Source organism: Ktedonobacter sp. SOSP1-52 (assembly GCF_016587395.1).
Map to the genome: position 1 here is coordinate 1 of NZ_BNJH01000001.1, position 115,343 is coordinate 115,343.

At 52.6% G+C, this 115,343-nt stretch carries 102 protein-coding genes and 13 pseudogenes (1 of these 115 running past the window's edge); 64 read left to right on the plus strand and 51 right to left on the minus strand.

Annotation, left to right across the window (positions count from 1 at the left end; all coding sequences use genetic code 11):
- Window positions 1–94 precede the first annotated feature (94 nt).
- On the minus strand, window positions 95–595 hold the full coding sequence (locus JMJ16_RS00005) for a hypothetical protein (RefSeq protein WP_201377304.1): 501 nt from the start codon (window positions 593–595) through the stop codon (window positions 95–97).
- A gap of 210 nt (window positions 596–805) precedes the next feature.
- On the opposite strand from JMJ16_RS00005, the pseudogene JMJ16_RS00010 reads away from it, so the two are divergent.
- Window positions 806–1,675: pseudogene (locus JMJ16_RS00010) on the plus strand (RNA-guided endonuclease InsQ/TnpB family protein); the annotation flags it as partial.
- A 419-nt stretch (window positions 1,676–2,094) separates the two neighbouring features.
- On the opposite strand, the gene JMJ16_RS00015 reads toward JMJ16_RS00010, so the two are convergent.
- The 9 genes from JMJ16_RS00015 to JMJ16_RS00055 form a co-directional block, all read right to left on the minus strand.
- Window positions 2,095–3,519 carry an IS110 family transposase gene (locus JMJ16_RS00015; protein ID WP_201377307.1) on the minus strand — a complete coding sequence of 475 codons (1,425 nt, stop codon included), beginning with the start codon at window positions 3,517–3,519 and terminating at the stop codon, window positions 2,095–2,097.
- 602 nt (window positions 3,520–4,121) lie between these two features.
- Window positions 4,122–5,009, minus strand: coding sequence for a VCBS repeat-containing protein (locus JMJ16_RS00020; protein WP_201377310.1), 888 nt, complete (start codon window positions 5,007–5,009; stop codon window positions 4,122–4,124).
- A 5-nt stretch (window positions 5,010–5,014) separates the two neighbouring features.
- Entirely contained in the window at window positions 5,015–5,263 is a 249-nt protein-coding gene (locus tag JMJ16_RS00025) for a hypothetical protein (RefSeq protein WP_201377312.1), read from the minus strand.
- A gap of 664 nt (window positions 5,264–5,927) precedes the next feature.
- Window positions 5,928–6,701, minus strand: a complete 774-nt coding sequence (locus JMJ16_RS00030; protein WP_374228971.1) for a transposase — start codon at window positions 6,699–6,701, stop codon at window positions 5,928–5,930.
- 775 nt (window positions 6,702–7,476) lie between these two features.
- Window positions 7,477–8,181 carry an ISL3 family transposase gene (locus tag JMJ16_RS00035; protein WP_201377326.1) on the minus strand — a complete coding sequence of 235 codons (705 nt, stop codon included), beginning with the start codon at window positions 8,179–8,181 and terminating at the stop codon, window positions 7,477–7,479.
- Window positions 8,182–8,479: 298 nt separating this feature from the next.
- Complete coding sequence (locus JMJ16_RS00040) at window positions 8,480–9,109, minus strand: hypothetical protein (protein WP_201377328.1); 630 nt, start codon at window positions 9,107–9,109, stop codon at window positions 8,480–8,482.
- A gap of 574 nt (window positions 9,110–9,683) precedes the next feature.
- Window positions 9,684–10,169 carry a hypothetical protein gene (locus tag JMJ16_RS00045; protein WP_201377331.1) on the minus strand — a complete coding sequence of 162 codons (486 nt, stop codon included), beginning with the start codon at window positions 10,167–10,169 and terminating at the stop codon, window positions 9,684–9,686.
- Window positions 10,170–10,304: 135 nt separating this feature from the next.
- Window positions 10,305–10,814, minus strand: coding sequence for a hypothetical protein (locus JMJ16_RS00050; protein ID WP_201377334.1), 510 nt, complete (start codon window positions 10,812–10,814; stop codon window positions 10,305–10,307).
- Window positions 10,815–10,942: 128 nt separating this feature from the next.
- Window positions 10,943–12,083 (minus strand): IS3 family transposase gene (locus JMJ16_RS00055; RefSeq protein WP_374228902.1). Its coding sequence is split into 2 segments (ribosomal slippage): window positions 10,943–11,794 and window positions 11,796–12,083, totalling 1,140 coding nucleotides; the frame shifts between segments, so codons are not numbered across the junction.
- A gap of 73 nt (window positions 12,084–12,156) precedes the next feature.
- Between JMJ16_RS00055 and JMJ16_RS00065 the strand changes: the two are divergent.
- The 12 genes and pseudogenes from JMJ16_RS00065 to JMJ16_RS00120 all read left to right on the plus strand — a co-directional run.
- Window positions 12,157–12,474 (plus strand): annotated as a pseudogene (locus JMJ16_RS00065) (zinc ribbon domain-containing protein); the annotation flags it as partial.
- Window positions 12,475–13,064: 590 nt separating this feature from the next.
- On the plus strand, window positions 13,065–13,226 hold the full coding sequence (locus tag JMJ16_RS00070; RefSeq protein WP_201377344.1) for a hypothetical protein: 162 nt from the start codon (window positions 13,065–13,067) through the stop codon (window positions 13,224–13,226).
- Window positions 13,227–13,392: 166 nt separating this feature from the next.
- Window positions 13,393–13,938 carry a reverse transcriptase domain-containing protein gene (locus JMJ16_RS00075; RefSeq protein WP_201377347.1) on the plus strand — a complete coding sequence of 182 codons (546 nt, stop codon included), beginning with the start codon at window positions 13,393–13,395 and terminating at the stop codon, window positions 13,936–13,938.
- Between the two features lie 611 nt (window positions 13,939–14,549).
- The gene (gene ltrA / locus JMJ16_RS00080) at window positions 14,550–16,355 is read left to right on the plus strand and encodes a group II intron reverse transcriptase/maturase (protein WP_201377350.1); all 1,806 of its coding nucleotides are present in this window, start codon (window positions 14,550–14,552) and stop codon (window positions 16,353–16,355) included.
- Between the two features lie 78 nt (window positions 16,356–16,433).
- Window positions 16,434–17,759, plus strand: a complete 1,326-nt coding sequence (locus tag JMJ16_RS00085; RefSeq protein WP_236601076.1) for a group II intron reverse transcriptase/maturase — start codon at window positions 16,434–16,436, stop codon at window positions 17,757–17,759.
- A 158-nt stretch (window positions 17,760–17,917) separates the two neighbouring features.
- A pseudogene (locus tag JMJ16_RS00090) lies at window positions 17,918–18,274 on the plus strand (maturase); the annotation flags it as partial.
- Window positions 18,275–18,663: 389 nt separating this feature from the next.
- A complete protein-coding gene (locus tag JMJ16_RS00095) occupies window positions 18,664–19,299 on the plus strand; it encodes a hypothetical protein (RefSeq protein ID WP_201377353.1) in 636 nt (211 codons plus the stop codon).
- A gap of 154 nt (window positions 19,300–19,453) precedes the next feature.
- Window positions 19,454–21,655, plus strand: a complete 2,202-nt coding sequence (locus JMJ16_RS00100) for a GAF domain-containing sensor histidine kinase (protein WP_201377356.1) — start codon at window positions 19,454–19,456, stop codon at window positions 21,653–21,655.
- 3 nt (window positions 21,656–21,658) lie between these two features.
- On the plus strand, window positions 21,659–22,306 hold the full coding sequence (locus tag JMJ16_RS00105) for a response regulator transcription factor (protein WP_201377359.1): 648 nt from the start codon (window positions 21,659–21,661) through the stop codon (window positions 22,304–22,306).
- Window positions 22,303–24,300: a hypothetical protein gene (locus JMJ16_RS00110; RefSeq protein WP_201377363.1), complete on the plus strand. Its 1,998-nt coding sequence runs from the start codon at window positions 22,303–22,305 to the stop codon at window positions 24,298–24,300. Before JMJ16_RS00105 ends, JMJ16_RS00110 begins: the two co-directional genes overlap by 4 nt.
- A 279-nt stretch (window positions 24,301–24,579) precedes the next feature.
- The gene (locus tag JMJ16_RS00115) at window positions 24,580–26,001 is read left to right on the plus strand and encodes a reverse transcriptase/maturase family protein (protein WP_201377366.1); all 1,422 of its coding nucleotides are present in this window, start codon (window positions 24,580–24,582) and stop codon (window positions 25,999–26,001) included.
- A 904-nt stretch (window positions 26,002–26,905) separates the two neighbouring features.
- Complete coding sequence (locus JMJ16_RS00120; protein WP_255553148.1) at window positions 26,906–27,121, plus strand: helix-turn-helix domain-containing protein; 216 nt, start codon at window positions 26,906–26,908, stop codon at window positions 27,119–27,121.
- Window positions 27,122–27,453: 332 nt separating this feature from the next.
- Here JMJ16_RS00120 and JMJ16_RS00125 read toward each other — a convergent pair whose 3' ends face one another.
- Entirely contained in the window at window positions 27,454–27,777 is a 324-nt protein-coding gene (locus JMJ16_RS00125; RefSeq protein WP_201377372.1) for a hypothetical protein, read from the minus strand.
- A gap of 224 nt (window positions 27,778–28,001) precedes the next feature.
- On the opposite strand from JMJ16_RS00125, the gene JMJ16_RS00130 reads away from it, so the two are divergent.
- Window positions 28,002–28,397 carry a hypothetical protein gene (locus JMJ16_RS00130; protein WP_201377374.1) on the plus strand — a complete coding sequence of 132 codons (396 nt, stop codon included), beginning with the start codon at window positions 28,002–28,004 and terminating at the stop codon, window positions 28,395–28,397.
- A gap of 109 nt (window positions 28,398–28,506) precedes the next feature.
- Here JMJ16_RS00130 and JMJ16_RS00135 read toward each other — a convergent pair.
- Window positions 28,507–29,007 (minus strand): annotated as a pseudogene (locus tag JMJ16_RS00135) (transposase); the annotation flags it as partial.
- Between the two features lie 198 nt (window positions 29,008–29,205).
- Between JMJ16_RS00135 and JMJ16_RS00140 the strand changes: the two are divergent.
- From JMJ16_RS00140 to JMJ16_RS00160, 5 genes and pseudogenes are all read left to right on the plus strand, one after another.
- Complete coding sequence (locus JMJ16_RS00140; RefSeq protein WP_201377377.1) at window positions 29,206–29,586, plus strand: hypothetical protein; 381 nt, start codon at window positions 29,206–29,208, stop codon at window positions 29,584–29,586.
- A 468-nt stretch (window positions 29,587–30,054) separates the two neighbouring features.
- Window positions 30,055–33,735, plus strand: coding sequence for a PAS domain S-box protein (locus JMJ16_RS00145; RefSeq protein WP_201377380.1), 3,681 nt, complete (start codon window positions 30,055–30,057; stop codon window positions 33,733–33,735).
- A gap of 325 nt (window positions 33,736–34,060) precedes the next feature.
- Window positions 34,061–34,612: a helix-turn-helix domain-containing protein gene (locus JMJ16_RS00150; RefSeq protein WP_201377383.1), complete on the plus strand. Its 552-nt coding sequence runs from the start codon at window positions 34,061–34,063 to the stop codon at window positions 34,610–34,612.
- Window positions 34,613–34,617: 5 nt separating this feature from the next.
- Window positions 34,618–35,352: a transposase gene (locus JMJ16_RS00155; RefSeq protein WP_236601078.1), complete on the plus strand. Its 735-nt coding sequence runs from the start codon at window positions 34,618–34,620 to the stop codon at window positions 35,350–35,352.
- Window positions 35,353–35,415: 63 nt separating this feature from the next.
- A pseudogene (locus tag JMJ16_RS00160) lies at window positions 35,416–36,538 on the plus strand (IS630 family transposase).
- Between the two features lie 697 nt (window positions 36,539–37,235).
- Here JMJ16_RS00160 and JMJ16_RS00165 read toward each other — a convergent pair.
- The 3 genes from JMJ16_RS00165 to JMJ16_RS00175 all read right to left on the minus strand — a co-directional run bounded on the left by JMJ16_RS00165 (window position 37,236) and on the right by JMJ16_RS00175 (window position 38,554).
- Window positions 37,236–37,490, minus strand: coding sequence for a hypothetical protein (locus JMJ16_RS00165; protein ID WP_201377385.1), 255 nt, complete (start codon window positions 37,488–37,490; stop codon window positions 37,236–37,238).
- A gap of 494 nt (window positions 37,491–37,984) precedes the next feature.
- Window positions 37,985–38,260, minus strand: a complete 276-nt coding sequence (locus JMJ16_RS00170; RefSeq protein WP_201377388.1) for a hypothetical protein — start codon at window positions 38,258–38,260, stop codon at window positions 37,985–37,987.
- Window positions 38,261–38,281: 21 nt separating this feature from the next.
- On the minus strand, window positions 38,282–38,554 hold the full coding sequence (locus JMJ16_RS00175) for a hypothetical protein (protein WP_201377391.1): 273 nt from the start codon (window positions 38,552–38,554) through the stop codon (window positions 38,282–38,284).
- 241 nt (window positions 38,555–38,795) lie between these two features.
- On the opposite strand from JMJ16_RS00175, the gene JMJ16_RS00180 reads away from it, so the two are divergent.
- The 3 genes and pseudogenes from JMJ16_RS00180 to JMJ16_RS53445 all read left to right on the plus strand — a co-directional run.
- A complete protein-coding gene (locus tag JMJ16_RS00180; protein WP_201377394.1) occupies window positions 38,796–39,008 on the plus strand; it encodes a hypothetical protein in 213 nt (70 codons plus the stop codon).
- A gap of 97 nt (window positions 39,009–39,105) precedes the next feature.
- Window positions 39,106–39,192 (plus strand): hypothetical protein, encoded by an 87-nt coding sequence (locus JMJ16_RS55790; protein ID WP_255553193.1) that lies wholly within the window; start codon window positions 39,106–39,108, stop codon window positions 39,190–39,192.
- 20 nt (window positions 39,193–39,212) lie between these two features.
- A pseudogene (locus tag JMJ16_RS53445) lies at window positions 39,213–40,007 on the plus strand (recombinase family protein); the annotation flags it as partial.
- 534 nt (window positions 40,008–40,541) lie between these two features.
- On the opposite strand, the gene JMJ16_RS00190 reads toward JMJ16_RS53445, so the two are convergent.
- Window positions 40,542–41,534: an IS4 family transposase gene (locus JMJ16_RS00190; protein ID WP_236601079.1), complete on the minus strand. Its 993-nt coding sequence runs from the start codon at window positions 41,532–41,534 to the stop codon at window positions 40,542–40,544.
- A gap of 731 nt (window positions 41,535–42,265) precedes the next feature.
- On the opposite strand from JMJ16_RS00190, the gene JMJ16_RS00195 reads away from it, so the two are divergent.
- The 6 genes from JMJ16_RS00195 to JMJ16_RS00220 all read left to right on the plus strand — a co-directional run bounded on the left by JMJ16_RS00195 (window position 42,266) and on the right by JMJ16_RS00220 (window position 47,780).
- Window positions 42,266–42,784 (plus strand): hypothetical protein, encoded by a 519-nt coding sequence (locus tag JMJ16_RS00195; RefSeq protein WP_236601080.1) that lies wholly within the window; start codon window positions 42,266–42,268, stop codon window positions 42,782–42,784.
- A gap of 109 nt (window positions 42,785–42,893) precedes the next feature.
- Window positions 42,894–43,442, plus strand: a complete 549-nt coding sequence (locus JMJ16_RS00200; RefSeq protein WP_201377397.1) for an RNA polymerase sigma factor — start codon at window positions 42,894–42,896, stop codon at window positions 43,440–43,442.
- On the plus strand, window positions 43,439–44,515 hold the full coding sequence (locus tag JMJ16_RS00205) for a hypothetical protein (protein ID WP_201377400.1): 1,077 nt from the start codon (window positions 43,439–43,441) through the stop codon (window positions 44,513–44,515). The genes JMJ16_RS00200 and JMJ16_RS00205 overlap by 4 nt, the downstream gene beginning before the upstream one ends.
- Before the next feature lie 139 nt (window positions 44,516–44,654).
- On the plus strand, window positions 44,655–45,770 hold the full coding sequence (locus JMJ16_RS00210) for an IS630 family transposase (protein ID WP_201377403.1): 1,116 nt from the start codon (window positions 44,655–44,657) through the stop codon (window positions 45,768–45,770).
- A gap of 27 nt (window positions 45,771–45,797) precedes the next feature.
- Complete coding sequence (locus JMJ16_RS00215; protein ID WP_236601081.1) at window positions 45,798–47,282, plus strand: hypothetical protein; 1,485 nt, start codon at window positions 45,798–45,800, stop codon at window positions 47,280–47,282.
- Window positions 47,283–47,402: 120 nt separating this feature from the next.
- Complete coding sequence (locus tag JMJ16_RS00220) at window positions 47,403–47,780, plus strand: cupin domain-containing protein (protein WP_201377406.1); 378 nt, start codon at window positions 47,403–47,405, stop codon at window positions 47,778–47,780.
- A gap of 137 nt (window positions 47,781–47,917) precedes the next feature.
- On the opposite strand, the gene JMJ16_RS00225 is transcribed toward JMJ16_RS00220, so the two are convergent.
- The gene (locus tag JMJ16_RS00225) at window positions 47,918–48,208 is read right to left on the minus strand and encodes a hypothetical protein (RefSeq protein ID WP_201377409.1); all 291 of its coding nucleotides are present in this window, start codon (window positions 48,206–48,208) and stop codon (window positions 47,918–47,920) included.
- Window positions 48,209–48,404: 196 nt separating this feature from the next.
- On the opposite strand from JMJ16_RS00225, the pseudogene JMJ16_RS00230 reads away from it, so the two are divergent.
- Window positions 48,405–49,569: pseudogene (locus tag JMJ16_RS00230) on the plus strand (RNA-guided endonuclease InsQ/TnpB family protein).
- A gap of 290 nt (window positions 49,570–49,859) precedes the next feature.
- On the plus strand, window positions 49,860–50,411 hold the full coding sequence (locus JMJ16_RS00235; RefSeq protein WP_201377412.1) for a hypothetical protein: 552 nt from the start codon (window positions 49,860–49,862) through the stop codon (window positions 50,409–50,411).
- A gap of 357 nt (window positions 50,412–50,768) precedes the next feature.
- Here JMJ16_RS00235 and JMJ16_RS00240 read toward each other — a convergent pair whose 3' ends face one another.
- Window positions 50,769–51,896 carry an RNA-guided endonuclease TnpB family protein gene (locus JMJ16_RS00240; RefSeq protein WP_201377427.1) on the minus strand — a complete coding sequence of 376 codons (1,128 nt, stop codon included), beginning with the start codon at window positions 51,894–51,896 and terminating at the stop codon, window positions 50,769–50,771.
- A gap of 72 nt (window positions 51,897–51,968) precedes the next feature.
- On the opposite strand from JMJ16_RS00240, the gene JMJ16_RS00245 reads away from it, so the two are divergent.
- Window positions 51,969–52,166 carry a ribbon-helix-helix protein, CopG family gene (locus tag JMJ16_RS00245; RefSeq protein WP_201377430.1) on the plus strand — a complete coding sequence of 66 codons (198 nt, stop codon included), beginning with the start codon at window positions 51,969–51,971 and terminating at the stop codon, window positions 52,164–52,166.
- Window positions 52,167–52,544: 378 nt separating this feature from the next.
- On the opposite strand, the gene JMJ16_RS00250 is transcribed toward JMJ16_RS00245, so the two are convergent.
- Window positions 52,545–52,718, minus strand: coding sequence for a hypothetical protein (locus JMJ16_RS00250; RefSeq protein ID WP_201377433.1), 174 nt, complete (start codon window positions 52,716–52,718; stop codon window positions 52,545–52,547).
- A 561-nt stretch (window positions 52,719–53,279) separates the two neighbouring features.
- Between JMJ16_RS00250 and JMJ16_RS00255 the strand changes: the two genes are divergently transcribed.
- Window positions 53,280–54,254, plus strand: coding sequence for a helix-turn-helix domain-containing protein (locus JMJ16_RS00255; RefSeq protein WP_201377436.1), 975 nt, complete (start codon window positions 53,280–53,282; stop codon window positions 54,252–54,254).
- A 191-nt stretch (window positions 54,255–54,445) separates the two neighbouring features.
- On the plus strand, window positions 54,446–55,387 hold the full coding sequence (locus JMJ16_RS00260) for an alpha/beta hydrolase (protein WP_201377439.1): 942 nt from the start codon (window positions 54,446–54,448) through the stop codon (window positions 55,385–55,387).
- Between the two features lie 124 nt (window positions 55,388–55,511).
- Here JMJ16_RS00260 and JMJ16_RS00265 read toward each other — a convergent pair whose 3' ends face one another.
- From JMJ16_RS00265 to JMJ16_RS00275, 4 genes and pseudogenes are all read right to left on the minus strand, one after another.
- Complete coding sequence (locus JMJ16_RS00265; protein WP_236601082.1) at window positions 55,512–56,519, minus strand: transposase; 1,008 nt, start codon at window positions 56,517–56,519, stop codon at window positions 55,512–55,514.
- A 43-nt stretch (window positions 56,520–56,562) separates the two neighbouring features.
- A pseudogene (locus JMJ16_RS53450) lies at window positions 56,563–56,628 on the minus strand (hypothetical protein); the annotation flags it as partial.
- 91 nt (window positions 56,629–56,719) lie between these two features.
- Entirely contained in the window at window positions 56,720–57,466 is a 747-nt protein-coding gene (locus JMJ16_RS00270) for a transposase (RefSeq protein WP_201377442.1), read from the minus strand.
- Between the two features lie 82 nt (window positions 57,467–57,548).
- Window positions 57,549–57,827 (minus strand): helix-turn-helix domain-containing protein, encoded by a 279-nt coding sequence (locus JMJ16_RS00275; RefSeq protein ID WP_201377445.1) that lies wholly within the window; start codon window positions 57,825–57,827, stop codon window positions 57,549–57,551.
- A 459-nt stretch (window positions 57,828–58,286) separates the two neighbouring features.
- Between JMJ16_RS00275 and JMJ16_RS00280 the strand changes: the two genes are divergently transcribed.
- Window positions 58,287–59,462: a transposase gene (locus JMJ16_RS00280; protein ID WP_236601083.1), complete on the plus strand. Its 1,176-nt coding sequence runs from the start codon at window positions 58,287–58,289 to the stop codon at window positions 59,460–59,462.
- Window positions 59,463–59,540: 78 nt separating this feature from the next.
- On the opposite strand, the gene JMJ16_RS00285 is transcribed toward JMJ16_RS00280, so the two are convergent.
- Complete coding sequence (locus tag JMJ16_RS00285) at window positions 59,541–59,738, minus strand: hypothetical protein (protein ID WP_201377448.1); 198 nt, start codon at window positions 59,736–59,738, stop codon at window positions 59,541–59,543.
- A gap of 100 nt (window positions 59,739–59,838) precedes the next feature.
- Between JMJ16_RS00285 and JMJ16_RS00290 the strand changes: the two genes are divergently transcribed.
- Window positions 59,839–60,150: a hypothetical protein gene (locus JMJ16_RS00290; RefSeq protein WP_201377451.1), complete on the plus strand. Its 312-nt coding sequence runs from the start codon at window positions 59,839–59,841 to the stop codon at window positions 60,148–60,150.
- Window positions 60,151–60,364: 214 nt separating this feature from the next.
- Here the strand turns inward: JMJ16_RS00290 and JMJ16_RS00295 are convergent, their stop codons facing one another.
- Window positions 60,365–61,429, minus strand: a complete 1,065-nt coding sequence (locus JMJ16_RS00295) for an alpha/beta hydrolase (RefSeq protein WP_201377454.1) — start codon at window positions 61,427–61,429, stop codon at window positions 60,365–60,367.
- A 76-nt stretch (window positions 61,430–61,505) separates the two neighbouring features.
- Complete coding sequence (locus JMJ16_RS00300; RefSeq protein WP_201377457.1) at window positions 61,506–62,378, minus strand: class I SAM-dependent methyltransferase; 873 nt, start codon at window positions 62,376–62,378, stop codon at window positions 61,506–61,508.
- Between the two features lie 522 nt (window positions 62,379–62,900).
- Between JMJ16_RS00300 and JMJ16_RS00305 the strand changes: the two genes are divergently transcribed.
- Window positions 62,901–63,458 carry a hypothetical protein gene (locus JMJ16_RS00305; RefSeq protein ID WP_201377460.1) on the plus strand — a complete coding sequence of 186 codons (558 nt, stop codon included), beginning with the start codon at window positions 62,901–62,903 and terminating at the stop codon, window positions 63,456–63,458.
- On the opposite strand, the gene JMJ16_RS00310 is transcribed toward JMJ16_RS00305, so the two are convergent.
- Window positions 63,404–63,616 carry a CopG family transcriptional regulator gene (locus JMJ16_RS00310; RefSeq protein WP_307813073.1) on the minus strand — a complete coding sequence of 71 codons (213 nt, stop codon included), beginning with the start codon at window positions 63,614–63,616 and terminating at the stop codon, window positions 63,404–63,406. The genes JMJ16_RS00305 and JMJ16_RS00310 overlap by 55 nt on opposite strands.
- Before the next feature lie 56 nt (window positions 63,617–63,672).
- On the opposite strand from JMJ16_RS00310, the pseudogene JMJ16_RS00315 reads away from it, so the two are divergent.
- From JMJ16_RS00315 to JMJ16_RS00355, 9 genes and pseudogenes are all read left to right on the plus strand, one after another.
- A pseudogene (locus tag JMJ16_RS00315) lies at window positions 63,673–64,146 on the plus strand (RNA-guided endonuclease TnpB family protein); the annotation flags it as partial.
- 202 nt (window positions 64,147–64,348) lie between these two features.
- Window positions 64,349–65,176, plus strand: a complete 828-nt coding sequence (locus JMJ16_RS00320; protein ID WP_201377465.1) for a nucleotidyltransferase domain-containing protein — start codon at window positions 64,349–64,351, stop codon at window positions 65,174–65,176.
- A gap of 184 nt (window positions 65,177–65,360) precedes the next feature.
- A complete protein-coding gene (locus JMJ16_RS00325) occupies window positions 65,361–66,935 on the plus strand; it encodes an IS1182 family transposase (protein ID WP_201377468.1) in 1,575 nt (524 codons plus the stop codon).
- A 16-nt stretch (window positions 66,936–66,951) separates the two neighbouring features.
- Window positions 66,952–67,620, plus strand: a pseudogene (locus JMJ16_RS00330) (RNA-guided endonuclease InsQ/TnpB family protein); the annotation flags it as partial.
- A 106-nt stretch (window positions 67,621–67,726) separates the two neighbouring features.
- Window positions 67,727–67,969 (plus strand): hypothetical protein, encoded by a 243-nt coding sequence (locus tag JMJ16_RS00335; RefSeq protein ID WP_201377471.1) that lies wholly within the window; start codon window positions 67,727–67,729, stop codon window positions 67,967–67,969.
- The gene (locus JMJ16_RS00340) at window positions 67,947–68,429 is read left to right on the plus strand and encodes an RNA-guided endonuclease TnpB family protein (protein WP_201377473.1); all 483 of its coding nucleotides are present in this window, start codon (window positions 67,947–67,949) and stop codon (window positions 68,427–68,429) included. Before JMJ16_RS00335 ends, JMJ16_RS00340 begins: the two co-directional genes overlap by 23 nt.
- A 63-nt stretch (window positions 68,430–68,492) precedes the next feature.
- Window positions 68,493–69,077 (plus strand): IS607 family transposase, encoded by a 585-nt coding sequence (locus JMJ16_RS00345; protein ID WP_201377475.1) that lies wholly within the window; start codon window positions 68,493–68,495, stop codon window positions 69,075–69,077.
- Window positions 69,064–70,362 carry an RNA-guided endonuclease TnpB family protein gene (locus JMJ16_RS00350; protein WP_201377477.1) on the plus strand — a complete coding sequence of 433 codons (1,299 nt, stop codon included), beginning with the start codon at window positions 69,064–69,066 and terminating at the stop codon, window positions 70,360–70,362. Before JMJ16_RS00345 ends, JMJ16_RS00350 begins: the two co-directional genes overlap by 14 nt.
- A gap of 143 nt (window positions 70,363–70,505) precedes the next feature.
- The gene (locus tag JMJ16_RS00355; RefSeq protein ID WP_201377479.1) at window positions 70,506–71,477 is read left to right on the plus strand and encodes a GAF domain-containing protein; all 972 of its coding nucleotides are present in this window, start codon (window positions 70,506–70,508) and stop codon (window positions 71,475–71,477) included.
- Window positions 71,478–72,089: 612 nt separating this feature from the next.
- On the opposite strand, the gene JMJ16_RS00360 is transcribed toward JMJ16_RS00355, so the two are convergent.
- On the minus strand, window positions 72,090–72,701 hold the full coding sequence (locus JMJ16_RS00360; RefSeq protein WP_201377481.1) for a TetR/AcrR family transcriptional regulator: 612 nt from the start codon (window positions 72,699–72,701) through the stop codon (window positions 72,090–72,092).
- A gap of 210 nt (window positions 72,702–72,911) precedes the next feature.
- Between JMJ16_RS00360 and JMJ16_RS00365 the strand changes: the two genes are divergently transcribed.
- Window positions 72,912–73,895, plus strand: coding sequence for an LLM class flavin-dependent oxidoreductase (locus tag JMJ16_RS00365; RefSeq protein WP_201377483.1), 984 nt, complete (start codon window positions 72,912–72,914; stop codon window positions 73,893–73,895).
- A 52-nt stretch (window positions 73,896–73,947) separates the two neighbouring features.
- Complete coding sequence (locus JMJ16_RS00370) at window positions 73,948–74,694, plus strand: hypothetical protein (protein WP_201377485.1); 747 nt, start codon at window positions 73,948–73,950, stop codon at window positions 74,692–74,694.
- Window positions 74,695–75,182: 488 nt separating this feature from the next.
- Here JMJ16_RS00370 and JMJ16_RS00375 read toward each other — a convergent pair whose 3' ends face one another.
- From JMJ16_RS00375 to JMJ16_RS00405, 7 genes are all read right to left on the minus strand, one after another.
- Window positions 75,183–75,542: a cupin domain-containing protein gene (locus tag JMJ16_RS00375; RefSeq protein WP_201377488.1), complete on the minus strand. Its 360-nt coding sequence runs from the start codon at window positions 75,540–75,542 to the stop codon at window positions 75,183–75,185.
- Window positions 75,543–75,806: 264 nt separating this feature from the next.
- Window positions 75,807–76,409, minus strand: coding sequence for a DUF2269 family protein (locus JMJ16_RS00380; RefSeq protein WP_201377491.1), 603 nt, complete (start codon window positions 76,407–76,409; stop codon window positions 75,807–75,809).
- Window positions 76,410–76,693: 284 nt separating this feature from the next.
- A complete protein-coding gene (locus JMJ16_RS00385; RefSeq protein WP_201374799.1) occupies window positions 76,694–77,329 on the minus strand; it encodes a hypothetical protein in 636 nt (211 codons plus the stop codon).
- A 126-nt stretch (window positions 77,330–77,455) separates the two neighbouring features.
- On the minus strand, window positions 77,456–78,400 hold the full coding sequence (locus JMJ16_RS00390) for a TIGR03621 family F420-dependent LLM class oxidoreductase (RefSeq protein WP_201377494.1): 945 nt from the start codon (window positions 78,398–78,400) through the stop codon (window positions 77,456–77,458).
- 126 nt (window positions 78,401–78,526) lie between these two features.
- Window positions 78,527–79,195: a DUF998 domain-containing protein gene (locus JMJ16_RS00395; protein ID WP_201374797.1), complete on the minus strand. Its 669-nt coding sequence runs from the start codon at window positions 79,193–79,195 to the stop codon at window positions 78,527–78,529.
- 116 nt (window positions 79,196–79,311) lie between these two features.
- Window positions 79,312–80,517: a serine hydrolase gene (locus tag JMJ16_RS00400; RefSeq protein ID WP_201377497.1), complete on the minus strand. Its 1,206-nt coding sequence runs from the start codon at window positions 80,515–80,517 to the stop codon at window positions 79,312–79,314.
- Between the two features lie 35 nt (window positions 80,518–80,552).
- Window positions 80,553–81,149 carry a class I SAM-dependent methyltransferase gene (locus JMJ16_RS00405; protein ID WP_201374795.1) on the minus strand — a complete coding sequence of 199 codons (597 nt, stop codon included), beginning with the start codon at window positions 81,147–81,149 and terminating at the stop codon, window positions 80,553–80,555.
- A gap of 173 nt (window positions 81,150–81,322) precedes the next feature.
- On the opposite strand from JMJ16_RS00405, the gene JMJ16_RS00410 reads away from it, so the two are divergent.
- The gene (locus tag JMJ16_RS00410) at window positions 81,323–81,904 is read left to right on the plus strand and encodes a TetR/AcrR family transcriptional regulator (RefSeq protein WP_201377500.1); all 582 of its coding nucleotides are present in this window, start codon (window positions 81,323–81,325) and stop codon (window positions 81,902–81,904) included.
- Window positions 81,905–82,296: 392 nt separating this feature from the next.
- Here the strand turns inward: JMJ16_RS00410 and JMJ16_RS56570 are convergent.
- A pseudogene (locus JMJ16_RS56570) lies at window positions 82,297–82,403 on the minus strand (recombinase family protein); the annotation flags it as partial.
- A 214-nt stretch (window positions 82,404–82,617) separates the two neighbouring features.
- Complete coding sequence (locus JMJ16_RS00415; protein WP_201377503.1) at window positions 82,618–83,256, minus strand: LysE family translocator; 639 nt, start codon at window positions 83,254–83,256, stop codon at window positions 82,618–82,620.
- A 1,061-nt stretch (window positions 83,257–84,317) separates the two neighbouring features.
- On the opposite strand from JMJ16_RS00415, the gene JMJ16_RS00425 reads away from it, so the two are divergent.
- From JMJ16_RS00425 to JMJ16_RS00445, 5 genes are all read left to right on the plus strand, one after another.
- The gene (locus JMJ16_RS00425; RefSeq protein ID WP_201377509.1) at window positions 84,318–85,079 is read left to right on the plus strand and encodes a glucose 1-dehydrogenase; all 762 of its coding nucleotides are present in this window, start codon (window positions 84,318–84,320) and stop codon (window positions 85,077–85,079) included.
- A gap of 55 nt (window positions 85,080–85,134) precedes the next feature.
- A complete protein-coding gene (locus JMJ16_RS00430) occupies window positions 85,135–85,287 on the plus strand; it encodes a hypothetical protein (RefSeq protein WP_201377512.1) in 153 nt (50 codons plus the stop codon).
- Between the two features lie 39 nt (window positions 85,288–85,326).
- The gene (locus JMJ16_RS00435; RefSeq protein ID WP_201377515.1) at window positions 85,327–86,013 is read left to right on the plus strand and encodes a helix-turn-helix domain-containing protein; all 687 of its coding nucleotides are present in this window, start codon (window positions 85,327–85,329) and stop codon (window positions 86,011–86,013) included.
- 137 nt (window positions 86,014–86,150) lie between these two features.
- Window positions 86,151–86,798 carry a dihydrofolate reductase family protein gene (locus tag JMJ16_RS00440; RefSeq protein ID WP_201377518.1) on the plus strand — a complete coding sequence of 216 codons (648 nt, stop codon included), beginning with the start codon at window positions 86,151–86,153 and terminating at the stop codon, window positions 86,796–86,798.
- Window positions 86,799–87,171: 373 nt separating this feature from the next.
- The gene (locus JMJ16_RS00445; protein ID WP_201377521.1) at window positions 87,172–87,468 is read left to right on the plus strand and encodes a hypothetical protein; all 297 of its coding nucleotides are present in this window, start codon (window positions 87,172–87,174) and stop codon (window positions 87,466–87,468) included.
- 234 nt (window positions 87,469–87,702) lie between these two features.
- On the opposite strand, the gene JMJ16_RS00450 is transcribed toward JMJ16_RS00445, so the two are convergent.
- On the minus strand, window positions 87,703–88,392 hold the full coding sequence (locus tag JMJ16_RS00450) for a site-specific integrase (RefSeq protein ID WP_201377524.1): 690 nt from the start codon (window positions 88,390–88,392) through the stop codon (window positions 87,703–87,705).
- A gap of 184 nt (window positions 88,393–88,576) precedes the next feature.
- Between JMJ16_RS00450 and JMJ16_RS00455 the strand changes: the two genes are divergently transcribed.
- Window positions 88,577–89,473 (plus strand): DUF4158 domain-containing protein, encoded by an 897-nt coding sequence (locus JMJ16_RS00455; protein WP_201377527.1) that lies wholly within the window; start codon window positions 88,577–88,579, stop codon window positions 89,471–89,473.
- Between the two features lie 79 nt (window positions 89,474–89,552).
- On the opposite strand, the pseudogene JMJ16_RS53455 reads toward JMJ16_RS00455, so the two are convergent.
- The 4 genes and pseudogenes from JMJ16_RS53455 to JMJ16_RS00470 all read right to left on the minus strand — a co-directional run.
- Window positions 89,553–89,918, minus strand: a pseudogene (locus JMJ16_RS53455) (AAA family ATPase); the annotation flags it as partial.
- A gap of 40 nt (window positions 89,919–89,958) precedes the next feature.
- Window positions 89,959–90,891 carry an alpha/beta hydrolase gene (locus JMJ16_RS00460; protein WP_201377529.1) on the minus strand — a complete coding sequence of 311 codons (933 nt, stop codon included), beginning with the start codon at window positions 90,889–90,891 and terminating at the stop codon, window positions 89,959–89,961.
- Between the two features lie 420 nt (window positions 90,892–91,311).
- Entirely contained in the window at window positions 91,312–92,547 is a 1,236-nt protein-coding gene (locus JMJ16_RS00465; RefSeq protein WP_236601084.1) for an oxalate decarboxylase family bicupin, read from the minus strand.
- Window positions 92,548–92,614: 67 nt separating this feature from the next.
- Complete coding sequence (locus JMJ16_RS00470) at window positions 92,615–93,037, minus strand: ester cyclase (RefSeq protein ID WP_201377531.1); 423 nt, start codon at window positions 93,035–93,037, stop codon at window positions 92,615–92,617.
- A 464-nt stretch (window positions 93,038–93,501) separates the two neighbouring features.
- Between JMJ16_RS00470 and JMJ16_RS00475 the strand changes: the two genes are divergently transcribed.
- On the plus strand, window positions 93,502–94,512 hold the full coding sequence (locus JMJ16_RS00475) for an IS630 family transposase (protein ID WP_201377533.1): 1,011 nt from the start codon (window positions 93,502–93,504) through the stop codon (window positions 94,510–94,512).
- Here JMJ16_RS00475 and JMJ16_RS00480 read toward each other — a convergent pair.
- Entirely contained in the window at window positions 94,433–97,126 is a 2,694-nt protein-coding gene (locus tag JMJ16_RS00480) for a LuxR C-terminal-related transcriptional regulator (RefSeq protein ID WP_201377535.1), read from the minus strand. The genes JMJ16_RS00475 and JMJ16_RS00480 overlap by 80 nt on opposite strands.
- A gap of 243 nt (window positions 97,127–97,369) precedes the next feature.
- Between JMJ16_RS00480 and JMJ16_RS56575 the strand changes: the two genes are divergently transcribed.
- Window positions 97,370–97,483, plus strand: coding sequence for a zinc-ribbon domain-containing protein (locus JMJ16_RS56575; RefSeq protein ID WP_201377537.1), 114 nt, complete (start codon window positions 97,370–97,372; stop codon window positions 97,481–97,483).
- Between the two features lie 77 nt (window positions 97,484–97,560).
- On the opposite strand, the pseudogene JMJ16_RS00490 reads toward JMJ16_RS56575, so the two are convergent.
- The 6 genes and pseudogenes from JMJ16_RS00490 to JMJ16_RS00515 all read right to left on the minus strand — a co-directional run.
- Window positions 97,561–97,878 (minus strand): annotated as a pseudogene (locus JMJ16_RS00490) (DDE-type integrase/transposase/recombinase); the annotation flags it as partial.
- The gene (locus JMJ16_RS56580) at window positions 97,832–98,140 is read right to left on the minus strand and encodes an FAD-dependent oxidoreductase (protein WP_201377544.1); all 309 of its coding nucleotides are present in this window, start codon (window positions 98,138–98,140) and stop codon (window positions 97,832–97,834) included. The gene JMJ16_RS56580 and the pseudogene JMJ16_RS00490, both read right to left, overlap by 47 nt.
- Before the next feature lie 18 nt (window positions 98,141–98,158).
- The gene (locus JMJ16_RS00500; RefSeq protein WP_201377547.1) at window positions 98,159–99,340 is read right to left on the minus strand and encodes an RNA-guided endonuclease TnpB family protein; all 1,182 of its coding nucleotides are present in this window, start codon (window positions 99,338–99,340) and stop codon (window positions 98,159–98,161) included.
- Window positions 99,341–99,730: 390 nt separating this feature from the next.
- Window positions 99,731–101,365: a prolyl oligopeptidase family serine peptidase gene (locus tag JMJ16_RS00505; protein ID WP_201377550.1), complete on the minus strand. Its 1,635-nt coding sequence runs from the start codon at window positions 101,363–101,365 to the stop codon at window positions 99,731–99,733.
- A 31-nt stretch (window positions 101,366–101,396) separates the two neighbouring features.
- Window positions 101,397–101,972, minus strand: coding sequence for a hypothetical protein (locus JMJ16_RS00510; RefSeq protein WP_201377553.1), 576 nt, complete (start codon window positions 101,970–101,972; stop codon window positions 101,397–101,399).
- Window positions 101,973–102,077: 105 nt separating this feature from the next.
- Complete coding sequence (locus tag JMJ16_RS00515; RefSeq protein WP_201377556.1) at window positions 102,078–103,232, minus strand: protein-L-isoaspartate O-methyltransferase; 1,155 nt, start codon at window positions 103,230–103,232, stop codon at window positions 102,078–102,080.
- Window positions 103,233–103,668: 436 nt separating this feature from the next.
- Between JMJ16_RS00515 and dnaE the strand changes: the two genes are divergently transcribed.
- The gene (dnaE, locus tag JMJ16_RS00520) at window positions 103,669–104,895 is read left to right on the plus strand and encodes a DNA polymerase III subunit alpha (protein WP_236601085.1); all 1,227 of its coding nucleotides are present in this window, start codon (window positions 103,669–103,671) and stop codon (window positions 104,893–104,895) included.
- Between the two features lie 778 nt (window positions 104,896–105,673).
- Window positions 105,674–109,843, plus strand: a complete 4,170-nt coding sequence (gene ltrA, locus JMJ16_RS00525) for a group II intron reverse transcriptase/maturase (RefSeq protein ID WP_236601086.1) — start codon at window positions 105,674–105,676, stop codon at window positions 109,841–109,843.
- Between the two features lie 87 nt (window positions 109,844–109,930).
- Here the strand turns inward: ltrA (JMJ16_RS00525) and JMJ16_RS00530 are convergent, their stop codons facing one another.
- The gene (locus JMJ16_RS00530) at window positions 109,931–110,461 is read right to left on the minus strand and encodes a GNAT family N-acetyltransferase (protein ID WP_201377563.1); all 531 of its coding nucleotides are present in this window, start codon (window positions 110,459–110,461) and stop codon (window positions 109,931–109,933) included.
- A 79-nt stretch (window positions 110,462–110,540) separates the two neighbouring features.
- On the opposite strand from JMJ16_RS00530, the gene JMJ16_RS00535 reads away from it, so the two are divergent.
- A complete protein-coding gene (locus tag JMJ16_RS00535) occupies window positions 110,541–110,828 on the plus strand; it encodes a hypothetical protein (protein WP_201377567.1) in 288 nt (95 codons plus the stop codon).
- A 119-nt stretch (window positions 110,829–110,947) separates the two neighbouring features.
- Here JMJ16_RS00535 and JMJ16_RS00540 read toward each other — a convergent pair whose 3' ends face one another.
- Window positions 110,948–111,799: a PP2C family serine/threonine-protein phosphatase gene (locus JMJ16_RS00540; protein ID WP_236601087.1), complete on the minus strand. Its 852-nt coding sequence runs from the start codon at window positions 111,797–111,799 to the stop codon at window positions 110,948–110,950.
- Window positions 111,800–112,158: 359 nt separating this feature from the next.
- Here JMJ16_RS00540 and JMJ16_RS00545 point away from each other — a divergent pair, with 359 nt between their 5' ends.
- From JMJ16_RS00545 to JMJ16_RS00560, 5 genes are all read left to right on the plus strand, one after another.
- Window positions 112,159–113,331 carry an RNA-guided endonuclease TnpB family protein gene (locus tag JMJ16_RS00545; RefSeq protein ID WP_201377569.1) on the plus strand — a complete coding sequence of 391 codons (1,173 nt, stop codon included), beginning with the start codon at window positions 112,159–112,161 and terminating at the stop codon, window positions 113,329–113,331.
- A 132-nt stretch (window positions 113,332–113,463) separates the two neighbouring features.
- On the plus strand, window positions 113,464–113,964 hold the full coding sequence (locus tag JMJ16_RS53460) for a winged helix-turn-helix domain-containing protein (RefSeq protein WP_236601088.1): 501 nt from the start codon (window positions 113,464–113,466) through the stop codon (window positions 113,962–113,964).
- Entirely contained in the window at window positions 113,910–114,470 is a 561-nt protein-coding gene (locus JMJ16_RS53465; protein ID WP_236601089.1) for an IS630 family transposase, read from the plus strand. The genes JMJ16_RS53460 and JMJ16_RS53465 overlap by 55 nt, the downstream gene beginning before the upstream one ends.
- A gap of 447 nt (window positions 114,471–114,917) precedes the next feature.
- Window positions 114,918–115,169, plus strand: coding sequence for a hypothetical protein (locus tag JMJ16_RS00555; protein ID WP_201377572.1), 252 nt, complete (start codon window positions 114,918–114,920; stop codon window positions 115,167–115,169).
- 152 nt (window positions 115,170–115,321) lie between these two features.
- Window positions 115,322–115,343, plus strand: the beginning of a protein-coding gene (locus JMJ16_RS00560; protein WP_201377574.1) for a hypothetical protein. 170 nt of this gene lie beyond the right edge of the window; 22 of the gene's 192 nt are visible here — the first part of the coding sequence; its start codon is at window positions 115,322–115,324; the stop codon falls past the right edge of the window.

Here is a 115,343-nt window from a genome sequence, read left to right on the forward strand (position 1 = left end):
CCAATCCCTCGAAGAGGTCATAGAGTTCGGCAAGTTTAGGCTCGGCAAATACATCGTCTGGCATTATGGTGACTCTCCTTATCTACACGACAGTTCATACGTTTCCTTTATTTAAAAGAGGGACGACTGGTGACAAACGGCGAGCAGCCTCGGCTTTGGCAAGGTTGCGATCACTGCGTTTATCGTCTTCCATGCCCGCCTCGGCAATGAATGGCGTTCCGTCCGAAAGACGGCCTACCACATTGGGCAGATACTCGTGTGGTTTCCCCTCGAACGCGTAGCCAATGGCGAACGGCGCGTGCTTGGGGATCGGCAGCCGATAGGCTGCGGCAAACTGCGGGCCAATATCGCCACGTGCATAGCTGACCACTAGAGGATGGTACTCAAGCCACAAAAGTAATCGTTCTTCGAGCTGGCTACAGAATGGGAGCTTGACCGGTGCCGCCGCGCTGCTCAGCTTGAAGCTGGGAACCCACTCCGAAATGGAGCGGTTCGCGATTTTGAAGAGATCAATGCCTTCTGTAGCGGGCTCGCCTAATGGCGTCCCTCCTGTACGAGCAAAACCATCACCATCAGCTTGATGATACCCAGGCACAATTTACAGTGCCTGGAGGAAGCATACCAGATGGAGAGCGCTTTTCCCAGGGACAAATGTACAGGTGATCACTCTTCGCGCTGATTGATCACCCGTGACCTCAAAACTTGACCGCTCTTGGCCTTATTTACCACAAGGATAAGACATTTTTCTTTCATTGACACCCCAGAGCGAAGAAGCGTTAGCATATTTCAGAAGTGATGGGCAACGATTCGCGCACATAAAATTCGCTTGCATCCCACACCGGAACAAGCCAACTATTTTGCCAGAGCCGCAGGAACCAGTCGCTTCGTCTGGAACTGGGCGCTTGCAGAATGGGAGCGAGAGTACGCAGCCGGGGAAAAACCAACCGCGCTCAAGCTCAAGAAGCAGTTCAACGCGATCAGGCGCGAACAGTTCCCTTGGACGTGGGAGGTCACGAAGAACGCCTCTGATCAGCCATTTCTGGACCTGGGGAAAGCGTTTACCGCCTTCTTTGAAGGCAAGGCCCGTCGCCCTCGCTTCAAGAGCAAAAAGCGAAGCAAACCAAGCTTTTACCTGGCCAACGATCAACTGGAATTGAAGGACCACCATATCTGGATTCCCAAGCTCGGATGGGTCAATATGGCAGAGAACCTGCGCTTCAAAGGGAAGGTGACAGGCGCACGCATCACGAACATCGCCGATTGGTGGTTCATCAGTATTACCGTCGAAGTCGCCGATCGACTCCCAGACCCAAGAAAAGCAGCCGTAGGGATCGATGTTGGCTTGAATCGACTGGCCACCTTGAGTACCGGGGAGGGATACGAGAACCAAGCCTTCCTCAAAACGGCGCTCAAGAAGCTGCGTCAGGCCAACAAACGACTGCATCGCCGCAGAGCGGGGTCAAAGAACCGCGAGAAAGCGCGCAGACACGTGGCACGTTTGCATTACCAAATTGCGTGCATGCGCGACGATGTGCTTCACAAGCTGACCACCAGACTAGCTAACTGTTATGGAATCATTGGCATTGAAGACCTTCACCTGCACGGGCTCCTCAAGAATCGGCGATTGTCCCGCTCGTTCTCGGATGCCGCGCTTGGGAAACTCTTGAACCTTTTGTTGATTGCCAAATAAAACTGCGGTTTGACAGGCGAATATCTTTTCAACCAAATCTTTACAAACTAGCCAGAGAAGCCAGAAAAGGGGAGTAAGAGACACCGAATTTCTGCCATATAATGCGTATGAGAAGTGAGGAACAATTACCTGCAAATCTTTTTCTACCCTAGATCTTACTTCTGCGGCAAGCTGGAGCGCGGGCGATGCCGCCCATGTCTGAGGTGGATCGAGCGCTATGCGCCGAGAGCGATGGGTAATGCATTGATGAGCACGACCATAGCCCCATCGCTCTCGCTCTTCGAGTCTACCCACCTCAGGCAAGGGTCTAGTCTAGCGGCATCGCTTGTTCCGCGTTCCAGCTTGCATGAGTACGCTGGTCGCGCTACCATGCGTGCCTCAAGCTCAGAGGATGCTTGATGAGCCTACGGCTCGACCTGGACAATTCGGTTCGTTGTCTGTTCCTTGCGGATCGGACGATAATGACCTGTTCGATGTCGTTTATGGAGGTCTGGATCATACAGTATCGGCTCTGGTGGCTCTGCCCCAGGAGACAGATGGCTGAGTATCTCATCATCTTGCTTGAGCAAGGCATAGATGAGGGTAATCAAACGCCCGATGACATGGCCAAGGGCTTTCCCCCTGCCTTTGTAGGTTTGCGTCCTCTCATCATACGTACATAGCCGGGGGACCAGGCGCTTGTACAAACTGGCCCACTCTGTCTCGCTCTTCACTGCATTCCACGCGACCAGATACATCACCTTCTTCATCTCACGAGATCCTCCTTGCGTCAGCCTGGCCCGGTCAAAGGAAGCTCCTGTTTGTGCTCTCTTTGGTGCCCATCCGAAGTATGCCTTGAGGTGACCTGAGTCTTCAAAATTGGCAATATGACCAATCGTTGCGAGGATGGCTGCGGCGTACATCGGGCAAATGGGAGGAATGGAGAGCAGAATTTGTCCTTCTCGAGAATGCTCAACGACCTGGGCAATCTCCATGTCTAGCCGCTCCATGTGTTCTTGAATGAGGCGCATTTCCTTAATGAGCAACTCTTGTTCGAGCAGAAGACCTCGTTGGCGTGCGAGATTCTTGGTCCCGATGCTTTGGGCAGCAAGCTGCTGGAGGAGAATCAGTTGTGCTTCAGAAGGATAATTCTTCTTCCTCACGTCACGTAATGCAACCAGCGTTGCCGTTGCCACAGCGTGTGGCGTGGAAAACTTTTCTCGCAGGTCCAAGGCTGTCGGTAAATTTGGGTTTTTAAAGACCTGAGTGAACTCAGGGAAAAGCTCATCACAGATGGCTGTGAGCTTGTTTTTTCTTTGCGTGGCCTCAATGGCTAACTCATACCGATGGCGCATCAATCCTTTGAGTTGCGCAGCAGCCTCTGAGGGAGGAACGGCGCGTCGGATCGCCTGCAATTTGTTCTCTACCTGGACACCCAATGCCAATTGATTGTACAGGTGATTGGCCAGGCCGAGCGCATCTCGCTTATCAGTTTTGAGCATTCCTCCCTGGCGATTCTGGACATGCATCACGTAGACGGGGATATCCAATTCGAGCAGATATTGTAACAAGGGACGATGATAGTGGCCAGTTTGCTCCATCACGATGAAGCAATGCTCTAAGGGGCAGTAGGAACGAATGCGCTCAACAAGGGCTCGAAAACCCTCTCGTGATTGTTCAAAAACAAAGGCGGGGCAATGCTCGAAGTGCTGATGACGTTCCAGCAGGGTTTTCGAGATGAAGCCTGCGACATGCTTGAATTTTCCGATATCCACCCCAATGTAGATGAACTCTCGTCGAAACATGGGCAAGGCACTCAGATTCGAAGGTACTTTTCTTCTGTTCGCCATGGGATGATCTCTTCCCGCTCGGCTTCCCTACTAGATACACTGGCATGGGAGTGGAGAGGTTAGAACTCGTGGATGTGGCCTGCCCAGTTACATACGAAAAGTTGCACTGGCCTCCATTCAAATGCGTATGAAGGATTTCACGCACATCCCCCAATTATATGGTAAAGGTTTACTCATAAAACTTCTAAGGTTCTGCGAGTTCTTTTCTGAAGAGAGCTAATCCTCAGTACCTCTCCACTCGAGGCACGCTCGGAAATGATTTGAAGATTCAAACTCTGCTCTTCTCAGCTCTCGTATGTAAAATTTCCAGGCAGCATGAAACAATTTTTCTCGACCGAGACCGTCCTCTCGCAAACGAAAACACACGATTTTCTGCCATATAATCTTTCGTGCAGGGCTTTGAAGGCGTAACCGAAGCGATGTCGGGGTGGAGTTAAGGTTGCTACCACCAGCCGCAAAGTAGTTTGTGGCAAGTCAACTTGAACGTCCTCTATTAGCAAGAAGGGAAATAGGGACAAAAATGGTGTGAACCTAAAACAGTGGCTACTGGGCTAGTGAAATAGAGCGGGGCCACGCTGTCGATCGCATAGCCCCACCATTGCTTACTGGTCCTGCAACAGTACCATGACGTTGTTAGAAGCTTCGTTGGCGACGGCGATGTCGTCGAGATCGCCATCTCCCCTGAGATTGCTTGCGGCTATGCCCTCTGGATTCAGCCCCACCTGATAGGGCTGTTGAGGCTGGAACGTGCCAGTGCCATCTTCTTTATTTGGCAGGATCGATATGGTTGGATCCCCACTGTTCGTGACGGCGATGTCGAGCCAGTCATGGTTGGTGAAATGGCCGACCGCTATGCCAACAGGATTTTTTCCTACCTGATAGGTCGTTTGAGGATTAAAGGTGCCGGTGCCATCTCTCTTGTTTAGCAGGACCGAGACGGTGCCCTCCTGCCAGCTCGTGACGGCGATGTCGTCGACCCCACCATGGTTAGTGAAATTGCCGACCGCAGCGTCTCGAGTAAACGTTCCTACCTCCTGATACGTCTGTTGAGGCTGGAAAGTGCCATTCCCATTGTTTAGCAAGACCGAGATCGAGCCACTATTCAACTGGCCACTCCCCTCGTTGGAGACGGCAAGGTCGAGCCAGTCATGGCCGGTAAACTTGCCAACCGCAATATCCCTGGGTTGTTGTCCTACCTGACAGGTCGTTGGTTGAGGCTGGAAGGTGCCATCTCCATTGCCCAGCAGGACCGAGATTGAGTTCTTCCAATAGTTGGCGAAGGCGATATCGAGTTTATTATCGTTGTTGAAATCGCCTGCTACCAATCCGAGGGGAGAGGAGTTGTCTGGAAGGGGGGTGGTGTATTGCACCTGGAAGGTGCTATCTCCATTGCCCTTCAGGTACGAGAGCGAGCAATCATTCCCTTGGTTCCCATTGTTGGCGACGATAAGATCGATGTTGTTACTATGACGGTTAAACCTGCCGGCCACGATACTCAGGGGTTTACCCCAACAGTGATGGTGTCTCGAAGCTGGAAGGTGCCATTTCCAAGGTTTTGCAGGATCGAGATCGTGCCACTATTCGATTCGCCACTGCCTACATTCGTGACGGCAAGGTCGTATCTGTTTCGATTCGAAAAATCGCCAATCACGATGGCGTAGGGAGGCAATGCCAGTTGGTAGGGCACGGGAGGCTTAAGCGATAGGGCTGTGGCAACCCGCTGTTGCTGCTTCTGCTGCTTCATGTGTACAATGTGTGGTACAAACCTCTCTAGGCTTGCTTCATAGGGAGGCGTATCACATGCTCCTTTCTGCACGTTTGTTCAGGTGATAAGACAATGCTCGTGTTGGCCGTTTTTCTCGCAATCCAATTCCCGTGGTTCTTGGGCGACATGGCTCTCAACTTCTCCCGTGGCAATATACCGAGAGGTCAACATTATGTACTTATATCTTGTTGGCCCAATGAATATCTGCATTCGTTTGGCAGCGTTGACTGTCAGTTGCAGGAATTATGGGTTGCGCTGAAAGGTCTCACACATCTCGGGAGAACTTTTTTAGTATAAAGCGATCAAAAAACGCAGCTTACAGGGGTTCCGCTACATAGGCTGTCACAAAGGGCAGAGGAGCAGGCATTATTCACGTAGACAGGTTCTATCCGACTTTTCAGTAAATAGTCTTGATGGGCAAGTACTGAATTGTCAAATGGAAACGGAACAATCGCCATTTTTCCCCAGACAATAGGTTGAATAATTGGCTTTTGAGCTTTCTACAACAATATTCGTTCCAACTGGCCTCTGAGGAACAACGGAACGGAAAAGGGTTCTGACGCAAAGTTAGTGGTAAGCCCGTCAATAACAATCACTTTCAGCCGAGTGGTACCCATCCAACACACCTGTCTCTTCATGATGGTCAAGCAGCACAAAGGACACGTGTGCGAAGCAGATCAAAATTCGCACGTCCATACATGCTTCGTTTGATGAATTTGAGCCGATTGACGTTCCCCTCCACAGAACCCTGGCTCCACTTCAAGCTCAACCCTGCTCTCACTGCCGCTTCATCGCGCTGTAACCCTTTCGCAAAGCTGATTAATTCTTCAATCCCACTGTTTTGAACCTCCTTGAACCACGGCGTCAGTCCTCGATCAGTCTGCTCATGAAGCAAATGAACGAACGCCTGCGCGAGGCGATAGAGGACGGCAAATCTTGTTGCACCCTGACAGAGCTTCTCGAGTTGTGTCAGCTGCTTCTTCTTGAGGCGCTCGACAGGAAGAAGGAAGCACCACCGCAATGGGCCTGGGGCTGGAAGCGTGGCTTTCAGTGGCTTGGGTTGTCTGCTTTGCTTCCTTCCTGTCATCGCTTTCATGCCTGCCTGCTGACGCAATTGCGTGACGTAGTTCGTGACCACTGAACAACAGCCATCATAGCCACGTGTCCGAATTTCTCGATACAGCTGTGAGGAATTATCACATCCCTCTTCCGTAAAACGATGGGTGAGGTAAGGGATATATGGCAGAAGCTTCGTGGGACGAGATTTATACACAGGTGGATGAGGCGGTCCTTGCAGGAGTTGTCTCACCTTCTTGCGGCTCATGCAAAGTTCTGTGGCAATATCACCCTGGTTGTACCCTTGCTGGGAAAGCGAGATGACTCGCTCGTACACGGTCATTCTGCGTTGCTGGCTCATGTGTTTGTCTGCTTCGTGTCGTTGCAGCGGAAGTGAGCGATCAGGTTGCTGCAGGCGTTGAGCTGTCCCACCGAAGATCTGCTCGATGGTCGGATACTCTCGACGCAGGATACGTTCGAGCGTCTCTCCCAAGTTCTGGTAGAGTAGACGGCCAGCGCGTTACTAAACTGAGCACGTTTCCGACCGTCCCTCTCCGAACCGTGCTGACACCTTTCGATGTACACGGCTCTCTAGTTTCCAGTTCGCTGTGGGATGTTTTTGAGCGCATCACGCGCCAACACCCTCTTGGCTCCTGTACTCCCTGCCACGCTTTCCCCTGTGCTGAGCTTTCCTCAGCTCCTTGGTCGGGCGTCACTCCGACGAGTACTATCGTGGCTCCGTTCCCATAGACCTCTCGATCCGTAGGGAATCCCGAATTCCGTTCATGCGATACATACAGCGGGTTGTAGGTGTCCCGTTTGCTGCCTTTATTGAGCTCATTGCTCAACGCCCTTTCCCATCGAAGAGTATCTCGGTCCTCATCAATTACCGAGATAGATGGAGGAATCGCTTCAAGCGCGCTGCGACTGGCGTTCCATTACGCCACTGGCAACTAGGCTTCAAGGAATGCACCTTTCACCATGCCCGCAGGTCTTGCGGCGCATCGAGCTACACGCTTTCGCCCGTCACCGCTTTTCCTGATATGCTGCTTTCCCCTTTGTGTTTCCACGCCAGGTAGATCAGATGACCTCTAGAATCCCTCTTCAATTCTAGGCCGATGTTCGGCGATATCGCACTACGTTAGACGGCGCACAGAAAGGTGAAATCGATCAGCAATCTGGGTAGCAAGAGGTGCCGCTTCTCGGGCTGCCTCGGCATAGGTTCCTCCACGGTCACGACTAATGACATCGACTCCCGGATGGGCCTTGAGCCAGGCTGTAACGGTCGCCTTTTCCCTATCCGGTAACAGATCAACCACCTGCCGTTGTTCAAGGTCGACGAGAATCGTGCCGTAGATTTGGCCTTTACGCAGAGCAAAATCGTCGATTCCAAGCACCTGAGGCGTTGCCCGTTCGGGAACCTCAAGTGCTCGAACAAGCCGCAGGAGCGTATCAGAACTCACAGGCAATCCCATACGTTTTGCCAAGAGTGCACCGGCATTTCCTCCGAGCAGGAGACCAATGGTTTGCAAACGAGAAGCGTAGCGGTTGGTCTTATGAGCATACGCTTTGATCGGATCTCCAAGCCGTTCCGCAAACGTACGTCGGGCACACATCGTATTGGAGCAAACGAAGCGGCGCACGTGTAATTTCAGTTGGACCTGGAAGTCAGCCCAACAGAGATCGGTGACAGTACGTGTGTAATAGCAATGGACCTGCCGCGAGGCAGTCTGACAGACAGGGCAACAAACAACTGGGCTTGTGCTCCTCACCATGAGCATGAGTTGTTGATCATGAACATGAAGCTGAGTCAATTTCAGGCCGGGGCAGGATGGTAACAAAAAATCTAGCTCGATTTGAATAACAAAATCCTCCTCACTTCCTCATCATCATAGAAGGCTACTCTATTTACGCATGAGTGCTGAAGATGTTACCACTAACTTTGCGTCAGAACCCGGAAAAGTACGCTAAGGGCGAAGCGCCGTGCCAAAGAGGCGGTATTATCTGCAAAGGAGGCATGGAGAGCATATTCTTCCTATAGAGCAGCGGTTGAAAAAGAATGGTTCATCGATCTCGCGCAAGCCTGAGAAGTGCTCTCATAGCTTAGCGTGGCTTTCCGTTCCGTTGTTCCTCAGAGGCCTAGAAAGATAATGAAATGGCCTGTAATTCACTAAAGAAATGACATCCTATCTGTGTATGCAGTGTATAGGTTGCGCCTTTGACAGGTATCAACAGAATAACAGCGTTTTGCTGCAACGTTTGCCCTGGTGAAAGTGAAGTGCCTTCAAACATCGACCCGGACTTCGCCGATGTTACCTGACCATTCTCGTCCGCAAGAGTGATATATGCAGCTTCGTCTTCACACAGAGTTGTGCTTCTGTATGTGATCGTATAATTGAAAGTTATAGAACCTGTAGTCTGGTTAACAACGATTGTGTTAAGAGTAGTGTCAAAAGGAGCGTTATAACTATCACAGCCATCTTCAGATGGACAGGCCAGAGGAATATTCTTGATAATGGTTTGATTTGTTGGTGTAGGGGACAGGGTCGGTGTAGGAGGGAATGTGGGAGATGGGGAAGGAGAAAAAGTTGAACCTGGTACAACACTCTGCGTCACAGAAGGGGTGGGTGTGGTTGCCGAACCAGCAAATAATGCAGGGCTGGGAACAAACCAGATAAATACTGACCAGATAATGGCAACGATGGTGCAGAGCGTCGCGATGCCGATGAGCCATGGGTGGGAAAGGCCATTCATAAACTTTTTTATCACAGTGGTATCCTTACCAATCATGCATAATTTACAAAAGCACAACATGAGTGAGTATACTCAATTTTATGTAACAAGACAAGGAATTTGATTTTCATCCTTCTTCATGCTAAATATCATTGAGAAGTCATTCATATCACCCGAGTATGGTTTCCTCGTCTTCAATAGGCCTCTAAGGAACAGTATCCATTAATACTCAGAGGCCCAACTCTCTCAGAAATAGGCACTTTCAAGTTGACTTGCCACAAACTACTTTGCGGCTGGTGGTAGCAACCTTAACTCCACCCCATGTCAGAAGACGGCATTTCTGCCTTATAACTTTTCGTGAGTCAGCGAAAAGGGCCGTTTGTACGATCCTGATGGACAAGAAAACGCTTGGGTTGCTGCAAAGAAAAATTATATGGCAGAGTGCGCCCGTTTTGCATCACAATTTTGTTGATGCCGCGAAAAGTTATGGCATAGATACGGAAATTTATTCTACAGTGACCCAGATTGTCAAGACACCAAAATCATGATTGCTAAGGTGTAATCTCCTTTCTAAAGTCCATTGGTCGTCTACGTTGTTTTGGGCTTCACTTCAGCTTGGTTCCTTCTTTTGTCGCTGTGATCTCTGCTGTCGCCATTGGAGCACAAGTGGATCATTCGCCCATTTTGTATCATAGGTCTCAGATTGGAGACACAAATCCTTCGAGCTCTCAGGAAGGCGATCCCAGATGTGTTGAGGAATCCCACGTACTTGAACTACATCCTCGGTATTTTCTCCAAAATGCAGGTAATGCCAAAAGACGAAGAGCGGATGATCTCCACCTCCGTGGATGAACTCAATCCAGCCCCATGCAATCCTTTTCCCTTGTGCGTTGACAACCCAGACATCTGACCAGTTCTCTAACCAGCCATCGAGATATGCTGTCGCATGCCCTTCAGGGCAAGTATCAGACCAGTCTATTGCTAGATCAACGCTCTGTTCCTCAAAGTACCGCTGAAAATCTTTTAAGAGCTGTCTTTCAACTTCTGCTCGCAGTCGCGGGCCCATTTTGTCAGTATAGCCCAGGCCTTTGTCCATACGCCTCTCTTCTCTCCTTCTGTGCCTTATCCAATCTTCAAGGTCGGCCCCCTCTAAGGTATACTCTCCCTTCTTGACGAACCCGACATGCGAGTTCTGTTGCGAGAGTATTGCTTTGGGCAGGAATCAGCCTGGTTATGACTTCTCCAATAACTTTTTTAACCTGGCAATTCCTTTTAATACCTCGTCCCGGTTTTTCGCGCTCTTTATCCAGCTTGGGAGCCTACTTGCCATTGTTGCGTTTCTGATTTGACCTTCTGCTGAGAACTTGAGACGTTGTTTGGCCGTGATGTATCGCTCTAAAAAACTCAAGTGTTCTTCATTGAAGGCCCAGAGTATTTCCCCACAGCAGGGAGTTTGCAACCACAATGGGAGCCCAAAATACCAATCATATTGACCACGTGCGCCTCGAGCCTTTCCTTCCCAGATCCGGGTATAGCTGCAATGGAGGCAACTTATCTTCCTAGGGCTGAAGCTACGCCTCAAATGCCACGAGCCATCACGACTGGTGTCATCGACAAGAAGCATTTCCTCATCGAGAGAAATTCGCCTGACTTGAGCACGCTTGTGGCACTTGGGGCAGCAGACATCTATGGTTTCAGCAAAGTCCTCAAGCGTCTGTCCCGAGTCTGTAAAGGTAGACATAATACCTGTTCCTCTTTTCAAAAACAACGAAGCAGAATGGTCGTTGTCCTGGTCTCCACAGTATAGCATTGGGACTTGAAGAGATCTTGCGGCCTCTTGACAGGAGCAACACCTCTTCAGAGAACTTCTCATTGGGTTCTTTCAGCAAAGTAGACCTCTGCCGGGGTTCGATAGTTGAGGGCTTGATGAAGCCTGCTCTCGTTGTAAAAGCAGAGATACTCCGTCAGCTCCCGGCGCGCTTCGCGAGGACTGACGTAATCTTTCAAATATACTTCCTCATACTTGAGGGTTCGCCACAAGCGCTCGGTAAACACGTTATCGAGAGCACGACCTTTGCTATCCATGCTGATCCGCACATCATGAGAGAGCAGGAGTTGAGTATATTGTGGGCTGGTAAACTGACTTCCTTGATCGCTATTACAAATCTGTGGCCTGGCGTGTGCCAGCGCGCGTTGCATCGCTCCAAGGACGAAGGTGATCTGCATGGTTTGATCCAATTCCCAAGTCACCACATAACGCGAGTACCAATCCAGGATCGCGACCAAATACATCCAGCCGCCTCGCAAGCGGATGTAGGTGATGTCGATGCCCCAGATATGGTTCGGCGCGCTCGCCGTGATGTTTGTCAACAAATAGGGATAAATCGCCATCTGGTGCTCACGCTTGCTCAGGTTTGGGCCTGGATACAGCGCCGCCAATCCCATTTCTTGCATATACCGAGCGACTGTTTTCTGGTTGATCGCTATAGACTCGCGATGTAACTGGGCGGCGATGCGTCGGTAGCCATAATACGGATGCGCCGTGTAAATCTCGTCGATACGGTGCTTGAGCGCCACTTCTTCCGCTGAAGGGGGAACTGGCTGGTAGTAGAGCCCTGAACGGTTGAGACCTAAGAGCTGAGCCTGGGTGCTGATCGGCAATTCCCCATTGTCCCATTCCACCAGCTTGCGCCGTTCTTCCCTACTTAGACATGCCACGAGATTTTTTTTCCAGCCACGTCATCTGTGTGGTTAAGCGACCAATCTCGGCATATAAAGCCTCTCGTTCTTGCTGCCATTGGGTCTCTTTCTGGGCTAATTCCTGGGCTACCTGGTCGTTGAAAAGGCTGGGCAAACTGGCTAATGCTTGATCTCGCCAGCGATAGAGCATATTACTATGCACCCCGTATTCAGCGGCCAGTTGCCCAACCGTCTTTTCTTCCTTGAGTATCTCCCTGACTACTTTTGCCTTGAACTCCGCACTATACTGCTTCCGATTTTTCTTCTGCATAGCTTTGTTTACACCTTACAAACCAGGTAATTTTTTGTCCGAAATCGTAGGATCATTATATTCTGGCAAACGACACCTTTTGACGAGCAAGGTGCAGCAACGTGGCGGACAGGTCATGAAGGTGGGGCGCTTCTTTCCCTCAAGCAAGACCTGCCATAGTTGTGGGTGGAAATGGGAAAGCATGAAGTTGTCTGATCGCCTCTTTCTTTGTCAAAACCCCACCTGTGCCTATTATCAGTTTCCACAAGATCGTGATCACAACGCTGGCCTCAACATTCTGGCGGAAGCCCTTCGCTTGATCGGGCTCATTGATCAAGTCGTCAGCGGTATTGGCTCAGACGATCTGCGCCATGTCACGTGGCAATCTATCACTGATACAGTCAGTATATGAAACTCAGAGGAGGTTTCTAAGGTCAACCAACTTACCTGGCGTCGAAAGACAAAGGGAACAAGAGCATGTTGGTAACGCCGTAACTTTCTGAGACACAACAGAGAGAAGCGCGGCAAGACCTGCATCCTATGGTAAGAGCTATACTGCCCGAAGTTTAATCCCAATTGGGTCTGGGAGCCGACCTATCGGAAAGCGTCTGTAACCGATACCATTCACTGCATCTGTTTTCTTCGTCGATAGATGCACCTCTGGAAATGGCAGAGCTGCCAACGGGGCACGCTCAAGGGATGAGTGAACTACCTAAGGGATGCTCGACACGTAGATTGTCAACGGAACGTGGGATTGTCTAAGGATCGAGAGGTCTATGATAACGGAGCCGCCATAGTAGTCTGAGACGGTAACGCCGATCACATGGCGGTGCGCCTTGAGAGGCGCAAGAGACGTTCTCGCTGGAGAGCGGGACAACTGGAGTAATGTTGTTAACCCGGCACCTCACCTGGACCCGAAAGGGCGAGGGAACAATAGCATGGTGCAAAAAGGCCGGTGAAGCCTGAATCCCACAGGCCAGAGGTCGGTCAGGAAGGGTGTATATGGTCAAGGCTGATTGCCTCAACCCTAGTTATGGTGGTTCACTGAGTCGGCTCACAGGCGAAAAAGGGATCGATGCCTGTGTCTGGTGCTGTACAGAGATTCGCCGTGTCTGTACAGAACTCCCACCAGAGCTAACCCACAGGGAGTGGGAAACGACGTAACGGGGGCCTACGTACACACCGCGTTTCTTGCGTAACCAGGGGATCACCTACGTCCCGCGAGGGATAGGGTGACGGAGTTGCCGCAGTACTCAAAAGCTCATCGTAATGGATGAGACACGGGGAAGGGCAACAGAGAGTCCATTCTAGTTACAGGAGGTTGACCTGGATGGGTCAAACGATCTCAGAGCGACTGGAATACCTACGTAAAGCTAACAGGAACAGACAATGGATCAATGATGATCTCTATCGGCTACTGTACAAGGCGGACTTGTACATCCTGGCCTACGAGCGCATCAAATCGAAACCTGGAAACATGACCCCAGGAACCGATGGGGAAACGCTCGATGGTTTCTCAATGGAAGCCATTCAAACCATCATTGAAGAAATGCGAACTGAGCAGTTTCGTTTCAAGCCAGTACGGACAACCTTCATCCCGAAGGCCAACGGCAAGATGAGGAAGCTCGGCATTCCTTGTGTGAGGGATAAAGTGGTTCAGGAGGCTATGCGCCTCATTCTAGAAGCCATCTATGACAGTCCTTACGGTTCCTACTTCCGTGAAACGAGTCATGGATTCAGACCTAACTACAGTTGCCACACAGTATTACGCGAATTTCGAGGGAAATGGTCAGCAGTCAATTGGCTCATCGAGGGAGACATCCATGCCTGCTTTGATGAGGGGCGTCCGTTCGGGTGCCAGATGACCAGGCTGTGAACAGCCTACGGACAGGATGAAGCTGCCCGTTCCTAACCTCTCCCGCCCTGTCGATCTCACTCGGCAGGGGGCGCAGATGACGAAGCAGATAAGCGCTGTGCGTACCGGTTAGCCCGGAGAGGGACATGCGGCGCATGTGCGGGAAGTCGTCGTACCAAGAGGCATGTGCTGCGAGGAGAACTGACTACGGTAAGCAGGTCGAATCTGCGAAGGATAGAGCCACTAAAATAGCACACCCGGCTCAGGACGACTGAAGGGCCGATGAGATCAGACGAACAGGCTACTTGTTGGTCGTAGCTGTTCCCTCGCTCTGCGAGTGCTGTAGAGGCTTCATCATCACCAAAGCAGGAATGATCTCAGCGTAGCAAAGGCTACGCATGTGGTTGTCCTACCTACAGTCAGTGGGTAAAGTGATCTGGCGCTACCGGAGAACCATATGCCGCTCACTCCTTCAAAGGTTTTTTTTTTTTGAAGGATAGGTGGTGAGGACACCGAAGAGGACATATGGGGCGGAACCGCCGTAGTACTCTGAGCGCGGGAGAGCCGCGAACACGGGGAAGGGCGGTAGCGTTGACAGTGTTTTAGTACCAAAAGACGAGGGAACTAGACCCTTGAACAACGTCAAACAGGAACAAACACACCTTGCGAAACTTGCTGCAAGCGATCCAGACAAACGCTTTCGCAGACTCTATCGACTCATCTGTCAACCGGAATGGCTCATGAAAGCTCTCGATGCCATCCGTGCCAACAAAGGCTTTAACACCCCAGGCCCGGACGGAATACGAGGGGAAGATCTCGACCGGAACCAGATTGAGCAACTCGCTGAGAAATTACGCAATGGAACGTATCAACCGACTCCAGTGAGGCGAATATACATCCCCAAGCGTACCGGGAAGTTGCGTCCTCTCGGACTCCCCTCGGCTGAAGATAAAGTCGTGCAGAGCGCTATTAAGCTCGTTCTCGAACCCATTTACGAATGTGTCTTCCGAGACTGTTCTCATGGGTTCCGACCAGAGCGAAGTTGCCAGACGGCTCTTCGTGCCTACCTGCGAAGTGGGACCCCGACCTGGACGATCGAAGGGGATCTGAAAAGCTACTTCGACACGATGGATCATGGAGTCCTCCTGACCTTCCTTCGCAAGAAGATCGCCGACGAACGTCTTCTCGATCTCATCCACAAATTTTTGAAAGCAGGATACCTGGAAAACTGGCATTGGCACGAAACGTGGAGTGGAGCCCCTCAAGGTTCAGTGCTCTCACCATTGCTGTCCAATGTGATGCTCCACGAATTCGACCAGTATATGGAAGAAACGTGGGGAGCCAATCGACCCTCAGAGCGAGGACATGCCGCCAAAAATCCTGCCTACAACCGGGTGAATCTGAAGATTAACCGCCTCAGTCATCGCATCGCACGAGAGACCGATCAAGAAAAACGAGCAACGATGCTTCGACAACTTCACTGCCTGCAAGAGGAGCGGAAACGAACCCCTAGCAGGAAGCCAGCCAAGCGGCTGACGTTCATTCGGTATGCCGATGACTGGGTAATTTTGCTGTATGAGCACTCCAAAGACGAAGCCAGAGCCGTGAAAGCACAGATTGCCGAGTGGCTCAAGACCACGCTCAAGCTCACGTTAAGCCCAGAGAAAACGCTGATTACTCACTGGACGGACAGGGTGAGCTTTCTGGGTTTTGAACTGCGAGGGATCAAATCTCATGACAATGGAGCCAGACGTGCCCCCAGACTCATCATTCCTCATGACACTGAGGAACGAGTCAAGCACACAGTCGCGAAACTGACCCGTCAAAACTTCATCGACCCAGGGGATATGATCGACTCCGTCAACCTTGTCTTGAAGGGGTGGATGAACTACTATTGCTACGCCACCAATCCCCATCGTGTCATTGCCAGAGTTCTGCACCACGCCTTCTGGTGCCTCGTTCGCTATCTGAACAAGCGAAAGAAGCAACGAGGAGCAAAGAAAGTGATGCGGCACTACTACGGGACGGTCAAAGGCAAGAAAACGCTGGTCTACACCTCGCCGCTCACAGGACGACAAATCTCGCTGGTTCGCTCAACCGGTCGGAAATCGCTCTACAAGCTCAAATGCGATCAGGTTGATGTGGACACACGAAAGCATCCTTGGATGAACTACTCAGCCTCGGTTGGTCGAAGTCCCTGGCAACGAGCGGAAATCAAAGCGGACCAACAAGGACGGTGTGCTCAATGCAGAGCAACCATCACAGAAGTTCACCATCGAAGTGCCCTCAGCAAGAAAGTCAATGCGAGTCAGTCTGGATATGCAGCAACCAAAGTGGGATTGTGCCACACCTGTCATCTGGCACGAACTCATCAACAGCAACAAAGTAAGAGTCAACAGGGAAAGCTGAGTACTCCGAAAGGGGTCCGCTCAGTTTGAGGGAGCACGGTGGAGAAACCTACTCATGAAAGTGGGCCAGGCGCTCCACCTTGACTCCACCTAAGTCATGCAGTCTTAGTGAAGACACTCCGCAAAAAAATCCGCGATGAACGATTCTTGAATCTCATCTGGAAGTTGCTCAACGCCGGATACATGGACCTACATGGAAGGAAAAAGGAGAGCCTGATCGGTTCCCCTCAAGGCGGCATTCTCAGCCCGATTCTAGCGAACGCCTACCTTCACGAACTCGACGAGTTTGTTGAAGAACTTCGAGCAAAGCATGAAAAGGGCAAAAGAAAGGAACGCAACATCACCTACCAGCGACTCTCCTGGCAAAAGAGCCGCATGGTCAAACGCGGAGAAACCAAGACAAAGGAGTTTCAATGCATCAGCCAACAGATGCGAAGGCTCCCCACCCTCCAGGTAGATGATCCCGGTTTCATCAGGATCAAATACCTGAGATATGCAGATGACTGGATCGTCGGAATATGGGGAAGCCATGCGCTCGCTGAACAGGTAAAACAGGAAATCAAAACTTTCCTGAGTAACTCCCTTCAGCTTACCCTCAGTGAGGAAAAAACGCACATCACCCACGCCCGAACCGAAGAAGCCCTCTTCTTGGGAACAAGGCTGAAATTGGGAGCAGGGGCAGAAGCCAAACTGACCCTGACCACTAATAGATGGGGGAAGAAGTTTAAACGTCGCTCTACCGGATGGGAGACCGTCATGAAAGCTCCCCTGCCCAAGCTGCTCAAGCGATTAAGCGACCGAGGCTTCTGCACGAAAGAAGGGAAACCCATTGCAAAATCAGGTTGGGCCTATCTGGATACGGATCAGATCATCCTTCTGTGCAGCAGCGTGAATCGCGGCATTCAGAACTACTATCGATTCGTGGATAACTGGGCCCAACTGCAACGAATCCAATATATTCTGCAATACTCACTGTCCATGACCTTGGGGCGAAAGTTCAAAATCTCGACGCCCAAAGTCTTCAAACGCTTTGGGAAAGCCCTCACCCACGTCATCAAAGACAAAGAGGGAAAAGAGAAAAAGAAGGTCTCCTTTTATCTCAATCACGATTGGGCCAAGAACAGGGATGCTTTTCAAAACAGAAAGCGTGCCGATATTGACCTCATCCAATCAGAGATGCACATGAGATCACGCTCAAATATCGCAAAACCGTGCTGTATCTGTGGTGACACGCTGGACAAAGCGCAGATTGAAATGCACCATGTCCGGCATATTCGGAAGCTCTCCGACAAGCGGCAAGCAACAGGCTTCAACCGCGTCCTGCGGATGCTCAACCGAAAACAGATCCCGGTCTGTAAGACATGCCATAAAAAAATCCATCGAGGAAAGTACGATAGCCTTAAACTGTCGGACATGGCATATCTCCCAACCTGAGAAGCGAGCAAGGGGACTCTTGGAGAGCCGGATGCGTCGAAACGGCGCACGTCCGGTTCGGCGGGGAGGGGTTGGTGCTCTTGGATAACCAAGACCCGGCCTCTTACCCGACAAGGGCGGCAGGGAGTTCAGATTGAAAGCACAGAGAGGTACTCGTGATGAGGGACGCCGAAACTGTCTTAGCAATCATCCGTGAACGCGGCACACGAGGACTGCCGCTAGAAGATGTCTATCGCATGCTGTTTAACTCGGACCTGTACCTTCGCGCTTATGGTCGCCTCTACAAAAATGAGGGGGCCATGACCAAAGGCACATCCGACGAAACCGTAGACGGTATGTCGCTGGCGAAAATCGAAAAGCTCATTGATGATGTTCGTCATGAACGCCACCGATGGACGCCAGTACGTCGTGTCCATATCCCGAAGAAAAAGGGAGGTCAAAGACCTCTAGGATTGCCCACTTGGAAGGATAAACTGTTGCAAGAAGTGTTGCGTTCCATCTTGGAAGCATACTACCCACGGGGTGCGCAACGAGATTGCTGCAAACAACTGTCGTTTCAGAAAGGCACGCCTCTGCGCCTCTCTCCGCAATCATTCGGTGGTGCTGAAAGCAAGGTCAGCGTCCTTGATCTGCCGTCCTGAAAAGGTTGATCCTTTGCCTCATTCACACACGTATTGTAACCTGTCACCCTTCTTTGCCATGCCCAGGCAATCGGGACTCCTGTCCTGGGTGGAGTCGGGACATCTTTTCCCGATAGAATCGGGACTCCCATCCCATCACAACGAGACTCTTCGTCCGCTATGCTTGAAGCGTACAGTGACATCGGGTAGAAGAGAAATACCTCGCAGTCACTCCGTCGCAAACATCGAAATCGCAGGCTGTTCCTGCAAGAAAGGTATGAACTATGTCATCTTCAACACTGTATCGTTTGAGCGGCATTGGCTTGCTCATTGGCGGATTGCTTGCCACTCTCGGCACTCTCATTCAGGGGTTTTCTAACGATAACCTGCTCAGTCCTCTCTGGATTCCCGCAGGCCTGGCCATTATGATAGGGGAAATGTTCTTCCTCTTAGGTCTCCCAGGTCTATACACACGTCAGGCCCACAAAGCTGGAGTCATCGGACTCGTTGGCTTCATCCTGTTCTTCTTATCAGCGCTTCTGCTCGGTATTGGCACGAGTACCCTGTACACCTTCATTTTTCCCTGGCTGACTCAGAATGCTCCCAAGTTGGCGGATGGACCTGCGGCTCTGAACCTCTTCTTTCCCTTGGCAGGGCTCCTGAACCTGATCGGTGCACTTCTCTTTGGAGTCGCGACGCTACGCGCAGGCATCCTTTCACGTGCAGCGACCATTTTGCTCCTCGTCGCCGCAGTTTCGAGCTTTGCCGCGAGTTTTGTCTCGCTCCCCTATATTAACAGCATCACCACAGCGCTGACCTTCATTGCGCTTGCGTGGTTTGGCTATATGCTCATCTCAAAGCAGCGTGTAGGGGCTCAGGTTGCCTCGCCGGCCAACGCACAAAGCAGCATGCAGGTGTGACGCGAAACTGGCCTCTCGCCGCTTGTTTCTCGATGCCCCACGCAAGCTCATCGTGGGGCATCAGGAGCCATTTCTCTCTCGGATACGCGACCATTGGTGCTTCTCGTCATGAGAAGCCAGCGTGCATGTGGTAATATGAAAAGGGGCAATTCCTTTGACGCGTCGAACAAAAAAATCTCTGGAGGGTGGGGGCATGAGCGTTCCTCCGGCAGCAACATCTGAAACGGTCGGATCTGCATCACAAGACGATCCGCGCCAGCATTCGGGCTTGCTCCTGCTCACACGTATGACATGCATCGTGGTGGATACGCTGGCGCTTGCCTTGTTTGTCGTCACACTTCCCACGTACTTTGCCCATTTGCACACCACCTGTACCCCTGCCTCCTGTAGTTTTGGTCAGCTTTCTGCGAGTGCCACACACTCCCTGTCCGTCTTCGGTCTCTCCTTGCACACCTATGCCGTCCTGGTCGTCACCTTCGTCGTCATCGCCACCTTTCTGTGCGTGGCGCTCGCAGCTCTCCTCCTCTTCCGTAGATCCGACTCCTGGATGGCGCTCCTGGCTGCCGTCCTGCTGGTGTTCTTAGCGACGAGCGACTCCACCGCAGACACCTCAGTCCTGCGCCCCTGGCTTGGTTCGACCCTGGCTGTGCCGGTAGCTGGCATCTCAAATTATCTGGGGGCAATCGCCCTTCCGTTGCTCTTCTCTCTCTTTCCCTCCGGGCGGTTTGTTCCCGGTTTCCTCCGCTGGCTCGTGCTCGCCCAGCTCATCATTGGAGTGATCTTCATCCTCCCTTTCTCTCCTCCCGCTCTCGTGCTTATCCTCAGTAATTTCTTTTGGATCAGCTGTTTGCTCTGCTTGGTAGGAGCCCAGATCTACCGTTATCGACGGGTTTCCACTTCGGTGGAACGTCAGCAAACCAAATGGGTCATCTTTGGCTTGTTGCTGACTGGGCTTCTTGCATTCGGGCTCTTACTTCCTGCACTCCTCTTCCCACTCTTGCGTCAGCCTGACTCTCCCTACTTCACTCTCTGGACGCTGATTGCCACGTTCATCCTGACCCTTTCCACCGTTGTGTCCCTGAGTCTGGCTATTTTGCGCTATCGCCTCTGGGATATCGACCTCATTATCAAGCGCACGCTGGTCTATGGTATCCTCACCGCTTGTGTAGTCGGCTTCTACGTTTTGGTCGTTGGCTACCTCGGTGCGATCTTTCACACCAGCAGTAACCTCCTGATTTCTTTGCTAGCCACCGGCCTGGTTGCAGTACTCTTCCAACCGCTGAGAGAACTGCTCCAGCGCGCTGTGAACCGGCTGCTCTTTGGGCAACGCGATGAACCTTACAGCGTCATCTCCCAACTGGGACAGCGTCTGGAAGTCACGCTCGCTCCTGATGCAGTCCTTGCCGTCATTGTAGAGACCATCGCCCAGGCGCTCAAGCTTCCCTACGCGGCTATCGCCTTGAAGCAAGACGAGGAGTTTCCTATTGCCGCCTCCTATGTTTCCCCAAAGGGGAGAGGGGATGCCGTGCTCCATCGCCCAGACACCTTCCTCCATCTGCCGTTATTGTATCAAAGCGAGCCTGTCGGTGAATTGGTGCTCGCCCCACGCACTCGTGGAGAATCCTTGACTCCAGCGGATCAGCGCCTGCTCGCTGACCTTGCCCGCCAGGTGGGAATCGCCGCACACGCGGTACGGCTCACCGCCGATTTACAACAGTCCCGCGAACGCCTGGTGACTGCCCGTGAGGAAGAGCGCCGCCGCCTGCGCCGCGATCTGCATGATGGCCTGGGACCGGCCCTGGCTAGCATGACGCTCAAACTCGATGCAGCACGCAATTTGCTTACACGCGACCCCGCTGCCGCCGATGCCCTGCTCATCGATCTCAAGAAACAGACGCAGGCATCCCTGACTGACATTCGCCGCCTCGTCTATGCGCTCCGCCCCCCTTCTTTAGATGAGCTCGGGTTGCTCCAGGCGCTGCGTGAGCAGGCCGAGCAGTATCTTCAGGATGGATTGCGCATAACGCTCGATGTGCCGGAGCCGCTCCCGCCGCTTCCTGCCGCCGTCGAAGTCGCGACCTATCGCATCGTGCAGGAAGCGATGACCAACGTGTTCCGTCATGCCCAGGCCCACACCTGTACCATTCGTTTTGCTCTCGACCAGGGCCTGGACATAGAGATCTGTGATGATGGTCGGGGCATCCCGGCAAGGCAGCGAGCGGGAGTCGGTCTGACCTCCATCCGCGAACGGGCGGCGGAACTTGCTGGCATCTGCGAGATTGAGGCGAGACCTTCCGGGGGAACACGTCTACACGTTCAACTCCCGCTCCCGAAGGCGACTCAACGAGAGGAGTAATCGATGGAATCGATTCGTGTCCTGATTGCAGACGACCATCCACTCTTTCGCGATGGACTGCGCACCCTGCTACAATCAAGAGCTGAGACCGAAGTGCTGGGCGAGGCCGCCACTGGAGAGGAAACCATCGCCAAAGCCACTACGCTGCAACCAGATGTGATCTTGATGGATATTAACATGCCCGGAACCAACGGCATCGAGGCCACACGCCGTATCCTGCATACCAGCCCGCACATCAGCATTCTCGTTGTGACCATGTACGAAGATGACGACTCGGTCTTTGCCGCGATGCGTGCTGGTGCGCGTGGGTATCTGCTCAAAGGGGCCGATCAAGATGAAACCCTGCGTGCCATTCAAGCGGTCAGTCACGGCGAAGCTATCTTCAGTCCGGCCATTGCCAGACGTCTGATCCGCTACTTTACACCCACGAAAGCTTTGACCACACCAGCCCAGGCGTTTCCTGAACTGACTGAGCGTGAGCACGAAATCCTGACCTTGCTCGCTCAGGGACACACCAATGCCGAGATTGCGCAGCGCCTGGTCCTGAGCCCCAAAACCGTGCGTAACCACCTCTCCAACGTCTTCAACAAACTCCAGGTGGCTGATCGCGCCCAGGCGATCATCCGCGCACGAGAGGCTGGACTCGGATGAACGCTCACACAGGTAGCAGTTCACAGGCGACGATTCAGATCTCACCAGAGTCTGTTCCTTCAACGCCCTCATGGTTCGGGGAAGTAACCGCCTTTGCGCAGGTATTGGGTCACGTAGGCATTCTGAAAGCGATCCAGGAACAGGTGCGCTTCGCCCGTGCACGCTTCGGCCAGTACGACCTCATTGATTTTGTCGTCGTACTGATCAGTTATGTTCTCTCAGGCGAACCCACACTCCTAGCCTTTTACGAACGACTGGCTCCGTGGGCTTCGCCGTTCATGGCTCTCTTCGGGCGAGATCGGTTGCCCCATCGCTCAACCCTGTCCCGCTTTCTTGCCGCTCTCGATCAGCCTACCGTAGAAGCACTCCGCAAGCTCTTTCAAGAAGATCTAGTTGCCCGCAAGCCGTTTGCCTCTCCAGGTGGAACGGTGGATCGAACAGGACAACAATGGTGGGTGGTGGATGTAGATGGAACTAGGGCTACTGCTCGCCAACGTGCGCTGCCGCAGATAGAGTCGCTACCCGCTCCTCATCGTCGTTACGATCAGGTCTGCGCGCCGGGCTATCAGGGGCGCAAGCGAGGAGAAGTGGTGCGGACGCGCACGGTGGTACTCCAAGCACATACGCACCAGTTTCTCGGCACGTTTGGCGCAGCAGGCAATGGGGATTACCGTGGCGAACTGCGACGAGCTGTCCAGGTGATTACTACCTATGCCACCCAACTTGCGCTTCCCCTCACTTCGGTGTTGCTGCGTCTCGATGGTCTCTATGGTGATGCAGCTCCCCTCCTTGATGTTTTGGGTGCGGGTCTTGGAGTGATTGCCAGAAGCCGTGCGTATCACCTTTTGGATGTGGAGGCGGTCAAACAGGTGCTTGCGCGTGCTCCCAGCCATGTAAGCACGCATCCTGAAAGTGGGATGACACGAGTGCTCTATGATTGTGCGTCCATTCCCTTAACATCAGCCGGACCCCAAGTGCGTGTGGTCATCGCGACACATGATGCCACCTCCTCTCCTCCAGCAGTCGGCGTCGAGCGGGACGGCACGGTCTACGAATTGTTTGTCAGCACCCTTCCCTCCCCGGCATTTGCCGCTTCGGATGTGCTTGACCTCTACCTGCATCGCGGGTCGTTTGAGACAGTGCTTGCTGATGAAGATGACGAGCAGGAATCCGACCGATGGTACTCGCATACTCCGTGTGGTCAGGAGTTTGCCCAGATCCTCGCACAGTGGGTGTGGAATATCCGACTGGAACTGGGGCAACAGCTCTCTGCAACCTCACTGCGCATCACCGAATTTGCTCCCGCCCTTGAGGTGGAAGCTGCCTTGCAAGAAGAGCCGGGACCACCAGAAGAGCCCACACCTTCAATCATCTACGGCCCTCCCCAATGGGCTCATCCTTCATTTACTGGTGGTTTTCCCAGCTCCGCTTTTACTCCCCAACCCGATGGGACGCTACGGTGTCCTGCTAATCATCTGCTGTATCCACAAGAACGGCGCCCCGAGCGCAATGGCTCCCTGCGGGTGTTGTACGCTGCGCGCATCGGCCATTGCCGTTTCTGCCCCTTACGGGCGCAGTGTCAAGAAAGCAGTACGACGATCAAGCCTCGGCGGGTGAGTGCTGTGATGTGGCCGCTCTCCTCTTCTCGCTCAGAGTCCTCGCTTCCTGCTGACCCAGCCAGAGCACCGCTTCCTGCTGCTCCGGTGCTCTGGCGCGACTGGCCACGCTGCAGCATCCGGCGGACCTGGCTCAAAGCGATCCGCAGCCAAACCATCTGCGTAGAAAGTTCCTCTCAGCTCTCGTCCTCATCAAGCCCTTGTCCCGCTGAGAAACTGTTGACCCGCGCTGAGCGCGCGCATTGGCGTCTCTCCTGGATAGAGCGCTTGGCGCGCAATGCCCGTCCACTGGATGCTCCCCGACTGGTTGTCACACTTCACGGACTGCCAGCCATCTTTGCTTCCTCTTTTGGTTTTGATCTCCTTGCCACTGCCTAACCAACCACTACGGATGGTGTGTCTTGCCTCATTGCTGTCTAGCCTGGCCGCTTTTCCTGGATTGACATTGTTCGATTACCCACGCTTCTCGACTGTTGTTCTGATGCGGGTTAATGCCAGTCTTATCTACACTCCTTCACTTGAGGTTAACTCGTTGCACAACTCGTGGGCGTCCAAGAAACTGCAAGCAGACTGGCGATATCAGCCAAACGGCCTGTGGAGTCAATCGGTTTACTACTGACATCTCGTTGCGCATCCCGTGGGTACTATGAGCCGCAGATGAGTCAACATTCTCATGGGTTTCGCCCCGGACACGGATGTCACACCGCCCTGCAAGAGATTCAGACCAAATGGACTGGCTCGCGCTGGTTTGTGGAGGGCGACATCGCCAAATTTTTCGACACGATGAATCACGAGGTCTTACTTTCTATTCTCAGGGAAAAGATCCACGATGAACGATTTCTCCGGTTAATCCGGCACCTACTCGAAAGTGGATATCTAGAGGAATGGAAGTTCAATAAAACCCTGAGCGGATGTCCTCAAGGCGGAGTAATTTCACCAATCCTCAGCAATATTTACCTCGATAAGTTAGATCAGTATGTGGAACAAGTACTCATTCCTGAGTACACACGAGGAGGGAAACGAGCAGCCAATCCGATGTATGACAGTTTAAGAAGTAAAGCTGACTGGCTAAGGCGAAAAGGAAAGATGAAGGAAGCCAAAGAATTGCGCAAACAATTCCAAAAACTCCCCTCGTTCGATCCACACGACGAAGGATACCGGCGGCTTCACTATGTACGATACGCGGATGACACGCTCTTTGGTTTTGTTGGAACTCGACAGGAAGCAGAGGAAATTAAGCAACGTCTGGGGCAATTTTTGCGAGACACGCTCAAGCTGGAAATGTCACAGGAGAAAACGCTTATTACCCACGCTAGCACCGAAGCGGCACGGTTCCTCAACTACCACATTGTGAACCAACAAAATGATACCAAACACACCCAAAAGCGACGACGCATTAATGGGCGGATTGCTCTCCTCGTGCCACCAGATGTCGTTGAAAGCAAATGTACTCCTTATCAACAAAACGGTAAACCCATCCACCGAAAACTGCTACTTGAAAACGATGATTTTACCATCATCGAACACTATCAGCAGGAATATCGAGGGATTGTCCAATACTATATGCTAGCCCAGAATGTCTCCTGGTTTTGGAAACTTCACTGGCTAGCAAAAGGTTCTCTGCTCAAGACACTCGCAAATAAGCACCAAACAACAATCATGAAGATGTTGCAGAAGTACGAAGTGAGTTTCCAAGCAGAAGACGGGACGATCTACCGCTGCCTGGAGATCCAGATCCAGCGAGAAGGAAAGAAACCGCTTGTTGCAAGATTTGGGGGTATTCCGCTCAAACGACAAAAAACAGCAGTCCTCGTCGATCAAATACCCATCTATATCAGGTCAGAACGCAATGAACTCGTTAAACGGCTCCTTGCAGATACATGTGAGCTATGCGGGTCACGGGAAAACGTAGAAGTTCACCACATCCGCAAACTCGCAGACCTCAACAAAGAAGGGAAAACGCGACCACGATGGGTCAAAGTTATGGCAGCACGCCGAAGAAAGACCCTGGTGGTGTGTCACTTCTGTCATCAAGCTATTCATACAGGGCAGCCCATGCGACAGAAGGGATCGGACTGAACGAACGGGAAAGCCGTGTGCGGTGAAAGTCGCAAGCACGGTGTGCGCCGTGAGGCGCGTTGTGATATCCCTGCCGGAGGCAGGAGGAATGAGGAAAGAGATTCCTGGGTTACCAGTCTACCTGGAGGTGAAAACTGAAGGGGACAAAGCAGACTGGGGAAGCGAAGCATACTCGAAAGCGTTGTAGAGTAGGGTTTTCGTACGACCCGCTCGCTATGGGTAGAGCTAGACTGCCCGAACTCCAATCCCAACGGGGTGAATGTGCACACCCATCGGTAGAACGCTTGAAACCGATGTCACGCCCTCTTTTGGCATGAACCGGAGGCTGGGAGACTTTCCTGGGCATGAACGGGGACCAACGAGGTCCATCAAGGGATAAGTGGAGGCCCTAAGGCGAGCTAGCACGTATCGCAACGACGTACCACGGGATCCCCTAAACCGTGCGAACGGCAAGGTGACAGAGCCGCCATATGAGTCGTGAGGGTAACGTCTCACCAGGGAGATCGGGAGATCCGGTCGCAGGGCAAAGGGCGGCAGGAGGACCATTTCAAAAATGTAGGGAGTTGGCTGGCCGCGAAATGCATAAGTCCCTCCTTATCCTCTCTGCTATGAAATGATTTCTCTGGAAAGCGGTATGCGTAGAAATGCGCCCGTACCGTTTGGGAAGGGGGCAACAGAAAAGGGCCATGAGGTACCTCGCTGGTGCCCTACTTCATTTGTCGGGGGTGGATGGAAAAGGACCAAGCAATTGATACCTCGCCAGCCACCTACCCACCGACGGAAACTTGGCTGTGGACGCGGGGTAAGACCAAAAAGGCCTTGGTGGTCTTGAGGCACCTACGGATGAAGCAGCAACAACAAAAGATGGATGAGAACTATGCTTGCATACGTTTTCCTACATTAATTGGAGCAGAACGCGATCTTATGCGAACTCATGATGCAATCAGAGAAAATCATCTCAAATGTCACCATTTTGCAGAGCGTGTGGGGACCTACCTACTACCATGAGATTGACTATCTGCGCGTCTATATCAGCCAACTACGCACCAAGATCGAGGAGGCCCCTTCACAACCACGCTACCTGATCACAGTCACCAGAGTCGGGTATGTCTTTAACTAGAGTCAGGAAAAACAAATCGTGAAATTGCGTTTCATGGAGCGAGACCACTCTTACTGTTTCACTCCATGAAACACTAAATGAATCCTGAGCGCTTAGAACAACATCAAAATAATAACAACCTGGATGACTCTTTCGTTCAAGCTACTCTTCTCTAGCCCAACCAATGACTCGAATATGCACCTTCAACAGAAAGAATGTGCATCCGTATCAATGCGCGTCACCAAATCCTACACTATCGCCTTCTCATCTCCTCTCCTCACCCGTGTTCAGGCTTCCCTGGGTAGAAAGAGAACTATATTTGCCCATTACTGAATATGGCTTTATCCTTCTTCTCATCCTACGGTACCTGGCTCGTGCTTGAGCCAGCGCTCCGTTCTTACAAACACAATCTCCTGGCGTACCTGCTCGCTCAATCGATAGAGCGGTGCTCCGCCCTTGAGCCGCCATCGATTATCGGGAAACGCTTTCGTATGCAACTGAGCCGGCAGCCAGTAGTGATCAAACTTTTTGATCACATCCCCGCTTTGCGCCAGATCGCTCAGGATCGGCCTATACAAGGCAAAAATATGGGTATCGAGAGGATCCGTTTCACTATCCAGGCCATCATCAGCAATATCAAGGGCACTCACTTTACGATATAACCAGATAGGCTTCATGAGCCGATGGGTGCGCCACAACTTTTTGAATCACAACCTGATAACCCCAGTAACATAGCATGGGAACACCATAGAGTCCCGACACATCGTTCCCTTGATCGTCTGGTTTTGAAGGATGGCATAGTGTGTAGGTAGAGGTATCGTTTGTTTCATTTCCCACACTGATCATTCCTGTCCTAGGCCTATCAGCCTATTTCATTACGTACAAGAAGGGAGGGAGAGCAATGAGAAAACAACCACTTCCCCCATTGCTACTCATAGTAATCGGCTTACTCGTAGTGAGTTGTGGAACGCTTGCTGGAGCCACTCAGGTGCCAGAGCCCAGTAAGCTTCATATGGTTATTCATTCAGTAGACACAAACACGTCTACTGAGAAAAACGTAAGCTCGCTTGATAGCGTTCAAAAAGTGTATGACCATATCCGTGCTTTGCCTGCTGTACCTGCCGGGCAGGTATGTACCTTGATGGCGGGACCGACCTATGATCTGACATTCTCTAGGGATGGAGCAATCGTCTTAATAGCAAAGGCAGATGCAGGAGGATGTGGCACCGTCAAATTGAGTGACAAAGACATTCGATTGGCCGACAAGGAGTTATGGCAAATGTTAAACGAGGCATGAAGCGTTGGGTGCTCCAAAAATTTTTGCAAAAAGAAGGAGGGCTGGTTGGACTGAAAATCCCGCTAGTCCTCTTTCTAGAGGCTGTTAGTGACTCGATTTCGAAAAATGCTCAAGGACTGGACAAGGCCATCCATTGATGAAGCATCAGGCAAGCAAACACGACCAGGTGTAAACCTGCAAGCGTGCCAGGAAGTCGTTCATAATCGCGAACCAGTCGTCGAAAACGCGTTGTCCACGCAAACGAGCGTTCCACGACCCATCGGCGAGGCAACAACACAAAGCCACGCTTGGTTTCGGGAAGTTTGACGACTTCCAGACGAATACCTTGGTCTTGTGCCGCTTGGGCTGGAGCATCACCGGTATAGCCTTGATCCACGAAAGCAATTTCGATATGGCTGCCAGTCACTTCCTGGATGGTTTGAGCCAGTTCGCTGACTTGAGCCCGATCTTGCTCATTGGCTGGCGTGACCAACAAGGCGAGCAGATGGCCCAGCGTATCGACTGCGACATGCACTTTACTGCCTTTGCGGCGTTTGGCACCATCGTAGCCTGCATACCCTCCACTTTCCGGAGTCGATTGCAGCGTTCGGCTATCCAGGATGGCTGCGGATGCGGCAAGTTTTTTTGCAAATAGTGAGCGCACGAGCATGACAGGAAAATAGTCAGCCAATCTTTTCCTCTTGTCTCTCAGAGCTCGACTTTGAGCTTTTTTCATCCGCGTGCCTGCTATTCTCCGTGTGCGATTGTGTGTTGTCTTTCGCGTATTGTATGTACGACGAAATGAGAAATGTCTGTAAAGGAGTTCCCTATGCGACACTGGTTTTCCTTCCGTCTTGTGAATTGGATTGGCCTGCTGGGGTCAGTGCTCCTGATCATTGGCTTCTTCTTGCCAGTTCGCTTTGTCGCAATCACCTTTCTCCACCAGCCTACATCCTATTCTACTGATTCATTTGGGAGTATGCTCGGTAGTACCATCATCGGTGGCACCCTACTTTTGCTTGCGATCCTCATTCCGCTGTTATCCTTTCTCGCCGGGCTTCTCGGTACAGTGAAGCGAGTCATGCTCATCCTCAGCCTCTTGTTTGCCATTCTTGGTTTCCTCGGATTCCTGATTGTTTCCATGTTTCTCCTGTCCTTCTCCAGATGGGGTGGTCGTGTCACCGAGACGCACACGTCCGGTCCAGGTTAGTAAATAGCGTGAATGTTCGACGGTTTTTGAGCCGAAACGTAGGAATTCGGCGCGAATGTTTGGAATCAACGGGCTCTTTGAAAGTGAATCCGCGCTGGAAGCGGCCTGTTGCATACGCATGCTGTAAATTCATCGAGAATTCCCACAGAGCAAGAGGATAAGGCACATTTCCCAAGGTTCTCTGCCGGGTGGTGCGGCTGCGACGCATGATGTCTTTGGGCGATCAGCGTGCCGCTTGGTGGAAAAAATGGTATGGCCCACAGAGAGATGTTGAGCATATTTTTCTACGTCCCCTTGAGGTCTATACGTCTCATTGAATAAGCCGATACTTATGAATAGCAAGAGAACGCTTACGGAGAGGGAAGGGTGGAGAGAGAGAACGCGTTCTTCTCGACGTCTTGAGATTTGAACAGGTACACAGCTTAGCGACCACAGATGGGAACACGTGAAAGGGAGATTGACCGCAGTATGTTAAAGACAAGGCACATCACGCGTCTCACACCAGAGTCTCATGAGACGCTCCTCACGATTCTCGAGACCCTTCCTGGGGCCTTGTTTGTGCTCGATGATGCCTCAATAATTATCTACGCCAATGCAAGCGCACAGGCCTTGCTAGGCGCCACACCAGAGACACTGGTTGGAAACAGCTTCTGGCGCTGCGCGCCACAGTTGGTGAGCACGGCGCTTTACCAGGCCATCCAGAAGACGAAACAGACTCGAGCTCTGACCGAGGTGCAGTATGTGTCTTCCGTCACCCAGCGCTGGCTGCACGTGCATCTTTCTTCGACTAGTGGGGGACTCACCTTGCAGTTCCATGAGATGGGAGCACCAGCTGGGCGCCAGGAGATCGTTCACCAGCGCGAGTCCCTCTACATGGAGGTCCTGGAGAACGTGCATGCTGGGATCGTCTTTCTAACGCCCGAGGGGATCGTCTTGGACCTCAATAAGGTTCCGTTAGACGATGCGCAGATCCGACGTGAAGAGGTGGTTGGCAAACCCCTGGTTGAAGGCCCCTGGTGGTCCTTTTCTCCTCCCAGTCAAGCACAATTACGCGCAGCCATCAAACGCGCCAGCAGGGGCGAAACGGTGCGGTTCGAGACCCCCATTCACCCCAGAGAAGGCATGGAGCTTCACCTGGAGGTCGCGATCACCCCCCACAGGGATGCGGATCACCACGTCGAGTATCTCGTCATGGCTGGCATCGACATCACCGCGCGCAAGCGCGCCGAAGCGGAATTCCATACCCTCATCGATGCCATCCCCCAGCAGGTCTGGACCATGCGAGCGGACGGCTATATCGACTATTATAATCAACGCTGGTTCGACTATACCGGCTTGAGCACCGAACAAGCACAGGGTGATGGGTGGATCCAGTGCCTGCATCCCGATGATCAGCAACGTATCCAGGACGCATGGCAGACATCCAGGAAAACAGGCACCCTCTTTGAGACAGAACAGCGCCTGCGCCAGGGCACGAGCGGAGCCTATCACTGGTTTTTAGCCCGCGCTATGCCGATGCGTGATAAAACAGGCCAGATCATCAAGTGGTTTGGCACCTGCACCGACATTCACGACAAAAAGCAGGCCGAAGACGAAATCCGTGTCTTGGTCGATGCCATCCCCCACCACGTCTGGATCAAGCACCCCGATGGCTCTGCTGAATACTCGAACCAACGCTGGTGTGACTATACCAACATGACCGCCGAACAAACTCAAGGGTACGGCTGGCTCCAGGCCATCTACCCCGATGACCAGCAGCGCGTCCTGGAGGGGTGGCAGCGTTCCGTCCAAACTGGCATGCCATATGAAGCGGAGCTGCGCATGTGCCATGGCCCGACCGGAGAGTACCGCTGGTTCCTTGTCCGAGCCATGCTGCACAAGGATGCTCAGGGCACACCCCTAAAATGGTTTGGCACCTGCACCGACATCGATGACCGGAAACGGGCGGAGCAGCAGCTCAAAGAAAGCCGGGAAAGCTTGCGTGTGCTGACCGAAACGGTGCCGCAACTGGTGTGGGTGAGACGACCCGACGGCCTGCTTGAGTATGTGAACCAGCGCTACCGTGACTACACCGGGTTGATGCTTGAGCAGATACAAAGCGACCCATGGGCGTATCTCCAGTTCTTCCATCCTGATGATAGTGAAAGCCACCGAGCGCACTTGCAGCATGCCCTGGACACGGGAGAAATGTATGAGCACGAACAGCGTCTCAGAAATGGCCAGACGGGTGCGTATCGCTGGTTCTTAGCCCGCGCCATGCCTGTGCGTGATGACGCAGGCCAGATCATCAAATGGTTTGGCACCTGTACCGACATTGACGAGCAGAAACAGGCTGAACAGAGAATCAAAGCCAGTGAGGAGAACTGGCGCGTGCTGGCTGAAACACTGCCGCAACTGGTGTGGACAACGCAGCCCGATGGCCGTGTTGACTACTGTAATCAGCGCTACTGTGACCTGACGCAGGCCGATTTCGAGCAGATACGGGACTATGGATGGCGTCAATTCCTGCATCCCGAAGATGCCGAGCACACGCTTGCGCTTCGGCAGCAATCCCTTGCCACCGGTGAACTCTTTGAGAACGAATGTCGTATCAGAGATGGGCGAACTGGAGCGTATCGCTGGTTTTTAGCCCGCGCGCTGCCGGTGCGGGATACAACCGGTCAGATCCTCAAATGGTTTGGCACCTGCACTGACATAGAGGAGCAGAAACAGGCTGAGCAGCAGCTCAAAACCAGTGAGCAGAACTTTCGCACGCTCGCCGAAATGGTGCCGCAACTGGTGTGGACCATGTGGCCCGACGGCCGTCTAGACTACACGAATCAGCGTTATCGCGACGTAACGCAGGCCAATCTTACCCTCGAAGGAGACGATCTATGGCGTCAGTTCGTGCATCCAGAGGACATTGAGCGCACACTGGCGCTCCGGCACCAATTACTCAGAATAGGGGAAATCTACGAGAACGAATATCGTCTTAAGGATGGACGGACTGGAGAGTACCGCTGGTATTTAACCCGTGCGCTCCCAGTGCGCGATGAAGCGGGTCAGATCATCAAGTGGTTCGGCACTGGCACTGATATTGATGACCAGAAGCGCGTCGAGGAAGCTTTACGCCAGAGTCAGGAACAAGCGAACGTCCTGATGAACTCCAACATTATCGGGATCTTTGTCGGCGAAAGGGAGCAGATTGTGGACGCCAATGACACCTTTCTGCGCATGACCGGCTATACACGAGAAGATCTGCGTGCCGGGCGCATGAACTGGTTGCACATGACTCCTCCAGACTATCTGGCTCGGAGCTTAGAGGCCCGGCAGGAACTTGACGCCCAGCAGTCGATAACGCCCTATGAGAAAGAGTATGTGTGTAAAGATGGCAGTCGCCTTCCCGTGCTCGTGGGCGCGGTCCTCTTAGAGCATCACTCGTCCCAAGCGATCACCTTTGTGCTGGATAACTCAGCGCGCAAGGAACTGGAACAACGCAAGGATGACTTTATCAGCATGGCCAGCCATGAACTGAGGAACCCACTTACCGCCTTGAAACTGCACACCACCTTGCTGTACCGGCAACTGGCCAAGCAAGGCCTCCAAGCTTCGGCTCTTTCGAGCATGGAGACCCAAATCAACAAACTCACCCGGCTGGTGGAAGAGTTGCTGGATGTCTCCAAGATCCAGGCAGGCAGACTGGAGTATGTCCAGGAGACGGTGGATCTTGATGCATTGCTGCGGGAGATCGTCGACACCATGCAGCAAACCAACCCTAGCCATACCATCCTGATGCGTGGCGTGGTGCAGACCAACCTGATGGCGGATCGAGACCGGCTGGGACAGGTCTTCACCAATCTACTCAGCAATGCCATCAAGTATTCTCCCGGCGCAGAGACCGTCGAGATGGATCTCTCCGCCTCCGCTGAGGCGGTCACGATCCGTGTGCAGGATCATGGTCTGGGCATCCCACGAGAGCAGCGCGACAAGATTTTTGAGCGCTTCTATCGGGCCGCAGGTCCCCGGCAGAGAGCGATTCCCGGCTTGGGCATGGGACTCTACATTGTTGCGGAGATCGTCAAGCACCATGGGGGAACCATCACGGTGGAGAGCGAGGTGGGAAAAGGATCGACCTTTACGGTCACCCTTCCCATGAGGAGGGAGGCCTGAGCGTGGAAAGCACGCCATGCACGTCATCTGGGTCGGTGATGGCGACAGAAGGGGTTTGGGCACGGATGCCCACGGCTATCACCAACTCGATTTCTGCGGACACTCTCGCTCGTCCGTTTTTCTGTCTGTGCACACTCCAGTTGCCTCATCTGTGTCACCAAACAGAACGCATACCTCGTCGGCTGATGGGCTCAAAAGCCGGATCAATGTCACGGACGCTGCCATTAATTTACACTATGTATGTGCACTAGTGGGTCAACTCGCAATTGAGCACCAGGAGGGAAGCGGAGGTGATAGAATAGGAGGAGAAGGAAGGAACACGTCAATGGCTCACTTCCAAAAACATCCCCTGCGTGCTTTCAGCAAACAAGAAGAGCAAGAGTTGCAGCGCATCGTCAAGGCCAGCAGTGAACGGATAGACGTGGCACGGCGAGCCAAAGCGCTGCTGGCAGTAGCGGCCTCGCAGTCTTTTCCGCAGGCAGCATTGGTGGCAGGCTTTAGAGAGGCACGCAGTGTGCGCGAGTTGGTCGAGCGCTTCAATGAGCACGGTCTGGCAGCGCTTTCGATTGCTGATGGCCGTGGGCGCAAGCCGACCTACACGAGCGCGCAGCAGGCGCGTATTCTGCAAGAAGTACAGAGGACCCCAGATCGCCAGATCGATCAGACTGCTACCTGGTCACTCTCCTTACTACGCAAGGCACTACAAGCCTCGGATCTGCCTCACATCGCCAACGAAACCATTCGTCAGGTGCTGCATGGGTCAGGCTACAGCTATCAGCGAACACGCACTTGGTGCCGCACCGGCTACGCGCTGCGCAAACGCAAAGGCGGCACGGTGACGACCTATGACGAGCAAACACTGGAAAAAAAAGACTGATCGAGTTGGCGTGCGAGCACGCGGAAGCTGCCGGGATCGTGCAACTCAATGAAGATGAAGCTGGACCGTATCAGGCCATCCCACAGCCGGGTTCCTCGTGGCAACCAGAGGGCCATCCCCTGTTGCACCCCCACGAGTACGAGCGCGGGGGCACCGCCAAACTGCTCACCCTCTTTCGTCCGACCACGGGTCTCTTGCGCGCCAAAGGTGTCGTCTCGGCAACCAATGCCGTCTTGCATCCCTGGCTGAAAGAGCAACTCTCGGAGGTGTTGGACGAATTGGAGAAAAAACAGCCAGCAGAGACCTTGCCGCCGGAAGCAGAGCGGGCGCACTATGCGCAGTGGAAAACGTGGTTGTGGCCACACGAGAACGATGAGGGGCTTCCTCCCTTACGTATCGTGCTCGTGTGGGACAATCTGGCTGGGCACCTGACTCCCGACCTCGTGGTATGGTTGTTTCATCATGGGGTGATGCCGCTCTACACCCCCGTTGGTGGCTCGTGGCTCAATATGGCAGAGTCGGTGCAACGCATCATTGTGCCGCGTGCTTTGGCTGGGCAACATCCCAAGAACCCCCAACAAGTCATCGACTGGTTGGAGCAAACCGTGGCCGGTTGGAACGTGAACCCGACGCCCTTTGTCTGGAATGGCAAGCGCAGGCGACGGCGCGAACGCGCGCGGACACGCCGTCTGGCCGGATCGAGCGCTGCAATGATTCGAGGGTATTCAATTGCAAGCTGACCCACTAGTAGTCAGTCTAGTTTGAAATTTATGGTATGCTGAGGAAAAACAGGAGAAGATCTCATGGGACGACCCGCTCCGATGCACCTCAGCGAAGATGAACGAGACCACATGCAGGTGTTTGTGCGACGTGGCAAAGCCAATGCGCGAACCCTCACACGGGCGAGAGTGCTGTTGAAAAGCGATGCAGGCTGGACGGATGCCGAAATCGCCCAGGCTCTCGACATCTCGGAGCAGACAATCCGCAACATTCGCCAGCGCTTTCGTGCGGGAGGCGTCGAAGCAGTGCTCACCGACAAACGGCAAGAGCGCCGACGCCAGGCACTGACGGATGAGCAAGCTGCCCATCTTATTGCCATTGCGTGTAGCAAGGTTCCTGATGGGCATGACCACTGGACGGTTCGCATGCTGGCAGGCCAAGCCGTCGAATTGGGATATGTTCGAGGGATCTCGCCGGAAACCGTGCGCCAGTTACTCAAAAAAACACGTTGAAGCCGTGGCAGCACGAGCACTGGTGCATTCCAAACGTCGATGCTCCCTTTGTGGCAGCCATGGAAGATGTGCTGGATTTGTACGCCCAGCCCTATGATCCAGATGCACCTTTGGTCTGCTTTGACGAGAAGCCGCTGGTGCTCCATGGAGAGGTTCGTGAGCCCCTGCCGTGAAACCGGGATCTCCCCAACGTTCTGATTACGAATATGAGCGGTTGGGGACCGCCAATCTGTTTGTGTTCGTCGAGCCCCTGGCTGGTCGCCGTTGTGTCGAGATGACCCACCAGCGCACTAGGCTGGATTTCGCGCTGACGATCCGCTGGCTGGTGGATGAGGTCTATCCTGATGCTCGCGTCATTCGCTTGGTCATGGACAACCTCAACACTCATACGGTGGGCAGCCTCTACGAGGCGTTCCCTCCCGAGGAAGCCCAGCGTATCTGGAAACGGCTGGAAGTGCATTATACCCCCAAGCATGGGAGTTGGCTCAATATGGCCGAGATCGAGATCAGCATCTTTGAGCGGGGCTGTTTGTCCAAACGGGTCAAAAGCTTTGAGCATCTGTGGCAACACATTGAGGCCCTGGCCAGCGAACGCAATGCACAACGCTGCCAGATCCATTGGCGCTTTACCTGTGCTGATGCTCGTGCTCAGATGCATGATTTGTACCCCTCCCCAAAAATCAAACTGGACTGACTACTAGTGTCATTTGACTGAATTATTGGCGGCTTTGCCAGATAATCTGCCGACGGTTTTAGCGCCTGCAAGCAGACAGGCAGTGCCGCATAACTTGGCAGTACATCGATGGAGAAGAAAATCATGCATCGCACCTGTTCTCTCCTAAAGCATTTCTCATCATCGCGCCAAATTACCTGGCAAAGAATTAGGTCGGTCTAGGAGCGGCTTCACCGGGACGATGCGCCATTTTATGTGACAAAGTTGACGCATTTCCTGGCGCTTTCTTTCCTGAAATGCTCCGCATCAAGGATCACAGGAAAGTTGAGCAGAAGCGCCGCCATTTTATGTGGCAGATCTGATTTTGAGGCATTCGTCCTCTCCAGCCTGCTCATGTCGCTTCGACGCCAGGATATCTGGCGCTAAAACGCCAAGAATTAAGTCAAATCACAACCAGACCGCTTCCAGCACGGCTTCACTTTCAAAGAACCCGTTGATTCCAAACATTCGCGCCGAATTCCCACGTTTCGGCTCAAAAACTGTCGAACATTCACGCTAAGACTTGTAACATCTGAGAGGGAACTGCCGTGGTAAAGAGAAGCTGCTGCCTCCCCGGAGCGAGCTCGTCAAGCCTACCACAAACGTCAAGGTCAAGACAAGCGCGCCTCATACCGTCCCACCGCCACCTGCGCAACCTTGACGTTCCGTGGTCTGTCAATCAGTAGCTCGCCCCGGAGGGGACGCGGGGAACCGAGTTGCGGCAGACGGCAGGACACCAGCGGGCAAGGGCACGGTCAGTAGCAGAGAAGAACATGGGGACCGCTTCGGTGGCTCCAGCAGGGAGGGGCACTTCTTGAAGAAGCAAAAATTGGCTGCCCTGCCAAGACTGTTGAGCCTTCCATGACAAAACCTGGGTGAGAGAGGCCGGGACCTGTGGATATGCCCTGCCCAGATACACACGAAAGGTCTGCACCGGCATCCTCAAAGACTTGTTAAGGATCGCAGCATATCCCCCCACTTAGCGTGAAAGAGTCGATTTCCATATTTACCAGAAGGTTCTCCGGTTCCCACTTCTCAGAGTAGCTAGCTCTCAGTTGCCTCCCTCAAAAATGAGTATCGCTGAAAGCTTAGTTGCATGTCAAGCTGGTCTGTGTCAGGGTGTTGTGTGTATTTACCACAGGTTTCTGGCTGATGCTCATTGGGTTTCCTCTCTGCATCGGCAGTAGCATCATCGCTCAATACCTGTTGCCCAAGCCTCGTATCACTGTCATTAAATCATCGGAGAGTCTGTGAGAAATCGCGAGAGGAAACGAATTCCGCCGACTTCCATAGGGCTTCGTTCGAGAAGAAACTTTGAAAATGTACAAAGTCAAGCTGAGGTTGTGCAAAAAAACTTGCCGCACCCCTGGCTCACGCCGGCGCTCCATTGTGATGATTGCTCATCCTCGGGACCAGAAAGAGGAGGGCTCAGGCTTCCGGAGGGAAATTAGCAAGGGCTGTAGGCATGGGGACAACATGCCATTTGTTCTCGGTCCACTGGCAGGCAAAAAGGCGTGGGTCACCAGGTGTATCATTGGGCACCTGTAGCTCTACCACGCGAAATAAAGGGATGTCTGTCCGATGGAAGTCGAGCTGAAACTGCTCTCGTTGTTTCTCAGTGAGATTGGTGTGTTCACTGAGACAGGCATGCACCAGCTGGGTGATCTCCCGCTCGTCTGAGGCTTGTTGCTTTGTTGGGGTCATAACATTTTTCCCCCATAGGCATTAAGTTAAGAGCCAATCAAGACCATCGAGAAGCAGCTGAGCTAAGCAGGGTTCCGTCGAGCGAGGATTGACCCGACAGCCCGACTGCATCATTCGAGAGAGTTGGTCGACCAGCAGGCGCAAGCGGCAGAAGCCACAGAGCACTTCCAACCCTTGGAGGGCAAGAGAGCGCACCACAGCCGAGGCTTTGACCAGACTGCGCCAAGGATCCTGCCAGCACCCAAACAAGAGGAGCCAATGTTGGACCACCACCGCCATCAGTTTGGCATACAACTCACACAACGCTCGCCAAGGATGTTGCGATCGCCACTCATCAATGTGCCCCTGAGTCTTCCAGAGCTTGAAGAGCAACTCAATGGTACAATCACAAATGACAAATTTTGCATGAGCCGAGGGGGCCAGTTACATCTCAGTTGGTGGAGATTACCGTTGCGAGTCCGGCATCCAGGAGAGAAACGGGTGGGTGTATCCTTCGAGAGGGACGAATTGAAGCAGTGTTCCCAGGAGGATGCGCATGAAACAACGTCAGTGGAGCATCCGGCGTCAGGTCGTACAGACGGCCGATGCGCAACGCAGGTGGGATCAGGCCTATCACTTCCTCGTCCGATGGAGTGCTGTTTCTCAGGAGGAAGTTCCGCAGGAGGCGTCTGAGCAGGAGCGCAGCGATGAACGTAGCCATGTATGTGCGCGTTTCGACGCAACGACAGGCACAAACGCAAACCATTGAACAACAGTTGGAGCAACTACGAACCCATAGCTAAACCCATGGCTGGCTCTGGCGTGACGAGCACCTGTTTCGCGATGACGGGTACAGCGGGGCGAGTTTGCATCGTCCCGGTCTGGATCGGTTGCGAGATCAGGTGCGGCTTGCCCAGTTCGATCAGGTGGTCATGACTGCCCCGATCGTTTAGCCCGCAACTATGTCCATCAAGTGCTTTTGATTGAAGAATTGGAACGAGGAGGATGCCAGGTCATCTTTGTCGATCGGCCCATGAGCCAGGATCCTCATGATCAACTTCTTTTGCAGATCCGAGGGGCAGTGGCGGAATACGAACGAAGCTTGATCGCGGAACGCATGCGACGAGGACGCCAACAGAAGTACCAGGCAGGCTGCCTCCTGCCGTGGACCCATCCCCCCTACGGCTATCGGGTGGACCCCAACCATCCGCGCGACCCAGCAGGGGTGCGATTAGAGCCGGCCGAATCGGCAGTGATCACAGAGATGTTCGCCATGTATCAGCAAGAGCATCAGAGCTTGATCGGGTTGACCAAGCAACTCATGCAACAACACGTTCCCACTCCCAGTGGGCGCTGGCGCTGGAATCAAGCCACCGTGCGTGGCATCCTAACCAATCCGGTCTACACGGGAACCGTTTTCATTGGTCGCTATTGCAGTACCCCTGCGCGGCATCGGCAGTCTCCTCTTGTCCCCATGAGACATGGCGGCCAGAGCGGACACCCTCTGACTGACCCCTCGAAGTGGGTGGCAGTGGCCCACGTTCCCGCCATCGTAAGCCAGGAGCAATTCGATCAGGTGCAAGCGAAGTTGGCCCACAACCAGCAATTCGCCCGTCGTAACAATAAGGCCCATCCCTATCTGTTACGTGCGCTCGTGAGTTGTGGAACATGCCACTTGGCTTGCATAGGGCGCTCTGATGCCAGACATGGCTACGCCTACTACACCTGCCGGGGCAAGAGTCATGCTATTCTCTCCTGCCACGACGAGAAGTGCCGCTCGCGCTTTCTTCCCGCCGATCAACTCGATGACTTGGTGTGGCACGATGTCTGCGAGCTGCTCATGCACCCAGAACTGATTGCGGCGGCTCTCCAGCGGGCACAGGGCGGGCAATGGCTTCCACAAGAACTGCATGCGCGGCGGGAGAATTTGCGCAAAGCACGGGTGAACCTGGAACACCAGCTGGAGCGGTTGACAGACGCCTATCTGGCCAATGTCCTCCACTTGGATGAGTACAAGCGACGACATCAGGAACTGGAGCAACGACTGCAAGGGATCGCTGAACAAGTGCGTCAGTTAGAGGCCAGTGTGGGGTGCCACGACGAACTGGCCGCCATGGTCCAATCCATTGATGCGTTTTGTCAGCGTGTTCAGCAAGGCTTGGCTGAGGCGACCTTTGAGCAGAAGCGGCAATTGGTCGAGTTGTTGGTTGACCGCGTTGTGGTCACGGACGAGGAGGTGGAGATCCGCTATGTGATCCCCACCTCGCCCCGCAGTGAGCAGGTACGTTTTTGTCATTTGCGATCAGACTATTTCGATCACCCAACGTTCACGCATGATCACCAAGGCGTGTGCCGGTCCTACATGTTTGGCTGCAGCGTTGGTCACGATGAGTGTCCAGGCAGCCAATTCCCATTGCTTAGGGCTCACCGCTTGGCCTTTATCAGCCGCCTCTTGCGCCAAGCGCTCGCGTCGTTGTACTACCACCTCTTCTGGAACGCGTACCATCAGCAGGCGAACGGGCAAGGGGTTCTGCGCGCCTAAGTAGACATGCTTCACCTTGACCTGCCCAACGATGCGTGGCAAGATCCTCTCCAGTTCAATCCGTTTGCCTTCCCGATCCCAAAAGACCGTGTTCGCTTTCGGATGCTGGCAAAAGCGCACCTTCTGCTTGTGGAGGTGGCGCAAGTGAGCCAGGCTCCAGTAGCCACGGTCTGCCACGTACAAACTGCCAGGACGAACCGGCTCCTGACTTAAAGGACCATGCAACTCATGCACGCGTCCTGCTGACAAGCGTGGCCCCATGAGTTGCCCGTGTTTGAGATCCCAACGCACATGCAGTTTGAGCGCTGCCTGAGTGCGTTCACTACTTTCTTGACCACCTCCACCACATCCAGGCCACAGCTCTTTGAGAGCGGCTGGTAAGATGATGGTCGAACTGTCCTGGGCGATCACCTGCTTGAACGACTTGAAAAGCGCAATGGGGGCCGCTTGCACGGTCACGACCTGTTCCACCAATTCCGAGAGCACCGCTTGCAAAAATCTTGCCGCCTCTTGCGTGCAGCGCTGATGCAGGCCCGAACTGCTGATCTGCACCTGACGAAGCTGGGCTGCCTGGGTCAACTGATCCAGACTTGCTTGGGGAGTGTGCAAATGCCCAAAGAGCAAAATTTGGGCAAAATCGGCTCCTGTAAGCTTACGCTCTCGTTTCACAAAGCCGGTTTCTCTTGCCAATGCATTGGCTCGCTCTTCCAAGACGTGCTTCAATATGCGCTCAAGCTGTGATACACTGGTCATCTGATAGCTCCTTGCTTGATGTGTGATGTTTTGATCAACCTTCATCATCTTTCAAGGAGCTTTTTGTTGTCATCTTTTCTTAACTTAATGCCTATGGGGGAAAAATGTTATGACCCCATGTGCATTAAGTTAAGAGCCAATCAAGGCTATCAAGAGGTGACTGAGCCGAAGAAGATTTAGTCGCCCAACGATTGACCTGACAGTTTGATTTCATCATGTGTCGCAATTGGTAAATGTGTGGGTGCATACAGTGGCCCTGACAGTGTGTATTCAGGATCTCCAAGGTCTGAGAGCGAGCCCTGGCGCTGCCTGGTTAAGGCTACGCCAGGGTCCTGCCAGCAGCCAAACAAGAGGGGTCAATGTTGACCACGATCATCATCACTTTGGCATAGGGGATACAACCCTTTGCCAAAAGGAATACTTCAGTGCCTTTCTGGCTCCAGGCTTGCTAAGAATCTCGAAAGCGACATTGGCCCTGAAGGCCCCTCATCATCAGGATCATCGTGATCGATCATATAAACTGACGGATCATTTGGTCTCTTGCTGTTGAGGTGAAGCAGAAGAAGATAATTGCCACCATCCGCCATCCCTATGAAGACGGCATCTTGGCGCTTTTGGAAGTACGGATATTCCCGCGTGATGCGCAACGAGCGATGACCTGTAGCAATCAGAGATAAATATGTGCATTCTTGAGAAGAAAAAAGCAAACACTTTCACTCAGGGAGGCGCATATGACTAGTATGGCTGATGAATCGGTATGTATCCAAACCTCTTCCGAATTGGTTCCCGTAACGCCTTCGTGGTTCGGAGAAGTTGTGCTGCTAACGGCACATCTTCGCAAGCATGGTGTTCTCACCAAGATCAATGAGCGGGTGCGCTTTGCGCGGCGACGTTTTGGCCGCTACGACGTGATCGATTTTCTGGCGGTGCTCTTCGGCTACGCTATCAGCGGAGAGCGCACCCTGGAAGCGTTCTATCAGCAACTCCAATCGTTTGACGCCCCATTCATGGCCCTGTTTGAACGCGATTGGTTGCCCTCCCGTTCGACGCTCTCGCGGTTTTTAGCGGTGTTGACGGAGGAACCGGTCGAATCCCTGCGGACGCTCTTTCTCAATGATCTGCTCGCTCGCCCGCTTACGCCTAATGCAGCTTCAAGGGACCGGTTGTGCAAGAGGCACGACCAATTCACAGGGAAACGACCTACACGTGCGTTATTTTCCCTGCTCCCGCTCGGTGTCTCGTTTCTCTGACCTCATTGAACCGACGCGATGTAACAGTTTTCCCAAAACAGACGATCTATGAGAGAATCTACAAGCGAGGGCTTCACCACCTCTATGAAAATCGTTTTTGAGGAAGAGTATGCATCAAACGTTTCGGGAACAAACCTGGGATGAAACACATTTCGCGCTGTTCTACCAGCAATACGCCTCGCCTCTTCTGGACTATTTACGCACGCGGACGCGCACATTGGAGGACGCAGAAGATATTCTGGTGGATGTGTTTCTCGCCGCTCGCCAGGCCCCCCAGATTGGGCATGAGACACCCAGAGGACAGTTTGCCTGGCTCAGGCAAGTAGCACGCAACAAACTGGTCGATTTCTACCGTCGTGGAAGCCGAGCTCAGGCTATTCCGCTGGAACACGCCTGGAACCTCGCAGACCCGGAAACGGCACACGATCCAGAACAGGCACTGGTCCAGAGCGAAACGCTGGACCAGCTCCGGACTGCCGTGGAGCACTTGCCCGCGCCGCAGCGAGAACTGCTCCACTTGCGCTTTGCCGAAGGGCTGCGCTGCCCACAAATCGCCACACGCATGGGCAAACGCGAGGGGGCCGTTCGTATCATGCTGGTCCGCACACTAAAAACGCTGCGTGGAATGTATCACGCCAACCGAGAGGAGCACCGATGAAAGAGCCATTCGCGAACCTGGATACCAACCATATCGATGAGCAAATCGAACAGTTCCTGCAAACGATCCCGGCTCAGCAAGATGGCGAGGAGAGCCGTTGTCTCCGGGATCTCTCCTATCTCTATCGTAAAGAAGAGATTCTCGCTCGTGCACACCAACGCCTGATGATCGTCGACCAGCCAGACCAAACGCTCGCAAGAGGGTACCAGAAGGCCTCCAGCAGCACCAAAGAGCGGATGTCTCCCACGATGGTTTCCCTGCCACAGACGTCTATCGTGCGCAAGCCGTTCTCGTGGACGAAAATGGTCGCTGTGCTCGCCGCCGCTCTGTTGCTGATCAGTGCGATTGTTGAGACAACATCGTTCTTCAGCACACGCACCCAACAAACGCTCGGAACAGGCCATAAGGGCAGTGGTGCAACTGCGACGACAACTGCTCCCTCAACACCTGCGGGCACCATCCTCTTCTCTGATCCGCTCAGCCAGAATGTCCATAACTGGCCAGTTGGAAACCTCGTTGGAAACCTCGGTCAGAAACAAACGGCTTTCAAAGACGGTTCTTATCACATCACGAATCAGGGCAACGGGCCCGCTGCCGTCGTTTCTCCTCAGCAGACGTTTCCTCAAACCACACTGAGTTACCAACTCACGATGGAGGAGGTTGCCGGCGACGATAGCTCTTTCGTGAATACGTTCGGCATGATCCTGCGCTACACCACCCAGACAGTCGGAGGGAGAATGCTTGTGACCTTCTATGCTTTCACGATCCTCAATGAAGATGGCAAGAGTCAGTATGTCTTCTACAAATATGATAGCAGGTCTGCGCCTGCCCCCTGGACGCAGGTCGGCAAGACCATGAAGGCGGGCAAGGAATTCCGTAGCGGCCAGGGGCCAGATGCGGCCAACACGGTAAAGATCTCCATCAATGGCAACTCATTCGCCTTCTCTGTCAATGGCCGGTTGGTTGGGACTGCCACAGATGCGAGCCCATTGCAGTCTGGCCAGGTGGGTATGCTGGTGTACCTCAAAGGCACCGAGGTTGCTTTCTCGAATCTGTTGATCACGCAGCCCTAACCCTTTCTGGGTGAACAGTTCTTCCCCAAAGAGAGCAATCCTCCAAGAAGGATTGCTCTCTTTTTCTCTCCTCATGAACCGAACGGAAGCCGTGCCAGTTGACACAAAACGCTTGTACAAAGGGAGGAAAACCGCAAGCATGAAAGCTCCCCTCTATGTCAGACCATTGAGCTCAGCTGAGCGGGAAAAGATCGAAGCTGGCTTGCGCTCATACGATGCCTTTACTCTGCGTCGTAGCCAGATCCTGCTGGCTTCCAGCCGTGAGCAACGCCCATCAGCAATCGCGCGGCATCTCGGCTGTGCAACCCAAACCGTACGCAACGCGATCCATGCCTTTGAGCAGGAAGGGCTGGGCTGTCTCACTCGTGAGTCCAGTCGCCCGAAAACGGTGCAAGCCGAATTCGACCAGGCCAAGTGTGAGGCATTACGAGCGATCTTCCACCAGAATCCATGGACTTTTGGCAAACCCACCAGCCTCTGGACACTGGGGCTAGCAGCAGCAGTTTGTTTTGAGCGCGGATTGACTGAAAAGCAGGTCAGTATTGAAACCATCCGACTCGCGCTTAAACGGGTGGGAGTTGGTTGGCAACATGCCAAACACTGGATCACGAGTCCAGATCCCAAATACCGTAGGAAAAAAAAACGGCGCGACGCGCTGATCGAACTGGCTCAGCAGCACGGCTGGGAGATTGGCTACCTGGATGAAGTGTGGTGGAGCCGGCTGAGCCAGCCGGCTCTGCACAGTTGGAGTGAAGAGAACGAGCCGTTGCGCTTGCAGGAACACTCCAAGGACAAGGCCGACCCTGATCCCCAAGCGCTGGCGTGTTACGGCATGCTCTCGGCTGGCAGCGGTCGCATGCGTTTGCACTTCGTATCGGGACGCCCAGTAAGCCAGGTCACGAAGGATTTTCTGGAGTGGCTGTGCGAGCAAGTCCAGGCTCAGGGCAAGCAGGTCCTGCTGCTCATTTGGGATAACGCTTCCTGGCATGTGAGCAAGCAGGTCAAAACGTGGCTGCGCGAGCACAATCATACGGTGCTGCAAGAGGCTCAAATGGGCAAACAGGGAGTACGCATTGTTCCCTGCTGGTTGCCCACCAAGAGCCCCTGGCTCAACCACATCGAGCCAAAGTGGGTTCATGGCAAGCGCGCTATCGTCGAGCCTGCTCGGAAGCTCTCCGCTAGTGAACTCAGGCAGAGGGTGTGTGACTACTTCGGCTGTGAACAAACGGAACTCATTACACAACTGGTCCCTTGAAGCTGCACTAACAAGCAAACCGGAGGGTTGGTGGATCGAGCAGGGAACACCTGGCTGATCTTTGACATTGATGGGACACGGGAAGCAGCTCGGCAACGCGCCTTACCCCAGACTGATGAACTTCCTCCGCCCTTTCGCCGGTTGGATGAGGTCTGTGCCCCTGGCTACCGGGGCCGTAAGCGTGGAGAAGCGGTCAGGACACGGACAACGGTTGCTCAGGCGCATAGCTATCAGTGGCTGGGCAGTTTCGGGAATCGCGGGAACGGGCGATATCGGGAGGAACTGCGCAAGGAGCTGGCGGCCATTCGCCGATATCTGGCTGCCTACCAGCTCCCACAAGAACGCACGCTGCTCCGCCTCGACGGACAATATGGCAATGGGGCCGTGCTCTCCGATGTAGCTGGGTTCGCGTTTGTCACCCGTGGCAAAGACTATCACCTGCTCGACCATCCGCTGATTCAGGCGCGCTTGCACCTGCCTCCCGATCAGTTCCAGCAGCGTCCCGAAAGTCAGATGAAGCGCAGCCTCTACGATTGTCCTAAGATTCCAGTAGGGCCCGAGGGTGTGCCCTGTCACGTGGTTGTGGCTACCCATCCCGCGGGCAAAAAGAAGAGTCCCATTGGCGTGACGCGGGCAGGAGTCGTCTACGAATTGTTCTTCACGAATCTGCCACAGCACGCCTTCACTGCCTGCGATGTCGTTGAGTTGTATCTGCATCGTGGCGCCTTTGAGCCTGCACTCTCGGATGAAGACCAAGAGATCGATCCCAACCGATGGTGCTCTTACTCGGCCTGGGGACAGGAGTACTGGCAACTGATCGCCCAATGGGTCTGGAACCTGAGACTCGAACTGGGGCATCAGCTTCATCCTGATCCAATCCGCACGACCGAGTTTGCTCCTGCTCTCCCACCCTCTCCACCACATACTGCTCCTGCTTCTGGCTATGCCCCTCCAGAAGTGGGTTCAGCATGGAAGGCCGGTCGCTTCGCGGACCAGGACTTTGCTCTCCAGCCCGATGGAACGCTTCGGTGCCCGGCAGACCAAAAACTGACCCCGCATGAGCAACGCAGAGAAGCCGATGGAAGCCTGCGTGTGGTGTACGGAGCCAGCATCCACAGTTGCCGCCCCTGTCCGCTCCGTGAGCAGTGTCAATGGTATGGCGGTGCGACGGCAAAGCCGCGCCAGGTCAGCGTGCTGTTGCATCCCCTCGCCGTGGGGAGTGAGCCTCTCCTCTGGCAGGATTGGAGTCGAGGGGTTCATCGGCGCGCGTGTCTCCAACTCCTTCGGCATCAACGCATCGAGATTCAGATGAAATCTGGGGATGGCACGGACTCCACCGCTCCACCCCTAACTCTCGCGCTGCTGTCTCGTGCTAAGCGTGCCCACGCTCGTCTCACCTGGGCACAGCGGTTGGCTTGCAATGCGCATTCCGACTTGGCTGGACAGGGGATGATCCAGCTGTTCGGCGTCCCAGAACGCTTTGCCACCTTCCTTGGTCTGGACTCGGCTTGATCGCGGGCTCTCGTCGTCCAGAAAGTGACAAACCAGGGCGGGCGCTCGTCTCAGTGAGCAAGAGGTTCCTGATGGCAAGATCCTCCAGGGTCCTCTCTGTTCAAGGAAGGGAGAACACTGATGGCGCACTTTCACCACCGCAAATTGCCTGTCTTTTCTACATTGTTGTCCGGACGCATGCCCCCAGACGAGGTGGGGTTCCAGTCGGAACGGCTCTGGATCTGGTATCATCACACGGATGAAGGATGGAGTGAGCCAGTCCCACACATGCATCAGTCCAGCGATGAGTGCTTTATTGTCTTGCAAGGGAGCCTGATTGTTGAAGTGGAAGGAGAACGCTTCACCGTCGGCCCTCGGGAATTTTGTTGTTTTCCCGCAGGACTCTACCATCGTATCATTGAGGTGCAGACTCCTGCTGAAACCTTGATGCTGCGTTCGCCTCTGGTCACTGACAAGGTTTATCAACACCCATCAGAACCATCGCCTCCTCCTCGGTAATGGCACGATCATGAGAGTTCGTTTTCTCCTCTAGTACAAGCATTCTCCTCTTCTTCCAGAGGAAACAATTCCACCATCCCTATTGGAGAAATCGAGCTTAAAAAGAAGCATATTGTAGAAGCTGCCTGGTGTCTGGGCTATCTCGTTGCGCAATCCGTGGGATATTCCTCCACACCCTTGCGACTGAAGAAACGGCACGGCTCGAATGACCAGACCCAGACACGGCTTCGATCATCATTCTTATAGGTGACACCTTTCAGCCAGGTCACATCATAGCTCAGTTGACGAATTGGCTCAGGAGCGACGAACCCATTGATGACGACTTCTTGGGGGTCTGTTTGAGGGGTAAATGTCCCCCCGAGTCGCAGAATATGTTTGATCACGGCAGGCGCTAATGATGCATGATTTGACGATTGAGCATTTCCCAAGGAAATGGACCTCCATTCTTGTTCTGTAAAAAATACTCATCCGTTCTCTCTATCGAGAGAGGATGCAACTGTTTCCAAAAAGGTGGGAAAAAGGGATCACGCGTGGGCAAGACGCCACGCTTTCGGGCTTCTTGACAGATGAGAACACCTGTCCTATACTGAAGAAAACATCAGGCAGAAGAAAGAGCAGAAACGCATGATTCGCGCCCATAAGATCAGACTGCATCCCACCTCAGAACAGGCCAACTCCTTTGCATGCGCCGCAGGAGTGGCCCGCTTTGTGTGGAATTGGGCGCTGACCGAGTGGAATCGGCAATATGAAGCTGGAGAGAAACCGACAGCCCTCAAGCTCAAGAAGCAATTTACCGCGATCCGACGGGAGCACTTCCCCTGGACCTGGGAGGTGACCAAGAACGCCTCTGACCAGCCCTTTCTCGATCTGGGCAAAGCCTTTACGGCATTCTTCGAGGGGAAGGCTCGCCGTCCGAGGTTCAAGAGCAAGAAACGCAGCAAGCCGAGCTTCTATCTCGCCAACGACCAATTCGAGGTCGGAGATCATCGCCTCTGGGTTCTCAAGCTCGGCTGGGTCAATATGGCCGAGAAGCTCCGCTTTCAGGGAAAAGTTCTCGGTGCACGCATCACCAGAACAGCCGATTGGTGGTTCGTGAGCATCCAGGTCGAACTCCCTGAGGAGATCCCGGTGAAGAAAGCGGCAGCGGTGGGCATCGATGTCGGACTGAACCGCCTGGCGACCTTGAGTACGGGAGAGCAAGTCGAGAACCAAGCCTTTCTCAAAACCGCGCTCAAGAAGCTGCGCCAGGCCAACAAACGCCTGCATCGCAAAAAACCGGGATCGAAGAATCGGGAAAAAGCGCGCAGGCAGGTGGCACGCCTGCACTACCAGATTGTGTGCTTGCGCCAGGATGTCCTTCAGAAACTCTCGACCAGGCTGGCGGACAGCTATGGAATCATCGGGGTGGAGAACCTGCATCTCAAGGGACTGCTCAAAAACCGACGCCTGGCCCGCGCGTTCTCCGACGCCTCACTGGGCACTCTGGTGCGCCTGCTGGAAGCCAAGGCCACTCAACGAGGTGGACAGGTGATCAAGGTAGACCGTTTCTTTCCTGGAAGTCAAGACCTGCCACTGCTGTGAGTGGACATGGGATCAGATGACCCTCAAGGATCGCATCTTTGTGTGCCAGAATCCCACCTGTGCCTATTATCAATTTCCCCAGGATCGCGACCACAATGCTGGTCACAATATCCTGCGGGAAGCCCTGCGCTTGATCGGGCTGATTGATCAAGCCGTCTCCGGTACTGGCTCGGACGAAGACGGAAACTGGGCTGTGGACGTGGGATAAGACCAAAAAGACCAGCTGGTCTTGAGGCACCTACGGATGAAGCAGCAACAACGAAAGACGTAGGAAGGCGATGCTTGCATACGTTTTCCTACATTAATCGGAGCAGAACGGTCTGCTTCATGAGACGAACCCATGATGCGCTCTCAAGCCTCCATTCTCAATTCCCATTCCCTTTGCGGCAAGTTGCAGACCTACCATAGGCAGAAAGTATAGAAAAGATGACAGCAAAGACTCCTTGAGAGAAGATAAAAGGTGATCAAACCAATATTCATCGACCAAGGAGCCATGTGATGAGCAGTGTAACACACCTTGAGACCATCTTGAAACACATCTTGCAGGAGCGAGCCGATGAACTGGCAAAAGAAACCGGCTTTGTGAAACGAGAGCGCAAGCTCACGGGAGCCGATTTTGCCCAACTGTTGATCTTTGGATATTTGCACAACCCTCAAGCAAGCTTAGATCAGTTGACCCAGGCGGCGCAAATTCGCCGCATCCACATCAGCAGTTCGGGATTGCATCAACGTTGTACGCAAGAGGCGGCCAACTTTTTGCAGGCCGTGCTCTCAGAATTGGTAGAACAGGGCGTCGCCACACAAGCGGCTCCCATCGACCTTTTCAAGCCATTCAAACAGGTCATTGTGGAAGACAGCTCGACCATTGTGCTGCCTGCGCTCCTCAAAGAGCAGTGGGCCTTTAAGTGTTTTTCTGACGAAAAGATACAACAGGATTTCCTCGGGCGGCTTGGGAAGTGTCTTGAGCGTGCAGATCAAAAACGCGAAGTGCCCACGAAAGACACTTGTTCCATCGTCCTTCAACCAGCTTGTAAAGCGGCTTTGCAATGATGTTGTATCTTTTCGTCAGAAAAACACTTAAAGGCCAATAGGACTTCCTGACTCGCATTGCCTCCACATTTTGTGATTTTCTGCATATTATGCTTCAACATTCACATTTTGTGCTGATTTCGCGCTGATTTTGCCAATTTCACCTCTAAATGTGTGCTGATTTCACACTTATTACCATGAGACTCCCTGGGGTAAGGGATTGCCAAGCTGACCCTTCGAGGTGGTACAGCTCCGTTGGATAAGACAGCGAAAGTTGACACTCCCCCGGATACATCCAGGGGGATTCTTCCTTCATCCAGGCGACTTGCTCACTCCCATTACTGAGAGACAGTAGAGGCCCTCCTGTCCAGAAGCGTTTTATGCACTCAGAGGTGCATCAGTTTCCGTATGCCCTACGGGACTGAGAGCCTTCTGCAAAATGTTCATAGCGGCGTTGTGGTCTCTATCCAACACGATGCCGCAACCTGTGCATATGTGAGTTCGCACGCTCAAGCTCTTCTTGACGAGCGTGCCACAGGCTGAACAATTCTGACTGGTGGAGTGTGGCGGGAGAGCAATGACAGGGATACCATGTGCTGCCGCATAGTACTTGACCCAAGCCAGAAATAGCCCCCATCCAGCATCGTGTATGCTCTTGGCAAGGTGCCTATTTCTGACCATGTTGCGAATCTGCAAATCTTCAAAGGCAATCAAGTCGTGAGACGAGACGAGCGCGTTTGCCTGCTTTCTGGCAAAATCTTCACGCTGCCTTTGGACTTTCAAGTGGGCTTTTGCAACGGCTTTGCGAGCCTTCTTTCGATTCTGACTCTTCTTTTGTTTCTTAGAGAGACGACGTTGCAAACGTTTGAGGCGTTTTTCTGCTTTGCGATAGTGGCGAGGGTTCTCAACGGTGACTCCCTCAGAATCGGTAGAGAAGGCTTTCAAGCCAACATCGATACCAATCTGCTTGCCAGAGGGAAGATGCTCGATATGCCGCTCGGCCACGACGGCAAACTGGCAGTAGTAGCCATCGGCACGCCGGATGAGACGAACACGCTTGATGTCAGGGATGGGGCGGGTGGCGAGATCACGACTGCCGATCAGACGCAAGCGACCGATGTTGCATCCGTCGGTGAAGGTAATATGTTTGCCGTCCGAGTCCAGCTTCCACCCGGTCGTCTTGTACTCGACCGACCTGTTATCATGCTGAAAACGTGGATAGCCCTTCTTGCCTGGTTTCTGGTTACGGCAGTTGTCATAGAAGCGAGAGACGGCAGCCCATGCCCGATCAGCAGCCACTTGCCGAGCCTGAGAATTGAGAGAAAAAGCAAAGGGGAATTCCTTGGCAAGAACAGCGCAATAGCATTGCAGATCATTCTTGCTCGCATGCTTGTCCATCCACAAACGCAGGCACTTGTTGCGAATGAACTGCACGATACGGATAGCCTCATCAATGGCTGTATATTGAGCCTTGTTGCCATCCAGTTTGTATTCGTAGGTCAGCATCCCTCTTGCTCCTTCTCGTTTCCAGTGGTATATTTTACATCACAATTGTGATGTAGTCAAGAGAGGTAGATCATGGTACGAGCACGCAAAAATATCTACTTTACTGAGAAACAGGTGGAACGATTAGAGAGAAAAAGTCGAGAGGAGAACTTACCTGAAGCGGAAATAGTACGCCGGGCCTTAGATGCCTATTTGGCATGGGATGATCCAACCTACCAGCCAACTCCACCCACGCCCCAGACAAGGAAGAGCCATTCATCCCCTGGATAAATCACAGGGGCTTTCTGGCTCGTTTTCTGTAACAAATTGTAGACTACCCTGTGGTATTGAAAGAAAAGCTCGGAGCCATCGGAGAGAACCGATTTCTCCGATGGCTCCGAGCTTTTCTTTTGTGACCAGGAGCAAAGTCTGTTGGTGAATAAGAGAGCATGCTTTCAGCAATCGTCACGACCTGGTTGGCGCGGGTGCGGCAAGTTTTTTTGCGTGAGACAGAGCCTCAAACAAACGTGAGCGGACCGCATCATGCACGCGCTTGGATAGCGTATGCACGGTGCGAGTCCGCCCGCGTTCCTTTCGCTCGGTGTCTTGCCTTATATGTATTCCTCCAGCCAGAAAGTCGGACGAATACACCTCTCTAGCTTAGGAGTTCTACTGGGGTTCCTTCCCGATCGGTCGCTCCGTCTTGAGAGCGGTGACGATCTGCCTGGCTGCCTCGTCACGCTCGTCCGGGGACATTGCTGCAAAGTGCGCGTCGAGGGCCGCTTCGGCCTGTTCGCCGGGGAGCGCTTTGATCAACTCGGCCAGCTTGGGGGAGTCGCTCATAGCGAATTCCTTTCGTGAGAGAACGGATGGTGCATGACACGAGCAATCGGTTTGGCCTATCCTTCTTTTTCTCGAAGGAGGTTCATCTCAAGAGACAAGCGGCCAACTCGTCTCACGGTTCCTCCTGTATCCTCCGCGAGGTCTCAACGATCAAGACACATGAGGGGACTGCTACGGGAATGAACCAGAACCCGGTCACCTGCCAACTCGCGTGCGAGTCAGCGTTCTTTCTCGATGGTGACGACCGATAGACTCATGCTTCCAGCATAGCACAAATAGATAGTACGTGTCAAACCGACTTAGGGGTACATTGACACATATCTGTAGCTTTCGTTGCAACAAAAATGCGATTTTTGAACTACCTATCTGCATCTGGAGCCATTTGAGCGGCGTACTCTGAGCCTTTTTGTTGCAATAAAAGCTACAGATATAGGTATTCTTGTTTAGACTAAATAAGCTCAGCTATCCAGAGGATAGCTGAGGATAGCCTGCTGGTGCTATACTCTTCGTATGGCCGAAGGATATGGTTGAAACATTTCACTCACATCTGAGAAAGGCAGTATGGATAAAAAATCTCTTGTTCCTCGATCCACATCGACACGTGCATTTGAAAACTATGTTATGACAGTTCCGATCCTCTCAAGTTGGGAGCGTGGTTGGGATGGGGTGATGGTACGTGAGTACGATCACATGCCAGATCAGGTTGAATGGGTTCGTATTCCTACTGTGCCCGATATTCACCTGGCGTTAGTTCAGCAAGGGGCCGTGTATATTGAGAGCCGAGACGAGCATGCTCCAGTGGAAGCACTGCACGTCCAGAAAGGCGACTTGTTTTTGACACCAGGCGGAGGAGTTCCCTATGAACTCCACTGGCATAGCCTTTCCTCCGAGCCTCTCCAATCGCTCCATGTGCATTTGAGTGCGGACCTGTTCGTGCGAGCAGCCGAGCAGGTGACTGATGCTGATCCGACCCGCCTGGAGCTTTCTGTCCTTTCTGGCTTCCAGGATCCACTGTTAGCACAGATGGCCCTGGCTCTGCAACAGGAACTGGAACAGCCAACGTCTTACGGGCGACTCTACGCTGATACCGCCGCTCAGATGCTAGCCGTTCATCTTCTGAAGCACTACCTGACGACGACTCTCCGTGTCAGGCAGACTCCGCCGGGCCTGACAAGCCGACAGATGAGACAGGTGATGGACTATCTACTGACACACCTCCATGAGCAACTCTCGTTGGAGACGTTGGCACAGCAGGTTGGCTTCAGCGCCTATCATTTTGCAATCCTTTTTCGCCAAACAACCGGAGAGACGCCCCATCAATTTGTCTTAAGCAAACGGCTTGAGGAAGCCCAGCGCCTGCTCAGAGAGACGGATCTGCCGCTCTCACAGGTGGCACTCTCGGTGGGTTTTCAAAGCCAGAGTCATTTTACCCACGTTTTCAGAAATCGCCTGGGAGAGACTCCACGTCACTATCGACAGAACCACGAACGTAGTACGCATTTCCCCGCGTTTTCGACAAAATTCCCAGAAATGTGAAAGAAGGGAAGACTCCCTCTGCCGTATCATACCAGCAGAACGCGGGGGAACTTCCCAACCACAGCTCTTCTTCGGGCCAGGTTCTCCAGAGCGTCAGGGGAGTGGATCACTCGATACGCTCTCATGGTCACTGTGAAAAAGCGGAAGACTCAATGTGGGATCGATCTTCCGATCATAAATGGAGAACAACCATGACAAAGAGGACAAACGTCACGTTTCCGAGCGCCGGTCTGAAGCTCGCCGGTTACCTGTATACCCCCGATGACGAGGCCAGCGACCGCCATCCCGCCATCGTCGTCGGACACCCTGGGAGCGGAGTGAAGGAGCAGACTGCGGGCTTCTATGCCGAGCGCCTGGCGGGCGCGGGCTTCGTCACCCTGGCCTTCGACGCCGCCTACCAGGGGGAGAGCGAGGGGGAGCCGCACTTGCTTGAGGATCCGTTTCATCGCGTCGAGGACGTCAAGGCCGCCGTCTCATTCCTGAGTCTGCGCGACGAGGTGGATGCTGAGCACATTGGCGCCCTCGGCATCTGTGCCTCGGGCGGTTATGTCGTTTCCGCCGGAGCGACCGATCATCGGATCAAGGCCGTCGCGACGGTCAGCGCCGCGGACATTAGCAGCTTGTTCTGCGAGGGAATCGGCCGCGAGCAGGGCCCGGAGATCCTCCAGGGCATGCTCGATGCGGCTGGCGGCGCGCGTACAGAGGAAGCGCAGGGCAAGCCTGCGCGTCGAATGCAAATCCTGCCAGAGACCGGGGAGGAAGCCAGGGCCATCGGGGGACAGCACGGTTACGACGGCTGGGAATACTACCGCACCCCGCGCGGATCCCACCCGCGGTCGGAGAACTATCTCGTGCTCCGCAGCATCGACCTGCTCGCGCAGTTCAACGCCTTCGGCCTGGTCCATCTCATCTCGCCCCGTCCGCTCTTGATGATCGCTGGCAGTGAAGCCGCAACAGCCTACTTCACCCGCGAGGCGATCGACAAGGCCCAGCAGCCCAAGGAGCTCTTCTGGATCGACGGCGCCACCCACGTTGACCTGTACGACAAAGAGGAATACGTGCCGACTGTGGTCGCGAAGCTAGACGACTTCTTCGGGGCCCATTTGGGCGGGACGAAGTCGGTCAACCTGTAAATGAAGTCAGTGAACCAAAAACGAGCGCTATCCCCTTGCACAGGGGACGGCGCTCGTTTTTCCTATATTGATAGAGGATAGCCTGATGTAGACTTTATCCAAATTTTCAAACAACAAGATCTGGCTATGCTGCAAAAGTGAGTGTGTCCACGAGGTGATCAAAAAGCACCCGTGGAATTTGAACGGTGTCGCCTTCATCTGACGACACCGAAAAAAAGGTGGAGGGCCACAGATGCTGGCGGACAAAGGCAAGCGTATCGGAAAAGGTGGGCAAGGCTTTGGTGTACCAAGCCGTCTGACGAATGGAAAAGGGGTGCTTCCTCAACAACTGCTGCGCAAAAATGGTCACGAGCGAAAAGAGGCCCAGGAGAGCAGGTGTGGTGCGCATAATCGCCAGATCCGACCATTGGCGTTGGGTCTCCACGCCCAAATGAGCACGCACCTCGTGAAACGTCACTTCCACCGTCCAACGCAAGACAAACCACTCGATGATCTGGACTGCCAGTGCCTCTTGATCCGTGCACAGCAAAGCCATCGGCTCGTATTGGCCTTGGGGATCGCGAATGAGCACCCAGCGGATGGCAACTGGAGGAACGGGAGATTGATACCACAGAGCCGTGCCCGTGGCAAGCTCCATCTCTCGCTTGGTTCCTCCATACCAGCAAAGAGTGTGTTTCTTCCATTGTGTGGTGGAAGCGATGAGGCGGGCAGAAAGCTTGGGCTGGGCTTGGCCTTTGAGAGCATTCCTCCCTCGTTTCCCGGCTTCACGCGCGGCAGCGGGCTCGTACAAGCATGCATCCAGACGCAAGCGTGTGAGGATGCTCGCGCTGGGCAAGCGACTCACGTTCAGCAGCAACGAGAGCACAGCATAGGTGCCATCAGCCACGATCACCAGGCGTCGTGCAGGCAGCCAGCGAGTGACTTGTAGGATCATCTGCCAGGCCCAATCCGTCATGGTTTTGTGTCGCATGTTGCGTTCTTCGTGATAGCGCTCCGATGGAGCCAGCGCGGTCAAAAAGGGCAAGGCCCAGACCCGCTGTGCCCAGGGAATTGGCGTGAGCAGCAGTATCGAGATCCAGCGCAACCCATTTGTTGCGCACAAAGAACTCTTTGCTCGAACGAACGGGATCACGAGAGACCCCGCGTGCCGCAATCTTGCGACCTCGTCGGCGCTCGATAGTTTCGTCGATCCCCAGGATCACTGGCTCAGTTGCGGCAACAAACAGAGACACCAGCAGCACCAGCAGGCGGCGACTGAGTTCTCGCGAGGACCAGGTGGCACGACTAAGTACAGGCGATCATGAGTTCGTTCCGAGTTTTCGTTCAAGTTTTTCAACGGTGTAAGACCATTTGATGGATCTGGCAGCCTGGTTGTAGTAGGCAATGAAATCCGAGATGGCCTGCTCCAAGGCGCTGGTACTCAGAAAATGGTTGGGTTGCAGGAGTTTGCGTTGCAACATGCGCGCACCACATCTCAATCTGATCCAGCCACGAGGCGTTGACAGGCAGCCAAGCGACCTGGATGCTCAACTGGCCATCCAAAGCACTGGCCTGCTCTTCAAGCCACTGAGCCAGTTGTTTGGGTGCGTGAGTCGGTCCATTGTCCATGATCAAGATCACGCGTTGAACGTTTCTGCGCTGTGCTTCGGGAAGAATGACCTGCTCCAGGAAAGCGCGGAAGTCCACAAAGCGTTTGCGCGTCGAGCACTGTCCAGAGACGTATCCATCGGCCACCGAGAGTCCTGCCAGCAAATGCCGCATGCCACGCCGATGATACCGCGGCGAAAGGTCCATCACGTGCCCGGCGTTAGCTGGTCGGGGAGCCTGCTCGGCTTCGCGAGCTTGAATGGACGTTTTCTCATCCACGCAGACCAGCCAGATTCCTTCTTGCAGCAACCTCCGTGCTCGTTCGTACCATTGCAGCACCGGGCGAGCACGTTGCAGAAACGTCTCTGGATTCTGGATGTGTTGCCAGGTGTGATAGCGCCACGGTCGGATGCGCTCGGATTTGAGCCAGCGGCCAATCGTGCTGGCCGAGACCGTTGGCAACTGAGGCGACGCTGCCACGTGACGTGCCAATTCGCTCCGACTCCATCGAGCCAGCGGAACTCCTTGCCTCTGCGGCAAGCTACAAGCCACGGCGGTCGCTTGCGCGCGTACCTCAGGGGGAAAAACGCCTCGGCGCTCCCCAACGGGGCGCGTCGGCGAGCGTTTTGGTGGTTGCCCAACGCTGACGCCATTTGCGTACGAGTCGATCGCTGGTACCAACTGCCTGGGCAATCTGCTGGTTGCTCCACTCCGGATGCTCATGGGCGAACAGGACAATCCTTGCTCGGATCGCCAAGCTTTGCCCGGTAGTATGTGCGCGAACAAGGCTACGCAGATGTTCCTGCTCCTCGGTGGTCAATTCAATCGGATGGCTTGGTTTGGGGCCTCTCATGGGTTCTTCCTCCCAAGCCGAATCTACCTCACTTTCTTTTTGTCGTCAATCTCGGAATGCATTTGTGATCGCTTGTACTTAGAAGGAGACTGCACACGGTTGGCGAGGGTTGTCATGTCCATTCAGCCATTCTACAACGCCAACATGTTTAGCCTCGTTCACTGCCGAAATTTTATCAAACCGGCCCGTAAAACCCTTGGCTTTAGCCATAGGGATATGAGGGCCGTTCCTTTTGTGGGTGGATAGGGTGGTAGGGGAGAACGCTACACTTGTATTTGTGCTCACAACATTGTATAATTACAACTATGAAGAGGCAGAGAGAAGAACAAACGACGATCAAGATGTGGGTCAAAACACACGACAGCTTGAGACTTCTTGCGGCTCTGCAAAAGAAAAGCATGGTCGAAGTGCTTGATCGGTTAGTGCGTGAAGCTCTCAAGAAAGAGCAGGTGAAACACTATGATGCTCAAGAAGACATATAAGCTTCGCCTGTATCCGACAAAAAAGCAAACTGAGAAGCTGGAATGGACCCTTGCCAGATGTTGCGAGTTGTATAATGCGGCGCTCCAAGAGCGCCGGGAGATGTACAAGTATACCGGCAAGGGAACTACCTACAATCAACAGGCTATGCAACTGCCTGAGATCAAAGAGCTCCGAGAGGAGTACAAGGACATCCACTCTCAGGTGTTGCAGGATGTCCTCAAGAGGGTGGAGAAGACCTTCAAAGACTTTTTCAAGCGGGTGAAAGCAGGCAGAAAGCCAGGATATCCACGTTTTCAGGGACGTAACCACTATGATTCCTTTTGCTACCCACAAGCTGGCTTCTCGATCAAGAACGGGCGTCTGGAGCTTTCCAAGATTGGGCCTAGCAAAATCAAGCTGCATTGCAAGGTGCTCGGCACGATCAAGACGTGTACGATCAAGCGAGAGGGCGGCTGCTGGTATGCCTGCTTCTCATGTGAAGTGGGTCAGGTGCTACGCACACCCTACACTGATGAAGCAGTGGGGATTGATCTGGGCGTCTCAAAGCTGGCAACCCTCTCGACTGGCGATGTGATCGAGAATCCCAAACACTACCGACGTGCTGAGAAACGTCTTGCCAAGGCTGGACAAGCTCTCTCGAGAAAGAAACGTGGTTCTCAACGGCGCAAGAAGGCTGTACAGAGGATTGCCAAGCTGCACAGGAAGGTGCGCAATCAACGCAATGACTCCCTGCATCAGTGGTCGCGCCGCCTGGTCAATACCTACGAAACGATTGTCTTTGAAGAGATCGCGCCTGCCAACCTCTCAAAGCGTGCAAAACCGAAACAAGATGAGCAGACAGGGCAATATCTCTCGAATGGAGCCAGTGCCAAATCTGGCTTGAATAAAAGTATACTTGATGCTGGCTGGTCAACCTTCATCGCCTTCTGCGAGTACAAAGCTGCGAACGCTGGTACGGTAGAGGTGGTGAAGGTTGACCCCAAATACACCAGCCAGGTGTGCTCAGGTTGTGGCGTCGTGGTCAAAAAAACGCTCTCAGAACGCTGGCATTCGTGCGAATGTGGCACTGAGTTGGACCGCGACCACAACGCCGCTCTCAACATCAAAGCTCTTTGGCTCAGACGGAGCCTTCAGGAGGCTTGCGCTTCCTGAGAAGCCCCCGGCTTGAGCCGTGGGGAGTCGTCACCAGATACGCCACAAGGTAAGCCATTCCCGCTTCTGCCATCCGTCTCAGCTTGTAGAGCGCATTACCTTGGTTATAGCGGGCAAAGACAAACCCTGGCTCAAGGTCGATTGCCCGCTCGAAGGCAACCAGGGCATCCTCTGGGTCAGCGATTGTACGAGCCTGAAACGCCTCTCCACAGGTGCCTTGTGGATCAGGTCTATGAAGACCCGCTCATCATCATGATGGGTATCAACAGATTGCATGCCCATCTCCTCCTCCTTATACAAACAGGGTACGAGCATTGCAATGGCAAGTCAAGAGACAGATTGGGTGGCGGATCGATGGCGGATCGATGGCGGATAGGTGGCGGATAAACTGTCTCCCGATAGTTTCTTTTGTTGGCTCACAAGCACGGTCGTACTCGCTGGCAACCGCCTGGATGACCCATCGGGAACGCGGGGGGAGAGCACCCTTCACCTCGCCAATTTTGACGGCAAATTGATAGCAAAGCCGCCGGACGCCAGCAGATTACGACGGTTCCTGATGAATAATGGTCCCTCTCAAGCCGCTCAGGAAGGACCTTGGCGGACAACAGCGAAAAGGGGCGGGGAGGCGCCCACGGATCTCTCCACCAGCACCTCCTTTATGATGATGATGCTCTCAGGTCGCTTCTAGACACTCATGAGCGCGTTTTCTTTTTTTGGCGCAACGCATCGTTGACAGCAAAACCGACGGCAAAACGCACAGGTGCCGATTCGCTCTTGTGCTGGCGCAACGCGCCGTGGAAAGCTATGAGCATGAGATCAGTGCCGCAATTGCCCCGCTGCATCCAGCCCTGGTCACAAACTCATTCTCAGTGCTGATGCGATGCACACTTTAGCATGATCTCCTAAGGCGTGACGTGCTGATACGCCCACGCTCGAGCTGCGTCAAACCAGAGTGGTGCCGTTTTATGTAGGTTGAGATCATGCCCAGCATTAGGAATGACCACTACCTGCAACTGCGCCTGTGCTGTGTAGAATGGAGCTTCAGCTTGCTGGACTGAGGCCGCACTACTGCAATCTGTGGCGGCGAGGCCGCAAAACAGACTATCTTGCTGTCCAACCACCACAAGCACAGGGACCTTTATCAGTTCTGAGACGCCATCAATAATGGGTGGTGAGAAGCTAGCAAACTCTCCAGGTGTTGCCGTCTCCTTCGTCGCCTCATCGGTTGCGAGGACGCCAGGGTCAGCACCGGGCACATAGTAGAAATCATTCCCTCGCGTCCCCGGCACCGTCGTCAGATAACCCAAGTAGTTCACATTGAGCAGATTACCTATAAAACGCGGGTCCAGAGTGGCGGGATAGAGCGTGGCCACGACCGCTGCCAGGCTGACCGTATTGAGATGATGCAATAGTCCACTGATGATGACTCCATTTACATCTTGATAGGTGCCTGCCTCGATCCAGGCGGCGACTGAGCCCAGCGAGTGAGCAACCAGCAGCACTCGGGCAAACGGCTGATTGCCAATGATCCCGTTGCGTAAGGCCTGCACAATCTCATGGACAATGTAGGCATTGGTTCCCATGACCACCGTGAGCAGGCCAACAGGGGGATGCGAGCTTTGCCCTATACCGATGCGGTCGATGGCAAAGGTACTATACCCTGCCGCGTTGAGTGCACGGACATAGGAATAAAGCTTGGGCTGGTAGGGAAAATCCCAATAGACGTGGCTGTAGGTTCCGCCGGGGACCAGCAGTTGGACGGTGTGGCTTGGACCACCGGGCGGGTTGCAAAGCTGACCGTAGATGCGGTAGTTCGTAGGGAGTCCAGGACCTAGAGCCACAGGCACAGAGAGCGATTGACAGGTCGCCGTCTTTGGCGCGGCATGCACTGAGGATGGGGAGAAAACCGCCCCAAAGAGTGCAAGCGCAACCAGGATGAGACACACTGCAAGACGATGCTGTCTCATAAAGCCTCCTTTGCTTCATCCATCATCCTTGACTACAAGCACGGGTCGTATGAGCACGCCATAGAGTAAGAAGGCCTTATACTGGCGTAGTTCCCCAAACTGTCAGCAAGTACCACATGCCACAGAATGCCTCCTGTTGCATCTCAGAGAGCATGGTATGATACAGAACATCCAATTCTTCTTTGCTTGCCATACCCACTTTTTGTAACATTGGTAGGGCTTGGAGGAACACAATTTCGGTATTGCGGTAGAAATCCGTCCACGCCTCTGCGTCTCGCGAAAAATTGACCGCATGAGCCTGCCGCTGCAGATGGCTATAGTTAGCCTGGCGAAATATACGTTCAAGCATAGGGGTGATGCCAAGTGTTACCCCATTTGGGGCGAATCCATAGCCCATCGTGTGCATGGCACGAAACAGGAAGGTATTAAGCTGATCAAAGGCAGGGCTGGAGGTAATGCCGCCGTGATCCGTTTCGGTGATGCGCAGAATGCCTCCTGGTCGCAGGATGCGTTGGCACTCCTGGAGCAGGAGTGACCAGGCATCTCGACGCAGAAAAGAACTGAGTAAGCGTCCATTCACCAGATCAAAGGAATGGTCAGCGAAATCGAGCGGTTTCGTGACATCCATCACCTCAAAAGAGACGTTGTTATTCCCTTGCGAGTATGCTCTAGCATTGGCATACGCAATCATGGTGCGGCTGATATCAATACCAACCACTTCCATATCTGGATGCAAAAATGCCAGGTCAAGCGCCCAGCAACCGGGGCCACAGGCAATATCCAGCACCTGTGCGCCTTCTGGCAGCGGCTGCAACCCTGCCAGATGCCCCCCCATACCTTGTGTAGTCATCTGGTCGAGCCTGATTAAACGTGCCATTTCCATGGCACTTTCCGCGTCAAGGACATACGTATCGGCTCCCTCTAGGGGTGGAGGAAGATCCGGTTCCATAGCTGCTCTCTCTTTCTCTCCAAAGACATCTATCGTCTACTTTTCTCATATATATTTAGTATATTCATGTTCTTTTAAAAGAACAAGGCATATTTCCGTATTACCACCTTTTTTTATGGCTTCTTAATACACGAAAAGCACCTGTATGCTTGCTATCTTAACTTTCTTATCAAACCGCGCCATCGATCCCCCTGTTTTTGAAACCTGTCTCTTCTACACATTTAACAAAGTGAATTCGCCACATGGCTGAAGAAGCTATCTGGGAAAGAAGAGCTGGCAAACAGGGAGGTGAAAGCTCAAGCTTCCTGTCCCGCATCTGATGGTGCTTCCATCATAAAATTGCGCCATGCGGGGACCCCTGACTTTAGACATGGGGAGGAGCATGGCGCACTCCTTTCTTCTTTTCTCGCATTTTGCTATTTGGCACAAATTATGCATATATGGTATATTTTGCATATAGATAGGACAGTACGGATTCAACTTCAACTGAATACGGAACAAGCACAAGTCTTGCAGGAGACGTTGGCGCAATTTACCGTTGCCTACAATCATGTGTGTGCCTATGGATGGCAACACGGCGAGAAGAACGGTGTCAAACTTCATCACGCCACGTACTACGAGACGAAAGCCTTGTGTTCTGGTCTGGTCAGTGATTTGCTCATCCAGGCCCGTGTCAAAGCCACAGAAACGTTGAGAAGTGCCTTGACCTGGAAAGCCAAGAAGGAAGCTGCCTATCCCAAGAAGGGTGCCAAAGCACAGAAGCAAGGCAGGCCTGCCCCCACCTTCAAACCTGTTCGCTGTCCTCATTCCGAGCAGTGCGCGGTTCGCTATAACGTTCACACCTACTCTCTCAATTGGGCGATGCAAACGGTTCGTGTCTCGACCACACAAGGCAAAATGAGTGTCCCCTTTCTCGTTCCTCATTTCAGCGAGCGGTACCGAGGATGCAAGGTTGCCACCGCAGACCTTCTCTCCCGCAATGGGAAGTGGTGGTTACAGAGACCGAGCCAGAAAGCCCCTGTGATTTATCCAGGGGATGAATGGCTCTTCCTTGTTTGGGGGTGGATAGGGTTGGGTTGATACGTTGGGTCATCCCATGCCAGAAAGCTATCTACAGCACGTCGTACTAATTCCGCTATCGCCACACCTTCCTGCTCAGATCGTTGATGAAGGCGCTCCATCTGTTTCTCTGTCAGATACAAATTCGTTCGTTTCATACCTTTTCTCCTGTTTGACATACAGCATATATTGCTGTATAATATAGCAGAGAAATGAAGAAAGGGCAAGGAACGCAATGCTGATCTACGAATACAAGCTGGATGGCACCCAACAGCAATATGCTGCCATTGATGAGGCGATTCGGGTTGTGCAATTTATTCGCAACAAGTGCCTACGCTTGTGGATGGATGAGCACGCTACCAAGAATGACTTGCAATGCAACTGTGCGGTCCTTGCCAAAGCATTCCCCTTTGCTTCTTCTCTCAATTCTCAGGCACGTCAAGCCAGTGCTGATCGGGCGTGGTCTGCCATTCAGCGTTTCTATGACAACTGCAAAGCCAAAAAACCAGGGAAGAAAGGATACCCGCGGTTTCAGAAAAACAACCGTTCCGTGGAGTATAAAACCACGGGGTGGAAATGAGAACCAGATGGGAAACATATCACCTTCACCGATGGATGTGGAATTGGCCGTCTTCGTTTGGTTGGCACACGTGATATTGCAACCTTCCCTGTGAAACACATCAAGCGTGTTCGTCTAGAGCATCGGTCGAGAAATGGAAATGAGAATCTCCGTAAATGAAGTGCACGTTTTTCCCGCAAGGATGAGCACACCAACGCCTCCTCATCAGTATATATAGCCAGAAGAAAATACCGATCCTCCAAGGTTGTGTTGTTACTCCTTTTCCTCTTTTCCGTCGATATAACAATGCGCTGTTTCTCCACAAGAGCAAAAGAGATCAAGGAGATCGTTTATGTCCATGGAAAAAATGAAGTATGTCCAAGCACGTACCATCTTACTGGAGCAGATCGCTTCCACGTTGCAAAAGGATGAGCGCTTTGTGGCAGCCTGGTTGGCTGGGAGCTTTGGTCGTGGTGAAGAGACGTGGCTCAGTGATCTGGATCTGTACGTCGTCGTCTCTGACGCCTCAAGTGCGTCTTTGTGTGCCACCCCCTGGCAGATCGGAGCGAAAACGACGGAAGAACGCCTCGCCCTGTTCAAGCAGTTTGGGACACCAGGAATCATTTTTGAGAGAAGGAACCACGCGAACCAGATTGACAGTATCCTCACCAATGTGGTTTATCAGGAGTCCGCTCAAAGTGTCGATTGGATGCTGATCCCGCAGGCAAAAGCCTACCGCGAACACGCTTCCCTTCTGCTCTTTGATAAAGTTGGTCTTCCTAAACCATCGGCACCAGAACCTGAAAGTCTTGAGCAGCGTATCGAGCGAGCTTCGACACATGTGGGTTTCTTCTGGATCATCGCTTGCGGAAGTGCGAGGGCTCTCGCTGCGGGCAGGCTTCTTCTTTTCTCCTCCTACCTGCTCGAACTGGAAGGGACGATTCGCGAAGTAAAAACAGCACTCCGGGGTGAACGTACGACGTACACAAAGCACACCAATCTACGAATGTCTTTCACACATGAGGAACGTGTAGCCATTTTACGTCGCCTTTGTGATGAAATGGAAAGTTTGATGCCCCAGGTAGTCCAGTTTGGGGGATACGTTCCAGTCTCACCTCGTGCCATTGTGGAGCTGCGACTCGCATTGCCTCCATCAGAGGAGCAAAACACGCTGCCATAAATCTCATCATTCCATGGGCTCTCAAACGTTGGTGGGGAGGCACTGACGGACGCATCTGTATTGGAAAACGGCTCTGCTTGAGGAAATGAGGGGGGAAAGAAAAGAATGCGATTGACAGAGCAAGCGAGAGATGATTAGCTCAAGAAAAAGAACTAAGCCTCGGAAAAGGTTCAGGAGGAAATGCATGCAACCACCAATATGGAAGCCTCCCGTGGAGTTGAGCGAGCAAGAAGAACAGATTGTGAAGCGGATTCGAAAAGCTAAATTATTTGTCTTTTTGCGTCAACACCGTCATGAACTGTTTGATGAAGCGTTCCAGCAGGAATTGGCGAGTTTGTACCAGAAAGCAGAGCGAGGGCAGCCGCCAGTGACCCCAGCAATGTTGGCCCTGGCACTCATCCTGGAAGCATACACTGGTGTATCCGATGATGAGGTCATTGAGGCGATGCTTATGGACCGGCGGTGGCAGTTGGTACTCGATTGTCTGAATTGCGAGCAAACACCTTTCAGTAAAGGCACATTGGTGGCCTTTCGCCAGCGGCTCATTGAGGGGCAGATGGATCGACGGCTGATCGAACGAACCATTGAGATCGCCAACCAAAGCCAGGCATTTGGTCCACGGGCCTTACGCGCCGCCTTAGATAGTAGTCCGTTGTGGGGAGCCGGACGAGTGGAAGACACCTGTAATTTGGTGGGACACGCGCTCAAAAAGGTCATGCGCGTGGTGGCTGGCCAGCAGGGGCGGGGGCTGGTCGAGGTAGCGAAGGAGGCCGGAGCAGAGTTGGTCTGTGGGAGCAGTTTGAAAGCGGCGTTAGATCGTGATTGGGATCAACAAATTCAGAAAGATGAGGCGCTGGGTCTGGTCTTGAATGTGTTACGAGCCGTAGAAACCTGGGTGCAGACTCTGCAACAGGAAGATGTGCTCTTGGCTCAGCCGTCTCTCTCAATTGCTCAACAGGTGAAGGCGCAAGATGTGCAGGTGGATGAGAAGGGAAAAGAGAGTCTGATAAAAGGAGTGGCAAAAGATCGACGTATTAGCGTTGAAGATGAGCAGATGCGCCATGGACGCAAAAGTCGAAGCATGCTGGTCGATGGGTACAAACGTCATGTCTTGCATGATCTGGACACGAGCCTCATCCGTGCGGTGGGAATCACGCCAGCCAATGTTCCCGAAGCCAGTGTCACGAGAGCCATCAGTGAAGATCTCTGCCAGCAAGAAGTTTCTTTAAAAGAACTGCATATCGACCGGGCCTATTTGAGCAGCCATTTCGTGCGGGAACGCAGCGATGATCTGGCGGTGTATTGCAAAGCCTGGCCGGTACGCGAGAGCAAACGCTTTTCCAAGCAAACTTTTACCTTAGATTGGGAACGGCAGATCATCCGGTGTCCGGCTGAGCAGGAGATGCCCTTTCTGCCCGGTGGGGTCGTCCACTTTCCCAAAGAGATCTGCGCTCAATGCCCATTGAAAGAGCAATGCACGACCAGCACCAAAGGGCGCAGCGTCAGCATCCATCCGGATGAAGCCTTGATCATCGAGTTACGTGAGCGCCAACAGACAGTGCAAGGGCGTGCTCAACTACGCGAACGAGTGGCCGTCGAGCATACCCTGGCTCATGTAGGTCAGTGGCAAGGACGCCGCGCTCGCTATCGAGGTGTGCGCAAGAACCTCTTCGATCTGCGCCGCTGTGCTGTTGTCCACAATTTGCATGTCCTGGCTCGCTCCCAGCAGCTTTCAGCTAAGCTTCAGGACTCTGCTTGATTTCTTGACCGGCTCTCTAGTAAGGCGTGCCGATGGGTACTATGTCCAGTTTGCAGTGCAAGCCGAACGAAACATTGAACATATCCCCACCGGAAAACAGGCTGGGATTGATGTTGGCTTAAAAGCATTCTCTACCGATTCTGAGGGCGTCACTGTTGAGAATCCCCGCCACTATCGCAAGGCCGAAAAACGTCTCAAACGCTTGCAGCGTCGTCTCTCCAAGAAGCAGAAAAAGAGTAAGAACCGCCGACGTGCTCGTCAAGCCGTCGCCAAAGCCCATTTAAAAGTTCAAAGGCAGCGTGAAGATTTTGCCAGAAAGCAGGCAAACGCGCTCGTCTCGTCTCACGACCTGATCGCCTTTGAAGACCTTCAGATCCGCAATATGGTCAGGAACCACCACCTTGCCAAGAGCATTCACGATGCTGGATGGGGACGTTTTCTCTTGTGGGTCAACTACTACGGCGCATTGCATAAGATCCCTGTCATTGCCGTATCCCCTCACTCTACCAGTCAGAACTGTTCCGCGTGTGGCACGCTTGTGAAGAAAAGTTTGAGCGTGCGTACACACATTTGTACTGATTGCGGAGTGGTGCTTGACAGGGACCATAATGCGGCTCTGAACATTTTGCAAAAGGCTCTCAGTACCATAGGGCATATGGAAACTGATGCACCTCTGAGTGCATAAAACGCTTCTGGACAGGAAGGCCGCTACTGGCTCTCAGTGGTGGGAGTCAGCACGTCGCCTGGGTGAAGGAAGAATCCCCCTGGATGTATCCGGGGGAGTGTCAAACGTGGTTGTTGAGATCCCTGAGCCAACCGTACAACGCAATGACACGGTTGTTGGTGTGGATTTGGGTTTGAATCGTCCCGCCGTGACCTCGCACCGTCAGTTCCTTGGCTCTCGCCACTGGAAAGAAGTTGACCGTCGCCGTTTTCGCCTCCGCCGCAAACTGCAGTCCAAAGGATCGCGCGTCTGCCAAACGGCATCTCAAAAAGATGTCGCGGAAGCAGATGCTTTTCCACCGGGACTGTGATCATGTCCTCTCCAAACGCATCGTGCAAAGTGTCATCCCTGGGGCTACTCTCGTTCTTGAGAACTTGACCAACCTTCGAGAAGGGGTTCGCCATCGCAAAGGTGAAGGGCAGCGGAAACTGCATTCCTGGTCCTTTGCGCAGTTGTATAGCTTTCTTGCCTACAAAGCGCAAGAGCAAGGAGTTGTGGTTGAGCGTATTGATCCTCGTCATACCTCGCAAACCTGTTCGCAGTGTGGGTATCAAGCCCGAAACAACCGCCGTTCTCAATCGGTCTTTCACTGCCGCTCCTGTGGCTATCAACTCAATGCCGACCTCAATGCTGCAATCAATATTCGGGAGAAGTACATGGCTTCTCTTGCTCAGGATGGTACATCTGTCCTGAGTGGGTCGTTGTCAGACGGCCTCTCGTCTCAACCCCTCGTGGGTGACAAGCCCCTGCATGTATGCATGGGGTATTGAAACCGATCATTGAAGATATAGCGAATCCTTGACAATCACTGAGAATCCTGATACACTTTTCCTATGAAACTCAGTGATTACGCGAAACAACAAGGGGTCCGCTATGAGACGGCCTGGCGCTGGTTCCGAGACGGCAAGATTCAGGGTCGACGCGTGGGAGCGCACACGATCCTGATCGATGAACCTGCAAGATCCGCCAGCCCGGTGAAAGCTGCGACGGTGGTGTACACCCGCGTCTCCTCAGCCGAGAACAAGGCGAGCCTGGACAGTCAGGCGGAGCGGCTCGTGGCGTACTGTGCGGCTCGTGGCTATCAGGTGAGCAAGGTGGTCAAAGAAATTGGTTCGGGGGTCAACGACAATCGACCCAAGTTTCTGGCGCTCCTGGCTGATCCCAACATCGGGCGGATTGTCATTGAACACAAAGACCGGGGGACGCGCTTTGGCTTTCGCTATATTGAGACGCTCCTCACCGCTTGCGGGCGGGAAATCGAGGTGGTCAATCAGGCCGAAAATGAGACCGAAGATCTGCTCACCGACCTGACGAGCATCATTTATAGCTTCTGTGCCAGACTCTATGGGCAGCGTCGAGCGAAACGAAAGACCGAGCGCATTGTCCAGGAATTGGAGGCGCAAGATGCACCTGGTTGAAAAGCATGTGATTGCGCAGACCGATCCGCGCTTTGCCTGCGTGGATGCAGCCTGTTTTGCCTCCAAGAATCTCTACAATGCCGCCCTCTATGCGTTGCGTCAAACTTTCTTTTTGACCAACACCAGCCTCTCCTATCCTGCGCTGGATAAGCGGATGCAAGAGCACGAGGCATACCGGGCGTTGCCTGCTAAAGTCGCGCAACAGGTGCTCAAGCAGGTCTGCACCGCCTGGTCGAGTTTCTGGGCGGCGCTTCTGGTGTATCGAGAGATCCCGGCAAAGTTCGTGGGGCGTCCTCACCTCCCAAAGTACTTGCCCAAGGCGAAGGGGCGGAACCTGCTCGTCTATACCATGCAAGCGGTGAGCCGAGGCAAACGGACCCTGGATCGGGGGATCATCCAGCCCTCGCAACTGGGCATCCAGGTGAAAACCCGGCAAGACCCCAAAGCCATCGCGCAGGTGCGCGTGGTTCCCAAAGTGGGCTATGTCGTGGTCGAAGTCATCTCTGAACACGAACCCACCGTCATGGCGGTTGATCCTGATCTGCTCGCCGGACTCGATCCGGGTATGGATAATCTGGCCACGCTAACTTCAAACAAACCAGGCTTTGTCCCGGTGATTGTTAACGGGCGCGGCATCAAGTCCTGTAACCAGTATTATAACAAACAACGAGCCGTGCTCCAGAAATCCCTCGGACATCCTGGCCGAAGTCGGCGCGTGGAACAGTTGACGACTCGACGCAATCGGCGGATCGAGCACGACCTGCATACGGCCAGCCGCTTCCTGATTGATCTTTTGGTCGCCGAGGGGATCGGGACGTTGATCATCGGCAAGAATCCGTTGCAAAAACAAGAGATCCGCTTAGGGAAGCGCACCAATCAGCACTTTGTGCAGATCCCGCATGCGCGCTTCATTCAGATGCTCGAGTATAAAGCGGAACTGGTCGGCATTCGCGTGATCCTCACCGAAGAGTCGTACACGAGCAAAGCCAGCTTGCTTGATCTCGACCCCCTGCCCGTGTATCGCAAAGGCGAGCAGGTGGCCTACCAGTTTAGCGGGAAGCGCATCGAGCGGGGACTGTATCGAGCAGCCGATGGGCGAGTCATCCATGCTGATGTCAATGGCGCAGGGAATATTATCCGCAAAGTAGCTCCTGGAGCTTTCGAGCGCAAGGGAGTAGAGGATGGGGAGTGCAGGGTCCATCTGCCGGTAGTCCATCCGGTGAGGAAGTCATTCCCTCACAAACCCGCTCGCGAGAAAATCCTGGCTCCTGTCAGGATTCGCTAGTCGCGACGGAACATAAAAGTCGGGCCTTCAGGCAGGAGACTCCTGCTTCAAGGTGTTGATATTTCTAACATGAGATGCTAACATAGCGCAGTAGGGAGTAGAAACGTGCTAAATTGGCCAGGTAGGAAATATGGGAGATAAATGTGTATCGTACATGGCAAGAACTCCTGGGAGAAATTATTAAGGATCCTCAAGAAAGACAACGCATCGCTCAAGAGGTTGGTGTCAATCCTATCACTCTTCTACGTTGGGTGAATAAAGAATCAAAACCTCGTCACGAAAATATACGCCTCTTGCTCGGAGCGATCCCGCGCCACTCCTATAAGGCATTTGCTCAATTGATCATCGCGGATTTCCCGAGTTTCTCTCAGGAGACAACGAGCAGACCACCAGATCCGCCATCTGCATTTTATACACGTGTCCTGAGTGCTTACGCGAATACCCCTAAAGCATTGTTTTCGTTTGTAATGTATGAACTCATTTTACAGCAAATCATCGAACACCTTGATCCAGACCGCCTGGGGATGGCGGTAACCATTATGCGCTGTGTGCGGCCCCTTCAAGGAACCAGGGTTCGGAGCCTGCGTCAAATTAACGGGAAAGGAACACCTCCCTGGAATAGCAACCTCGAACAGGAAACGATCTTCCTGGGGGCCGAGTCTCTTGCTGGCACGGCCGTTATGTACGGTCGCCTGACCGCGGTTCAAAGTCGCGAAGATCCGTACACGTTTACACACTGGACAGAACATGAACAAAGTGCGGTAGCGCATCCTCTCACGCACAAGGAAAAGATAGCTGGGTGCTTGCTTATTTCAAGCACCCAGCCTCAGTATTTTACCAGGAATCACTTAGCCGCGGTTGAACATTACGCCAATCTGATGTCGTTGCTCTTTGAGCCAGAGTATTTTTTTGATTTTAACAATATCAAACTGGATATCATGCCGCATTATACGATACAAAAGCCATATTTTCGCCACGTTGGAGAGCGCATCACGCAAAAAATAGCGGCAGCAACAGCAGCAAAAAGCTTCATAACGTTTCAAGAGGCCCAGGAGAGCGTATGGCAGGAGATAGAAGAGCAGCTTCTAATGCTACCATCTACTTGGGAAACATAGAGCCCCTCAACCTGTTACCTCTCAGTCAGAAACCCCACACATGAATGACCGGGGCTTTCTCGCCACGTTTTCTGTAAATAGCACCCCAAAAGCACTTGTCTGCTTTGTGCATGTTGGTAGCAGTGTGTTCCTACATAGAGAGAACTCCTCATACTCGACGATAAGTAGTGGGCCCTTGAGTATTAACGGACCGGAATAGGGGTTTGCCCACAGTTGGAACAGAAAATTGGAATAGGAAAATAGCCTAAAGGACCCATGCTGCTTGGGGTCAGCGCACCCAAACCTGAATTCTGTACGCTAAGGCTGGGATGCGCTGACCCCAAGCAGAGCAATCAACTCCTAGAGATGCTCAGTACGATCTGTGAAAACCTTTCTCGCAAGGCCGATGCCATTGAGCGCGGCAGGGAATCCTACATACCGCCATCTGTTGAGTCGTTTCCACCCACGGAATGCGCAACGAAGCTCAAAAAACCGAGCAGATAAGAAAGCGTTCGCTATCGAAGCTGATTTCTTCGCGATGGTGCGTTATCTCTTGTTTCAAACTTGCCCGCCTTCATCACAGCGTTGCCAGGAGAAAAGTTCCTCACGTCTTTTCTGTCGTCATGCTTTTTTCTACAGGCTGAGCACTGCGTGAGCGAGTCGGCAAACCAGAGGAACGACGTCTTCAAGACGACGTGCAGGGCCAGCAAGAGCCTCGAAGGACTCAAAGCTAAGGAGAGCATAGAGCACAGTAACGAGCTCGTTGAGTGCGTCTGGATCTGCATGGTCGTGTTCCCCTACGATGCGCTGTACGAGAACCCGAAGACCTTTCCGTCGCCGTTCGTCCCGTGCTCGTATCACCTGCTCGAAATCAGGATCAAGGGCCGCTAGACCGCGCAGACGACGAGTGACGAGCCGATCAGCCTCCCAGAAATGACCAAAGATGCGAATATATTCATCTAACCCCTCACGCGGATCAGGTTGACGGAACGCCAAAGCGAGCTGCTCCATTTCGCCAGTCACTGCCAGAGAGTCGCAGAGTGCTTCGAGCAGACCTATTTTGGAGCCAAACTGATGATAGACCGTCATGCGGGCCACGTCGGCTCGACGGGCAACCGCTTCGATGGAGAAGCCGGAAAAGCTGGCGCTTTCCATCAGCAATTCGCGAGCCGCCTGGAGAACGCGGGATCGAGTCTGTGAGCTTCCCGCTTGACGCTGACCGAGTTGATAGGGACGTGGACTCATAGAGACTTGACATCCTCCATATTTTTATTGTATGGTCTGTATACCCAAATATTTATTAGACAATCTGTCTATACAATATATTGGATGAGGAAACGTCTGTCAAGGAGTCCAGCAGCATGGACAATGGTGGCTGGCACGTTGCCACTTCTGGAAGACGGGTTAGCTCTCATCTTTCGTACACTGGACAGAAAAAGGAAAAAAGAGAAGATCATGACTGAAGATCAATCATCTGCCGAGGACACCAGGACGAAAATGGATACGGTGGTGCGCACCTCCCGCCCGCTCAAGGTGGGGATCAACCTGCCAATCACCGAAGGTGCTCTGGCTGGCAAGACCGCAAGGTGGGCAGATCTGTTCGCCATAGCTTCACAGGCGGAAGTGCTTGGCTTTGACTCCCTCTGGGTGCCTGATCATTTGCTCCTCCAATGGCAGGAACACACACAAGGGATCTGGGAGTGCTGGTCATTGCTGGCTGCGCTGGCCGCCGTGACCCATCGTGTGGAATTGGGTTCGCTCGTCGCCTGTACGGCCTTCCGCAATCCGGCACTGCTCGCCAAGATGGTTGATACCATCGATGAGATCAGTGGGGGACGCCTGATCCTCGGACTCGGTGCCGGATGGGATGGACCTGAGCACCAGGCATTCGATATCAAGAGCGACCATCGTGTGGACCGTTTCGAGGAGGCGTTGCAGATCATAGTTCCGCTGCTGCGGACAGGGCGAGTTGATTTCGCAGGCACGTACTATCAGGCGCGGAACTGCGAACTACGGCCTCGCGGGCCACGCCCCGGCGGCCCTCCGATCCTGATTGGTGCCAAAGGGCCTCGTATGTTACGCCTCGCTGCGACCTATGCCGACCTCTGGAATGCAGAGGGGCCACTGCAAGGACTTGAGCAGATCAGTTCACAGCAAGCAGTAGGCGATGCCGCGTGTACCGCTATTGGACGTGATCCCGCCACGCTTGGTCGCAGTGCCTCCGTGGTGGTCAAACTCCCCATGACACAGGGATGGTCTCACTCTTCTGCACAGGGGAAGCAACCGGGGCCAACGTCACCTGAGGAAGTTGCCGAGATACTCCGTAGCTATGCTCGCGCGGGCCTCTCTCATGCCCAGCTCTGGCTTATGCCCAACACGCTCGCTAGTCTGGAGTGGTTCAAGACGGTTCTCGATCTGCTAGACCAAGGTGAAGCGTGATTTCAACGCCAAGTCCGCGCAAACTATCTGAGTTTTCCAAGAGGAGGGAATCATGGAACTGCACATTGTCAACGAGAATCCCAAATATCCCCCGGTCAAGCTGATTGAGCCGACAACGCTTGGGTACATTCATCTCGCCGCAGTTGTACAGCCTCGCCAGGCACCATTCATGCCCATCAGACGCGAGAAGGGCCAACTGATTGCAAGGCTCAAGTACCTCGCGCAGCAGCTTGAACAGCTTGAAGCGGTCGAGAAGGCGACCGTCTTTCACGCCATCGTGATGGCACCATCCAGTGGTTATGTTAAGCAACACCGCGACTCGATTCATCTTCCTCGCTATGACATCGTCGTGCTTGTTGAGACACGGTCACCTGAAACCGCGCGCCAAGTGCAGAAGATGGAAGAATATGCCATGCTGGTTGATGCTCTTAGCAGCAAAGCCAGTGATCTGCACAGCATCGTCGCACGCAACGTGAAGCGCGTTGGGGATGTCGAGAAGAGGCGCAAAGGGATTTTTCTCTTCAACTACTTTGTAGGTGAAGACTCACAAGTGACTTTGGCCCTCTGGGACTATCTGGCTGGCTGGTATGCCGTGGAGACAGGAATGGACAATTCCACCCTCCTCCTCCCACTGGAGGGAGAGCAGTCCGACTATACCATCATCAACCACGCGCGCTGGAATGGACTGTTGAGCTTTCTGTGGCAGCAGGTTACTAAGAAGAGCTTCAGGACTTATATGCAGGCGAATCTCAATGTGAACCATGTTGGGGCCATGCCCATTTTCTATCATCTTGCATAGGGGAAGCGGATTTCTGTTCGCAATCCGATAAGCATTTTCAGTTCGGCTTATTCCGTGGTGATGATACGCCCACGTCTACCTTTGAGTGCTACCGTCACCTCATTGCCGAGCTTGGGTGGCCTTCGCATGCTTGCATCAGAACACCAGACACCAAGCGGGAATGCAGGGGTCTGGTGTTCTGATACAACTCATGTATTATCTAGCAGAAACTTTCATGAGGAGGAAAAGACCTCGTTGCTCGCTCTGAGGAACCTCCATCTCACCAAAATGTAGCCTGATGAGCAGTTCCTAATTGCTCATATCAGACTGTATACATGGCCTGTTTTCTTTTCAAAACATGTCCCGGACACACGAAGCGCGCCAGATGTTCAGGTGGCAGACAGTCGCCCAGCCCCACTGCCAGATCAAGCGCCTGGTCGTAGTCCCCCTTTTTGAATCTTCTACTTATACTTACCAGCATATCTTGATGAAGCGTTTGTAAAATACGCTCAAAGACGTTCGTAGTCCATCACCGTCCGCTCATTCACTACATTGCCGGTATGCTTTGTAGATTTTGGTTCCAGCAGTAACACTTGGGCTTCTTCTTCTGCTATTGGCAGGTGCTCAACTCCTTTCGGAACGATAAAAAACTCTCCTTCTTCCAACCTGACATCACGATCACGCAATTTCAAGAGCAATTTGCCCTTGATCACCAGAAAGAGCTCATCTTCCCTTTCGTGCATATGCCAGAACAACTCGCCTTTCAGCTTCGCAAGAAGGACATATGAGTCATTCAACTCCCCAACAATTTTCGGAGTCCAATGCTGCTCGAACAATGCGAATTTCTCAGTGAGGCGAACTTTCTCCATGAACCATCTCCTTTTTTTCTTATGTATATCTCGTTTCATTCTTCCCCAGCCAGATGAGGAGAGCCTGAAGCGACGGCTGGCGTGTTCGTACCATGGGCCTGTTCCAAGATTATGGTCTCTCTCTTTCCTTGTCTCCAGCGTGTTTCCATTTTATAGCAGCAGAATGGTTAATGACCATTGGCAAAAAAGACCACCTATAGAGGTAGTGCCTCTTTTTTACAGGCTCGAAGAAACGTGGCAGGACTCCTTTTCTCCGACAGACTGCTAGCTAGCCGACACGTTGTTCGGTACCCGTTGGTCCGCCGCCTCCTGTGGTGAAGTATGTCTTCTCCGAGAGATGAGCAAGCTTGAGAGTAGCCCGAACACCAGAGCGACAGCCATCACAATGAGAGAGCCTCCCAGGTCTGGTTTGGTCGTCATCAGGAAGACAATCCCAAGCAGCAGAACCGCCGTGGTTTGCGATGTCGTCCAGAGGATGGGGTTGTAGATGTGCTGAGAGAGCGCGAGAGAAATCTTCCCCTCTGGGGCTGAATGCTCCAGTTGCTTGATGAGGGCTCTTCTCCGTGGCCCGATGAGCACAGCATTGGTTGGGAGGATCAGGATCAAGCTGATCAGCGCGACGAGAATCCAGCTCGTCAGCAAGCTCCAGACCGACAGGGCCAGGTAGAGTCCTGCGATGAGCAGCACGAGTCCGCTGCCGTCGCCGAACGGGACTGACAGGTCATTCACATACATGAGGGCACGCACTTCTTCGACGCGCTGTGCTCGCCGCAGGCCTACCAGAATGAACAGCCAGCTACCAATGCTCAGAAAGTAGCCAATGGCTCCGATGATATGCACAAACAGGACGATGGTATAGATGCTCATGATCTTTCTCCTTAACAGCATTTCAGGCAGTTGCGCCAGCAGTTTCTGTTCACGTTGCCACTATAAGTCACTTTGGCAGAGATCCTACTCATACCTCAATGTGTGCTTAAGAGGGGGACACGGTAGCATGTTTGAGACGCTCGACGTAACGATCAATCACGGGTTTTGCTTCGGGGATAGGCGCAAACTGGAACAGATGGGACAGGCCCTCTTTCTCAATGAATTCTAGATCAACGCCTTTTTCGCTGAGAGAGCTTTCCTTGCCGGAGAGCCGTGCCTGTGTTTCACATCTCAGGCCCGAATGGCATTGGTGGAAGCTCAGGCTGGCTCGTGGGCTGTCGAGACGACCACACCCCAAAACCGAGCCAGGCCAACCCGAGGAGGAATAGCACAGTGCCAGTCGTGCCAACTGCCGGGAGAAGGAAGCTCCCGCCTAAGTTGAGCACTACCCCAAGGATGAGCGGTAGACCTACCCAGCGCGTTAAGACGGTGGTGCGCAGCATCGCTACGCCGAGCGACACGCTACCAACTACTCCCAGCAGACTTCCGACAAGAAAAAGGATCAGTAATCCTTGTGGGGGCGACCCTTTCAGGAGGGAAGGGGCCGCCGATGCGAGGAACGGCAGAATGACGGCTGCGATGGTATCATTAACTACTCCCGTGATGAGAACGTAGACAAGTGTGGACAGGAAACCGATCAGCCCTAAGAGACCTACTCGTTGGGCTTGTCTGCTATACATCCCAGGCAACCCTACGACGATCAACATGTCGCCAATGATGCGAAGCAGAGCCGCTGTGGCGGCGATAGGACTGGTAGGATCTTCACCCGTGAAGAAGACGGGAACGGCAGCAAGAGCAGCGAACAAGCCTCCTATGAGTAAGCTGATCCCGCTCAAGCGATACAGTGTTGTTGATGACATGGTGTATTTCCTCTCTCCTTGTTTGACATCGTTTTTCTCTTGCTCACGTTGTCTGTTCTCCGCTCGCGGGTCACGGCGCGAGTGAAATGCACTCTTGATCATTTCTGTTTCACTCGTCGCCTGCGTTTACTTGCCCGAGAGCCGTGCGACAACGGGAGCAAAGGTTTCCAGGTCCGGTTCGAAGACACTGATGTAAGAAATGCCAAAGCGCTCACGATTCGCCAGCACCTGTTCACAAATCTGATCCACCGAGCCAACCAGGGTATAAATGCCCTGGGGGGACTGCTGCTCTCTGGTGGTCCGAGACCGAAAGAGCGCAGAGATCCTTGGATCGAGTCGCTGTTCTGTATCTGTCCTGACCCCTCCAATCACAAAGTTGCCAAGCTCAATCTGGGCGAAGCGGTCTCCTGCCGCCTCGCGAATCCAGGCGATTTGCTGTGTCGTTGCCTCCGCCGTCGCCTCGGTCATGTCAAGGCTATTGCCGTCTGGTGCCACAGGAGGATTGAGGGTAATGATGTCGGCGTAGCGGCCAGCAATCGACAACATCCGTTTCCCTCCACCAGAGAGCAGCAGAGGGGGATGGGGATGTTGGAAAGGTTTGGGAAAGACCTCAAATCCGTTCAGCGAGTAGGAGCGACCAGCAAAGGTCATCGGCCCATCGGAGAAGAGACCTTTGAACACTTGAACGGCTTCCTCTAGCCTACCCACACGTTGACTTGCGGGATCGAAGGGAATGCCTGCCATCTGGGACTCTCTGGCGATCCATCCTGCACCCAGTCCAAGCTCGAAGCGTCCTTCGGAGAGCAGATCAAGCGTGGCAACCTCTTTGGCAAGCAAAGCAAGGTGCCGGTAATTGATGTCGAGGACCAGCGTTCCGAGACGCAGCGTTGTGCTGGCCTCTGCTGCTGCCATGAGCGCTAGCGTGGGAGAGAACTGGTTTCCCAGGTGATCTGGCGCCTGCAGAACTGCGTAACCAAGATCCTCGACGTTGTGAACTTTGGCGATCCATTCCTGCCTGGTGGCGGCCCCAAGCAATGTGACCCCAAAACGAAAGGGATGGGTCGTACTCATACGATCTTTCTCTTCCTTCTATAGTTAAAGTTTTCGGTACTCGATGTGCCAGAAAAGCGAATGAAACATGATCTATCACCTGCCAGGCTACGTATGCCTGCTCCTTGGGCTGTTCCACGGCTCAAGCTATCGAGGCCTTTTGCGCATCAGGCGGATCGAAAGCTGTGCGATCCAACACCCGCTCACAATGATGCCAATTCGTGCAATGAGTCCTACTGGACCCCCGTCCAACAATTTGAAGGTGAGGACGAAGACGACATCAGAGGCGACGACCAGCAGACCTGTGGCAACCGAATACCAGGCCCAGCCGCGCGAGGCTGGATCGGCGGCCTCGCGCCGTGCCAGCACGAAGCAAGCCGCAGCCAGCGAGATGAACTGCAGCTGACCAAAGAGATTATGAATGGTTCCGGGAATGGTTGTAATGCTCGACGCTCCGGATGGGTACCCCAGCACCGGATCGGTCACGAAGATCCCAATACCGATGAAGCTGAGGCCAAAGAGGCCGAGCAGGATGGGTCCCCAGGTAGAACCACGTCCGGTGCGCAGGACGCGCCTGAGCCCGATGGCAAAAGCGAGCAGGAGCACTCCGCTGACGATGTAGTTGGTGATTTGGATCCACCCACCAGGCCCTAGTTCGAGCGAGCTGTCGGGGATTTGCCAGGCATTGTAGCCAGAACGTGTGGCTCCAAGGATGAGAAGGACAAGCATGTTGCACAGCGAACCAAGGGCACCGCAAACCAGGAGCAGTCCCGTCGCCGTTGACTGTTCTCCAGTACTTTGCGCTAAAGTTTTCATGTGTTTTTTCCTTTGCAGTAAGAACATAGAACCATTCTCTAGAAAGTCTCGTACCTACGCTTTTCCCATTTGAAGATACCGAAGAAGGCCAGGGTGTGCTGACCGCTTCCTCCCATTCAATCAGCGATGGCCTGGTAAGCCAGAGTGCTGAAATCGCGGGAGATGTCGAGGGCCATGGCGCGCTGGGTGAGTATAATGCCTATCAAAACCTCTTTGGGGTCACAAAACCAGGAGGTGCCCAGACTACCATCCCAGCCATAGCGGCCTGGAACCGAGGCAAGATCGTCTCGCCGGGTCTCCACAGAGACCCCGAAGCCCCAGCCATGCGTCTCGAAGAAGCCAGGAAGCGGAGGGCTCGACACCGCTTTCTGGGCAGGCGTCAACTGGTCAGTAATCATAGCCTCAATCGAGAGCCGCGACAGGATGCGTTCGCTGCCATGCCTGCCTTCTGAGAGCATCATCTGAGCGAAGGCCAGGTAGTCGTCAAGCGTCGAGACCAGCCCGCTGGCCCCGGACGGGAAAGCGGGTGGATGGCCCCACTGGCTCTCCTCGACGCTATCAAAGAGTTCGAGAGCCCCGCTGGCCGGGTTGGGGATGTAGCTGTTTGCCAGTCGATCTCGTTTGTCAGCCGGAACACTGAAGCCGGTGTCTTTCATACCAAGTGGCTCGAAGAGCCGTTCGCGCAGGAATGTCTCCAGGGGCTGACCGGAGACGCGCGCGATCAGCACCCCCAACACGTTGGACCCTATCCCGTAGAGCCACCGCTCCCCAGGTTGGTACATAAGTGGGAGCGTGCCCAGACGGCGAAGCCACTCATCGGGATCGGGCATTGCCTGGGAGCTGGCGGCTGGCCTCATCCCGATCTGCGACTCGTTGGCGGCCTTCAGGATTGGATATTCCCCTGTTGGCGCCAACAGGAGTCCAAAGCCCAGCGTAAAGGTGAGCAGGTCGCGCACCGTGATTGGACGCTGCGCGGGCACCGTCTCGTCAAGCGGCGCGTCGATGCGCCCCAGCACCTTGCGGTTAGCCAGTTCCGGCAGCCACTTCTCCACCGCATCGTCCAGGTGCACTTTGCCTTCTTCTACCAGAGTCATCGTCGCTGCCGCTGTGATGGGCTTGCTCATTGAACTAATGCGGAAGATCGTGTCGCGCCGCATCGGCTCAGAACCACCGAGCGACGTGTTGCCCATGACATCGATATGGATCTCGCCACGTCGGCAAACGCCCATGACAATGCCAGGCACCTCGCCGCGCTCCACATAGCCCTCCATGATCCTGCCCAGGTGTAACAGCCGCTCACTGGACAAACTTTCGGTTTTCATTATCTCTTTCCTCCTTACCGATGTTTCGGCATCAATCATTTGCTGGCGCGTGTGCCGATGGTAATGCGCACAAAGCGCGCAACAGGACCTAGCTGGGCCTGTACCTCCAGACCCGCCTGTTCAAAAAGCGCGCGCATCTGCGCCGTACTGTGCACACGTGGATACAGCCATGTAAGCCAGGCTGGGGCAGTGAAATCGGCGAGCAGAAAGTAGCCTCCGGGTCGCAACACGCGGGCGACCTCACGCACACCGGCGGCCTGATCGCGCCAGTGATGAAACGAGATGGTCGAGAGCGCGAGATCGACCGAGGCATCCTCCAGGGGCAATGCTTCACCAGAACCCCGGTAGAAGTGAGCCTCCGGGGTAAGTTTGCGCGCGACTTCTAGCATTTTTTGCGCCGGATCGACCCCCAAAAGGTGTGTCTCCGGCCAATAGGCATGGACTTTCCGCAAGAGCCTCCCGCTCCCACAGCCGATATCCAGCACATTCGCCGGTTGGAAGTGGCTGGCTGCTTGCTGTAAGACGGCAGTGTGGACCGGATCAAACAGGCGTTGCTGCATCCAGGAACGTTCGTACGTCGATCCCCAGCGCTCGAAGAGTTCCACATCAAGTGTGGAGGAGTTGTCTTTCATACATCTCTTTTCTTTCTCTGTTCATTTTGAAGAATAGTGTGTTTGCTACCGAATGTGGTATTCTCTAGAGAGAAGAATACAAGGAAGAGCCCTCGGAGCCAAGCACACATCAGGAGAACCGTTCTCTACCGAACAAATGCCCCTGATTGTTCGCAAAAAAAGAGGTGACATCCGTGAAACAGCAGAAAAGAGATCGACGTTCCCAACGCACTCAGCGCCTAGTGAGTTCTGCCTTTACGGAACTTATGATAGAAAAATCCTATGAGAAAATTCTGGTCCAGGATATTCTAGATCGCGCGGGGATTGGTCGCACGACCTTTTATGCCCATTATTTCGATAAAGAGGATGTGCTCAACCATATTATAGAGCAGGAGTTGGCGATGCTCACTGGTCACATCGCCCAGGCCGCGCAGGGACAACGGATCATCCCTAGTCTGGAACTCTTTGTGCATGCGTATGTTTCTACGAATCAGCAGTTGCGGGCACTGATATGTAGTAGCGCGGGCAACCCCTTATTGGACGCGTTACAGGCGGCGCTTTGCCGCCTGATTGAACCGACGCGCAGCACCCTTTGCGCAGAAAGACGCTCTCCGCCGATCCCTTTGCCAGTGGTCTCCGAGTACCTGGCCGGGGCCTTTCTCACTCTGTTCAAGTGGTGGGTCACGGCTGATATGCCCTATCCGCCAGAGCAGATGGAGAGCATTTTTCAGCAACTGGCGCTACCCGGCGTGCGGGCCATGCTCAAAGAAAAGTGAGCAGCAAACTGAGAGGAGAATGAGAGTCATGGGATCCCGACATACATTCCCGATAGATTCCGCTCAGGGCAGGCAAGCAGTGAGTGAGTTCTGAATATTTCTGCTCAACCTGGTTTTTTGGTGCTTTCCTGCTTCCCTTTACAGAGCGGAAAAATGTGGAGCGTAAAATTTCGAGCAGGGAACAGATATCAGCGACGGAGTGCTTAGAGTCCTGGTAGAGTTGCTGGGCTAGGGCAACTCTACCATCAGAGGCCCTCCCAAGTCTGCCCCCACACGCCCTCTGGTTCGTGCTGCGGCGAGCCCCGCCAGCGTCCCATAGACGTCAAGTTAAGTCAGGACAATGGTTCCCTAGGGCGGGCATCCTGGTTCAGCATGGCTTAACTTGACGCGTATGCGGCGAGCCCCGCCAGCGTCCTCTCACGAATGAGATCGCGCTCGAACTCAGCCAAGGCCCCTTGAGATGAAAAATCAGTTTGCCGCCAGGCGTGGACGTGTCAATCTGTCATTTGACACATAAACCCGCCGAAAGGGGGAGATATGCGTCAGAAGAGGGAAACGGCGAGGATATGTGTCAAATTTCGATCATCTTTTCAAAGAGGAACTTCATCATTTTCAGCGGGAATGTTCCCCTTTGAATACTTGAGCACCCTGCCGAGGAGCCTGCGCAGGGAAGGCTCCTCGATGTCATCGAGAAAGTTTTGGTTTCTCCCTGCTTACTTTTTCGTCTCGCCTGTGACTGCTGCGGTCACACCAAGCGCGACATACACGCCTCCTGTTACATACCGTTGGGCTTGTCGGAAGCGCACATTTCTGGTAAGCAACTTCCCCACGGTCGATCCCAGGAGAGCGTAGAGACAATCCGTACAGAATGCCAGCAGCACAAACAGCACCCCAAAAATGAGAATCTGCTCGGTCACTGCCCCTCTGGTAGGATCGACAAACTGGGGTAAGAATGCGTAAAAGAAGAGGGCCGTCTTGGGATTGAGCAATTGCACTAGGAATCCCTGGGCAAACAACCGAGAGAAGCTTTTGGGAGCGGGTACTGGTGCCTGAGCATGCTCCTGCCGTGAGAGCAGGGTACGCACACCAAGATAGATCAGATAGCCAGCACCCAGGTATTTCACGAGACTAAAGGCGAGGGCTGAGGTCAGCAGCAGAGCTGAGAGGCCAAGCGTTGCTGCAACTGCATGCGCCAGGCTCGCAAGCTCAATCCCTCCAACTGAGGCCAGTCCTGCTCGCCTCCCTTGAGTTGCACTGCGAGTAAGAATATACAAGACAGAGGGGCCAGGAATGAGGAGCAATCCCAACGCCGCCAGGAGAAAGAGGGTCACGGTTGACAAAGCGGGCATCATTACCTCCTTGAGTAAGAGTGGACAACGGATCTTCCTGTAGCATAGCAGCGGTGCAGCCCAGAAGGCAAGTAACGGACTCCTTCAAAAGCAAGGTGTTGACGCATTTTCTCGCCACCTTGACGCAATTCCCCGCCAGATGAAGGCGTGGAACGTGAATTCGTAGAAGACATTCCTGGACTTTTGGGGTACGAATTTTCGGGCAGGTTTATGGCTCAATTTCAAATTCAGGCGAAGATATGCGTCAGAGAAAGGAGGGACAAACATTCTAATTAAGCTCAATTAGCTGGCGATTTTATGTGTCAAAAGTGGCGATTTTATGGTCTTTCTGACACAATCTTCTCAGTCAAGGAGCTGCTGCACAGTGAGGTCTTTATGGCGTTTGTGAAGGAGGATCGTGCATTAATCCGCGTGAGCGCGGTCTGATAACGATGCGCGCACTTCTTTGCGTATGCGCTCAACTGCCTCACCAGGCTGCTTGAGTACACAGAATCAGGGTGGCTCTTTTTCGGTTGAATCATGAAGGAAAGGAACTGATGGAGAAAGATAGCGCGCTTTGACTGTTTCTAGCAAATGCTCCAGTGCCTTGTGATTGACCAGATAAAACACCTGTTTTCCCAGACGGTACTCCTCAAGAAGTCCAGCCTCCCGAAGTTCTTTGAGATGATACGACAGCTTCGAGGTGGAAATATTTCCTAACTTTGGTAGTAGATCGAGATAGGGACAGATTGCTTGAGGAAGAGAAGGATGCGGAGACGAGACACAAGAAGCGTCACGTCCTTTCGCGAGAATGTCTAGAATCTGTAAGCGAATCGGATCGCTCAGTGCCCCAGCGATTTTTGCCAGCGATGGCCTCTTTTCCTCTTCCATGTTTGCTAGTATAGCACACATTCTCTTGACATTCCAGAATTTGTTGGAGTATCATCTATATATTCCAACAAATTCTGGAATGTTCGATCTCGACACAGTAAGCCATACAGCATGGTCAGAAACGAGAGAAGAAAAAGGGATGTTTCCAGGTAATAATGATGCTTTGAGAATCAGAGCGAACAAGAAAGAACTGAATGATAAAGAGATTTGCTGACAACATTGTGCTCGTCACGGGAGGAAGTACGGGCATTGGACAGGCGACCGCCCTGGCATTTGCCCGTGAAGGTGCTAAGGTCGTGATTACTAGTCGCCAGAGGCACGCTGGGGAGAAGACCGCCGCCTTACTCAAAGCAGAGCAAGGCGATGCCTGTTTTATTCAGGCTGATGTCACGGTTGAAGCTGATATGGCTCGATTACTTGAACAGATTGTGGCTCGCTATGACCGACTGGATATTGCCTTTAACAACGCTGGCTCTGTGGGAACAGGAGCCATCACTGAGATCAAGGAGGCTCTCTGGGATGAGACGATAGCAAGTAACCTCAAAGGAACCTGGCTGAGTATGAAATACGAGCTTCAGCAGATGCTCACCCAGGGGAGTGGAACTATCGTCAATATGTCTTCAAATCTTGGAGGACATGTCGCAAGGCCGATGATGGCTCCCTACGCTGCTGCAAAAGCGGGTGTCCTCGCTTTAACACAAGTAGCAGCTTTGGAATATATCCAATCTGGCATTCGGATTAATGCGGTCAGCCCCGGTCCAATTCGCACCCCCTTATCCAAACGTGTAGCAGAGACAGATGAGGAGCGCGATCGACGTGTTGCAGACACGTTGCCCATTGGTCGCATTGGCCTTCCTGAAGAGGTAGCTCATGCTGTCCTCTGGCTCAGCTCGTCGGAAGCCTCCTTTGTCGTGGGTCATGATATTGTTCTGGACGGCGGCTTCATCATTCAATAGGGGCTTCTTATCTAAGTGTCGGTGATACCATGCCACCTCCCTTTGAGGAGCGCATATGCAACGAACCTTCCCCTGGAAAGTCAACGATCAATTCTGGGAGCAAGTCGAGACGTTAATCCCTGTTGCTTCCTCACATGTGCGTGGAGGACGCCCCCGGATGCCCGGATTTGAGCAAGATTGGAGAAGTTTTTTTGTCAGCCTGTGGTAACCTGTTTGTGTTCACGTCTGGTCCATTGGAGGCAAAAATATGAGTTCTTTCTTTGAGGGAAGAGGGTCGGACTCCCCGTATATAGAAGCGGTCTGGCGTGGCCAGGCCGGCCTCGATTATGCTCCTGTTTGCCCGGCTTCTAGCCATTGGCATTTGCTCTTTCTTAAACAGCATGAAAGCGTCAATGTCACGGTTGTGGGACCATTGACCAGGGCGATTCCTGTCACCCAGGCCGAGGGAACCTCCTGGTTTGGCATCACGTTTCCGCTTGGCACCTTTTTGCCTGCTGTGCCCGTAAGAGATCTCCTGGATGAGCAGGCCATTTTGTCTTTTGCCGCGAATGCATCCTTCAGCCTTGCAGGCTCCCGTTTTCACTTTCCTGACTACGACAATGCCGAGACGTTTGTCGATTGGCTGATACGCAAGCGTTTGCTGGTGTCAGATCCGGTCGTGAAGGCGGTCTTAGCCGGTCATCCCCAGGATCTATCGTTGCGCACAGTAAGGCGCCGTTTCCTGTTTGCAAGCGGCTTAACGTTCAAGATGATTTCCCAGATCGAGCGGGCGAAGCAGACAGCAACGCTTCTGGAGCAGGGTGTTTCACTTCTTAATGCAGCATATCAGGCGGGCTATGCCGATCAGTCACATATGACCAGAGCGCTCAAGCACTTCATCGGATACACACCTGCTCATATTGCTCGTCTCGGCAGCAAAGGGGAGTTGGGTTAGCTGTCCATTTTGTTCAAGACAGAGCCTTTTGATGAGCTGTATACTCCTCCCAGTGACCATTGTTTGCGCATCTCAAGCCTCTTTCGAGGGAAGACTTGCGCACAAATGATCAATCAAAAACAGAGGAGAATTGAGCTATGCAAACAAGCAAAGTGTTTTTCGACATGGTGATGTCTCTGGACGGCTTCACCGCTCCAGAAGGGATGGATCCTGCCCATATGAACGACCCGGAATACAAGCAGTGGTCGAAAAAATGGATGGGACTCATGCATTATGTGTTTCAGCAGGAATTCTTTCGCGAGAATCTCAAAATTGGCGAAGGTGGCGAGACAGGTCGAGAGAACAGCATGCAGGAAAAAACCTTTCAACGTACCAGCGTGAGCATTATGGGAAAGATTATGTTCAGTTGCGGCGAGCCTTCCTGGCCTGAGGAGGCTCCTTTCCATACTCCCGTCTTTGTCCTGACCAAAGAAGTACGCCAACCGTGGGTGCGCCCCGGTGGCACGACATTCTACTTTGTCAACGACGGTACAGAGAGTGCGCTTCGTCAAGCGCGAGAGGTTGCTGACAATGGAAATATCAGAATAGCGGGAGGGGCCAACGTGGTCCAGCAATATCTCAATGCAGGGTTGATTGACGAGTTCACGATCCACTATGTGCCGGTCCTTTTTGGTCAAGGCACCCCGCTCTTTGCGAACATGAACCCCGATATCAAGGTGAAGATCAGGGAAACGGTCTCGTCTTCTCAAAACGTTCTTCATGTCACATACGATGTTGAGAAGTAGGAACAGAAAGAACCATGTCGCGATAACGTCGTTGGCCGTCACGGCGTTTGTCGGTGGCCTAAACCGTCCTACAGAGAGAGCGGAGGGGCATGTGTCGCGGTTGTCGTTGGTTTTGAGCACTGACAAACGCCGTGACACATGCGGGCAAGCAACGAGCTGGTACACCGCCGAAGTTCCCCTCTAGCTCGTTGTACCCCCCTGGGTCTCACTTTCCCAACGGTTTTGACACTCAGCAGTTTCTTTCTCTCAAGAAACTGCTGAGTGTTGGACAGGAAAATTCAAAGAAAAGATATATTACTGATCCTTGCACAAGTTACTAAACCAAGTGGCCTTTCGTGTGATGCCTTGTCGCCGACTTTCTTCCATTTGACATTTGGACAAAGTACCATTTCACCATGGCAACTCGCCAGATGCCTACCCCAACAGTATCCGGCGGGCGTTCCGCGAGAAAGTTAAACCATCAGACAAACGCGGACGCTGCCGCTTGCAGGAGTGGCCAGAGATCGTGATTGGCACAGTCGTCAAGAAAACAGCGAAACATCAGGTGGTCAAGGTCATTCGACATATGGCCCCAGGCACCATTGAGCGGGCAGAGGAACTCCTGGCTCTCCCGGCGGGAGGCATCCAACCCAATACGGTGTTTATTGAGCGCTTCAATGGGACGATGTGAGAGCGTCTCACCAGTCTAACCCGTCGCTCTCGCCACGCGAATCGTCGCCTTGCGGCACTCAAAGCGGGCAATGTGGCTGGTTGGCTGTACCTACAATTTCTGTTGGCCGCATCATGAGTGGAGCCGACGAGTGGCATGCGCTCAGGGACATCGGGGCGAAATCTCGCTTTCTACGGTGGCGCAAATCATGAGAGCTTAGATCAGAAACTTGAGACTGAGTGGCATATTTCGTCACTAAATGTCCCAGTGCTCGTCCTGTAAGCGCGCGGTATGTCTTCTCTGATGGAAAAGATACTGTTCTTCTCGTGGAAGCATCTCCAAATACTGATATAAGGCCAAGCGAGCAGTGGTATTGAGCGGAACCTCTCGAACTTTTTGCGTTTTCCCAGAATCCGCAGTGTCCCATTTCACTTGCTGAGATGAATCTGCTGACGTGTTAGGGTACACAGTTCTTGCGCACGCAGGCCCATATGGAGCAAGAGCGTGATAATGGTTTGATCTCGAAGGGTTCCAACAGCATTGACAATAGCAACTAATGCCTCGTGGAGATGCTTCCTTCGGGATAAATTTAATGGGGTCAGCAGGGTCAGCCTGAATAAGATGCGTTTTTCTAGTCCAAGCGAAATAGCGTTTCAGGCTCATGAGCGTCTGGTTGACGGTTGATGGTTTTAGGACGAGCGTGGTTTGGAGATACTCTCGGTAGTGGATCAAGAGCGCAGGAGCTACTGCTTGCGGGGTAAAGGTTTGTCCCTGTTGTCCCTCAACCCAATAGGCTTTACACCAGGTGATAAATTGGCGCAGATCACTCAGATAGTTGCGCGTGGTCACTGGTGAAAGATCTTCCAGTTGCTGGAGTATCTGCCTGTATTGGTCCACCATTTGTTGGCCATCTTCAGAGAGTAGCGGCTGCGCAGTTCGTTTCATCAATCACGCTCCCTGCCAGTATTAGCAGAAGTGCTTTTTGCCCGATTTTGACGAGTATTAGCAGACATTGGTCCTATGGTACGTGCTTAAATCTGTACAAGGTATGTCTGCTCAGGTATTTTAGCAGAAATGTGTGTAAATATATAGATGGTTTGACGGGGAATGTAGAAAGGGACAGGAGAATATGCCAGTTGAATTTTTGGCAGCGGAACAACGGAGTCGCTATGGTTGCTATGCAGGAGAACCGTCTCCAGAACAACTGGTTCTTTACTTTCATCTCGATGATCGTGACCGTGCCTTGTTGGAACCTCGGCGTCACGCCCATACACGCCTGGGTCTTGCCCTCCAGCTTTGTACCGTTCGGTTCCTGGGGACATTTCTCTCCGATCCGACTGATGTTCCTCACAACGTTGTTCTTACCCTTGCTTCCCAGCTCAATATTGCCGATGTGACGGTGCTCTCTCGCTATCGTGAAGGCGAGATGCGCTACGATCACGTCCACGAAATCATGGCCGAGTATGGCTATCAGGATTTCGCCTCTCAACCGGAACACTTTCGTTTCCTGCGCTGGCTTTATACCCGCGCCTGGTGGAGTGAGGAACGTCTGACGGTGCTCTTTGACCTGGCGATGGCGCATCTCATCGACCGCAAAGTGCTGCTCCCAGGGGTCAGTGTGCTGGAGCGGGCCATTTCCAGTGTGCGTGAACACGCGTCCAGGAGGCTCTGGCAGCTTCTCGCTGCGATCCCGACACCACCTCAGAGGGCATTGTTGGAAACGTTACTGGAGGTTCCCGCCGGAGAACGACAAACTCCACTGGACCGTCTCCGTCGTGGACCCACACGGGTGAGTGGTCCTGCACTTGTTGATGCCTTGCATCGTGTCGAAGCCATTCGCCTCTTCGAGATGGAGCATCTCGGCCTCTCTTTTGTGCCACGAGGGCGACTCAAAGCTTTGGCACGTCATGCAACAACGGCTCTGTTTCAGCATTTGCGCAACCTCGCTCACGATCGTCGGATCGCGACCTTACTCGCCTTCACCTCTACCGTGATCAGCAGCTCGCTATTGATCTCATGTAGATGAGTAGCAGCTCGCTATTGATCTCACCCAGAAGGAGGGGTTACCAGCCAGGTAACCTCTCCTTCTCGTGTATCCGAAGGACTCAAGTAATCTGAAGTTGCCCGCGCGAAAGCGGCGGGGGTTCCTTCCACGCTCCCAGCCCTTCCCACTGATACAGGAAGGCTGGCTCTCGGGTCGGTTCACCTGGGGCGTTCGGGGCAGAGCCTGCCCCTCTTTCGCGCGTTGGTACATGCACTCGTGTGCGCTGCGCTCGTAGGCTACCCCCCAGCGTACGAGGGAGTGGAGATCAAGGGAGGCACCAAGGAAGGCCAAGTTGAGACCTCGTTGGCCGGGGCTCACGCCGCATGTGCACTGATGCCAGCGCTGAGAGGGCGGCTTCTTGACCTTCTTGCCGCAGCCATGGCACCATTGACGAGAGCGCCATGGTGCGCGTGGGAACTCCCACAATGTGGGTAAGAATCAGGCATGAATGCCGGGGTCCTTGACAACTAAAGGTCGGCCCCTGCCAGTTGGCTTGTAGTGTTCATGCTTTGAGCAAGACGAGCAAATCGATTCATGATTTTCCACAGTTGAGTCCTATGTGCTGAGAAATTGTGACAGTGAGCAGAAGCGGGCAAAATAAACGCCGTCCGCGAACAAGCATTGGGGAAATACGACAATTCACCCTCTGGATCCTTCACTGAGTCTTCTTCCCCGAAGACCAAAAACAGCGGAACCGTGATGTTTCTTGCCAGTTGAACCTGCTTTCCAGGTGTAAGCATGCCCTGCATCAATTGAAGAGGAACCGGTACGTTATAGGCATCATCAGCCGCAATTACTTCCGTCGGAGGTGGAAACGAACCATGAAAGAAAGGGTGGAGGAATGGGCGTGGGACAGAGATATAGCCCTCATCCACCATCCCCAACACCATATCCAGGTTAATGCCAATATCCCTGATTTGGCCGATATTGTTTCCCAGCAGCATCAGCGCATCGGCACTGGCGTATGCACTCTGCGCCAGGTGTGAGATGTAAGCGCCCATGCTGTGTCCACACAGAATTGTGGTACCTTCTCGCTTTACCCGCCGTATCACCAGGTCTATGGCTTGAGCCATCATTTGCGGGGTTAGCTGATCCCCACTGATGGCAACGTTGCTCTCGCCTGTCCCTAACATATCGAGCGTTACCACAACATGCCCACGCCGGGCCAGGTAGAGCGCACAACTATAGGCATCGCGCTCGTATCCAGGGACAATAAGATCCCAATAGCGACGGGTATAAGACCCACCGTGCACCAGGACAACGAGTATCCCGGAATGCTCCAATGACGATGCGGGAGCAAAGGTTGTTGTCACAACCTTTGCCTCACCGCTCAAATCATCAATCTGACCGGACAGGTCGATGTCATTTGACGTGATATCAATGATCTGAATATTCAACATCAGGAACAACTCCTTTTCTCATCATGGCTGTACATTTGGGAATGAAACTGGTGGAGTCTGCACAATTATTCAGGTGATGAGCTTTCTCAAAAACCCTGCTTTCTTGCACTCACTGGTCGAGTATTATGCAGGGTCACTTGGGTAAAGCCAGCACATTCCAGGGCCTCATTGTTCAGAGAACGTGTGGAACTCGGCATACGGGGCGGAATTCACTATCTCGACCGCAGACAGTTAGATTCTCATGCTGAGGTCAATAGGCAAAAACTTTTCCTTTCAATGGTCGCATTCCATTGCTCCCTTGTTAGTCAAACAATTGTGGCGAGCAACAAATCTTGCTTAAATTGGGGCTCAGCCAGGTCGGCACCGGTGCCGACCTGGCTGAGTCGAGCAAGGCTGATCCAAATCCTCATTTATGCTGAATTACACAATGATCGGCTTCGTCTTCTGTAGCGCATCCATCACCTGTTGAGGCAAGTTGAGATCGCCTTGCACCAATGCCGGTGGCATCACTGCCATCCACTGATTGAGAGAAAAATCAGCATAGCGATCCGTTTTGAATATCTCCAGAAAGCGTAACGTTGTCTTGCCCGTATTCTCGACATAGTGTCCCATATTCGCCGCCACATACCCAACATCGCCGGCCTGGTAGTCGAACGTAGCGGCTGTGCCAGCACCAGCAAAGACCGTCATACGTCCATTGCCTTCAATATAATACTGCCATTCATCTGCATTTGGATGCCAGTGCATCTCGCGCAAACCACCAGGCTCAACCTCCACTAATGCGGCCGCCACCGTCGTCGAGACGCGGAATTTGGTTGAGTCAACGACTCTCACTTTGCCATGAGCCTTGCCTTGCGTTGGTGGCTGAGCCAGCAGATGATAGGTGAAGCTCTGTGGAGACGTCCCGTAAGGATCAGAGACCGGAGTTGATGATGTGGGAACCTGGCCAGGGTAAATCCAGCGGGAGGATGGTGGAGCAAGATTCGCAAAATTGCTTTCCGGTACACCAAAGTTTTTCGCCAGCACTTCTTTGGGCGTATGCGCGAACCAGTCGCTGAGCATGAAGGTTGAACCCGCAGAGAAATGGCCATCATCAAATACCAGTAAGAATTCGCAGCCGCCCTGAAGGCCCTGAATCGAGTGTGGAAAACCAGCAGGGAAGTACCAGAGATCGCCGACGGCAACATTATCGACGAAATTACGTCCCTGAGGATCCAGGCATGTTACCTGCGCTCTTCCATTGAGCATATAGGCCCATTCGGCCTGCACATGCCAGTGTAATTCGCGAACGGCCCCCTCTTTCAGGCGCATAGTTACCCCTGCCACATCCGTTGAGACGGGTAGCTCCGTTACCGTCACCTGACGAGCCCAGCCGCCATTGGCGAGCCGGTTATGTGCATTGCTAAACGAAAACTTTAGATTTGGCATAATGCCTGCATCAGTCGTAGGAGGAGCTAGCGTATCAGGGTTCATCTCATCGAGCGCTATATTCCGGGGGCCAGGATCTGTGGCACCAAGATTGCCCTCAATCGGCTCGGGAACCGGTTCATCAGCCGGAGTCGATGTAGCATGAGCAACAGCGGGGACACTGGTGATGCTGGCAACAGCTCCAGCAGCTGCCAGTGTCTGAAGAATTTTGCGTCTCGTCGTATCCATACTATCCTCTCTGCTTGATATCTATTAAATCTTCTAGAGACTTCTCGCCAGGCGGTTCTATCACATCCTACGCCTGGAGTGATACAATTCCCAGCTGTTGTAAAATATGTATTTCATCGGGGAGCCCCCAACGTTCGACGACCATGCCGTCGAGCACGCGTAGGACATTGATCTCTGTGTAAGAAATGCGTTTTCCAGTCGCAGGTACCCCCATGAACTCCCCTGTGTGCAGAAGCGACCACGCTGTCACATCAACGACTTTGTCTTCTTCCGCTATCTGATCCAAAATGGTGACATGCATCTGAGAGAAGGCTTGATGAAATGCTGGCAACTTGAGCCCTTCGATATCAGGTGTCTGACCTGCAAGAGGACGGTGATTGACGAATGAAGGGGCCAGAACCCTTTCCAGGGCCAGTTCATCTCCTTCGTTATATGCCTTAATAGCCTCATAAAAACCACGAGCGACCGCTTTATTGGCCTCCGTTAACATACTACGCTCCTTCTTGTTTGATGCGGGTACGTCTCTTCTGTGCTTGCTTTTGAGAAACCTCTTCCTCTTCTGATTGTATTCGTGCGCAAACCGTTTCGCATCTGTGAAACGACTGTAATTTTCTCAACATGCGGAAGATAGATACGTAGGTAGAATAACGTACGGGGCAACTCGTGCTGGTGGTATGGGGCGCGAAATGGAGGCACTGAGCCCACTCCACAAGTCATACGGTCTCCGGTTAAAGGGTGATCAAACTCATGGATGAGTTTCCCCTAAATCGAAAGCTCGAAAGAATTTCCTCTGGAAGAGCTGTTCATCCAGAGGAAAAATCATGCCGAAGTATGTTCATCTTGCTGCTCATTTCAGCTCTGATGAGCTGGAGCAACGGTACCGCCAAGCGAGTGATCCTATCGAACGCAGCCACACTCAGATCATTTAGCTGCTGTCTTGCGGCAGGCGCGTCCGTGAAGTCGCCGAAGTTACAGGCAGGCTACTGTGCCAACTGGATTCGGATTCTGGCTCGGCGCTACAACCAGCGGGGGCCAGAATCCCTCGCGGATCAACGCCACCATAATAGAGGCGCTCCTAGCCTGCTCTCTGTTGACCAGCAAGATCGGTTGCGCCACCTGCTTGAGCACCTTTCTCCTGATGGCGACCTGTGGACTGGTCCTAAAGTTGCTCGCTGGGTGAGTGAACAACTTGGTTGTAAGGTGCATCCCCAACGCGGGTGGGATACCCTCAAACGGCTCGGTTTCTCGCTCCAGATCCCCCGCCCTCGTCACCACAAAGCCGATCCCGCCCAGCAAGAGACGTTCAAGCGCGAGTTGCAAGAGCAAGTCCGGCAGGTTCAGCATGCCCATCCTCACGAGCAGCTGGAGTTGTGGGCGATGGATGAACATCGCATCGGCTTGAAACCGGTCATCAGACGCATCTGGGCGCTGGCCTCTGCGCGCCCAGTTATTCGGATACAACAGCGCTACGAATGGCTCTATATCTACGGGTTTGTTCATCCCCAATCAGAGGAGAGCCAGTGGCTCCTGCTGCCTTCGGTAAACATCGAGGTTTTCACCATTGCCTTGCAGCACTTTGCGCAGACAGTAGGTGCTGGCCCTGAGCGACAAATTATCCTAGTGCTGGATCGGGCAGGCTGGCATGAGAGCAGTGAGGTCGACGTGCCAGAAGGCATCCATCTCGTGTTCCTACCGCCCTACTCGCCGGAGTTGCAGCCCTGCGAGCGAGTGTGGCCACTCTCGAACGAAGCCATTGCCAATCGTCATTTCAAAACACTTGACGAACTGCAAGAGGTGCAAGCACAGCGGTGTGTCGCCCTGCAAAACGATGTGACCTGTATCCGCCACGCCACACTCTTCCACTGGTGGCCTACCTCTCTCTTTACTAGATTAATTTTCTTTCTACAGCGTAGCGAGTTGCAGCGCTACGGGTGGAAACATGAATTTTGGGGTAAATCTTATTGAGATGAGCATTGACAGTACGAGGACTTATACTAAGGCGCGCAGCAATCTCTTTATCGGTGAGGCCTTCAGCAAGCAAACGAAGTAGTTCCACTTGCCGTTGCGTTAATTGATCAGGATACATAGCCAGGTGGTATGAGGTACCGGGGGCGGACAAGGGAATGGAAGCGGTCTCTTGCTGAAGAGAGGTTCCGAGAGAAGAGGCCAGGAGGGCCTGTTTTGGAGTCATCGCGCGTCCTTGAGCCCATATCCTTGTCAAGGTCTCCTCATTCATTTTAGCGCGGAGTTGCATTTTCAAATCTTCAACGCGCCGTTGGTCCACATCTGAAATCAATCCCCAGCTTGTTTCGCGCAATGCCTCTCCAGCACCTAGAAGGATGGCCGCCCACGTTTCTTGACCAATGATGGTCGCAATTGCGCCAACTTCTTCAAGACTTGTGGCAATTAAGAGCTTTTCACCCAATTCGATAGCTGTAAGAGATTTTTCTTTAGAAATATGCAGTGCGGTTTCATATTCTTTCAAGTGACAGACGATCTGTCCCAAAAAATCCAGTGCCTGGACAATCGCTCGACGATCTCCCACCTCTTTTATGAGGACAAGAGATTGCTCAAGTACTTTTCGGGCCCGCACGTAGTTACCTTGCGCCTGCGCTTCTCTCGCCACAAGTGCATATGCTTCAGCAAGATGCCAACGATCTCCCATTTCCTGAAGAATAGGAAAACTTTCTTCATAGTACGTCTTTACATTTTCGTCGTGTCCTTGCAGAAGCTCGCAAAATCCCATTGCATTCAGTGCGATAGCATACCCATGTCTCTCTCCAACTTCTCGGTAGAGCTTTAAGGATGCTTGTAAATGTTCTTTCATGGCTGCTGTGTGAAGCTGAAAAAAGGCTAATAGAGCAGCTGCGTAGTACGCTTTTGCTCTCACTGCTGCCGAGACCATTTCACCCTGGCATCTCTTCAATAGCTGCTCGATCTGCTGGTACCCCTCAGAGACATAGCCACGATACGACCAAAATCTCCACAGTGTCACGGTGAGATCAAGTGCGTTTTCGATTTCATTTCGTTCCACCAGCCAGGTGAAAACCGCACGGAAATTGTTCTGCTCCTGCTCGAGTATATCCAGCCCCTGTAGCTGTGCCGCGCCAATAAGCTGTGGCTCTATTTCTTTCGCCAGCTGGAGAAAATACGCAGTATATGCCTGTACTACAGCGTTCGTTTCCCCTTCAACATCGAGGCACTTTCGTCCATACGCGCGGATCACCTGCAGCATTCTAAAATGAGAGAGATCTGTTGGGCTCTCTGAAGGAGAAATCACGAGCCGATGATTCGTCAGTACAGCAAGCTCTCGCACGATATTGTGACCTTTCTCGCCAAGCCTCTCATAGAGATCTTCTAAGGCTTCCAACGTCGCCCCTCCAGAAAATATAGCCAGTCGCCGGAACAGACGCTGTTCTTGGGGCAGAAGAAGAGAATAGCTCCGATCAATTGTTTTGCTCCATGTACGCTGGCGTTCTGGAATATCTTGTTCTTCATTGACCAAAATATGCAATGGGTGTTGCTCTAAGTGTTTCAGCAACATCTTGGGGGGGAAGAGTTGCATACCCGTTGTCGCAGCAAGTTCTATCGCCAACGGAAGCCCTCCAAGATGAGCACAAATCTGCACGATGGGGCTCACGTTCTCTGGAGTAAGCTGAAACTGCGGGAGGTGTGTGCGTGTGCAGGCAAGGAAGAGAGCAACAGCAGGGTTATGCGCAAGTGCTTCAGGGTCATACGTATGTGTGAAGTTTGGTAGATCAAGCGGAGAGAGAGGAAATTGCTGTTCCCCACGCACGTTCAAACCTGCGCGGCTTGTCACCAGGATGGTAATTCCAGGACAGGCATCGAGAAGACGAGGTAAGAATGAGGCTGCTGGGCGGACATGCTCAAAGGTATCAAGTAACAACAGCATCTGTGTCTTATGAAGAAAAGAACAGAGCGTTTCTAAATCAGAACTGGAAGGTACCTCGGTGATACCCAGTGTGCGAAGTATTGCCGATAGAATGAGGTTATGATCGAAGAGACTGTCAAAAAAAACGGTACAAACACCATCTGGAAAGGAAGACTGTAGAGCAGAGGCCACCTGTAAAGCGAACTGCGTTTTGCCAACTCCCACCGTTCCTACGATAGTAAACAGACGGCTGCCTCTCAATGTAAACAATTCAAGAAAACGCTCAATATCACGTTGACGACCAATAAGCTTCGTCAATGGTCTCAGTATCTGCTTTGTACTTGTCTTATCGTTCGAATAGGGAACGTTCCAGATAGGCGATAAACTGGCATGAGGAACAGAGACCTGATCGGCTGGTTCGTTTATCGTATCGCCTTCATCCGGCAGCAGCCCTAGTTCCCGGGCAGTTTTGCCAAATAGCGTGCAGAGTTTTTGCCGGTAGTATGGGCTGGGCGAAGTTGTGCCACGTTCCCAACGACTAATATAGTAGTAATCCGCGCCTAACTGCTCCGCTACGTATTGTTGAGACCAACCTCGGAGCAAGCGTTCTTCTTTTAATTGCGCATTTGGGATGGCTCTGGATGAGCGTTTTTTTGCGGACGTTGTCTTCTCTGTGGCTTCTTCCACGTTTGTCTGCTCCTCGCTTTCTCTAAATTTCCGGGAGTCGTTCCTGTTTTCTCTCTTAGCGGTGTGTTCACCAGGCAATATTTTATTCTTGCCTTATAAACGCCTTATTGTTGCTATACTTGTTGGTGAATTTTTTATGCAATACTTTTTGCTGAGGGATAAATGGCATCTATACCATTTAATGAAAGCAAATGCAAACGTGGAAACTCGCTTTAGCAGGCGAAGCACGAAAGGATTAGCCTTATGATCCAAACATCTGGGCGTGTTTGTACCAATTGTGGTGCTCCTCTCACACAGAACTCACCTTTTTGTACAAATTGCGGAAAAGCATGTAACGCTCCCCCCAGTTGTAGGTAAATGGGTTGGTTCTGTCAGAACTGAGAACGGAGACGCTCATCAGGGAACGGCGAATGCTGAGATATTACTGTCTCGTGCTAGGAGACTGCCTGTATCGCTTCCTTCAAAGCTGCAAGTCGATCAAGGAAAGCGCGGCGCTGCTCTGAGCGTGTGATTGGTTCGCCCATGATGGAGCGAGGACAGAGAGAGTTCCGCAATTCGTCAAAAGCACAACAGAAACGGGCTGCTGAGTCGAAGCTTCCAAAGCCAAACATGGGATAATACCGTTGTTTGATCCCTCGATGGTCTTGTTCTAAACGATTATTGAGATATTTCTTGGTCCGATGCTGCACCTGATCGCCCAGTGTTTCACGCACTGCTCGTGGATAGGAGGTATGACCGTCCGTTGTCACCTGGATGAAGGAAGAATCCCCCTTGCTTTAGCAGGGGGAGTGTCAATGGAAATCGTTTCATACCAGCCAGTAATAACGCTTTGTAAGCATCGAGTTGTGTCAATGGGCGGATTGGTGCAAGAAGCCCTACGGCGGCGCTTGATGCTTGCGCTCCGAGATATCCTTTTTCCAACACTGACACATCTACACCTTGCGTGCGCAGAAAATAGGCGATAGAGCAGCCAATAATGCCGCCCCCTATATTGACATCCTCCCCACGGCTCAAGCCGGGGGATTCCTCGATTCACCTCGAGGGTTTCCTGCTTCGCGGAGTCTTGCCAGAACGAGACAAAACCCGTCCAGGTCTTACAGCCTCTCCACAGGCATTGAGGACCGTGAGCCCCACGGACCTAATATTCTTGGCAGCGTTGATATCGCGGTCGTGCTGCACAGCACACGCTGGACACGTCCACTGACGGACATCAAGCGCTAAGGAGTCGAGGAGGTGACCACACTCGAAACAGCGCTTACTGGAGGGATACCACTTGTCAATTTTGACAAGATCTCGACCGTACCAGTCGGCTTTGTATTCCAGTTGGGCCACAAACTCACTCCATCCCACATCGCTGATGGCTTTGCTGAGGGTGGGATGCTTGACCATGTTCTTGACCTGCAAACTCTCCACGCAGATCGTTTGGTTCTCACGGATCAAGCGTGTAGAAAGTTTGTGCAGAAAATCACGGCGGCGGTCAGCGATGCGGGCATGAATGCGAGCCACCTTGAGACGCGCTTTGTCTCGGTTCTTCGAGCCTTTTTTCTTCCTGGCGTGACGACGTTGGGCTTTGGCCAGGTTCTTTTCATCCTTGTGGAAGAACCTGGGGTTGCCTACCACTTCACCGGTCGAGAGCACCACAAAGGATGTCAAGCCAAGATCAGCACCTATCGAGGTCTCGACGGAGGGCACGTGCTCAATCCCATCCTCAACCAGGATGCTGATGAAGTAGCGATTGGCACAGTCTTTGGTGATGGTCACACTCGAAGGAGCTGCCCTATCAGGCAGAGGACGCGACCAGCGGATAGCGAGAGGCTCACTCATCTTGGCAAGGGTGAGACAACCGTTGCGCCAGGTGAAGGCATTGGCGGTATAGGTAGCAGATTGCGTGTTCCGTTTCTTGTGGAAGACAGGATATTTGGCACGCCCTTCAAAGAAATTGAGAAACGCTTTGTCCAGGTGACGAAGAGCTTGCTGCAAGGGCACACTGGAAACCTCATTCAACCAGTGGGTCTCTTCTTGCTGTTTCAGCTCAGTCAGCAAGAGGCTCAGATCTTTGTAATAGAGGCGTCGCTGCTCGTTGTAATAGGCATCGGTTTTCTTGCGCAATGCCCAGTTATAGATGAAGCGACAGCACCCAAAGGTCTGAGCAAGGATCTGCTGTTGTTGTGCTGTGGGGTACACCCGGTACTTGAACGCGCGTTTCTGTTTCATGCATTATATTATAGCATATACGGTGTAAAGATGCAACAATGTGCACCACCCTATCCACCTCACAAAAGGAACGCGCCATTCATCCCCATGTTTCAAAAACAGGGGTCTTCTGGCGCGGTTTGATAAGGACATCAGTCGATGTTTTCATAACAAAAATCTCCTTCAAGAAGGTACTCTTCGCCTTTTCAATGCATCGCACCTTAATGGGAGAGGAACTGGATGTATTCTGTTCATCTCCCATTGCTCACATCCTTCATCCAGAAGCAGGCTTGAGTCCTCCACCAGGGCATTTCCACCATAATCTTCAACAAAGTGAGAAAGACGGTCTTCTGCCGATAGCATACCCAAGCATTAGCATATGTTTCGTGTTATTGCATAGCATACAGACTTTCACATACCCGCGTCCGGTGCAAGATGCTTGTCAAACCAGGAAAGCACGCATCCACAGAGATCACGGTAACTCGCCTCGTTCCAGGTTCCAGACCAGTGGCCTTCATCCTGATAGCAGCGATATTCGACCTTCTTCTTCAGGCGACGTAATCCAATGAACGCTGCGGCTGCCTGTTCAGGTGCTCCTGGATCTTGTCCCCCACACAGGAGCAAGACGGGGGCTGTAACACGCTCCAGATAAAAGAGAGGAGAGTTTTCGATATAGGCAGGTCGTTTCTCCCATAATGAACCTCCCATGCGGCCTTGCCCTGACTCGCACCAGCCCAGCCACTCATCGTTGCCAACCTGACCAAGCGTAAAATACGACGCTATCAGGTTGTAGGTGCCTGCACATGCCACTGCTGCAGAGAAGATCTGGGTCTGCGTCAAGAGTGCAAGCGTGGAGTAGCCACCATAACTTTGTCCCATGAGGCCAATTCGCTTGGGATCAGCGATTCCCTGGTCGATAAGGCGCATAATCGCCGGAAGGACGTGTCTCGAAAGTTGAGAGAGTGGATCATGGTCTTTCAGAGGCATATCAGGGGTGAGCAGCCCATATCCATGATTGACCAGGATTTGTCCATGGATCACATCCTGTGTGACACCAAAGCCATGCAAGTGGTTCGCATTCATCGCGCCGCCATACACTTCAACGATGATGGGAATAGGCTCACCTTCTCTGTAGGTTGGCGGAAGTAACAATGCAGCCAGTCCTGGTTGGCCATCGAGCGCGCGATACTCAATCAAACGACTTGTTCCTACTGCGACCTGGCTGAGATCAGGATTGAACGAGAGTACCCGTTCCTGTTGCTGGTCGTTCCACTGAAAACGCCAGATCTCGGCAGGGTGGTGACTGGCTTGTAGTACCAGATACCCTTCACTCTCCTGTGATTCATCGCGATGGGCTATTTCAATCTCACATGTTGGCCATTGAATACATTGAGATAGTTCTGCGACAATATGTTCATGCCCACTCGATATTTCCATCTCGATAAGCGCGGTATCTTTCGTGCGAGGATTACGTGCCAGTACACAAAAATAGCCTGGACGCATCATGTGAATGGTTGCCGTCGTGGGGGATTGTACCCATCCGAGGACGTTGTATTTCCCGTGAAGGGGCATATATCGTCGTGTCGTTTCTTCTGTACGTCCATGCGCTCGTATCGTCCATTCCCAATATCCCTGTTTGGCCAGGCAATAGATGCGTGTACTGTCCAGGCTCCAGCGAGGAGCTTCAATCTCTCCCAGCAGTTGCATATCGACGGTGGGATCGCTCAGGTCCTCAGGTTCGGTGGACCCATCTGCTGCAACCACAAACAAGTGGCTCTGTTTTCCTCTCTCTTGTGTCGTGTAGGCGAGCCAGTGGCTGTCTGGTGACCAGTTGAAGCAGACGCCATATTCTTGCGGAATACGGCGCGCAATGACCTGCGGAGGGCTTCCATCAAGAGGAAGCAGAGTCAGATCAAAATAGAATTGTTGCAGCTTCGGCTCTGCTTCAACATAACGAAGCACGGCAACAGAGCGACCGTCAGGGGAAGGTTTCCAGCCGAGAATGCGCCAGTTCTCTGCAAGCTGTTGCACCTCACCTGTGTTCACATCAACCTTTCCCAGGTCACAGCGATAGCCATCAGCCCATCCGGGGAGCGTGGTCGCCCCGGTTGATGTGCTGCCAGGGGTGAAGGAAAAAAACGGTTACGTGCGTATCATCAGTGGTTGTGTTGATGCACTCTCGTGAGGTGAGGGGTGGAGAGGCAACGAGCTTCACCACAACAGACTGACCATCTGGCGTCCAGCGAGGCACCTCAAAGCCAAAGAAAGGGCGAACCAGCACATGAGAATAGCGTCTGGATTGCCTGGTCTCACGCGTCCAAATACTCAGGCAGGCCTGTTCCTGGCCTTGCTGGACATAAGCGGCTATCGCGCTTCCATCTGGCGACCATTGCGCCCCCCAACTCGCCCCCTCAGGAAACGGCTCGTCGACAACCCCTGTCGTTGTATCGACGAGCAGCACGCGACTGTTGACCATTGGTCGCGGAATGCCAGTGTCGGTATAACTCTTATGCCCTGTGCTCTTGCTTTGCCGTTTCTGGTGCTGCACACTCACGAGGAGATATCTGCCGTCAGGGGAGAGATGTAACGGTACACGCGTTGTTGGTTGTGAAAGCTCAAAGAGGATATCCGTAGTAAAAGAATGTACTGTCATGAGTTCCCCCCCAATTGTTGCGTTAAACGCGAGAAACGTCTACAAAACACTCTCCCAAACAAGAATCAAGGCGAATAGGTCCAGTGTTGTTTCTGCCCGCTCTTTTCAGGAAAGAAGATGTGTGTCCATGAGTTGGGGCAGTGAGAACTCCTGCCCATTCAAGCTGATTGTCATCGCCATCTCGTGAAGTGAGAGAGCATACTCTTCCACCTGTGGATCGCCCAGGTCATGATAGGTTTGAAGGCAAGACTGAATGCCACTTCTTATGGGCTCTGCTTGCCCATAAAAGGTAAGACAGTCTTTTTGCACACAGACAATGGTTTCATGCTGCGGTTGTGAAATCAGATAGAGAGCATAGGGTTGCTCTTGTTGATCAGAAGGGCGAAAATAGGCTTTTGTGAGCGTGGGGCAAAAACAATGAAGGAGCACGGCAAATCCGTTTGACTTCTTCAAGAGTATTTCAAGGTCCTCCTCAAGCTGAAGTGTCTGCTTGGGTAGGGTTGACAACTCTTTCCAGTGAAATTTGGGGAAGAGAGGCCCACTGTTGGGACCAGCGAGTCGCATGTAACTGGCCCGAATGGGAAGGAAGGTTCCCACCCCAGCATCTCCGACCTTCTCAATGTATACAAAAATACTCGCCAGGGGAAGGTGCACATTGGCAATTAAGCCCCCACCTTCCCGAAGTTGTTGCGCCCAGGATGGAGGAATAGCCGGGACACTACAGGTGGCTAATAAGCGATCATAGGGAGCATATGGAGCGTATCCCTCATACCCATCAGCAACAAATGCCTGTACATTGATGATACCTGCGTTTCTGAGCCGATCTGCAGCGCGTAGCACTAGGTCCTCAGCGATATCAACGCTGACTACAGTCCCCATTGGTTTCACCATATGAGCCATAAGGCCCGCGTTATATCCTGTTCCTGAGCCAATTTCCAGAACACGTTGTCCTGGGGCAAGTGCGAGCGCTTCCAGTTGAGCAGCCATAATAGAAGGCTGTGAGCTCGAGCTGCTTGATATCTTGCGTTCATTAATTCTGGTGACTAAATAGCAATCCTGATAGAGTTCTTCAAGGGTTGGATTGAGAATCACATCCCAGTCTAACGTATTGCCGCGCTGTCGATAGTATTGGTTCACAAAGATTTCACGTGGAATAGTCAGAAAGGCATCGCGCACAAGTGGGGAAAGCTGATGTCCAAGTGAGGTCTCAATGTTTTCCACAAGCTGCTGGCGGTAGTGTGCCGTTTTTGGCTGTCTCATTGGCGGGGTCTTGTTCCTTTCTCGACGCTTGTGAGAGATGAGAGATAGGAAGTCACTGGCTACATACACAGTAATTCTTTCCAAGAACGAGATAAACACTCCTAAGAGGGTTGCATATCCCAGGTATTTTTTTCTGTGTCTTGACACCTCACAATCCTCTCTTTCTGCATTTTTGCAACCTATTCATTCTTTTTACTTGTTTTCTTTTTAAGTTTACCATGCTTTTTGGGACAAAAGTGGGACGGGGATGGACGGGAGTGGGACAATTAGGCATTTCTGGTAAAAGAAGATGAGATCTCTTGCCTCTTTTTGTGACTGGTTTTCTCTGGTCCACGCGCTCCCATTCCCGCGTTTCTCAGCGAAAGAGCTTTGGGAAAGGCAAAAGGAACATTTGTTATAATGCCTGTAAGTATTTTGCTGAGGAGCGATGTGTACGATGGCGAGCGATTTTGCGCACTTACATGTGCATACTGAATATTCCTTGCTTGATGGTCTCAGCCGCATTCCAACCCTGGTGAAGCAGGCCAGGGCGTTGGGGATGGAGCACCTGGCGATCACCGATCATGGTGCGATGTATGGTGCCATGGAGTTTTATCTGGAGTGCCAGAAACAAGGTATTCATCCGGTGATTGGTATGGAGGCCTACCTGGTTGAAGATGTCAACTACAAACCCAAGAAGAGCAATGCCTACTGGCATCTGGTGCTTCTCGCTCGATCCCAAGCCGGGTACGAAAATCTCATGAAGCTCACCACGCTGGGGTTTACCCAGGGCCTCTACTATGGCAAACCTCGTATCGATAAGAAGATGCTCCAGGCCCACGCCGAGGGGCTGATCGCGACATCTTCCTGTCTGGGTGGAGAGATTCCTGAACTCCTGGTAGAGAAGCAGGATATGGAGGCAGCTCAACGGGCGGTTCGCTGGTACCAGGATGTCTTTGGTCCCGAGAATTTCTACCTGGAATTTCAACAGCACTATGGGAAAGGATCGCCTCAAGATGCATGCAATGCTGGCTTATACCAGATCTACCGAGATATGCGTGTGCCTGCCATTCTGACCAATGATCTCCATTATGTCAACAAAGAGCAAGCGAAAGCCCACGATCTCTTTCTCTGTATCCAGATGAATAATCGCTACGATGATCCGGACCGCTTCCGCTTTGACTCTGATGAATATTTCCTGAAATCTCCACAGGAGATGGCCCTCCTCTATCCCGATATCCCTGAAGTGTTGCACAATACGGTGGCACTTGCCGAACGCTGCCAGATTGATCCCACCGCAAAGAAGGCCGGGTTACCCATCTTCGATATTCCTGATGGTTTCTCATCTCCCGACGACTACCTCTATGATCTCTGTCAAAAAGGAGCAAGATGGCGATTTGGGGAGGTCAGCACACGCGTTCAGGAGCAGATTGACTATGAGTTTAGCATCATCAAGCAGAAAGGCTTTGCCAGCTACTTTTTAATTCAGCAGGATGTGACGAACTATGCTCGCGACCATGGCATCACCTGCCTGGCCAGGGGATCGGCTGCGGGAAGCCTCATCGCGTATTGTCTGGGGATTACCAATGTTGACCCGTTACGCTATGGCCTGCTCTTTGAGCGCTTCATGAATCCCGAGCGCAACGACATGCCCGATATCGACATGGGTGCGACACGTTGCTAACTGAAAAGGTTAGCCACTAATTGAAAGATTAGGAGAACTGATACTCGGAGTAGCCAAATGAGAGAGTAACGACTTGAAGGGCTACCATTGAGACTGCGGCATGCATTCCTCTTAGGCTAGAAAGAAGAATGTATGGAGCCCGCTAAAGACGGCTGAGAAGACGCCCTAACACATAAAGGTGAGGAAAACCAGCTCCGTGAAGAGCTGAGCGACCAATAGGCCGGATGTCCATGAAGTAATTCTATGGTGAGAATCCAAAGATCAATTGGGGACGAACCACCGACTGACTCATCGAAAATGTCGCTTGGTAGAAATGCTAAGAGAGCCACATTGGCTCATCTCTACGGGACGAGTAAAGGCCATGTTAAGAAAGTCCTACAACCCTTACAGGGGGTTGGATGTAGAGACGGTGTTTAGGTGGCACCTAAGGAACTACGGGACGGATACGAGTATCGGAACGTGGAAAGCCTGCAACGCGGAAGGAAAGCCCCTGATGAAGCGTTCTGAGGGAAGACATAACCTCAGTTTATGCAGGTGAGAGTGGAGCCAACAGACCGATGAAACCATGATAATAAATGGTGGAGGAATAGGCTCTAGTCGTGGAACAAGGAAATATTCGCAGATAAGAAGAATTCTCTCGGATGCTCAGGTTCTTGTAAGACGAAAAGAAACGAACGTCTCCGACAGAGAAACTTTTGAAAGAGATAAGTAGTTGACTGAGCAAAAGAAGAAAAGAAAGAAGCTGAGGTACAACGAGTACTATTCATTGCAAGAAAGCATGGACACTTTGTATCAGCAGAGTTTAAAAGGGCAGAGTTTCACTCACCTTTACCAACTCATCATCCATGAAAACAATATCTTGAGAGCATTTCGTACCATCAAACGAAATACCGGAAGCCAAACCAGAGGAACGAATGGTCACACCATTCGCTACCTGGAGCAGCTAACGGTCGAAGAGATATGTGATCTGGTCAAAGGTCGATTGGAGAATTACCAACCAGACCCTGTCAGACGCGTTTTCATCCCGAAAGCAAATGGAGACAAGAGGCCTTTAGGGATTCCGACCATCGAAGACAGACTGATACAGCAATGCATACTGCAAGTACTCGAACCAATATGTGAGGCAAAATTCCATAAATCAAGCTTTGGTTTCAGACCCACCAGAAACACACATCATGCAATTGCAAGATGTCAGCATCTGTTAAACCACAGCAAGAACCATATTGTAGTGGATATAGATATCAAGGGGTTCTTCGATAACGTGAGCCATAGCAAACTCATCAAACAACTCTGGACAATTGGTATCAGAGAGAAACGAGTTCTGTGCATTATCGGCAAAATGCTGAAAGCAGAAATCGCTGGAGAAGGGATTCCCCAAAGAGGAACCCCACAGGGCGGCATTCTCTCACCACTGCTTGCCAATGTTGTGCTCAATGAGTTGGACTGGTGGATATCAAATCAGTGGGAAACGAAACGAACAAAACATGCCTACCGCAGTGTGAGTGCCCAGAATAAACAACTGAGCAAAACAAAACTCAAACCATGTTACATCGTTCGTTACGCGGATGACTTTAAGATATTCACGAACAGCTATACCAATGGGAAAAAGCTCTACGCAGCGACAAAACTCTGGCTCAACGAACGCCTGGCACTCAGCATAAACGAGGAGAAAAGCCACGTCACGAACCTTCGTAAAAATGGCTCAGACTTCCTTGGTTTCCGCTTGAGGGTAGTCAGGAAAGGAACGTCTCAGCATGGCTATGTTGCCCACTCAAAAATAGACCCAAAACGAAAAGTGAAAATCGTAAGGGTGTACCAAACGAAATTCAGGCAACTACGCCAGATGCCAGACCAGAAGAAGGCAATGAGCCTCAAAGGGTTCACCCTAGGAATCCATAACTACTACAAAATCGCATCGGATGTGGCAGCAGATTTTCACGATATCATGCACAGAATCTATGGGAAGTACCAAACCCTTCGCAAAAGGAACATCATTGTTCAAAGAGGCGAACGGAATAACGTCATCGAGAAACTCTATGGAACATATAAGAAACCACTGGACAAATGTTGTGGAGTAACGCTGTATCCAATTCAGCACATCCACTTCCATGTCCCAACCCAAATCGACCCACTCGTCACTCCTTACACCCCAAAAGGGCGCGAAAGGATACATCAGAACCAGAAAGTGGTAACGACTCTGGAAATTGAGCAACTACAGAGAGGGCATTTTGGGAAAAGATCGGTCGAATATATCGACAATAGAATTTCGAAATTTGTGGGTCAATATGGAAAATGTGGTGTCACTGACACCCGCCTTACAGTGGGACAGGCACACTGTCATCACATCAAACCCCTCAGCCTTGGAGGGACAGATCGCTACCACAATCTCGTCTTTGTACACAAAGAGGTACATAAACTTATTCACTGCCAAAACATCGAAATGGTAGAGCAGGCAACAGCAAGCTGGACCAAGAAGATGAGAAGCAAATTGAATAAGCTACGAACAGAGGTAGGGTTGTCCACGATCAAAGATGCGGATATGACCAATAAAACCACGATGGAACGCCGTATGCGGGGAAACTCGCACGTACGGTGTGAAGCGGGGGAAAAGGTAGAGATAACATCAAAACCTTACCTATCGCTATATTACCCTGATTCCAGGCGTGAAGAAGTGATCAACTATACCATGCAGCGCTATGGGCTGGAGAAGACGGCTCAGATGGTGACCTTTAACACGCTGGCTGCCAAAGGATCAGTTAAGGATGTGGCTCGCGCTCTCGGCAAAACGGAGCTTGGAGAACGGATTACGCGCCTGATCCCAACAGGACCCAAGGTGACGCTCCAGAGCTCGCTTGATGAGGTGTCTGAACTCAATGCTCTCTACAGTCAGAATGGAGAGGTGCGTGAGATCATTGACTTCGCTCGCCAGTTGGAGGGCCTCAATCGCTCGACCGGCGTTCACGCGGCAGGTGTCCTGCTCTCGGCCTGGCCACTCAACGAGATTGTGCCCCTTTCGCGCAAAGATCCCAAAGACTCTACGACGCCCCTGGTCTGCGGCTACGAGCATAAGTGGCTGGAAGACAATTTAGGACTCATCAAGTACGACTTCCTGGGGCTTGCCAACCTCTCTGTGCACAGAGAGGCCCTCGCGTTTGTTGCCAGGACCCAGGGGGAAGAACTGCTTCTGGAGCAAATTCCTGTCGATCCTACACCTGATCCTGTCTTGAGTGAGAGGAGAGAGAAAGCCTTTGCGATGCTCTCGCGTGGCGATGCTATTGCAGTCTTCCAGCTTGAGTCAGCAAAGATGCGCGAATATCTTAAGCAACTCAAACCGACATGTATCGAAGACATCATGGCCATGGTGGCTCTCTATCGTCCTGGACCCATGGATAGTATCCCGGAGTTTGTGGCCTGTAAACATGGGCGCAAGAAGGTCACCTATCTCGACCCACGCCTTTCGGAATGGCTTGCCGAGTCCTATGGCGTCATTGTCTATCAGGACCAGGTGCTCCAGATCGCCAACAACCTGGCAGGCTTCTCCTGGGGCAAAGTGAACAAGTTCCGGAAAGCCCTGAGTAAAAAGAAGATGGATGAAGTCGAGGGGTACAAAGGCGATTTTATTCAGGGCTGTGTCCATAATGGCATGAAGGCAGCGGATGCAGAAAAGCTCTTTACTCTCGTCTTGCCCTTTGGCGGCTACGGCTTCAACAAGGCACACGCCGCAAGCTATGGGGTGGTTGCCTACTACACTGCCTACCTGAAGGCGAACTATCCAGCGGAGTATATGGCGGCCGCCCTCACGGCAGATGCTGGTGACTCAAAGCAGGTCGCCGTCTTTATTGCCGAAGCCCACAAAATGGGTGTCAAAGTACTGGGTCCCGATGTCAATACCAGCGAACTCGGTTTCTCGGTCGAAGAGGGCAATATTCGCTTTGGCCTGCTCGCCATCAAAGGCATCGGTGAAGGGCCTATCACAGAGATTCTACGTGCGCGTGCTGATGGGGGGCCATTCACCTCGCTCGTCGATTTTTGTGTTCGCGTCACCGTGGGAAAAGGCGTGATTGAAAATCTTATCAAGGCGGGCGCCCTGGATTCTATTGAGGGAGAGGGAAAGCGCCATCGGCTCCTGGCCTCAGTTGAAACGGCAATCACGTATGGCAAACGAGAGCGCCAGGCGCGAGAGCGAGAAGTCTTTAGTCTCTTTAAAGATCTTGCGTCTGCTCCGGCGGCGCTTGTCTTTTCTCTTTCAGAGGCCACAGAGATCTCACGCAAACAGCTCCTGGACTGGGAAAAGGAGTTGATTGGCGTCTATATTTCGCCTCACCCGCTGACCTATCTGGCGCACCTGTTTGATGGACGCGTCACACATACCACCACAGAATTGCTGGAAAAAGGAGCGGAGGTCGGGAAAGGGACGGTCACGCTGGGAGGCGTCATCACCAACATTCGTGCCTTTAGCACCAAGAAGGGCGATATGATGTGCAGCTTCACCCTTGAGGATGCTCAGGGTGGGATGATGGTCACTGTCTTTCCTCGTGACTATGAGACCTTTAAAGCATACATCGAGGAAGACAAGGTGGTGCTCCTGATTGGCGAGACCCAGTATCGAGAGCAGCGTGATGAGGTCAATGTCCTCTGCAACAAGATCGAGCCACTCCAGGCTGTGGAGAAGGAAATGAATCGCCAGCGGCATCTGATCTGGTTCACGCTGCATTCCTGGGGAGGAGATGAAGTCGCCATCTCCGACGCCAAAATAAAGGTGCAGGATCTGCATGCCTGCCTGCGTCGTGCCGACAGAGGACATGATCTCTACGAAATCGAGGTCTGTAATGGGGAATGGTGTGCTCGCCTTACCCCTCATGAGAACACCATCGATTTTACGCCCCAGATTCATCAGCAGGTGGCAAACATTCTCGGTGAAGAGAATATCACAGTCCAGCCGATGTAGGAGAAGAGGGAAGATGTTATGCCTTCCCTCTTCTCACATGTTATCAGGAGGGCCGTGTGATAACGAGTTTTAAGAGCGTTGAGCCTCCTACTCTGGGCGAAGGATGGACATCACGATCTTGTCATGATACACCCCATCGCGATAACAGGCGTCACGTAGTATTCCTTCTTGCCGAAATCCTGCCCTCGTGTACGCTTTTATTCCACCTGTATTCAGTGATGAAACCGTGAGCATGATGCGATGCAAATTCAAGCTGGCAAAGCCGTAGTGGACAATCAGTTGTGTGGCTTCTGTCCCGTAACCCTGTCCCCAACTGCTTTTCTCTCCCAGCAAAATATAATATTCTCCAGAATGGTTAATATGGCTTATCGAGGCGATTCCTGCGTATCCAATCAGTTGGCTTCCATCTTTTTTCACGACCCCGAGTGTCAATGTATTTTTATCCTGAAGCGTTTGTTGTAGCCACTGTTCTGTTTCCTTTTTCGACCAGGGAAAAAGCCATGTTCCCATTGAGTACCTGACGACCTCGCGATCAGCAAACCATGTCCAAAACATATCAAGATCTTCAAGTTCTAGGGAACGCAGAACAACTTTCTCTCCTGCCAGAAATGTATTCATCTTTTTCATGCTCCTCGCCTGTACATATGTCAGAAAAGATAAAGTAGCACAAAATGCGAGTAGCGGCAAGGAAACTACTTTGCAGAAGGAAGGGTATCCGATATGTGTCCATGCTCAGGGCATTGATGTTGCCTTACCTCATCAGGTGAGTATGCATCATGCGCTCCAAATCAATCAGGCAGGACTGTATGTGGATAGGATTGAGGATATTGAGGAAGACGGAACCGTCGTCTTTACTGATGAGGCGATGATGTTTTACCGAGATATATTAGGCTATGAGTGTAATCGCTTACCTCTTTCAGAGGTTGAAGAGGGGGCAATGGAATTACAGGAGCGATATCCTGTACTCGCACATCGGTCTTCATAATGTTGGTATCACTTTGCTCTAGAAGAAGGGCCAGAGACAGATACGCTCTCAGACATTTGTCGAACCTGTGAATTGTCTCCGGTTCTGGGTGCAGCATTACACAGGAATCCTACTTGTAGTTAGCATGGTTGATACAAAACATGGATTGCGCTTATATCATCTGGCTTTGCGCGAAAATCAGGTTGTTGAGAACGATGATACGCGGCAGCTACCAGATTTCGCGCGGTACACGCTCCTGAAGTTGACAAAATCTCTTCTATTTCCTGATCAGTAAGATTGTCATGAACTCCATCCGTGCAGAACACAATGCGATCTCCAGACTGAAGGGCAACGCAACGCGTTGGAATCGACGCAAAGTCAGACCATCCTACTGCACAGGTAATTTTATTTCTTTTTTCAAAGTGCTCCTTGTCACATGGCGATAAATCGTGTGCGCTTCTGGCTTGCTCAATACGCCAGCTCTCGTCTCTACTCAAGTAGCCCCGCTCAATAGCGAACGGAAAGTATCCATGATCTTCCGTGAGTCGTTGGAGGGGTTGCCCATTTCGCAAAAGATAGATTCTGCTATCACCAATATGAGCCAAATAGAAAAAGGCCTGAGATTTCAAGACAGAGAGGATGCCAAGTGCGACCGTTGTTGCGGGTCTTCTTTGTTCCGGGGGGAGGACCAGTGAAGCAATGGTTGCGTCCGCGAGCTGTATCAATTGCTGCAACAGTGCTTCTCTTTCCGTATCCCCAAGCTGGCAACCAGTTTCAGGTAGAGCGTCCAAGGCAGACGAGATTGTCATGCCTGCGAGATGTGAAACCAGAAGATTTCTATCTCTTCCTCCCACTGAATCAAATACCCCAAGCAGACCTCTCTCACTATTCACCAGAACATAGTCTTCGCTTTGAGATCGCTGCTCGTGCATTTGATTGGCACTCTCAATGAGAAAGTGGTTTAATTGTAAGCTCATCACATGCTGATTCAAATGATTAGTACCTTCCTCTTATCGCTCACTTCTGAGAAGAAACTTGCGTCTACATTCACTTTTTATGCACATTTATCGAACCGCGCCGTAAAACCCTGGGCTTGAGCCCTAGGGATATGAGGCGTGTTCCTTTTGTGGGTGGATTGGGTGGTAGGGGAAACATCCTACCTTGTTTTTGTGCTCATACTGTTGTATAATTACAACTATGAAGAGACACAGAGAAGAGCAAACCACCATCAAAATCTGGGTCAAAACGCATGATAATTTGAGGCTTCTTGCTGCTCTGCAAAAGAAAAGCATGGTCGAAGTCCTTGAGCGGTTAGTGCGTGAAGCCCTCAAGAAAGAGGAGGCGAAACAACATGGCACTCAAGACGTATAAGTTTCGCCTTTACCCCACAAGAAAGCAAGCCGAGAAGCTGCAATGGACGCTTGCCAGATGTTGCGAGTTGTACAATGCAGCGCTGCAAGAGCGTCGAGAGATGTACACATACACTGGCAAAGGAACCACCTACAATCAGCAAGCCATGCAACTCCCCGAAATCAAAGGGATTCGGGAGGAGTACAAGGATATCCACTCTCAGGTCTTACAAGATGTGCTCAGGAAGGTGGAGAACGCCTTCAAAGGCTTCTTCAAGCGGGTAAAAGCAGGGAAAAAGCCAGGATATCCCCGATTTCAGGGGTGCAACCGATATGATAGCTTTTGTTACCCACAAGCTGGTTTCTCTCTTGAAAATGGGCTTCTTGTGCTCTCCAAGGTTGGGCATGTGAAGATCAAGCAGCATCGCAAGGTGCTTGGGAACATGAAGACGTGTACGCTCAAGCGAGAGGGCAATTGCTGGTATGTGTGCTTGGTGTGTGAAGTGCAGAGCGTTCCACGCACTCCCTACACCGATGAATGTGTGGGGATTGACCTGGGAGTGTCCAAGCTCGCAACGCTTTCTACTGGCGATGTCATTGAGAATCCTCAGCACTACCGACGTGCTGAGAAGCAGTTAGCAAAGGCCGGGCAAGCCTTGTCGAGAAAGAAGCGAGGTTCCAAGAGGCGCAAAAAAGCCGTAGAGCGTATGGCTCGTCTGCATCGCAAGGTACGCAATCAGCGCAATGACTACTTGCACCAGTGGTCGCGTCGTCTCGTCAACACCTATGAAACCATTGTCTTTGAAGAGATCGCGCCTGCCAACCTCTCGAAACGAGCAAAGCCCAAGCAAGATGAGGAGACAGGACACTATCTTCCTAACGGAGCCAGCGCGAAATCTGGCTTGAACAAATCCATACTTGATACTGGTTGGTCAACCTTCATTGCCAGGTGTGAGTACAAAGCTGAGAACGCTGGTACCGTCCAGGTGGTGAAGGTGGACCCACGTATGACCAGCCAGGTGTGCAGTGGGTGCGGCACAGTGGTCAAGAAAGACCTCTCAGAACGCTGGCACTCGTGCGCGTGTGGCTACGAACTGGACAGAGACCACAATGCCGCCATCAACATAAAAGCTCTTTGGCTCGGACAGAGCCATCAGGAAGCGCAAGCCTCCTGAGAAGCCCCCGGCTTGAGCCGTGGGGAGTCGTCACGATAATGAGTGACAGCACATCTGCACCTAGCTGGCTTTTACTACTGACCTCGACAGAGAGAGGTAAAGAATGAGGAGGGAAAGCCGATAGAAGGAGGAATGGGAGCACCAAGAAAAGCCGATTGGCGAGAAGAAAGGCGCAAACGCGCCTGGGTCCTCAAACATGAGGGATGGAAACAAAAAGATATTGCCGTGGCATTGGGAGTGAGCGAAGGAGCCGTGAGCCAATGGATCAAACAAGGAAGAGAAGGGGGAGAAAAAGCCCTCAAAGCGCATCCTGCAAAAGGAGCGACACCTCGCTTGACGGCTGAACAGAAGGCGCGCATTCCGACGTTGTTGGTGAAAGGAGCATCAGCCTATGGGTTTGTCGGGGAGGTCTGGAATAGTCGAAGACTAGCCCAAGTGATCAAACGAGAGTTCAAGGTGAGCTATCATCCCGACCATTGTGGTCGCCTTGTCCGCGAGATGGGGTACAGTATCCAAAAACCGGTGGAACGAGCGACACAACGTAATGAGGAGGCAATTGAAGACTGGAAAGAACATGAGTGGCCCGCTCTAAAAAAAAAGCCGCACAAGAAAGGCGAACGATCGTTTTTGTAGACGAATCAGGCTTTTATCTTCTGCCGATGATGGTGAGAACCTACTCCCCGAGAGGACAGACCCCGATAGTGCGTGTCAAGTTGACCCGCGATCATCTCTCGGCAATTGGAGGCATCACCCAAGAAGGGCGAATCTTCATGCAAACACAAGAGCACGCCTATAGAGCCGAAGACGTCGTACGATTTTTACGAGCCTTACTCCGCAAGATCTCAGGCAAGTTGCTCATTATTTGGGATGGCTCGCCAATCCATCGCGCGAATGTGATCAAAACCTTTCTCTCCAGTCCAATAGGGAAACGGGTGCATCTCGAGCGGTTGCCTGGCTATGCTCCTGACCTCAATCCTCAGGAATACGTGTGGAATCTCCTCAAACGCCGCGAACTCAAAAACCTGTGTTGCCAGGATCTCACTCACCTCAACCAAGAGCTTGTGCGTGCCAAAGAGCGCCTGCGTCATCGACGCGATATCCTTCAACGTTGTTTTTCTTATGCACTTGGTGAAGTTTAGTTGTTTATGACGAGGTCAGTAATATCTCTTTTACTGCAATTTCCTGTATCCTACTCTTGATGTGCCAAGTCGTCAATATTTATTTAGAGACGTTTATTCCACCAAACGTTTGCATTCCCCTCCTGGCGCCCTTCCTCGTCGGGAGTAAGGCCTCATTCATGCTACAATGCAAGTTTCCGTGTTACTACATCCTATATGATATTTTATTTCTTGCAGCTCTGCAGGCATAATACCTAAAAATGTAAGCAGCAAGCTTTTAAGAATTTTACTTGCAATAAATATAATTAGCATAGATAACTACTATTTAATCTTAACTTTATAATAAAGAGAGAAGCATACTATATATTAGACGAAAATCATTTCGCGCGAATTAATTTCGGAAAGATTTCGAAAAAGTACAACATTTTTTCAGTAGGACAGTTTGTGAATGGAGAAAGGAACGAACATATGAAATCTCATACACTCGCCCCCATCACACGGGATTCCTCTCTTACAGAGCAAGTAGGGATCCACGACCTCACCGAACAGGAGTTGGAGCAGGTCGTAGGTACTCAAGGCTACGGACACGATCATGACCATGACTGGGACGATCATGACCATGACTGGGACGATCATCGTCGCCATGACTGGGACGATCATCATCGCCGTGGCTGGGGTTATGATCACGACTGGGATTATAACCGTGGCTGGCGCCGCTAGCCTCATCGCCACTGTTACAAAGGAACAAAAGAAAGCAGGTATCCTTACTGGATACCTGCTCTTCATATCTCGACGTTCGCAATTGACCTCAACGTAAAGAACTAAAAAGAATAGCCAGCATGGGCGAAACACTGGCGAAGGAGAGGTTTGCGATGTCTCAAGCGTTCCTTGGCG

Coding starts and splice junctions, on each gene's coding strand:
- JMJ16_RS00425 (WP_201377509.1), top strand. CDS start 84,318: ATGATAAAGAGATTTGCTGACAACATTGTGCTCGTCACGGGAGGAAGT.
- JMJ16_RS00455 (WP_201377527.1), top strand. CDS start 88,577: ATGCCAGTTGAATTTTTGGCAGCGGAACAACGGAGTCGCTATGGTTGC.
- JMJ16_RS00030 (WP_374228971.1), bottom strand. CDS start 6,701: ATGAGCCAGCAACGCAGAATGACCGTGTACGAGCGAGTCATCTCGCTT.
- JMJ16_RS00395 (WP_201374797.1), bottom strand. CDS start 79,195: ATGAAAACTTTAGCGCAAAGTACTGGAGAACAGTCAACGGCGACGGGA.
- JMJ16_RS00280 (WP_236601083.1), top strand. CDS start 58,287: ATGATGCTCAAGAAGACATATAAGCTTCGCCTGTATCCGACAAAAAAG.
- JMJ16_RS00555 (WP_201377572.1), top strand. CDS start 114,918: ATGAAATCTCATACACTCGCCCCCATCACACGGGATTCCTCTCTTACA.
- JMJ16_RS00250 (WP_201377433.1), bottom strand. CDS start 52,718: ATGAGCGACTCCCCCAAGCTGGCCGAGTTGATCAAAGCGCTCCCCGGC.
- JMJ16_RS00190 (WP_236601079.1), bottom strand. CDS start 41,534: ATGACCAGTGTATCACAGCTTGAGCGCATATTGAAGCACGTCTTGGAA.
- JMJ16_RS00450 (WP_201377524.1), bottom strand. CDS start 88,392: ATGAAACGAACTGCGCAGCCGCTACTCTCTGAAGATGGCCAACAAATG.
- JMJ16_RS00245 (WP_201377430.1), top strand. CDS start 51,969: ATGGTACGAGCACGCAAAAATATCTACTTTACTGAGAAACAGGTGGAA.
- JMJ16_RS00515 (WP_201377556.1), bottom strand. CDS start 103,232: ATGAGACAGCCAAAAACGGCACACTACCGCCAGCAGCTTGTGGAAAAC.
- JMJ16_RS00325 (WP_201377468.1), top strand. CDS start 65,361: ATGCAACCACCAATATGGAAGCCTCCCGTGGAGTTGAGCGAGCAAGAA.
- JMJ16_RS00500 (WP_201377547.1), bottom strand. CDS start 99,340: ATGAAACAGAAACGCGCGTTCAAGTACCGGGTGTACCCCACAGCACAA.
- JMJ16_RS00115 (WP_201377366.1), top strand. CDS start 24,580: ATGAGTCAACATTCTCATGGGTTTCGCCCCGGACACGGATGTCACACC.
- JMJ16_RS00405 (WP_201374795.1), bottom strand. CDS start 81,149: ATGAAAGACAACTCCTCCACACTTGATGTGGAACTCTTCGAGCGCTGG.
- JMJ16_RS00255 (WP_201377436.1), top strand. CDS start 53,280: ATGGATAAAAAATCTCTTGTTCCTCGATCCACATCGACACGTGCATTT.
- JMJ16_RS00195 (WP_236601080.1), top strand. CDS start 42,266: ATGACTAGTATGGCTGATGAATCGGTATGTATCCAAACCTCTTCCGAA.
- JMJ16_RS00110 (WP_201377363.1), top strand. CDS start 22,303: ATGAACGCTCACACAGGTAGCAGTTCACAGGCGACGATTCAGATCTCA.
- JMJ16_RS00130 (WP_201377374.1), top strand. CDS start 28,002: ATGAGAAAACAACCACTTCCCCCATTGCTACTCATAGTAATCGGCTTA.
- JMJ16_RS56575 (WP_201377537.1), top strand. CDS start 97,370: ATGATCCAAACATCTGGGCGTGTTTGTACCAATTGTGGTGCTCCTCTC.
- dnaE (WP_236601085.1), top strand. CDS start 103,669: ATGGCGAGCGATTTTGCGCACTTACATGTGCATACTGAATATTCCTTG.
- JMJ16_RS00340 (WP_201377473.1), top strand. CDS start 67,947: ATGCTTTTCCACCGGGACTGTGATCATGTCCTCTCCAAACGCATCGTG.
- JMJ16_RS00200 (WP_201377397.1), top strand. CDS start 42,894: ATGCATCAAACGTTTCGGGAACAAACCTGGGATGAAACACATTTCGCG.
- JMJ16_RS00150 (WP_201377383.1), top strand. CDS start 34,061: ATGGCTCACTTCCAAAAACATCCCCTGCGTGCTTTCAGCAAACAAGAA.
- JMJ16_RS00235 (WP_201377412.1), top strand. CDS start 49,860: ATGAGCAGTGTAACACACCTTGAGACCATCTTGAAACACATCTTGCAG.
- JMJ16_RS00360 (WP_201377481.1), bottom strand. CDS start 72,701: ATGAGTCCACGTCCCTATCAACTCGGTCAGCGTCAAGCGGGAAGCTCA.
- JMJ16_RS00380 (WP_201377491.1), bottom strand. CDS start 76,409: ATGAGCATCTATACCATCGTCCTGTTTGTGCATATCATCGGAGCCATT.
- JMJ16_RS00045 (WP_201377331.1), bottom strand. CDS start 10,169: ATGGACAAAGGCCTGGGCTATACTGACAAAATGGGCCCGCGACTGCGA.
- JMJ16_RS00350 (WP_201377477.1), top strand. CDS start 69,064: ATGCACCTGGTTGAAAAGCATGTGATTGCGCAGACCGATCCGCGCTTT.
- JMJ16_RS00170 (WP_201377388.1), bottom strand. CDS start 38,260: ATGACCCCAACAAAGCAACAAGCCTCAGACGAGCGGGAGATCACCCAG.
- JMJ16_RS00320 (WP_201377465.1), top strand. CDS start 64,349: ATGTCCATGGAAAAAATGAAGTATGTCCAAGCACGTACCATCTTACTG.
- JMJ16_RS00530 (WP_201377563.1), bottom strand. CDS start 110,461: ATGAATACATTTCTGGCAGGAGAGAAAGTTGTTCTGCGTTCCCTAGAA.
- JMJ16_RS00050 (WP_201377334.1), bottom strand. CDS start 10,814: ATGTCTACCTTTACAGACTCGGGACAGACGCTTGAGGACTTTGCTGAA.
- JMJ16_RS00310 (WP_307813073.1), bottom strand. CDS start 63,616: ATGTCAAACAGGAGAAAAGGTATGAAACGAACGAATTTGTATCTGACA.
- JMJ16_RS00300 (WP_201377457.1), bottom strand. CDS start 62,378: ATGGAACCGGATCTTCCTCCACCCCTAGAGGGAGCCGATACGTATGTC.
- JMJ16_RS00140 (WP_201377377.1), top strand. CDS start 29,206: ATGCGACACTGGTTTTCCTTCCGTCTTGTGAATTGGATTGGCCTGCTG.
- JMJ16_RS00460 (WP_201377529.1), bottom strand. CDS start 90,891: ATGTTGAATATTCAGATCATTGATATCACGTCAAATGACATCGACCTG.
- JMJ16_RS00285 (WP_201377448.1), bottom strand. CDS start 59,738: ATGCAATCTGTTGATACCCATCATGATGATGAGCGGGTCTTCATAGAC.
- JMJ16_RS00545 (WP_201377569.1), top strand. CDS start 112,159: ATGGCACTCAAGACGTATAAGTTTCGCCTTTACCCCACAAGAAAGCAA.
- JMJ16_RS00390 (WP_201377494.1), bottom strand. CDS start 78,400: ATGAGTACGACCCATCCCTTTCGTTTTGGGGTCACATTGCTTGGGGCC.
- JMJ16_RS00075 (WP_201377347.1), top strand. CDS start 13,393: ATGGGTCAAACGATCTCAGAGCGACTGGAATACCTACGTAAAGCTAAC.
- JMJ16_RS00435 (WP_201377515.1), top strand. CDS start 85,327: ATGAGTTCTTTCTTTGAGGGAAGAGGGTCGGACTCCCCGTATATAGAA.
- JMJ16_RS00220 (WP_201377406.1), top strand. CDS start 47,403: ATGGCGCACTTTCACCACCGCAAATTGCCTGTCTTTTCTACATTGTTG.
- JMJ16_RS00095 (WP_201377353.1), top strand. CDS start 18,664: ATGTCATCTTCAACACTGTATCGTTTGAGCGGCATTGGCTTGCTCATT.
- JMJ16_RS53460 (WP_236601088.1), top strand. CDS start 113,464: ATGGGAGCACCAAGAAAAGCCGATTGGCGAGAAGAAAGGCGCAAACGC.
- JMJ16_RS00465 (WP_236601084.1), bottom strand. CDS start 92,547: ATGGATACGACGAGACGCAAAATTCTTCAGACACTGGCAGCTGCTGGA.
- JMJ16_RS00025 (WP_201377312.1), bottom strand. CDS start 5,263: ATGAAGCAGCAGAAGCAGCAACAGCGGGTTGCCACAGCCCTATCGCTT.
- JMJ16_RS00210 (WP_201377403.1), top strand. CDS start 44,655: ATGAAAGCTCCCCTCTATGTCAGACCATTGAGCTCAGCTGAGCGGGAA.
- JMJ16_RS00345 (WP_201377475.1), top strand. CDS start 68,493: ATGAAACTCAGTGATTACGCGAAACAACAAGGGGTCCGCTATGAGACG.
- JMJ16_RS00275 (WP_201377445.1), bottom strand. CDS start 57,827: ATGAGAGGCCCCAAACCAAGCCATCCGATTGAATTGACCACCGAGGAG.
- JMJ16_RS00105 (WP_201377359.1), top strand. CDS start 21,659: ATGGAATCGATTCGTGTCCTGATTGCAGACGACCATCCACTCTTTCGC.
- JMJ16_RS00415 (WP_201377503.1), bottom strand. CDS start 83,256: ATGATGCCCGCTTTGTCAACCGTGACCCTCTTTCTCCTGGCGGCGTTG.
- JMJ16_RS00070 (WP_201377344.1), top strand. CDS start 13,065: ATGGTCAAGGCTGATTGCCTCAACCCTAGTTATGGTGGTTCACTGAGT.
- JMJ16_RS00295 (WP_201377454.1), bottom strand. CDS start 61,429: ATGAGACAGCATCGTCTTGCAGTGTGTCTCATCCTGGTTGCGCTTGCA.
- JMJ16_RS00180 (WP_201377394.1), top strand. CDS start 38,796: ATGAAACAACGTCAGTGGAGCATCCGGCGTCAGGTCGTACAGACGGCC.
- JMJ16_RS00260 (WP_201377439.1), top strand. CDS start 54,446: ATGACAAAGAGGACAAACGTCACGTTTCCGAGCGCCGGTCTGAAGCTC.
- JMJ16_RS00125 (WP_201377372.1), bottom strand. CDS start 27,777: ATGAAGCCTATCTGGTTATATCGTAAAGTGAGTGCCCTTGATATTGCT.
- JMJ16_RS00430 (WP_201377512.1), top strand. CDS start 85,135: ATGCAACGAACCTTCCCCTGGAAAGTCAACGATCAATTCTGGGAGCAA.
- JMJ16_RS00205 (WP_201377400.1), top strand. CDS start 43,439: ATGAAAGAGCCATTCGCGAACCTGGATACCAACCATATCGATGAGCAA.
- JMJ16_RS00145 (WP_201377380.1), top strand. CDS start 30,055: ATGTTAAAGACAAGGCACATCACGCGTCTCACACCAGAGTCTCATGAG.
- JMJ16_RS00375 (WP_201377488.1), bottom strand. CDS start 75,542: ATGGAGAAAGTTCGCCTCACTGAGAAATTCGCATTGTTCGAGCAGCAT.
- JMJ16_RS00510 (WP_201377553.1), bottom strand. CDS start 101,972: ATGACAGTACATTCTTTTACTACGGATATCCTCTTTGAGCTTTCACAA.
- JMJ16_RS00240 (WP_201377427.1), bottom strand. CDS start 51,896: ATGCTGACCTACGAATACAAACTGGATGGCAACAAGGCTCAATATACA.
- JMJ16_RS00440 (WP_201377518.1), top strand. CDS start 86,151: ATGCAAACAAGCAAAGTGTTTTTCGACATGGTGATGTCTCTGGACGGC.
- JMJ16_RS00015 (WP_201377307.1), bottom strand. CDS start 3,519: ATGGCGAACAGAAGAAAAGTACCTTCGAATCTGAGTGCCTTGCCCATG.
- JMJ16_RS00470 (WP_201377531.1), bottom strand. CDS start 93,037: ATGTTAACGGAGGCCAATAAAGCGGTCGCTCGTGGTTTTTATGAGGCT.
- JMJ16_RS00370 (WP_201377485.1), top strand. CDS start 73,948: ATGGAACTGCACATTGTCAACGAGAATCCCAAATATCCCCCGGTCAAG.
- ltrA (WP_236601086.1), top strand. CDS start 105,674: ATGGACACTTTGTATCAGCAGAGTTTAAAAGGGCAGAGTTTCACTCAC.
- JMJ16_RS00400 (WP_201377497.1), bottom strand. CDS start 80,517: ATGAAAACCGAAAGTTTGTCCAGTGAGCGGCTGTTACACCTGGGCAGG.
- JMJ16_RS00365 (WP_201377483.1), top strand. CDS start 72,912: ATGACTGAAGATCAATCATCTGCCGAGGACACCAGGACGAAAATGGAT.
- JMJ16_RS00385 (WP_201374799.1), bottom strand. CDS start 77,329: ATGTCATCAACAACACTGTATCGCTTGAGCGGGATCAGCTTACTCATA.